Consider the following 113,862-nt stretch of genomic DNA (forward strand, 5'->3'; position numbering starts at 1 on the left):
TCGGCCAGATCGTGCTCACGGTGGACCCCGCGACCGGGGACGTCGTGTCGCACACGGAGCGCAACGTCGCCCGCACCGCGGTGCCCGACGCCGAGCTGATCGCCACCTACCCCCGGGTGGCCGAGGTCGCCGGCATCGTCGACGCGGCGGTCGCCGCGGCCGAGGTCGTGGGCAACCGGCCGGTCGGCTCCGTCACGGCGGACATCACGACGGCGTTCGCGGGCGGGACCTGGACGGGCCCCGGCGGCACGTACGTCGGCGGCTCACGCGACGACCGCGCGTCGGAGTCGACGCTCGGCAACCTGGTGGCCGACTCGCTCCGCGAGACGCTGGCCGACGCGGACCGCGGCGGCGCGCAGATCGGCGTCGTGAACCCCGGCGGGCTGCGGGCCGAGCTGCTCGCCGCCGGCGACGGCGTCATCACGTTCGCCGAGGCGAATGCGGTCCTGCCGTTCGTCAACAACCTCTGGACGACGACGCTGACCGGGGCGCAGTTCAGGACGCTGCTCGAGCAGCAGTGGCAGCGCGACGCCGCGGGCAACGTCCCGTCACGGGCCTACCTGCAGCTCGGCCTGTCGGACAACGTGTCCTACACGTTCGACCCGGCGCGGGCCGAGGGTGACCGGATCACCAGCATCACGGTGGACGGCCGGCCGATCGACCCGGACGCGGAGTACCGCATCGGGACCTTCAGCTTCCTCGCCCAGGGCGGCGACAACTTCCGCGCGTTCACGCAGGGAACCCGGACGCGCGACTCCGGCCTCATCGACCGGGACGCGTGGATCGCCTACCTGACCGCGAACAGCCCGCTGACGCCGAGCTTCGACCGGCGCTCCGTGCTGGTCACCGGCTACCCGACGCAGGCCCGGACGGGCGACAGGCTGACCCTGGGCGTCGAGCGCCTCGACCTGACGTCGCTGGGTGCCCCGGCGAACACCACACTGACGGCCTCGTGGGGCGACGGGCCGGTCGTGGCGACCGTCCCGGTCACCGCCGGCGCGGCGCGGCTCACGCTCACCGTGCCCGACGACGTCGTCGGCGAGGCGACGCTCGTGCTGCGGGCCCAGCCGTCCGGCACCACGGTCCGGCTGCCGCTGACGGTGGAGCGGTCCGTCGTGCCGACGTCCACGGCGCTGACCCTGTCGGCGGCGTCGGTCCGGTACGGCACCGCGGCCACCGCCACGGCGACCGTCACCGGTGCGACGAGCGGGGACGTGCGGTTCACCTGGGACGGCACCAGCGTCACCGTGCCGCTCGCGGACGGCGTCGCGACGACCACGCTGCCGGCCGGCCTGGCCCGCGGCGCCCACCCGGTCGTGGCGGAGTTCCTCGGCACCGCCGAGGCGGCGCCGAGCACGTCCGCACCGGTCACGCTCACCGTGGTGGGCCGGTCCTCGTCCGTGGACCTCACCCTCGCGCCGCGCAGCGTGTTCCAGGGCCTGCCCTCCGTGGCGGTCGCGCGCGTCCGCAGCGAGGGTCGCCCGGCGCAGGGCCGGGTCGAGGTGCTGGTCGACGGCGCGGTGGTGGCCACCCGGCAGGTCCAGGACGGCGTCGTCGCCGTCGTCCTGCGCTCGTCCACGCTGGCGGTCGGCCGGCACGACGTCACGGTCCGCTACCTGGGCAGCGACTCCACGGAGCCGTCCGAGGACACCGCGACCCTGACGGTGAGCAGGCTGTCGCTGCGGCGGTGACCACGGGGTAGCACCCCAGGGCGCGTGACGCGTCAGCCCTGACGCACGGAGACCGGCGGCCGCCATCGACTGGTGGCCGCCGGTCTCGTACGTCCGGCGCCGGGTCCCCGGTGCGCCGGTCGACCGGCGCACCGGGGACCCGGCGCCTCGGTGGGCGGTGTCGGAGGCGTGGGGTTGGATGGGGTGGTGCTGACAGTCGCCACCGCCAACGTCAACGGGATCCGAGCCGCCCACAAGCGCGGCATGGGGGAGTGGGTCGACACCCGCAAGCCCGACGTGCTGCTGCTGCAGGAGGTCCGGGCGCCGGACGGGCTGCTCGCCGAGTTCTTCCCCGCGGACGGGTGGGACCTCGCGCACGCCGAGAGCGAGTCCAAGGGCCGGTCGGGCGTCGCGATCGCGTCGCGGCTGCCGATGAGCGCCGTGCGGATCAACCTCGACCAGGGCGTGGAGACCAACACCGGGCGCTGGGTCGAGGCCGACCTGGAGCTGGCGGCCACCGACGAGGCGCCCGCCCGCACCCTGACGGTCGCCTCCGGCTACCTGCACTCGGGCACGGAGAACACCCCGTCGATGGACGAGAAGTACGCGTTCCTCGACCTGGTGACGGCGCGCATGGCGACCCTCGCGGCGGACGGCGGCCTCGCGATCGTCGCCGGCGACCTCAACATCGCCCACCGCGAGGTGGACATCAAGAACTGGAAGGGCAACCTGAAGAAGGCCGGCTTCCTGCCCGAGGAGCGGGCGTACGTCGACCGCTGGCTGGGCCAGGGCTGGCACGACCTGGGTCGCGAGCTCGGCGGCGAGGGACCGGGGCCGTACACGTGGTGGTCGTGGCGCGGCAAGGCGTTCGACAACGACTCCGGCTGGCGCATCGACTACCAGCTCGCCACCCCGGCGCTGGCGGACCTGGCGCGCACCGCGGTCGTCGAGCGTGCCGAGTCCTACGACCGCCGGTGGAGCGACCACGCGCCGCTGGTCGTCGAGTACGCGCTCTAGCGACGCCCGCCCCGCGCCGCCGTGCCACCCCCGGACATCCCCGCCTGCGTCGTGTCGGTCAGCCGCGACGACGCGCACCGCTTCAGCAAGCCGGTGGTCGACGCCATCACGCTCGTGGAGGGCTGGGGCGTGGAGGGCGACGTGCACGCCGGTCGCACGGTCCGGCACCGGTCCCGCCGCGCACGCGAGCCCGAGCTGCCCAACCTGCGCCAGGTCCACCTGCTCCACGAGGAGGTCCTGGACGACGTCGCCGGACGGGGCTTCCGGGTCGCGCCGGGCGAGATGGGCGAGAACGTGACGACCCGCGGCGTGCTGCTGCTCGCGCTGCCGGTCGGCACCGTCCTCGGGCTGGGGCCGGACGCGTCGGTCGAGCTCACCGGCCTGCGCAACCCGTGCCGGCAGATCGACGGGCTCGCCCCCGGCCTCATGCGCGAGATGGTCGGCCGGGACGCCCGGGGGGACGTCGTCCGCCGCGCGGGCGTGATGGCGGTCGTCCGGACCGGCGGCGTCGTCCGGCCGGGAGACCCGGTCACGGTGTCGCTCCCGGACGGTCCGCACCGCCCGCTCGGGCCGGTGTAGGCGACCGCTCGGCACCGTCCGGCGGTCGCGTCCGTGCCGCTCCCGCCGTCCGTGCCGCCCCCGCGCCGCCTCCCCGCGCCCGCCTGCGGCCGCGGTGGACGACGGCGCCTACGGGGCGTCGTGCGCCGCCGTCGCGCTGCTCAGCGCCTGACCGGCGCGCCGCTGCGCCTCGTGCGCCTGCGACTCCAGCAGCTTGCGGCGCGCGCGCCACTGCGCGGCCGTGCGCGAGGTGATGTTCGGGTCGTCCCGGCGGATCCCGACCGCCCCGTCGAGCTGCTCGCGCAGGATGTCCAGGTGCCCGGCGTGCCGGGCCGTCTCGACGCACATGTGCACGAGGATCTGGCCGAGCGTGACGTCCCGCGTCTCGGGGCGCCACCACGGCACCACGCCGCGGGCGTCCAGGGGCAGCGCGTCGATGGTCGCGTCGCTGTGCTGCGCGGAGAACCGGTGCAGCTCCAGCACGCTCTCCCGTGACTCGTCGGCCGGCACCCACAGGTCGGAGTCGGGCTCGGCGTCGTCGGCGAACCAGGGCAGGTCGCGCCCGCTGGGCCGGCCGAACACCTCGGCGAAGTAGCCCAGCTCGACGCTCGCGACGTGCTTGACGATGCCGAGCACGTTCGTGCCGGTGGGCGTCAACGGTCGCCGGGCGTCGTACTCGTCGAGTCCCTCGAGCTTGAGCAGCAGCGCGGCCCGGCCCTGCCGCAGGTAACGGTGGAGGGTCTGCTTCTGGTCCATGGACCCACTGTGCCCAACCTGCCTCGGCGGAGGCCATGGCTTTGGGGCCATCGGTCCAGGGCCGTCGGTCCCCGGGCCATCGGGTCCAGGGGCCGCGCCCGTGGCCGGCGGCGGCGGCGTGCCACCCGGCGGCGAGGTCGTCGGGTCCGACGCGGGCCTGCGCCCGGCCGTCAGTACCGGATCGCGTCGATGACCTTCACGCGCACCGCCACGATCGCCGGGATCAGCCCGGCCAGCGCCCCAACCCCGGTCGCGCACACCATGCCGAGCAGGGCGGCCGACCGCGGGAACGGCGGGGTGTCGTCCAGGGCGACCCCGAAGATCGACTCGACCGGGATGTTCTTGATGACCACGACCGCGGCGATGACCCCGACGACACCGGCGACGGACGTCGCCACCACGGACTCCATGAGCACGCCGAAGAACACCCGGCCGGACGTCGCCCCGAAGCTGCGCCGGATGCCGATCTCGCGGATCCGGTAGCGCACGGTCACCAGGGAGATGTTGACCAGCCCCAGCCCGCCGAGCAGCAGCGCGACCGCGCCGATGCCGGTGATGACCCACTGGACGCCGCCGTCCAGGACGTCGAAGCCCTCGCCCTGCTGGAAGACGTCCGCCTGGCTGTTCGGCAGCGCCGCCTGCAGGTCCCGGCGGACCACCTCGGTGAGCTCGTCCGCCATCTCCGGCGGCACCCACAGCTGCAGGCTCGGGATCATCGGCCCGAAGCTGGGGTCCGGCGTGGCCCAGCGCGAGAAGTGGTCGTAGAGGAGGAACGCCGTCGGGCCCTCCTCCGGGAACCGGTCCTCGACCACCCCGATGACGGTCGCCCGGACGGGGCTCTTCCCCCCCAGCACGACGGTCGGGTGGCTGCTCAGGTCCACCGCGCCCAGCTGGGCCAGGAAGGACTCGTTGACGACGAGCGGCGGGGCGAGCCGGTCGACGTCGGACTCGCTGAACCACGTCCCCTGCGCCGGCTGCACGCGGCGCATGACGCCGTACTCGGGGTCGACCACCTGCACCTGGACGTCCTGCGCACCGGTCGGGAACCGGAACCGGAGCTGGGTGAACATCTCCCGGCTCGCGTACTCGATGCCGTAGCGCTCCACGACGCGGGCGAACTCGGCGTCGTACTGCGCGGCGGTCCCCGGTCCGCTCTCCCCGAGCGGGAACGCGTTGACCACCAGGGTGGTCGGGCGGCCGATGTCCCGCTCGACCTGCTCGCGCAGCACCTGGTTCATCATCTGGGCGGCGGCGGTGATGCCGGTGATCGCGCACACCGCGACGGCGACGCCGACCAGTGCCAGGAGCACCCGCAGCTTGTGGATGCGCAGCTCGTCCCAGGCCTCGACGACGGCGCCGACGAGGCCGGTCATGCGGGGCCCCGCACGTGCTGCGGGGCGGGCGGGGCGGCGACGGCCGGCGTCCCGGACGGGAGCGTGACGGCGCCGTGCGGGCGGGAGACGGGCAGGTCGCCCACCCACTCCGTGACGTGCCCGGGGGAGTCGAGGGTGAGCGGCACCAGCACGCCGTCGGCCAGCCGGTAGTGCCGCTGCGCGCGGGCGGCGACCGCGAGGTCGTGCGTGATGGCGATGAGCGCGGCACCGGTGTCGGACGCGATCTCGTCGAGCAGCGACATCACCTCCCCGCCGGTGTCGACGTCCAGGGCGCCGGTCGGCTCGTCGGCGAGGATCACCCGCGGGCGGCGCACCAGCGCGCGGGCGATGGCGACGCGCTGCTGCTCGCCCCCGGACAGCTTCTCGGGCATGGCGTCCAGCCGGGCACCCAGTCCCACGCGGTCGAGCATCTCGGCGGCGAGCCGGGACCGGGACCAGAACGCCCGCCCCCGGGCGTACAGCAGCGGGGCGGCGACGTTCTCCAGCGCCGTCCGGCCGGGCAGCAGGTTGAACTGCTGGAAGACGAAGCCGAAGTCGTCCCCGCGGCGCCGGGCGCGCGCCCGTCCGGACAGCCGGCCGATCGGGGTGCCGTCCAGCGCGTACTCGCCCGAGGTGGGGGCGTCCAGCAGGCCGAGGATGTTCAGCAGCGTCGACTTGCCGGTGCCCGAGCGCCCGACGACCGAGACGTGCTCACCGGCGTCGACGGACAGCGTCACCCCGGTGAGGATGTGCAGCATCGAGTCGTCCGGCAGCCGGACCGAGCGGGTGACGTCGGTCAGCTCGAGCAGGGCCATCAGCCACCGAACCCGAACACGGCGCCGCCGTCGGTCCCCGGCTGCGGCGCGACGACGTCGCCGACCGGGATGAACTGCAGGATCTGGTCGCCCTCGGCGAGCCCCTCGGTGATCTGCACCTGCTCGCCGTCGTTCAGGCCCAGGCCGACGGTCCGCTCCTCCTGGGTGCCGTCCGGCAGGACCACCCACACCTTGCCGGTCTGCACCGACCCCTGCACGGCGGTCACCGGCACCACGAGCGCGCCCTCGGCCGAGCCGTTGGTGATCGCCAGGTCGGCGCCGAGGCCCGGGAACGCGGTGATCCCCGGGGGGACGGCGCACGACACGGTGCCCGACGTGGTCACGGGCTGGCCCGTCACGGGGTCGACCGTCTCGGGGGCGTCGGCACCGCCGGTCGCGGTCGGCGGCGGACCGACCCGCAGCCCGGTGCAGGTGAACGGGGCCGGGCCGCCGCGCAGCGTGACGTCCGCCTGCGCGGGCGCGGACACCAGGCGGTACTGCTGGTCCGGGGTCAGCGTGCCGGTCACCGACAGCGTCCCGGGCGCCACGGTGCCGATCGTGTCGCCGACGGCCAGCACCTGGTCCCTCAGCGTGGTCATCGCCAGCGTGCCGGCGATCGGCGCGGTGACGGTCTCCCGCTTGATCTTCGGCTTGTTCTCCCGGACGGTCTGCTCGCCGGTCTCCGGGTCCGTCGTCACGGTCGGCTCGACCGGTGTCTCCTGGGTGATCTCGAGCAGCGGTGCGCCGGCGGCGACGGCCTGGCCGTTGGTCGCGATCACCTTGGTGACCGTGCCGGCCAGCGTGGCCCGGGCCGGGACCGCGGGGTCGGCGACGACCGAGCCCTGCACGGTGACGGTGTTGGTGATCGTGCCGGTCGACACCGGGACCGTCGGCTCGACGATCTGCGCGGACGGCTGCAGCGGGTCCTCCGGCGCGGTGACGTCCGTGCCGGCGAACGCCATCTTCACCAGGGCGACGGCGATCACCGCCAGCAGGATCAGACGGATGACGGGGAAGACGATCCTGCGCGTGACGCCCACGCCGAGCTCCTTGCCTCGATCGGCAGCGGGCGGGGTGGACCCCACCCCGGGGCCGGCCGACCGTGCCGGTCGGCGTGCCGCAACCCCTGCGTGCCTCCCGCAACCTAGCCCAGCGCCGCGCGGTCCCGGCAGGATTCGACCGCGTGCCGCGTGCCTCGCGGTGGTCGGGCCGGTGCGCCGCGGTGGTCGACGGTGCGGTGGTCGGACGGCGCGTGGTCAGGCGGTGCGGCCCGCCGGCGCGGACGCCTCGGCCACGAGGAAGGCCGGCGGCGTGAACCCCGCCTCGTCGAAGGCCCGCGCCACCGCGGCGGCCACCGCGTCGATCGACCCGACCTCGACGAGCGCGATCGCCGACCCGCCGAACCCGCCACCGGTCATCCGCGCGCCGAGCGCGCCCGCGGAGCGCGCGGACTCGACGACGCGGTCCAGCTCGGGGGCACTGACCTCGTAGTCGTCGCGGAGCGACGCGTGCGAGGCGTCCATGAGCGGACCGACGTCGCGGACCCGCCCCGCGTCGAGCAGCGCGACGAACTCCTGCACCCGGGCGATCTCGGTCACGACGTGGCGGACGCGGCGCCGGGTGACCTCGGCGGGCTGGTCGCCGTCGGTGAGCCGGGCCAGCGCGTCCGGCAGAGCGTCGGGTGTGATCTCCCGCAGCGTGCCGACGCCCAGCTGGGCGGCGGCCGCCTCGCACGCGGTGCGACGGGCGGCGTACTGGCCGTCGACGAGCGCGTGCTCGGCGCGGGTGTCGACCACCAGCAGCGCCAGGCCGGCGGCGGCCAGGTCGAACGGCACGTGCCGGACGGACTGGTCCAGGCAGTCCAGCAGCAGGGCGTGACCGGACCGGGCACGCAGGGAGGAGGACTGGTCCATGCCGCCGGTCGGCGCGCCGGCGATGTCGTTCTCCGCCCGGATGCATGCCGCGGCCAGCCGGGCGCGGCCGGCGTCGTCGGCGGCCAGGCCCAGCCCGAACACGTCGTCGAGCGCGACGGCGACGGCGCACTCCAGCGCCGCGGACGACGACAGGCCGGCGCCGTAGGGGACGCACGAGTCGACGACCGCGTCGAACCCGCCGACGACGTGGCCGTCCCCGGCGAGCGCCCACGCCACACCGGCTGCGTAGGACGGCCAGCCCTGCACCCGCCCGGGCAGCACGTCGGCGAGCGGCGACGTCCACACCCCGGCGCCCTGCTCCTGCGCGGAGGCCAGCCGGACGAGGGTCGCGTCCGACCCCTCGCCCTGCGCCCGTCGCAGCGCGACGTACGTGCGGTGCGGCAGGTCGATGGGCAGGCACAGACCGCCGTTGTAGTCCGTGTGCTCGCCGATGAGGTTGACCCGGCCGGGAGCGGACCACACGCCGTCCGGCTCGGCACCGAAGCGCTCGCGGAACGCGGCCACGGCACGCTCGGCGCCCGCGGCCGGCTCCCAGGCGTCGACCCAGGTGATCGTCCGGGCGGCGTGACGGCTCATCGGGCCACCTCCGCCCCGGGTGCGGCGGTGGTGCCGCGGAGGCAGCAGGCAGCCGTGCGATGTGTCGCGAGCATCTGGGCAGTATCCCCCACCGGCCGCCGGGGCTCCCTCCGGCCGTCCGCCGGCACCGCTGGCGGACGGCACCGGTGTGTAGACAGCCTGACTAGGTAGCCGTACTGTTTAACGGGTGACGACGACGCCGACGGCACCGGGATGGCCGGGGGACTGGCTGCGCGGCGTCCTGGAGGTCTGCGTGCTCCGGGTCCTCGCCGACGGGCCGACCTACGGGTACGCCATCGCCACCCGGCTCGCCGACGCCGGCCTCGGGGCGCTCAAGGGCGGGACGCTCTACCCGCTGCTGGCCCGCTTCGAGTCCGCCGGGCTCGTCGCCGTCGAGTGGCGCGCGGGGGACGGCGGACCGGGGCGCAAGTACTACGCCCTCACTACGGACGGCGTGCGGGCCTGGCGCGACGGGGCGCAGCGCTGGGCCGACTTCGCGCGGCTCACCTCCGAGCTCGTCACCTCAGGTCCCGACGGCACCAGCGCACCCGCCGACCCCGCCCCTCCCGCCGTCCCGGCACCACCTGCCGTCCCGGCACCACCTGCCGTCCCGGCACCACCCGCCGACCCGGCCGCACCCGCCGGTGCACCGGCACGTCCACCGGCCCGGCCGACCGGCCGGCCCACCGGCTCGTCGACCAGCCCCTCGAACGGACCCCAGCCGGTCCGGAACGGAGCACGACCATGACCGCCTCGCCGTCCGGCCCCCCCAGCCCGTCCGCCCGCCGCTCCCGCCTCACCCTGCGGGGCACGGTCCCGTCCGACGTCGCGCCCGGGCTCGACCCCGCCTGGGCCGAGGCGTTCGTGCTCGAGCTGCGGCTCGCCGACGTCCCGGGCAGCGCGATCGGTGCGGCGCTCGCCGAGGTGGCGTCGCACTGCGCCGAGAGCGGTGAGACGCCCGAGGACGCGTTCGGGGAGCCGGTCGCCTACGCCCGCAGCCTGACGCTGCCCACGACGCCGCCGCCCGCGCCGCCGTCGCCCGTCACCGCGGTGCCGTGGGTCGTGCAGACGCTCGGGCTGCTCGGCCTGGCGACCGCGGCGCCGTCGCTGGTGGCGGGGGACCCGGTCGACGTGACGACCGGGCACGTCGCGGCCGTCGTCCTGCTCACCGCCGGACTCGTGGCGCTCCAGCGGTGGGGCGCGCAGGTGCTGCGGCTCGTCGTCCGGCACCCGGTGCTGGCCTGGCTGGCCCTCATGGCGCAGCTCGGGGTGATGGTCGCGGTGTTCCTGCTGCTCGACGGCGTCGTCGCGCAGGTCCCGGCCGCCGGGGCGATGGCGGTGAGCGCGGTCGTGCTCGTGGCCGGGACGGTCGCCGTGCTGGCCGCCCTGCGCCGAGTCGACCTGGCGGACGACCCGGTGACCACCCCGCTCGCGCCGGCGCGACCGCGCGCCGGCGTCACGGCCGCCGCCCTGCGGTACGGGCCGGCACTGCTGTCGCCCGTCGCGGCCCTCGTGCTGGTGGGGACCGGTCTGCTGCTCGGCGGCTGAGCGGCCCGAGTCAGGCGTCGGTGGCGTTCCCGCGGTTGGGGCCCGCCTCGGGGGGCCGGGGACCGTCCTCGGCGTGGAAGCGCACGGCGAGCATGGCGATGTCGTCCGACCGCCTCGTACCGCCGACCTCGCGCACGAGGACGTCGAGCAGCCCGTCCAGCGGCTCGTCGCGGTGGCGGACGAGCGCCTCGCGCAGCGCCTCCATCCCCACGCCGATGTCGCTCCCACGTCGCTCGACGAGCCCGTCGGTGTAGAGCACGAGCGTCGACCCGGGCGGCACGACGCGCCCGTGGTCGTGCCGGGCGGTGTCCGGGAACAGCCCGAGCAGGGGGTCGTTCCCGACCTCGAGCAGCTCGGCGGTCCCGTCGGGGTGGAGCAGGGCCGGGAACAGGTGCCCCGCGCTCGACCAGCGCAGCCGCCGCAGGCCCCGGCGTGCGTCCTCGGGGGTCTGCTCCACGGTCATCAGCAGGCAGGTGGCCAGGGCGTGGACGCCGAGCCCGTCGAGCGTCCGGTCGAGGCGGGCGAGCACGTCGGCCGGGGAGCCGGCGTGCTCCCACGCCAGCGTGCGCAGCACGGTCCGGAACTGGCCCATGGCGGCCGCGGCGCCGATGTCGTGACCGGTCAGGTCGCCGATCACCAGGGCGGTGACGCCCGTGGGCAGCAGGAGCGCGTCGTACCAGTCGCCGCCGACCTTCTCGTCCCGCGCGGCGGGCAGGTAGCGGGCTCGGATCTCGAGGTGGTCCGGCTCCGGCAGGGGCGTCAGCAACGCCTCCTGGAGCACCAGGGCCGCGTGCCGGCGCTCGGCGTACAGGCGGGCGTTGTCGAGCGCGACCCCCGCCCGCGCGGCGACCTCCTCCACGACGTCGAGCTCCTCGCCGGTCCACGGGGCGGTCCCGGCGTCCCGGTACAGGCTCAGCAGGCCCGCCACCCGCCCGCGGGCGCGCAGCGGGACGGTCACCATCGAGCCGGTCCGGAGCCGACGCAGCAGGTCGGACGCCGTGACGTCGTCGACGATCGTGTCGGCGATGAGGTCGACCGACGGCTCGTCCCCGGTGCCGAGCTGGACGAGCTGGCCCGTGGCCAGCGAGCGCCGTGCCGGCGCCTGCGGGGTCAGCACCGAGATCCGGGCGCGGGCGTACGCCTCGGCCCACTCCTGCCGGGCCGTGTCGTGGTGCACCACGGCCATGTCGTTGAGCCGCCCGTCCTCGACCAGGCTGACGATGCCCCAGTGACCGAGCAGGGGCACCACGAGGCGTGCCAGCCGGCGCACGCCCTCCTCGGCGTCCAGGGTCGCGGTGAGCGCCTCGGTGACCTCGGTGAGCAGGCCGACGCCCCAGACCGAGACCCCGTCGGGGGCCCCCGCGGCGCCGCCGGGGGACGGGGACGGCCGGCGCGTGGCCGTGACGTCCTCCAGGACCACGTCCACCCCGTCGGGGCCGGGGTGGACGTGCACCTCGTACCAGCCGTCGAGCGACGGGTCGTACTGGACCAGCCGCGACGGCTTCCCAGTCGTCAGCGACTGCCGGCACGCCGCGACGACGTCCGCCGCCACGGTCCCCTCCCGCCCCTGCCACGGGTCGTCGCCCTGCAGGTCGGCGTCGGTCAGGCCGAGCGCGGCCCGTGCCACCGGGTTCGCGTGCACCACGCGCAGCTCGCGGTCGACGCAGACGGCGGCGAGCGGGACCCGGTCCAGCAGGCGCACCAGGCGCTGCGTGCGCGCGTCGTCGCGGGGGAGGTCCGACGGCCCGCCGTCGGCCGGTGCGGCGCCGCCGGGGATCACCGCGCAACCGGGGCGAGCCCCAGCGGCCTCCCGGCCAGACCACGGCCGCGCGAGGCGAGACGGCGGGCGACGTCGCGCAGCACGACGGCGGCCGGCGACTCCGGCGCGGCCAGCACGACCGGCAGGCCGGAGTCCCCCGCCTCGCGCAGGCTCACGTCGAGGGGGACCTGCCCCAGCAGCGGGACCTGCGTGCCGGTCGTCCGGCTGAGGTTCGCGGCCACGGTCGCCCCGCCGCCGGCGCCGAAGACCTCCAGCCGGGAGCCGTCCGGCTGCTCCAGCCAGGACATGTTCTCCACCACCCCGACGACGCGCTGGCGGGTCTGCTGGGCCACCGCACCGGCACGCTCGGCGACCTCGGCCGCCGCCACCTGCGGGGTGGTCACCACGACGATCTCGGAGCTCGGCAGCAGCTGGGCCACCGAGATCGCGATGTCCCCGGTGCCCGGCGGCAGGTCGAGCAGCAGCACGTCCAGGTCGCCCCAGAACACGTCGGCGAGGAACTGCTGCAGGGCCCGGTGCAGCATCGGCCCGCGCCACACGACGGGCTGGCCTGCCGGGACGAACATGCCGATGGAGACGACCTTGACGCCGTGCGCGATCGGCGGCAGCAGCATGTCGTCCACCCGGGTCGGCGGCCGCGAGACGCCCAGCATGCGGGGGATCGAGAACCCGTAGACGTCGGCGTCGAGCACGCCGACGCGCAGCCCGTCGGCGGCCATCGCGGCGGCGAGGTTCGCCGTGACCGACGACTTGCCGACGCCCCCCTTGCCGGACGCGATCGCCAGGACCGTGGTGAGCGACGTCGGCTGCGCGAACGGGATGACGGGCTCGGGGGAGCCGCCCCGCAGCATGGACCGCAGCTCCGTGCGCTGCTCGGCGCTCATGACGCCCATCGCGACCCGCACGGCGGTGATGCCGGGCACGCCGGAGGCGGCGGCGGTGATGTCGCGCGTCAGGGTGTCCTTGAGCGGGCAGCCGGGCGTGGTGAGGTCCAGGCCGACCGTGGCGAGGGTCCCGCCCGAGCCGTCCGGCCCGACGTCGACGGACCGCACCATGCCCAGCTCGGTGATCGGTCGGTGGATCTCGGGGTCCTGGACCGCGGCCAGGGCGGCGCGGACCGCGGCGACCAGGGCGGTGGGATCGGCGACCGGAGGCATGGCCCCATGGTAGGTCGGGCGCGCAGCCGCCCCGCCGCAGCCGGGCACGCACCGCTCCGCTCCGAGCCCAGCTGGGCCGAGCCCAGCCGGGACGGGCGGCCGAGCAGAGCGGGGCCGCGCCCAGCCGGGCCCAGCCGGGCCGAGCCGGGCCGGTGGCATGCTGGCGGGATGCTCTCGGTGGGCGTCGTGGTGGTCGTGACGGTGGCCGCCGCCGCGGCCGTGGCGATCGCGCTGCGGGGCCGTCCCCTGCGCCGGACGGCCACGGCGCTGCGCGTCGCCGCCGCCGTGGCGACCGTCGTCGTCGCCGCGGCGATCTGGGCACCCGCCTGGCGCGACAGCGGCGGGTTCGCGGCCGTCCTCGTCGGCGTCCCGCCTGGCGCGACAGCGGCGGCCGCGGCGGGGCGGGCGGGGCGCCGTGCCCCCGCTGTCCGGTGGGCGGCCGCCGTGGTCATGCTCGGCTGGAGCCTGGTGACGGCGCTCGGCCTGGGTGGGTCCTTCCTCGCGCCGTCCGCGCTGATGCTCGCGGCTGCGGCCGTGTCCGCCCGTGCGGGCGCGCACCGGGTGGCCGGACCCGGTGGCGACGCGCCCCTGAGGGTCAGTCCCGGCGGGGGCTGACCGGCTCGCGGCGCTCGCGGCCCTCGCGGCTGCCGTGGGCCGAGTGACCGGTGTGCCGCCCCTCGTGCGGCTCGCGGTCGCTCCCGTCGCGGTCGGTGGTGAGCTCCTCGAGCAGGTTGCGGAGCTCGGAGCGGACGAAGTCGCGGGTGGCCACCTCGTTGAGGCCGATCCGCAGGGCCGCCATCTCCCGGGCCAGGAACTCGGTGTCCGCGAGGTTCCGCTCCGCGCGCTGCCGGTCCTGCTCGAGCGCCACCCGGTCCCGGTCGTCCTGCCGGTTCTGCGCCAGCAGGATCAGCGGCGCGGCGTAGGAGGCCTGGGTCGAGAAGAACAGGTTGAGCAGGATGAAGGGGTACGGGTCCCACTGCAGGCCCCACAGGCCCACCACGTTGATCGTCACCCACACGATCACGAACGCGGTCATGTACAGGAGGAACCGGCCGGTGCCCATGAAGCGGGCGAACGCCTCCGCGAGGCGCCCGACCCGGTCGGGGTCGCGCCGGATCCGCGGGACCCAGGAGCGGCGGACGGCCTTGGGGGTGTCGAGGCGCTCAGCCACGACCGGCCCCGGACTGCCCCGTGCCCAAACGCACGATGCCCTCGGACGTCCCGTCGTCGGACTCGCGCCAGTCCTCGGGCAGCAGGTGGTCGAGGACGTCGTCCACGCTCACGACCCCGAGGAGCCGGCGCTCGTCGTCCAGGACCGGCACGGCCAGCAGGTCGTAGGTGGCCAGCAGCCGGGTGATCTGCATGAGCGGCGCATCGGCCGTCACGGCGTCGATCCCGGAGTCGACCAGGGTGCCGATCGACTCGTGCGGCGGCTCGCGCAGCATCCGCTGCAGGTGGACCACCCCGAGGAACCGGCCCGTGGGCGTCTCGGCGGGCGGCCGGGCGACGAACACCATGGACGCCAGGGCCGGCGTCAGGTCCTGACGGCGCACGTGGGCGAGGGCGGCGGCGATGGGGGTCTCGGGCGGCAGGACGACCGGCTCGGTCGTCATCAGGCCGCCGGCGGTGTTCTCCTCGTAGGCGAGCAGGCGGCGCACGTCCTTGGCCTCGCCCGGCTCCATCAGCCCGAGCAGCTCGGCCGCCTGCTCCTGCGGCAGCTCGCCGAGCAGGTCGGCGGCGTCGTCGGGCTCCATGGCCTCCAGGACGTCGGCCGCCCGGCCCTGCGCGAGCCCGGACAGGATGGTGACCTGGTCGTCCTCGGGCAGCTCCTCCAGGACGTCCGCGAGCCGGTCGTTGCTCAGCGCGGCGGCGACCTCCAGCCGGCGCTGGGTGCCCAGCCCGTGCAGGACGTCGGCCAGGTCCGCGGGCTTGAGGTCCTCGTACGCCGCGAGCAGGAGCTCCGCCCCCTGGGCGGCGGACGCCCGGGCGAGCCCGGTGACCCCGGTGACGGGCACCAGGAGCGTCTCGCCCCGGCGGCGCAGCAGCCCGCCCCGGGCGCGGGCGTGGCGTCGGACGAACAGCTGGGTGACGAGCCAGTCGCCGTTGCGCTGGCGCTCGATCGCCAGGTCCTCGACGGTGGCGGCGCCCGAGCCGTCGGTGAGCTCGACGGACCGGTCGAGCAGCTCCCCGACGGCGAGCGTCTCCATCGACCGCTGCTCGAAGCGCCGCATGTTCACGAGCCCGGTCGAGATCACCTGGCCGCTGTCCATGCTGGTCACCCGGGTCAGCGGCAGGAACACGCGCCGGCGTCCGGGGACCTCGACGACCAGGCCGACGGCACGCGGCAGGCCCTTGGGCCGGACCAGCACGACGACGTCGCGCACCCGTCCCACCTGGTCCCCGAGGGGGTCGAAGACGCTGGTGCCCGCGAGGCGCGCGACGAAGACGCGGATCCCGGCGCTGCTCACGGCGGCCAGCCTAGTGCCGCGCGGTCGAGGCGGCGGTCGAGGCGGCGGTCGAGGCGGCGGTCCGCCGCCGGGGCCCGGGGGGCACCCTGCCCCGCAGCCGACTCCTTGGCCCCTCCCAGGTTCGTGCGGGAGGATCGCCCCATGGCGTTCTCGAACCAGGCCCGCGTCCCCCGCACCCCCACCCTGCCCAAGGGCGAGCAGGTCGCCGTGTACGGCACGTACCTGGAGGCCCAGCGCGGCGTCGACCACCTCGCCGACAAGAACTTCCCCGTGCAGATCGTGACGATCGTCGGGCTGGACCTGCGGATGGTCGAGCGGGTCACGGGGCGGCTGTCCTACCCCCGGGTCGCGCTCGCCGGTGCGCTGTCCGGCGCGTGGTTCGGGACGTTCGTCGCGCTGCTGCTGTGGATGTTCAGCCCGTCGGGAGCCCAGGCGTTCCCGTTCGTGGCCGCGATCCTCATCGGTGCGGCGTTCGGGATGCTGTTCTCGGTCATCACCTACTCGCTGACCGGCGGCAAGCGGGACTTCACGTCCCAGAGCCAGATCGTCGCGTCGAGCTACGCCCTGCTCTGCGAGGCCGAGCAGGCGCACAAGGCCCGCGCCCTCCTGCAGGAGATCGGCGGGACGACGTCGGGGTGGCCCACGCCGCCCGTGCCCGCGGCACCCGCCGGCCGCCCGTCGGACCCGTCCGCGACCTACCCGGCCGGACCGCAGGGACCGCCGTCCGGCTCGCCGACCACCCCGCCCGCCCAGCCCACCCACCCGCCGGCGCCGCCGCGCCTGTGAGCCGCCTGTGAGCCGCCGGTGGGATGCCGGCGACGGGACGACGCGAGGAGGGGCGGTGCCGGACCGGCACCGCCCCTCCTCGCGTCGATCGGCCGTCCGCCCGTCCGAGGCGCTGGGCGGTCAGTCCTCGAGGATCGTGGCCATCCAGGCCTCGACGTCCTCCGGGCGCCGAGGGAGCGCGGCCGACAGGTTCTCGTTGCCCTCCGCGGTGACCAGGACGTCGTCCTCGATCCGCACGCCGATGCCGCGGTACTCCTCGGGCACCGCCAGGTCGTCGGACTTGAAGTACAGGCCGGGCTCGATGGTGAACACCATGCCGGGCTCCAGGACGGCGTCCAGGTACATCTCCCGGCGGGCCTGCGCGCAGTCGTGCACGTCGAGCCCCAGGTGGTGGCTCGTGCCGTGCACCATCCAGCGCCGGTGGTGCTGGCCCTCGGGGTCCAGCGACTCCTGCGCCGTCCCCGGGAGCAGCCCCCACTCGGCGAGCCGCTCCGCGATGACGACCATCGCCGCGGCGTGCACGTCGCGGAAGCGTGCGCCCGGGACGGCGACCGCGAAGGCGGCGTCGGCGGCGTCCAGGACGGCGGTGTAGACCCGGCGCTGGACGTCGGTGAACGTCCCGTCGACCGGCAGGGTGCGCGTCACGTCCGCGGTGTAGAGCGAGTCGGCCTCCACGCCGGCGTCGACGAGCACCAGGTCGCCGGGGCGCACCGGCCCGTCGTTCTGCGTCCAGTGCAGCGTGGTGGCGTGCTCGCCGGCGGCCGCGATCGTCTCGTACCCGACGGCGTTGCCCTCCAGCCGCGCGTGGGCGGCGAAGGTCCCCTCGATGACCCGCTCGCCGCGGGGGTGCTCCGCGGCGACCGGCAGGTCCCGGACGACCTTCGCGAAGCCGGCGACCGTGGAGTCGACGGCGCCGCGCAGCTCGGCGATCTCGTGCTCGTCCTTGACCAGCCGCAGCTCGGAGAGCGCCTCGGCCAGGCGGGCGTCGTCCAGCCCGGCGTCCTCGGCGGCGCGGATCTCCTCCACGACCGCCTCCACCGCCTCGTCCGCGCCGGGCACCACGAGCAGCCGGACGCCGTCCGGGCCGACGTCCTTGGCCAGCGCGTCGCGCAGCGAGTCCAGGTCGGCGGTCCGGATGCCGGTGAGGGTGGCGACGTCGTCCAGCGTGGGGCGGGCGCCGACCCAGAACTCCCCGATGCGCGAGTCGGCGTAGAACTCCTCGCTGTCCCGGCCGGCGAGCGGGCGCAGGTAGAGCACGGCCTCGTGCGCCGGGCCGTCGGCGCCGTCCGCGCTGCCGTCCGTGCCGACGGGGTGCAGGACGAGGACGGCGTCGGGCTCCTGCTCGGTGCCCAGCCCGGTCAGGTGCGCGAACGCGGAGTGCGGCCGGAACCGGTAGTCCGTGTCGTTGCTGCGCACCTTGAAGCCGCCGGCCGGGACGACCAGGCGCGCACCGGGGAACTGCGCCGACAGCCGCTCCCGACGTCGCGCGGTGTACGGCGCCGCGGGACCCGGCCGGACCGCGAGGTCGGGCCGCTCGCCCCACCCGGAGGTGATGAACGCCTTGAACGCCGCGGAGGACGGGCGCTGGGAGCGGTTGTCGCCGCGGGACTCCAGCGGCTGCTCCTCCGTGCCCGCCTCGGGCAGCGTCTCGGGGGCGGCCTCGAGAGCGGCCTCGGGGGAGCGGTCGGGCGCGGCGGTGGGCGTGGTCGGCTCGGTCATGCGCCCCATCGTCCCACCGTGCCGGCGGGCGCCGTCCGTCCGGCGCGACGGCGACGCGACGGGACGGCGGGCGCACGGGACGCCACCGGCCAGCGCCTACCCTGAGCACCGTGCTGATCGACCTCCATGCCCACTCCACCGCGTCGGACGGGACCGACGCACCGGCCGGGGTGGTCCTCGCGGCGGCCGCGGCCGGCCTCGACGTCGTCGCGCTCACCGACCACGACACGACCGCCGGCTGGGCGGACGCCGCCGCGCAGGCCTCGGTCACGGGCGTCACCGTCGTGCTCGGCAGCGAGATCTCGGCGCGCTGGGACGGCATCAGCGTCCACCTGCTCAGCTACCTGCACGACCCGACCCACCCGGCCCTGCTGGCGGAGTCGTCGCGCACGCGCGCCGCCCGCCTGGACCGCGCGCGCACGATGGTCGACCACCTCGCCGAGGACTTCGGGCTGACGTGGGAGGACGTCATGGCGCACACCGGCGCCGACGCGACGGTGGGCCGTCCGCACATCGCCGACGCGCTCGTCGCCCGCGGCGTCGTCGCGGACCGCAGCGCGGCCTTCGCCACGATGCTCGTGCCGTCCTCGCGCTACTACGTCCCGCACTACGCCCCCGACGCGGTCGACGCCGTCGCCGCGATCCGTGCGTCCGGCGGGGTGCCGGTGTTCGCGCACCCGGGCGCGGACGCCCGCGGGCGGGTCGTGCCGGACGTCGCCGTCGAGCAGCTCGCCGACGCCGGCCTGGCCGGGCTCGAGGTGCACCACCGCGACCACGACCCGCGGCAGCGGGCGCGGCTCGCAGCGCTCGCGGACCGGCTCGGGCTGCTGGTCACGGGGTCCAGCGACTACCACGGGACCGGCAAGCCGAACCTGCTGGGGGAGAACACCACCGCACCGGACGTGCTCGACCGCATCGCGGAGCAGGGCACGACGGCGGTGGTCCGCCCGTGATGGAGCTGTTCGACCCGCGACTGTTCTCCGAGGTCTTCATCACGCTCTTCGTCATCATGGACCCGCCGGGGACCGTCCCGATCTTCCTCGGTCTGACCGGGGCGATGACCGGCCGCCAGCGCACCCGCGCCGCCCGCCAGGCGATCCTCGTCGCGTTCGGCGTCATCGCCGCGTTCGCCCTGTTCGGGCAGAACCTCCTCGACTACATGCACATCTCCCTGCCGGCGCTGCAGGCGTCCGGGGGTCTGCTGCTGCTGCTCGTGGCGATGGAGCTCCTGACCGGCAAGATGGAGGAGCCGGCACCGTCCGGCAACACCGGCGTCAACGTCGCCCTCGTGCCGCTGGGCACGCCGCTGCTGGCCGGCCCCGGCGCGATCGTGGCCACGATGGTCTTCGTCAGCGGGTCGGACGAGTCCCTGTCCGACTGGGTGTCCATCGGCACGGCGCTGCTGGCCGTGCACGTGTGCCTGTACCTGTCGATGCGGTTCGCGAACCTCATCCACCGGGTCCTCAAGGACAGCGGCGTGATCCTGGTCAGCCGCATCGCCGGCCTGCTCCTGGCCGCCATCGCCGTGCAGCTCGTGGCGGACGCGGTCCGGGCGTTCATCGAGGCCGGCTGACCCCTCCCGCCCCGGCGCCGGCGTCCGGACCCGCGAGCGCCGCAGCGAGCCGTCGGACGCCGAACGCGAAGGCCTCGTCGACGTCCCCGCCGAGCGCGAACGCACCGGCGAGCTCCATGGTGATGAACCCGTGCGCCCAGGCGGTCACGGTCCGCGCCGCCGGCAGGGCGTCGGCCGGTCCGGCGAGGGCCGCCGCGACGCGCAGCACGGGAGCGCTGGCGCGGGCGAGCGCCTCGCGGTCGGGTCGCGCAGCGGCCGGGCCGGGCACGAAGATCAGCCCGTAGCCGGCCGGGGCGCTGCGGGCGAACGCGCGCAGCGCCCCGGCCAGCGCCGCGAGGTCCCGGACCGCGTCGCCCGAGTCCGGCACCGCGGCGAGCCGCTCACCCAGGGCCTCGACGGTCGCCGCGGCCACCAGCCGGACCAGGTGGTCACGGTCCGCCACCCGCTTGTACAGGGACGGGGCCCGGACCCCGACGCGCGCGGCCACGGCCTGCATGGTCAGCCCGGCGACGCCGTCCGCCTCGAGCACGGCCCGTCCGGCGGTGACGACGGCCTCCAGCGAGGTGCGCTCCGGTGCCGGCATGACGCTCCCTCCGGGCTTCGACGACGTGCCGGCCGCCGGGTCGGGTCACCGCGGCGGGACGGAAGGCTATTGACCGTAGCCTTCACCGGAGCCTATCGTCTCCGACGAAGGCTAACGACCGTAGCCTTGTCGACGACGTGAGGACGCACCATGAGGCTGGCACCCGGTCTGCACCGCATCGGCAACGACCTCGTCGCCGCCTACCTCGTGGTGACGCCGGACGGCGTCACCGTCGTCGACGCCGCGCTGGCCGGCCACTGGCGCGAGCTGGTCGCGGAGCTCGCGACCGTCGGCCGGACGCCGGCGGACGTGCGCGGCGTCGTCCTCACGCACGGCGACACCGACCACCTCGGCTTCGCCGAGCGGCTGCGCCGGGACCACGGGGTGCCGGTGCACGTGCACCGCGCCGACGCCGACCGTGCCCGGGGCCGGGTCAAGGCGGCGGCGACGTGGGGTCGCGTCAACCCGGTCGCGACCGCGCGGTTCCTGGCGTACGCGGCCCGCAGGGGCGGCCTGCGGACCACCTACCTCACCGAGGTGGTCGAGGTCGACGACGGCCAGGTGCTCGACCTGCCCGGCGCGCCGCGCGTCATCGGGCTGCCGGGCCACTCGCCGGGGAGCGTCGCCGTGCACGTCTCGTCGGTCGGGGCGCTGTTCGTCGGCGACGCGCTGACGACCCGGCACGTGCTGACCGGGCACCGCGGCGCGCAGCCGGCCCCGTTCACCGACGACCCCGACGGTGCGCTGGCCTCGCTGGAACAGCTCGCCGGGCTCGAGGCGGCGTGGGTCCTGCCCGGGCACGGCACCCCGTGGACCGCCGGTGTCGACGCCGCGGTCCGCGCGGTCCGGGCGGCCGCGCCGGTGGGTCGCCCCCGCTGAGGCGTCCGGGTTGCCCGTGCCCGTGCCCGTGCCCGTGCCCGTGACGTGCCGAGGGCCGCGGACGGTGTCGTCCGCGGCCCTCGGGCCGAGCGTCGGTCGGGGGGAGCCGACCGGTGGTCGCGTGCGACCGGGTCAGCCGTCGGTGCCGGACGACGCCTCGGTGGCCGGGCCGGACCCACCACCGCTGCGCGTGCGGCGGCGGCTGCGGCTGCGGCGCGGCTGGTCGCCACCGGACGCGGCCGGGCCGACGCCGGCCTCGACCGGCTCGGCCGCCGTCGCGCGGCTCCGGTCGGCCTGGCCGGTCCCGTCGGAGGTGCGCGGGGTCGCCGGGCGCCCGTCGGCGCCGTCGCGCGAGCCGGACCCGCTGCGGCCGGAGCCACTGCGTGCGCCGTCGCTGCGTGCGCCGTCACCGCGCCCGCCCTCGCGGCGGCCGCCGGAACGAAGGCCGCCCTCGCGCCCGCCGGAGCGGGACCCGCCGTCACGTCCGCCGTCGTGCCCGCGCCCACCGCCGGCGCCACCGGCCGGCGAGTGCCGCTTGCCGGTCTCCCCGAGGTCCTCGAGCCTCTCGCCCTCCAGACCCTCGCGGGTCCGGGCTGCCTGCGGCAGCGTGCCCTTGGTCCCGGCCGGGATGCCGAGGTCGGAGTACAGGTGCGGGGAGCTGGAGTACGTCTCGACCGGCTCGGGGATGCCCAGGTCGAGCACCTTGTTGATGAGCCCCCAGCGCGGCAGGTCGTCCCAGTCGACGAACGTCACCGCGGTGCCCTTGTTGCCTGCGCGACCCGTGCGGCCGGTGCGGTGCAGGTAGGTCTTCTCGTCCTCGGGGCACTGGTAGTTGACGACGTGCGTGACGTCGTCCACGTCGATGCCGCGGGCCGCGACGTCGGTCGCGACCAGGACGTCGACCTTGCCGTTGCGGAACGCCCGGAGCGCCTGCTCGCGCGCGCCCTGGCCCAGGTCGCCGTGGATGGCGCCCGCGGCGAACCCGCGGGCCACGAGCTCGTCGGCGACCTTGGCGGCGGTCCGCTTCGTCCGGGCGAAGACGATCGTCAGGCCGCGGCCCTCCGCCTGCAGCAGCCGGGCGAGCACCTCGACCTTGTCGAGGGCGTGCGCCCGGTAGACGACCTGCTTGATGTTCTTGACCGTCTGGCCGCCGTCGTCCGGGTCGTTGGCGCGGATGTGCGTCGGCTGGGTCATGTAGCGCCGGGCCATGGCCACGACCGCGCCCGGCATGGTCGCCGAGAACAGCATGGTGTGGCGCGAGGCGGGCGTGCGGGACAGCAGCTTCTCGACGTCCGGCAGGAAGCCCAGGTCGAGCATCTCGTCGGCCTCGTCCAGGACGACGCAGCCCACCGCGGTCAGGTCCAGGTAGCCCTGGTTGAGCAGGTCGATCATCCGGCCCGGGGTCCCGACCACCACGTCGACGCCGGACTGCAGCGCGCTGACCTGCGGCTCGTAGGCGCGGCCCCCGTACAGCTGGACGATGCGGACCGAGCGGCGCGCGGACGCCGTCTGCAGGTCACCGGCGACCTGGACCGCGAGCTCACGGGTGGGGACGACGACGAGCGCCTGCGGCTTGCCCGGGGCGCGCAGGGTCTCGTGGCCCTCCTCGCCCGGTGCCACCACGCGGTGCAGCAGCGGGATGCCGAAGCCGAGGGTCTTGCCGGTCCCCGTCTTCGCCTGGCCGATGATGTCGTGCCCGGACAGCGCGACCGGCAGGGTCATCGCCTGGATGGGGAACGGGCTGAGGATGCCGGCGTCGGCGAGCGCCTGGACGATCTCGGGGCGGACGTCGAAGTCCGCGAAGGTCGGGTTGTGCGCCTGCACGCTGCTGTGCTCGGCGGGGCCCGCGGAGGGCTCGAAGGTGTGGTCGGTCGTGGTCACGTCAGGTGCCTCACGTGCTGGTCAGCGAGAGGGCCGGGCGCTGGCCCGGGAGACGGCGGGCGCTGACGCGGGTGCCGGGTCGGGAGCGGGCCTCATCGCTGAGGAGTGGCCGGCAGCCGATCGTGGAAGTGTCACCGAGCCAGGCGCGGGGCGTCTGCGGGGCGATGCGGTCGGGACGACCGGGCAACCGATGTACGCGTCCATGCTATCTGACGCCGGTCCGGGCGCATCGGTAGGGTCTGGAGGATGACCTCAGCCACGACGGCGCCACCCGAGAGCGCCGACCGGACCGACGTCCTGGCGCTGCTCGGCCTGGTCGCCCACCTCGAGCTCGTGGCCTTCACGCGTCTCGCCGCCGACTCCGCGCTCGCGCCCACCACCGACCAGCGGCTGCGTCTGATGCGGTTCTCGGCGGGCGCGGTCGCGCGCCTGGAGCGGATCTTCGAGCACATCGAGGAGCTGGGCGGTCGACCGGACGCCGAGCTCGAGCGGTACGCCCGCGTCCTGGAGGACTTCGACGCCCGCACGACCCCCGGGTCCTGGTGGGAGCGGATGCTCAACGCCTACGTCGGGTACGGCGTCGCCGACGACTTCTGCAAGGCCGCCGCCGCCGGCCTGGACCCCCGGACCCGCGAGCTGGTCATGGACGTGCTCGACGGCGCCAGCCACGCCGACCTGACGGTCGCCACCCTCTCCGAGGCCGCGGCGCGCGACGACGTCCTGGCGTCGCGGCTCGCGCTGTGGGGCCGGCGGCTGGTCGGCGAGGCGCTCGGTGTCGTGCAGACGCTGCTGGTCAGCCAGCCGGCGCTGGCCCGTCTAGCGCTGGACGGCGGGGACGCCGGTGCGGACCGCACGGCCCCGACCGGGACGGCCCCGACCGGGTCGACCCCGGCGGACACCGCGGAGCTCACCGCCCGGCTGTTCGGCCGACTGACCGCCGAGCACACCCGCCGGATGGGACGGCTCGGGCTCACCGCCTGACGCACGCGACGACGGGCGCCGTCCGCAGCTGCGGACGGCGCCCGTTCGGTGCCCTGCGGTCGTGCGGCGGGTGTCCCGCCGCTGCGCTCAGAGCGAGCCGAAGCCCACCCGGCGCGTCTCCTCCGAGCCGATCTCGACGTACCCGATCGAGCGCGTCGGGACGATGAGCCGACGGCCCCGGCTGTCGCGCAGTTCGAGGAACGGCTTGCCGTCCAGCGCCGCCTGCACGGCGCCGGCGACCTCCTCCGACGTCTGGTCGGACTCGACCACCAGCTCGCGGGCCAGGTGCTGCACGCCGATCGTGATGTCCACGGTGCCTCTTCTCCGTCGTGTCCCCGCGGCCTGTCATCCGGTCGCGTCGTGCCGGCACCGCCTGAGCCGGTGCGCGAGCCGCCGTCAATCCTAGGCGGTCGTGCCGTACTCGTAGTCCTCGCGGATCAGGCCCGCCACCCCGTGCCACGCCAGGCGCGCGACGAGGTCGACGGCGTCGTCCACCTCGAGGCCGCCCCCGCCGCGGAAGCGGCTGGTGGCGCCGGTCTGCGCCATGCCGACGAGCGTCGCCGCGAGCAGTGCGGTGTGGTCGGTGGGGAGCCCGGTGACGTCCCCGAGCACCCGGGCGATCCCGCGGGCGGCCTCCGATCCGGCGCCTTCCACTCGTGCCCGGACGGCGGCGTCGTGCGTGACGTCGGACTCGAAGAGCAGCGACGAGGACTCCCCGGCGACCTCCACGAAGTCGAAGTACGCCCGTACCAGCGCCTGGACGACGCCGCGGCCGTCGCCGCGGTGGACCGGACCCTGCTCGATCGGCTCCAGCGCCTGGTCGACCGCGCGCAGCAGCTCGACCCCCTGCTCCTCGACGACGGCGAGGTACAGGTCCAGCTTGGAGGGGAAGTGCCGGTACAGGACGGGCTTGGACACCTGGGCGCGCTCGGCGATGTCGTCCATGGAGACGTGGTGGAAGCCGTCGCCGGAGAACAGGTCGCGCGCGACCAGGAGGACCTGGGCCCGACGGGCGTCGCGCGGCATGCGGGGGCTGCGCGGTCGCTCGGCTGGGGTCACCCGGCGAATGGTAGCCAGCACCCCTGACCGGGGGGACGATATGCCGGTGCGCCCCAGCCGGAGGTCCCCCGCCGTGCTGCCGGGGACCTCCGCCCGGCACGCGCGGGGCCCGCGGACGCGGCGCGGAGTGCTCGGCGGGGTCCGGGCGGGCGTCCGGGCGGGCCTGGGTGCGCGCGGCGCTGCCGCCCCCGGAGCGGTCCGGACGGTCGTCCCGGTGGCCGGTGGTGCGCGCCCCGCGGGGGCGCCCGTGGCCGGCGGCGCACGCCCCGGTGCGCTCGCGGTGGCGGTCGCCGCCCTGGGGCTGGCCGCGGGCCTGGGCACCGGCGCGGCGGTGCAGGGGCTGCCCGGTGGCGCGGACCCGGGCGTGGCCGGGTCCCGGGTCGCGGGCGAGGTCGGCGCCGCCTCCGGCGCCACCGACGTGGCGACGGCGCGGGCGGCGTTGACGCGGCCCTCGACCGAGCGAGCCCCCGGGCCCGTCCCCGCGGCGTCCGGCGAGCCGGCGGCCGCGAGCGTGGCGGAGGTGGGGGCGGCGGCGGAGCTGGCGGCGCTCGCGGAGCGGCTCGAGGCCGCGGCCGGGGGGCTGCCCGGTGACGTGCGGCCGCTGCCGCTGCCCACGGTCGTCCCCCGGGACACGGTGGGGCCGGTGTGGCTGTCGCCGACGGACCGGGCCGACGGGCTGCTGTCCGTCGAGGTGCTCGAGTCGGGGTCCGGCGTCCTGGACGTCGTCCCCGGGTCGTCCCCGGCGCCCGGGACCGCGCCGGTGACGTCCGTGCGCGTCGAGGTCGAGCAGGGGCTGGCGGTCGACGGTGCGGCGTTCGCGGGCGTCGTGATGGCTACCCTCAACGACCCGCGCGGCTGGGGCGCGCAGGGGGCGGTGACCTTCGCCCGGACCGACGGGCCGGCCGACGTGCGCGTGGTGCTCGCGTCCCCCGCGACGGTGGACGCGATGTGCGCGCCGCTGCCCACCGCCGGCCAGGTCTCCTGCGGCCGCGACGGCCACGCCGTGCTGAACCTGCGCCGATGGGTGGAGGCCACCGGCGAGTTCGCCGACCGGCACCTGTACCGCCAGTACCTGGTGAACCACGAGGTCGGGCACCTGCTCGGGCACACGCACGAGGAGTGCCCCGGCGCCGGGCAGCCGGCGCCGATCATGCAGCAGCAGTCCTACCGCGTGGCGCCCTGCACCCCCAACGGGTGGCCCTTCCCGTAGGTCAACGCGGGGCCGGGTGGGCCGGTGCGGGCGGGGTGTCCCACGTCCCGCGCGTCGCGGGCACGGGCATGTCGGTGGCGCGTGATGTGATCCGTGCCGTGACCGCCTCCCTGCTCCTCGAGCCGACCGGGGTGCGACTCGTCCGTCCGTCCGTCGTGGGCGGCGGCGCCGTCGCCCTGGACGCCGACCAGCGCCGCGTCGTCGACCGGGTCTGCGCGCCGGACCTGCGCGCCCTGCTGGCCCTCGGCGCCCCGGGCACCGGCAAGACGACCACGGCGATCGAGGCGGTCGTCGCCGCCACCGACGCGCTGGGCCTGACGCCCGACGACGTCCTGGTGCTCGTGCCGACCCGCCGCGCCGCGGCGGACCTGCGCGACCGCCTCTCCGCGCGCCTGAGCCGCACCGCCGGGCAGCCGATGGTCCGGACCGCCGCGTCGGCCGCGTTCTCCGTCCTGCGGGCGCGGGCCGCACACCTCGGCGAGCCGCCGCCCACGCTCATCTCCGGCCCCGAGCAGGACCTGCTGCTCGGTGAGCTGCTCGCCGGGCACGCCGCGGGCGACGGGGTGCCGCTGAGCTGGCCCGCGGCGGTCCCCGCCGACGTGATCGGCGTGCGGTCCTTCCGCGACGAGCTGCGCGACCTGCTCATGCGCGCCGCCGAGCGCGGTCTGGCACCGGACGACCTGGCCCTGCTGGGCCGGCGCCACGGCCGCGCGGAGTGGGTCGCCGCGGCGCAGCTGTACGGGGAGTACCTGGACGTCACACGGCTGCGGCAGTCCACCCCGGACGCGGGCGACCGGTTCGACCCGGCCGTCGTCGTCGACGAGGCCGCCGAGGCGCTGCTGGCCTGGGACGACGAGGTGCCCGGTGCGGCCCGCCCTCGCTGGCGGCTCGTCGTCGTCGACGACCACCAGGAGAGCACGGCCGCCACGGCGCGGCTGCTGCGCGTGCTGGCCGACGACGGCGCGCGGCTGCTGCTGCTCGCCGACCCCGACGAGGCCGTTCAGACCTTCCGCGGGGCGTTCCCCGCGCTGGTCGGTCGGGCGACGGCGGCCGGCCGCGGGCTCGGCGAGCTGGGCGCCGAGAGCCTCCTGCTCGGCACGGCCTGGCGGCAGCCGGCGGCCCTGCGGGCGGTCACCACGGCCGTCACGCAGGGGATCGGGTCGGTCGCCGGGGTCCGGCACCGCCGCGCGGTCGGCCGTCCGGACGGCGCCACCACGGGCGCGACGGCACGGGTCGCGATCCTGCCCAGCCCCGCCCAGGAGGCCGCGTACGTCGTGCACGCGCTGCGCAGCGCGCACCTGGAGCGCGGTGTCCCGTGGGGGCGGATGGCGGTCGTCGCCCGGTCCGGCGGCCAGGTCACCGCGCTGCGCCGCGCCCTGGCCGGCGGGTCGGTCCCGGTCTCGGTGCTGGGCAGCGACGTGCCGCTGCGCGAGGAGCCCGCCGTCCGCCCGCTGCTGCTGGCGCTGCGGTGCGCCCTGGACCCGGTGACGCTCGACGCGGAGGCCGCGACGACCCTGCTGACCTCCCCGTACGGCGGGGCGGACGCGGTCGGGCTGCGCCGGGTCCGTCGCGCGCTGCGGGCCGAGGAGCTCGCCGGTGGCGGCGGCCGGGCCAGCGACGCGCTGCTCGTGGAGATGCTGCAGGACCCGGCGCGGACCGCGACGCTGCCGTCGACCGTCCGGCGCGGGCCCCGCCGGCTGGCCGAGCTGCTCGCCGCGGGCCGCCTGGCCGGCCTCGAGCCGGGCGCCACCGCCCAGACGGTGCTGTGGGCGGTGTGGTCCGCCGCCGGGCTGGCCGAGCCGTGGCGACGGGCGGCGCTCGCGGGCGGCGCAGCCGGGGCGCGCGCCGACCGGGACCTGGACGCCGTCCTGGCGCTGTTCCGCGCCGCCGAGACGTTCGTCGACCGGCTGCCGCAGGCGGCGCCGCTGGCGTTCGTCGAGTACCTGGAGTCCCAGGACCTGCCGTCGGACAGCCTCGCCGCCCGCTCGGCCGACGCCGACACCGTGGCGGTGCTCACCCCCGCGGGGGCGGCCGGGCGCGAGTGGGACGTCGTCGTGGTGGCCGGCGTGCAGGACGGCACCTGGCCGGACCTGCGCCTGCGCGACTCGCTGCTGGGCGCGCAGGCGCTCGTGGAGCTGCTGGCGGGCCGGTCCGCCGACGGGGAGGTGGCCGGCGGCGAGGCCCGGGCCGCCGTCCTGGCCGACGAGCTGCGGTCCTTCGCGGTGGCCACCTCGCGCGCGCGGCGTGCGCTGCTCGTCACCGCGGTCGCCGACGCCGACCAGCAGCCGTCGCCGTTCGTCGACCTGGTCCAGCCGCCCGACGGGTCCGGTGAGGCGGGGGACGGCAGCGACGAGCGTGACGAGCGGCTGGCCACCGCTCCGGCCCCGCTGGACCTGCGTGGGCTGGTCGGGGTCCTGCGCGCACGCCTGGAGGAGAGCGTGGCCCGGCCCGGCGGGCGGCCCGACCCGCAGGCCGTGCAGCTGCTGGCCCACCTGGCGCGCCGGGGCGTCGAGGGCGCGGACCCGGCCCAGTGGCACGGCCTCGCGCCGTTGACCACCACCGAGCCGTTGTGGCCCGAGAACGAGAAGGTGCCGGTCTCGCCCTCGAAGGCCGAGACGGTGACCACGTGCGCGCTGCGCTGGGCGCTGGAGACGGCCGGCGGGACCGTCGCGGACGGCACGAGCCAGACGCTCGGGACGCTGATCCACGCGATCGCGCAGACCCTGCCGCGGGGCACCGAGAGCGAGCTGCTCGCCGAGCTGGACCGGCGCTGGCTCGAGCTGGGGCTGCGTCCGGGGTGGCCGTCCCTCGCCGAGCGCCGGCGGGCCGAGGCGATGGTCCGCCGCCTCGCCGCGTACGTCGCGTCGGCCGGTGAGCCGGTGCTGCTGGAGGCGCCGTTCAGCGTCGAGCTGGACCGCGCGGTCCTGCGCGGGGTCGTCGACCGCGTCGAGGACGTGGGCGACGGGCTCGTCCAGGTCGTCGACCTCAAGACGGGCAAGCGGGCGCCGACCGCCGGCCGGGCCGAGGACAACCCGCAGCTCGCGAGCTACCAGCTCGCGGTCACCGAGGGCGCCTTCGACGGGCTCCCGGCGGGGTCCCGCAGCGCCGGGGCGCAGCTCGTCTTCGTCGCCCTGGGCAGCAGGCCGACCGTGCGCCGGCAGGCGGGGCTCGAGGTGACCGAGGACGGGTCGACGTGGGCGCACGCCATGGTCGACGGCGTCGCGACCACGATGGCGGCGTCGGCGTTCACCGCGTGCGTCAACGACCTGTGCACCATGTGCCCCGTGCGCACGAGCTGCCCGGTGCGGCCCGAGGGTCGGCAGGTGGTCGAGTGAGCGGGCTGTCCGCCGTCGCGATCGCCCGGCTGCTCGGTCGCGACGAGCCGACCCCGGAGCAGGTGCGCATCATCGAGGCGCCCCTGGAGCCCATGCTGGTGGTCGCCGGCGCGGGGTCCGGCAAGACCGAGACGATGGCCGCGCGGGTCGTGTGGCTCATCGCCAACGGGCTCGTGGCCCCGCACGAGGTGCTCGGGCTGACGTTCACGCGCAAGGCCGCCGGTGAGCTCGGCGACCGGGTGCGGCTGCGGCTGCGCCGGCTGCTGCGGGCGATGCCCGAGGCCGGCATCCCGCTGCCGCCCACCTTCGCGGCCGGGGGCGCCGGGCCCGGGAGCACGCCCACGCCCGCGGGCGCAGGCGCCGGCGCCGGTGGCGGTCTGGACCTGGCCCGTCCCACCGTGTCGACGTACAACTCCTACGCGGCGTCCCTGGTCACCGACCACGCGCTGCGGCTGGGGATCGAGCCCTCCTCTAGCCTCCTGGGGGAAGCGGGCCAGTGGCAGCTCGCCCACGAGGTGGTCGACTCCTGGGCCGGGGACCTGGACACCGACGCGGCGACGTCCACGCTGGTCAACGCCGTGCTGTCGCTGTCCGGCGCGCTCAGCGAGCACCTGCTCGACCCGGCGGACGCCCGGCGGGAGATGGAGCACCTCGTCGAGCGCATCCTCGAGGTCCCCGACGCCGCGCCCCGCAAGGGCCCGTACGCGGACGTGGAGAAGCTGGTGCGCTCGCTCGGTGAGCGCGCGCGCGTGCTGGAGGTGGTCGAGGCCTACCGGCGCCGCAAGCGCGCCGCGGACGCGATCGACTTCGGTGATCAGGTGGCGATCGCCGCCCGGCTCGCGCGCGAGGTCCCCGCGGTGGGGGAGATCGAGCGCGCCCGGTTCCGGGTCGTGCTGCTGGACGAGTACCAGGACACGTCGCACGCCCAGCTCGAGCTGCTGTCCTGCCTGTTCGGCGGCGGCCACCCCGTCACCGCGGTCGGCGACCCGCACCAGTCCATCTACGGCTGGCGCGGGGCGAGCGCCGGGGGGCTGGAGCGCTTCCCGGAGCGCTTCCCGACCACCGTGGGCGACCGCACGGCGCCCGCGCCGGTCCGGTACCTGTCCACGTCGTGGCGCAACGACCACGCCGTCCTGGATGCCGCCAACCACGTCGCCGGACCGCTGCGCGCAGCCGGTCGGACCGGCGCACGGGGGGACGACCCGACGGGCAGCCCCACCGGCAGCCCCACCGGCACCGTCGCCGTCCCGCGCCTGGAGGCCGCACCCCGGGCCGGGCGCGGCACCGTCGTGGCGACCTACCCGGCGACGGTGGAGGAGGAGGCCGCGGCGGTCGCGGGCTTCGTGCTGCAGCACTGGCGCCCCGCCGGTCGTGGCCCGGGCGGGTCGCGGGTGACCGCCGCCGTCCTGTGCCGCAAGCGCTCGCAGTTCGACGCGCTGGAGGTCGCGCTGCGCGCCGCGGGCCTGCCGGTGGAGGTCGTGGGCCTCGGCGGGCTGCTGCACACCCCCGAGGTCGTCGACCTGGTGTCGGTCCTGCGCGCGGCGCACGACCCGTCGCGGGGGGACGCGCTGGTCCGGCTGCTCACCGGCGCGCGGGTTCGCCTGGGCATCGCGGACATGCACGCCCTGGCGCAGTGGGCTGCCGAGCTCGCGGGCGCCCACGACGCGCGGGCGCGACGGGGTGTGCGGGCCGGCGCCGCGGAGGACGACGCCCCGGTCGTCGAGGGCGACGTCGTCGACGACCGCAGCATCGTCGACGCGCTGGACGACCTGCCTCCGCGCGGGTGGCGCAGCCGGACCGGCCGGACCCTGACACCGGACGCCCACGACCGGCTCGAGCGCCTCGCGTCGCTGCTGCGCGTGCTGCGCTCGCACACCTACCTGTCCCTGCCCGAGCTCGTCGCCGAGGCGGAGCGGCTCCTGGGCCTGGACATCGAGGTCGCCGCGCGGCCGGGCACCAGCCACGGCCGCGCCCGGGCGCACCTGGACGCGTTCCGGGACGTCGCCGTCCAGTTCAGCGACGGGGCCGACACCCCGACGCTCGGGGCGTTCCTCGCCTGGCTCGGCGCCGCGGAGGCCCAGGAGGACGGCCTCGACCGGCCCGTCACCGAGCCGGACCCCGACGCCGTGCAGGTCATCACCATCCACGGGGCCAAGGGCCTGGAGTGGGACGTCGTCGCGGTCGCCGGCCTGGCCGACGGCGTGCTGCCCGCCACCGCGACCTCCGGCAAGGACGGTCCCGTCGACAGCGGGTGGCTGACCGGCCTGGGTGTGCTGCCGTACCCGCTGCGCGGGGACGCGGCGGAGCTCCCGGACTTCCCGGTCGAGCAGGCCGGCCACAAGGAGCTCGAGGCGCTGCGCCGGGAGTTCCGCCGCGACGTCGGCGCGCACCTGGTCGCCGAGGAGCGGCGGCTGGCGTACGTGGCGCTGACCCGCGCCCGGTCCGCGCTGCTGCTCAGCGGGTCGTGGTGGCGGGACCGCAAGGACCCGCAGCCGCCGTCGCTGTTCCTCGGCGAGCTGGTCCGCGCCGGGCTCGTGACCACCGACGACTGGGCCCCGGAGCCGGCCGACGGCCAGGCCAACCCGCGGACCGCCGAGCCGGTCAGCCACCCTTGGCCGTCCGACCCCTTCGGGACGGGGCCGCGTCGCGCGCACGTCGGTGCGGCGGCCGCTGCGGTGCGGACCGCGATGGGCGCACTCGAGGAGCCGGACGGCGCCACCGGGGGGCGCACCGCACCGGCCACCGGGCTCGCGCTCGGTCTGGAGGTGCCGCTCGCCCGGACCGCGGAGCTGCTGCTCGCCGAGCGCGACCGCCTGCGCGACCCGTCGGTCGACGTGCCGCTGCCGGCGCACCTGTCGGCGTCGGCGCTCGTGCGGCTCGCGGCCGACCGTGACGCGTTCGCCGAGGCGCTGCGCCGTCCGGTCCCGCTCGAGCCGTCCGTGCAGGCGCGCCGCGGCACGGAGTTCCACGCGTGGGTCGAGCGGTACTACGGCGCGGCCTCGCTCGTGGACGTCGACGCCCTGCCTGGCGCCGACGACGACTCGGTCGCCGTGGACGCCGACCAGGCGGCCCTGCGCCAGGCGTTCCTGGCGACCCCCTGGGCGGCGCTGCGGCCCCGGGCGGTGGAGGTCGACATCGAGACGCCCGTCGCCGGGTACGTCCTGCGCTGCCGGGTCGACGCGGTGTTCGACCTGCCCGACGGTCGGGTCGTGGTGGTCGACTGGAAAACCGGTCGCCCGCCCGCCGACGACGCGGCCGCCCGCGCGCGCGAGGTCCAGCTGGCGGTGTACCGGCTGGCGTGGGCCCGCTGGTCCGGCACCCCGGTCGACCGGGTCGACGCCGCGTTCTGCTACGTGGGGGCGGGGGTCACGGTCACGCCCCGGCGACTGCTGGACGAGTCCGAGATCGAGGCGCTGCTGGACGAGGCGGCGGCCGGGTGAGCCGTCCCCCGCTCAGGCAGGCACGCGCTCCGGCGGGCACGCGCTCCGGCAGGCACGCGCTCCGGCGGGCACGCTCAGAAGGGCACGCGCCCGGGCAGGCGTGCGCTCAGGCGAGTGACGGCTCGCTGACCGGCTCGCGGGTGTGCTCGTCGAGCTCCTGGAGCATCTCCACCGCGTCCGCCACGACCGACTCGTCGCGCGAGCGCACCCCGTAGAGCAGCCATCGGGCGAGCGCCAGCTCGCCGGCGAGCAGGGCGCGGTCGAGCAGGTGCGGGTCCACCATCTCGGTCCGGCGCAGCTGGTAGGCCTCGAGGATCGACTCCACGGCGTCCTCCGGGGCCGCCACGACCAGCCACGCCAGGTCGTCGGCGGGGTCCGCGACCTGGGTGTCGCCCCAGGCGAGGATGCCGGTCACCGTGTCGCCGTCGGTCAGCACGTGCTCCGCGCTGAGGTCGCCGTGCACGACCGTGGGGCGGAAGCGCCACAGCGTGACGTCCTCCAGCCGCTCCTCCCAGCGCCGCAGCAGTGCGGGCGGGACCTTGCCGGTGCGGGCCGCCTCGTCGACCTCGGCGAGCCGGCGGGCGCGGTACGCGGCCGCGTCGTAGGTGGGCAGCCCGGCGTTCTCCACCAGCTCGACCGGCAGCTCGTGCAGGGCGGCCAGCGCCCGGCCGAGGGACGCCGCCAGCCCCGGGCCCGCCCGCAGCGCCTCGATGTGCAGCGGCTGACCGGGCACCTCGCGGTGCACGACGGCCCGGCCGCCCTCCGGCAGGTGCGCGAACCCGGCCGGACGTGGCGCGGTGAAGGGGACGCGGCCGCCGGCGACGTGCTCGGCGAGCAGCTCGAGCAGCGCGGTCTCGGCCTCGAGGGCCGCTCCGGCGCCGGGGCTCACCGGGGCACGGACGACCCAGCGACGGCCCTGGGCGTCGATGACGACGGCCGTGTCGACGTCGCCGCCGGCATTCGCGGGCCGGCGCACGTCGAACGCGTCCAGCCCGGGGATGGCCACGGTGGCCAGGGCCGCGAGCGAGAGAGGTGAGCGAGGCACACCGCCAGGGTAGGGCGAGCCCCGTGCGATCCCGGGCCGCCGGGTGGGCGTGTCCGCATCCCGTTAGCGTGACGGCGTGGACTGGACCGATCTCCCTCTGGCTCGTGCGACCGTCGACCGTGCGGCCGAGCGGCGTGCCGACCCCGAGCTCGTGGCGGGCCTGCGTGCGCTGGACTCGACCGGCGTCGTGCTCGTCCACCGCGGGCTGGTCGCGACGGTGGCGGACGCAGACGGCTCCGCGCTGGACCTGCTGGCCCCGGCGGACGTCGCCGACGCGGCGCCGTCGGCCGACGGCTGGCTGTTCCTCGGCGCCGACGACGCCCGCGGCTACCTCGCCCTGGTGCTCGCCGATGCCGACGCGGACGCCGGCACCGAGGCGGACCCGTCCGTGCCGCCCGCCGACCTCGAGGGGTTCGCCGGCGGCGACGGGGCCGGGCGGGCTGCGGCCGAGCGGGCCGCCGCGCTGCAGGGGGAGCTCGTCGCGGGCCGCCAGTGGTCGCACCTGCGTCAGGTCGGGGCGGCGATGCCCGGGCGGGACGCGGGCCTGGGCGTGACGGCGGTGGCGCTGGCCGCCTGGCACCGCACGCACCGGTGCTGCCCGCGCTGCGGGACGCCGACGGTCGTCGCGCACGCCGGGTGGGTCCGGCACTGCCCGACGGACGGCACGGACCAGTACCCGCGCACGGACCCGGCGGTCATCATGGCGATCGTCGACGCCGACGACCGGCTCCTGCTGGGCCACGCCGCGCACTGGCCCGAGCGCCGGTTCTCCACGCTCGCCGGCTACGTGGAGCCGGGCGAGAGCCTCGAGCAGGCGGTCCGCCGGGAGGTGGACGAGGAGGTCGGCGTCACGGTCGGCGAGGTGGCCTACCGCGGCAGCCAGCCCTGGCCGTTCCCGGCCTCGCTCATGCTCGCCTTCCGCGGCACCGCCACGTCGACGGACCTGCGGCCCGACGGCGTCGAGGTCACCGAGGCGCGGTGGTTCACGCGCGCCGAGCTCGCCGACGCCGCCGCCGCGGGCGACGTGCTGCTGCCCATGCGGGCGTCCATCGCCCGCGCCCTCATCGAGGAGTGGGCCGGGACCGAGCTCCCCGGGGCCTGACGGAGCCGACGACGGGTCGTCGTCGGCTCCGGACCGCCACGCCCGGCGTGGCCGCTGGGTCAGCTCGCGAGGCGAGCGGTGACCTCCGCCAGGGACGGGTTCGTGGCCGCCGAGCCGTCGGGGAACACGATCGTCGGGACCGTCTGGTTGCCGCCGTTGACCTGCTCGACGAACGCCGCGGCGTCCGGGTGCTCCTCGATGTTGACCTCGGTGTACTCGATTCCCGCGGACCCGAGCTGCGTCTTGAGCCGGCGGCAGTAGCCGCACCAGGTGGTCGAGTACATCGTGATGGTGCCCGCGGCGGGCGTGGTCAGCGACATGGGAAGCCTCTCGTCGGCAGGTCGGGTGCGACATCGGTGCGCGGCCGCGGATCGCTCCACGGTCGCGCTCCCACAACGACGACGAGGGGAAGTTCCTTCCCGGGCCGCTCCTGTCCCCACCGGCGGTGCACCGGCGGGACGTGTGGGTGCGGGCTGGGAGGATCGAGGTGATGTCAGCCGACCAGATCCTCGAGGCCCTCGACCCGGAGCAGCGCGCCGTCGCCCTGGCGCTGCGCGGTCCCGTCTGCGTGCTCGCCGGCGCGGGCACCGGCAAGACCCGTGCCATCACGCACCGCATCGCCTACGGCGTGCGGACCGGGGTCTACACGCCCACCACCGTGCTCGCGGTCACCTTCACCGCCCGCGCCGCGGGGGAGATGCGCACCCGGCTGCGCGAGCTCGGCGTCGCCGGCGTGCAGGCCCGGACCTTCCACGCCGCGGCGCTGCGCCAGCTCGGCTACTTCTGGCCCAAGGTCGTCGGCGGGGCGCCGCCGCGGATCCTGGAGCACAAGGCGCCCGCCGTCGCCGATGCCGCCGGGCGGCTGTCGCTGTCGGTCGACCGGATCGCGATCCGTGACCTCGCCGGCGAGGTGGAGTGGGCCAAGGTCTCCCTGGTCACGCCGGACGACTACCCGCGCGCGACCGCGGCCATCGATCGGCCGGCACCGTCGGGCTTCGACCGGCACACCGTCGCCCGGCTCCTGACGACGTACGAGGACGTCAAGACCGACCGCGGGGTCATCGACTTCGAGGACGTCCTGCTCATGCTGGCCGACATGCTCGGCACCCGCGGCGACGTCGCGGAGACGGTCCGCGGCCAGTACCGGCACTTCGTCGTCGACGAGTACCAGGACGTGTCCCCGCTGCAGCAGTTCCTCCTCGACCAGTGGCTCGGTGGCCGGGACGAGCTGTGCGTGGTCGGCGACCCGAGCCAGACCATCTACTCCTTCACCGGTGCCACGCCCCACCACCTGCTGACCTTCCCGACCGCGCACCCCGGCGCCCAGGTCGTCCGCCTGGTCCGCGACTACCGCTCGACGCCGCAGGTGGTGGGCCTGGCGAACCGGCTCATCGCCCAGCGCGGCCGGCGCTCGACGACGGCCCTGGAGCTGGTCGCGCAGCGTCCGGCCGGCCCGCCGGTCGCGTTCACCGCCTACGACGACGACGAGTCCGAGGCCACCGGCATCGCGGCGCGGATCGCCCGGCTGGTCAGGTCCGGCACGCGCGCCAGCGAGATCGCGGTGCTCTACCGGACCAACGCGCAGTCCGAGGCGTTCGAGCAGGCCCTCGCCGCAGCGGGGATCGGCTACCTCGTGCGGGGCGGTGAGCGGTTCTTCGCGCGGCGCGAGGTGCGCGACGCGATCGTCCTGCTGCGCGGCGCGGGGCGCTCGGCCGACGCCGACGCGCCCATGCCGGAGGTCGTGCGTGACGTCCTGCTCTCGGCCGGGTGGGCGCCCGACCCGCCCGCGGCCCGGGGTGCGGCCCGCGAGCGGTGGGAGTCCATGCAGGCCCTGGTGGGCCTCGCCGACGACCTCGCGTCCCGCGGCGGGGCGTCCTTCGCGGACCTGCTCGCCGAGCTGGACGAGCGCGCGGCCGCCCAGCACGCACCGACGGTGGAGGGCGTCACGCTCGCCTCGCTGCACGCCGCCAAGGGCCTGGAGTGGGACGCGGTGTTCCTCGCCGGGATGAGCGAGGGCCTCATGCCCATCTCGCTCGCGGAGACCGACGAGGCGGTGGCCGAGGAGCGCCGGCTGCTCTACGTCGGGGTGACCCGGGCCCGGGAGCACCTCGAGCTGTCGTTCGCGCGCTCGCGCACCCCCGGCGGACGGGCGTCCCGTCGACGGTCGCGCTTCCTGGACGGGCTGTGGCCCGAGGACGGCCGCCGGCGCTCGGTGGGGACCGCGACGGCGCGCCCCGTGCTCATCGGCGAGTACGACGAGGGCCTCTACCAGCGGCTCAAGGACTGGCGCGCCCGGGTCGCGACTCAGACCGACAAGCCCGCGTACACCGTGCTGCGCGACTCCGAGCTCGCCGCGATCGCGGAGATGCGGCCGGCGTCCATGGCGGACCTGGCGCGGGTCAACGGCATCGGCCCGATGAAGCTCGACGCGTACGGACCCGCCCTGCTCGCGCTGGTCTCCGAGAGCGTTCCGGGCCGGCCCTGACCGGCCTCCGCACTCCGGTGGCGGCCCCGGTGCGACCGCCTCCGACATGCCGCTGACCTGCGGCGACGCGATCGCTGCGACCCGCGGGTAAATACCCTTGTGTGCGTCCTGGGAGCACCCCTACGGTGGACCCCGTCCCTGAGAGAGATCCGCGTCACACGCGCGGAGCCGGTCACCGTGAGGAGGTGCCGTCATGAACACCATGAACACCCACGTCGACGTCACCCGTCCGGCGACCCAGTCGCGCCGTCGGTACACGATCGCGCCCACCCCGGACGGTCTCCGGGGCGGAGCTGTGTCCATCGACGGCTTCCCGTTCGCCCGTGACCCCGCGTGTCCCTGGAACACGATGATCTGACAGCCGATCATCACGCCCAGGCCGCGGAGTCCCCACCAGGACCGCGGCCTTTCTCTTTGTCCCGAGCTCTCGGGATGGGGCCGCGGATCCCACGCCGGACCGCATCACCCATCGCGTAGGACAGCTCGGACACCAGGAGGACATCGTGCGGCGCAGCATGCTGCTCGAGAGCGTGAACCAGGGCGGGTCGGGACCCTGGCCGTCGGCGACCACCGTCGAGCTCGCGGACGACCGTCGGGACTTCGACCAGGTGGTGGCCGGACTCGTCCCGTGCCGGAACAACGACCCCGAGCTGTGGTTCGCCGAGCAGACCGCGCGGGTGGAGCGAGCCAAGGCGCTGTGCCGGGACTGCCCGCTGATCGCCTCCTGCCTCGCGGGGGCTCTCGAGCGCGAGGAGCCGTGGGGCGTCTGGGGCGGCGAGGTGTTCGTCGGCGGCACGGTCGTGGCGACCAAGCGGGGGCGGGGTCGTCCGCGCAAGGACGCCGCGGCGACCGCCTGACGGCCGGACGCCGTCCCGGTCGGCCCCGACGGCGCACGGCCCGCGGACGGTCGCGCCCCGGACGGCCCGTGGACGGTCAGGACCCCGTCGGTCCGGCCGCCGGCCGGCCCACCCCCGCAGCCGGCAGGCCGGTGCACCCGCAGTCCGGGTGCACCGGCCACCGGCGCAGGCGCGGGACGACGTCGGGCAGGGCGATCTCCAGGCTCGCCGCGACGACCGCGGGAGGCCGGCCGTCGAGCTGGGCGAGCACGGCGGCGGCCGCCAGCCCTCCGCCGACGACGGCGAGCACGGACTCCTCGGCCACCGCGCGCTGCCGCGGCGACGCGGCGAGCTGAGCAGCGACGACCGGCCAGGCCGGGTCGGCCGCGGTCCGGTGCAGGTCCAGGCAGCGCAGGCACGGGGAGCTGCCGGGCCGGACCAGCGGGCCGACCAGGACGTCGCCCTCCCGGACGACCACCGACAGGTGGACGACCTCGGCGGCCATCATCGCCCGCGCGCGGGCCGCGTCGGCGACGGCGTGCTCCACGCTGACCACGACGTCGGGCCGGGTCCGCTCCGCCGCGGACGTGCGGACCTCCGGCACCAGGTCCCGCAGCAGACGCGCGGCCGCCTCGGCCCGCGGTGAGCCGACGTCCCGGGCGCTGAGCCCCCCGGCGCCCAGGTCGCGGGTGGTGACCGGGGACGGGTCGTCGAGCAGCACGGTGCCCACGCCCGCGGAGGCGAGCGTCGTCGCCGCGGTCAGCGCGAGCCGTCCGGCGCCGAGGAACCCCACCACCCGGTCTGCGCGGGCACGCACCAGCGCGCCGCCCCCGCCGTCGTGGTCGTCGAGGACCAGCGACCAGGCCGCGGCGTCGGCGAGCGCACCGGAGGGCAGCGGCGGGACGGAGGCGGCCGAGCGCTGCGGTGCGGCGTCGAGCACCAGGCCGGCCTGGCGGAGCAGGTCCACCACGGCGTCGCAGGGACGGCCGTCCTCGTCGACCCGTGCGGTCAGGCGCTCCATGCGGGGCAGGACGCCACCGCCGTCGAGCGCCGTCAGGGCCCGCACCTCCGGCACCGTCAGACCGGTCAGCCGCACCGCCCAGCGCGGGTCGGTGCCGATCTGCACCTCGTCGGTGGCGCGCCGCAGCACGCGCAGCCCGGGACGCAGCCGCACCGCCACCACCTCCAGCACCGCCGGCCGACACAGCGGTCACCCGCACGTGCGCACGTGACCTCCGCCAGCCTGGCACCCGCGCGGCACCGCGCTCCGTCGTCCACAGGAACGGGAGGACGCCGGCCTGTCGGGTCCGTGGCCGGACATGCCGAGGGGCGGCCCGCTGCGCCGTGTGGCGCGCGGGCCGCCCCTCGAGCGGCGTGCGGTGGGGCGTCAGGCCTTGCCGAGGATCCGGTTCAGCTTGGTGCCGCACACCGGGCAGATGCCCTTGGCCATCTTGCGGCCGGACTCGGAGACGACGACGTTGCCCTCGGTCTCGCGCTTCTCCTTGCACTTCACGCAGTAGAACTCGCCCTTGTAGGTCTCGTCAGCCATGGATGACTCTCCGTTCGATGTCTGTGCTCGCCGTCGCGCACGTCCGGCGGTCGGCGGCAAGGTCGCAGCGGCCGGTCGGCCGCACTGCCGTGCACGGACACAGTAGTGGCCGGTCCTGCTCGGCACGCACGCCGGCGCCGCGTGGCGGCGGGCGGCCATGCACGCACGGGTGACTTCGTCTGCAGCCACCCGGGGGACACCGGGGGTGATCTGCCACGCCCTGTCCGGCGGGGCGGTTAGCGTCAGGGCGTGCAGCAGAACCCGCCCGGACCCATCGAGGTGCGCCGGAGCCGCAAGCGGGTCCGGACCGTGACCGCCTTCCGCGACGGCGACACCACCGTGGTGTCGATCCCGGCGCGATTCACGCGCGCCCAGGAGCGCGAGTGGGTGCACCGGATGGTGACGCGGCTGGCCGCGCAGGAGCGCCGCCGTCGGCCGTCCGACGAGCAGCTGGCCACCCGCGCGGCGGAGCTGTCCGCCCGCTACCTGGGGGGGACCGCCTCGCCCACGAGCGTGACCTGGTCCAGCAAGCAGGGCCGCCGGTGGGGGTCGTGCACCCCGGTCGACGGCACCATCCGGATCTCCACGCGCGTGCGCGGCATGCCGAGCTTCGTCCTGGACTACGTGCTGCTGCACGAGCTCGCGCACCTGCTCCAGCCGGGGCACGGTGCCGAGTTCTGGGCGCTCCTGAGCGCGTACCCGCGCACGGAGCGCGCCCGCGGGTTCCTGGAGGGGGTGTCGTTCGGCGAGGAGCGCGGCGGTGCCCGCCCGGACGACGCCGCCCGGGACGACGGCCACCCGGACGACGACGACACGGACGGCGACGACCTGGACGGGGACGACGTCGTCGCCCGGGACGACCTCGCGGACGAGGACCTCTAGCGCACCGTCCCCGGCGCGGCGCCGCCGGTGTCGTCCGTGCCGTCCCCGGTCCCTGTCCCATCCCCGGTCCCGCCGTCGCCCTCCGGCCCCGACCCCGGCGCCCGGCCGAAGATCTCGTCCAGGGCCCGGTCGACGTCGGCGTGCGCGTCCTCGCTCTCCGCGCGCCGGGCCGCGTAGCCGGACGGGTCGTCGAGGTCCTGGGCGGTGGGCAGCAGGTCCGGGTGGTCCCAGACGGCGTCCCGGGCGCCGGGTCCGCCGGCCCGCGCGATCTGCGCCCACAGCGCCGCGGCGTCACGGGAGCGGCGCGGGCGCAGCTCGAGCCCGACGAGCGTGGCGAACGTCTGCTCGGCCGGACCCCCGGCCGCGCGGCGGCGCTGGATCATCTCGCGCAGCGCGACGGCGTGCGGCAGGTGGGGGAGCGCGGCGGTCGTGGTGACCTCGTCGACCCAGCCCTCGACGAGCGCGAGCGCGGTCTCCAGCCGGGAGAGCGCCGCCTCCTGAGCCGGGGTGCTGTGCGGGGCGAACACCCCGCCGGACAGCGCCGCCTGCAGGGCGGCCGGGTCCGTGGGGTCGATCGACCGCACCGCGTCCTCGAGGCTGTCGACGTCGATCGTGATGCCGCGCGCGTACGCGTCGACGATGCCGAGCAGGTGCCCGCGCAGCCACGTGACGTGCGTGAACAGCCGTGCGTGCGCCGCCTCGCGCAGCGCGAGGAACAGCCGGACCTCCTCGACCGGGGCGTCCAGGCCGTCGGCGAACTCGGCGACGTTCGTCGGCAGCAGCACGGTCGCGGGCTCCCGGAGCAGCGGCAGACCGAGGTCTGTCGCGCCGAACACCTCGCGGGACAGCGCCCCCGCCGCCTGGCCGACCTGCATGCCGAACACCGCCGACCCGAGCTGGCGCAGCAGCTGCAGCGGGTCCAGGCCGGCGCCCGGCATGCCGGGGAGGCCCGCCATGCCGGGGATCCCGGCGAACCCGACGCCGTCGCCGGGCCCCGTCAGGCCCTCCGGCAGCTGGCTGCCGAGCGCGCTGGCCAGCGCGTCCGCCAGGGAGCCCGCCACCGGCTCCGCGAGCAGCCGCCAGGTCGGGAGCGTGTGCTCGACCCACTCCGAGCGGCTCCACGCCCGGGACCCGCCGCCCGACGGGGGAAGGTCGGTCGCTGCGTCCAGCCACAGCTCGGCCACCGACAGCGCCTCGGTCGCGGCGCGGACCTGGGAACGGGTCAGCGACGGGTCACCCTCGGCGACGGCGGCCTGGCGGGCCACGTCGTGCGCGACGTCCCAGTTCACGGGCCCGTCCCCGGACGCGGCGAGCATCCGCTGCACCTGCGCGAGCACGTGCCCCAGGGTCTGCGGGTCGCTCGGCAGACCTGCGGCGGCCGCCATCGAGGCGGGGTCCATGCCGCGGGCGCGCAGCTCGCGCAGCGCCTCGTCCGCGTCCTCGCCGAACATCGACCGCAGGAGCTCTTCCCACTGCGGGGGCTGGCCACCGCCCGGTGCGGCGGGGGGTTCGCTGGTCATCGGGGCCTCCGGAGGTGATGGCGGCGGACGCTCCACGGTAACCACATGCGTGCGCCGCGCGGCCAGGCGCCGCCCCCGCCACCCCGGCCGGTTCGCTCACGGCGCACCGGCCCGGCCGTGAGGGATGATCGGGACGTGCCCGAGCCCACCAACGCCCCGCCGGACGTCGCGGAGCCCGCTCTCGTCCCGGACGGTCACGGCCCAGAGGCCGCGGCCCGGCCCCTCGGGGAGGCCGCCCCGCTCGGACCGCGCTCGGTCACGACGAGCGCGTCCCTGCTGGTGACCCTGCTGCTGCTGACCGCGATGGTCTTCCTCCGGGTGCCCTACGCGGTGAGCTCGCCCGGCCCGACGCGCGACACCCTCGGGGAGCACGACGGCGTGCCGCTGATCGAGGTGGACGGCACGCAGACCTATCCCTCCACCGGCGAGCTCCGGCTCACCACCGTGTCCGTCGCCGGGGGACCGGGCTTCCCCATCACGGTCCCGCAGGCCGTCGCCGCCTGGATCTCGGGGGAGCGCACCGCGCGGCCGGTGGAGGTGGTCTTCCCGCCGGACGTCACGCAGGACCAGCTGGACGAGCGCAACCAGGCCGAGATGACGTCGTCGCAGGAGAGCGCGACGGTCGCCGCGCTCGAGGAGCTCGGCTACGACGTCCCGGCCGATCTGCTCGTCGCCGGCACGGTGGAGGGCACGGGCGCGGAGGGCGTGCTGGAGGAGGACGACGTCGTGCTCACCTTCGAGGGGGCCTCGGTGACGTCGTACACCCAGCTCGTCGAGGCGCTGGACGCGACGGAGCCGGGGGCGACCGTGCGCCTGGGGCTCCGGCGCGACGGGGACCCGCTGGACGTGGAGGTCGTGACCGGCGAGCGCGAGGGCGGCGGCACGCAGCTCGGCGTGTTCATCGACCCGCAGTTCGACCTGCCCGTCGACGTCACGATCCGGATCGAGGACATCGGCGGCCCGAGCGCCGGGCTCATGTTCGCCCTCGGGATCGTCGACCGGCTCACGCCGCAGGACGAGGTCGACGGCGAGGTGGTCGCCGGCACCGGGACGATGGACGTGGACGGGTCGGTCGGCCCGATCGGCGGGATCCAGCAGAAGCTGCTGGGGGCACGGCGTGACGGGGCGGACTGGTTCCTGGCCCCCGCCGGCAACTGCGACGCGGTCGTCGGCCACGTGCCGGACGGCCTGCGGGTGGTCCGGGTGGCGACCCTCGCCGAGGGACGCGCCGCCATCGAGGCGATCGGAGCCGGGGACGGCGACGCCCTGCCGACCTGCACCGCCGGCTGAGGCGGCCGACCTGCACCGCCGGCTGAGGCGGCGGGACCTCAGCCGAACGTCGCGCGCAGCGCCTCGACCAGACCAGGGACGAGGTCCGGCCCCTTGGCGACGTCGTCGTGGGTGTCGTTGGCGCGGGTGCGCAGGGCCGACCACGACTCGCCGGTGCGCAGGGCGCCGACGGCGATGCGCACGTCCTGCCGGTCCGGGTGGGACATGAGGTAGGCGAGGGCGGCGTCGTCGTCCGCGGGCATCCCCTCCTCCGCGGCCGGCGGCAGGATGATGCGCTCGACCACGACGGCGGCGCCGTCCACCGTGGGCGGCCAGGTGATCCCGCCCAGCAGCTCCTCGAGGTCACCGGCCGGGGGCAGGTCCTCCTGCTCGACCGACGTCAGGTGCGTGCCGTCCGCGCGGGCCGCCGCGACCACGTCGGCCGGGAGCTGACCGGCGAGCTCGGGGGAGGCGTCCAGGGCGGCCGCCGTCCGCACCAGTGCGAACACCCGGACCGGGCCGTCCCACCCGGCGGACGCGACGTGCCGCTCGATCTCGTGCACCGCCTCCGCGAGGGAGTGCTGCGCGGGGGCCAGGAACGTCGTCACGGGCGGCTGGTCGGCGGGCGCGTCGGCGGGCCGGTCTGCGGGTTCGGCGGAGGGGACGGTCCGTTCGGTCATGTGCCTCATCGTCGCACCCGTGTGGGAACCTGGGCCCGGGTGCAGCCGTTCACCCGCTGACGGGTGCGAAGACCGGCCCCGCGACCGACGACGATCAGGACCCCCACGCCGTGAGCTTCACCGCACCACCCCGCCGGCCCACCGGGCCACCCAGCGCCCGCCGCCGCCGCGGCCCCCTCGTGCCGACCCTCGTCGTGCTGGCCGTGCTCGCCGTCCTGCTGCTGTTCCTCGCGCAGATCTGGACCGAGGTCCTCTGGTACGACCAGCTCGGGTTCCTCGGGGTGCTGCGCACCGAGTGGGTGACCCGGGCGCTGCTCTTCGTCGCCGGGTTCCTCGTGATGGGCGGCGCGGTGGCGCTCGCCCTGCGGCTGGCCTACAGCTCGCGCCCGGTCTACGCCCCGACCACCCCGGAGCAGGCGAGCCTCGACCAGTACCGCGAGGCCGTCGAGCCGCTGCGCAAGGTCGTCATGGTGGCCGGCCCGGCGCTGCTCGGCTTCTTCGCCGGCGCTGCGGCGTCCCAGCAGTGGTCGACCGTCCAGCTCTGGCTCAACGGCGTGCCGTTCGGGCGCCGCGACCCGCAGTACGGCATCGACCTGTCGTTCTTCGTGTTCACGCTGCCCGGCCTGCGCTTCGTCGTCTCGTTCCTCATGGCGGTCGTCGTGCTGAGCGCCATCGGCGCCATCGCGACCCAGTACCTGTACGGCGGGCTGCGGGTGGGCGGCACGGGGCCGCACACCACGCGGGCCGCCCGGATCCAGGTCTCGGTGCTCGCGGCGCTGCTGCTGCTGCTCATCGCGGCCAACTACTGGCTGGACCGGTACTCCCTGCTCACCCGGACCGGCGACCGGTTCCAGGGCGCGTCCTACTCCGACGTCAACGCCGTCATCCCGTCCAAGGCGATCCTCGCGGCGATCGCCGTCGTGGTCGCGCTGGTGTTCCTGGCGACCGCGGTGCGCGGCAACTGGCGCTTCCCGGCGATCGGCGTTGGTCTGATGATCGTCGCGGCGGTCGCGATCGGCGGCATCTACCCCGCCGTCGTCCAGCAGTTCCGGGTCGAGCCGAACGCCCAGACCCTCGAGGCCGAGTACATCCAGCGCAACATCGACGCCACCAAGACGGCGTTCGGGCTGGACGACGTCGAGGTCACCCCGTACTCCGCGACGACCGACGCCTCGCCCGGCGCCCTGCGCGAGGACGCCGAGACGGCCGCCAGCATCCGGCTGCTCGACCCGACGATCGTCAGCCCGTCGTTCCGCCAGCTGCAGCAGAACAAGCAGTACTACTCCTTCCAGAACACCCTCTCGGTCGACCGCTACGACGTCGGGGGCGAGAGCCGCGACACCGTGATCGCCGTCCGCGAGCTCGACCTCGGCGGCCTGGGTGCCGGGCAGCGGAACTGGGTCAACGACCACACCGTGTACACGCACGGCTTCGGCGTGGTCGCCGCGTACGGCAACACCACGAGCGAGGAGGGTCAGCCCGCGTTCTACGAGGGGGGCATCCCGCCGGTCGGGGAGCTGGGCGAGTACCAGCCGCGCATCTACTTCGGTCAGGAGTCGCCGACCTACTCCATCGTCGGCGCCCCCGACGACGCCGAGCCCTGGGAGCTGGACTACCCCGACGACGAAGCCGGTGGCCAGGTCAACACGACCTACCCGACCGACGAGTTCGACGCCGGCCCGAGCGTGGGCAACCTGCTCAACAAGATGCTCTACGCGCTGAAGTTCGGCGACCAGCAGCTGCTGTTCTCCGAGCGGGTCACCGACGAGTCGCAGATCCTCTACGACCGCGACCCCCGCCAGCGGGTGGAGAAGGTCGCCCCGTACCTGACGATCGACGGCCGCGTGTACCCCGCGGTGGTCGACGGCCGTGTGGTGTGGATCGTGGACGGCTACACCACCACGGACGCGTACCCGTACTCGGCGTCCGAGCAGCTGGAGGACGCGACGGCGGACTCGCTGACCGCCCGCGGGGGTGCCGTCGTCGAGCTGCAGCCGCAGCGCGCGAACTACATCCGCAACTCGGTCAAGGCGACGGTCGACGCGTACACGGGTGACGTGACGCTCTACGCGTGGGACACCGAGGACCCGCTGCTCCAGGCCTGGACGGGGATCTTCCCCAACACGGTGCAGCCGCTGGCCGAGATCAGCGGTGAGCTCATGAGCCACATCCGCTACCCCGAGGACCTGTTCAAGGTGCAGCGGACGCTCCTCGCCGAGTACCACGTCGAGGACGCCGGCGAGTTCTTCTCCGGCCAGGACTTCTGGACGTCCCCGAACGACCCGACGTCCAACGCCCCGGTCGCGCAGCCGCCCTACTACCTGACCCTGCAGATGCCGGGGCAGGAGGAGTCGTCGTTCTCGCTGACCTCGACGTTCATCCCGTTCGGTGGGACCCGTGAGGTCCTCACGGGATTTCTCGCGGCCGACGCCGAGGCCGGCGACCAGGCCGGGCAGAAGGCCGAGGGCTACGGCAAGCTCCGGCTCCTGGAGCTGCCCCGCAACTCCACGGTCGCCGGACCCGGGCAGGTGCAGAACCAGTTCCGGTCCGACCCGGACGTCTCGCGTGAGCTGAACCTGCTCGCGCAGGGTGACTCGAGCGTCCTCAACGGCAACCTGCTCACGCTCCCGGTGGGCGGCGGCCTGATGTACGTGCAGCCGGTCTACGTGCAGTCCTCCAGCGGGACGCAGTACCCGCTGCTGCGCAAGGTGCTCGTGGCGTTCGGTGACACGATCGGCTTCGCCGACACCCTGGGCGAGGCGCTGGACCAGGTGTTCGGCGGTGACTCGGGCGCCGACGTCGACGGCACCACCACGGACGTGGGTCCGGTGGCGCCGGACGCCGGGACGGACGGCGCGCCCGCGACGCCCGAGCCCACGCCCACCACGGCGCCCACCACCACGCCCACGCCCACGCCGACGGAGAGCGCGGGCGGCACGCCGCCGGTCGTGGCGCCGGACGCAGGCACGGCCCGGCAGCAGCTGGACCAGGCACTCGCCGACGCGAACGCCGCGTACACCGAGGGCGAGGCGGCCCTGGCCGCCGGCGACTTCGCGGCGTACGGCGCCGCGCAGCAGCGGCTGCAGGACGCGATCGCCGCAGCGATCGCCGCCGAGCAGGCGCTCGGGCAGTAGCTCACGACGCCATCGTGAGGCGGCTCACGCACCGGGTGGGGTCATCCGATTTGGACGGCCCCACCCGGTGACGTAGAGTGGTGATCACCGACGCGGGGTGGAGCAGCTCGGTAGCTCGCTGGGCTCATAACCCAGAGGTCGCAGGTTCAAATCCTGCCCCCGCTACACAGTAGGTAGACGTCAGAGGCCCTTTCGCTCAGCACAGCGAGAGGGCCTCTGGCGTTGTGGTCGACGGACGGTCACCAGGTCGCGCCTCGGGGAGTGGCTCCCATACGGGGGGCCGCGGTGTTCGAGGCCAGAGCACGATGCTCAGGCTCGGCCGGGGACCCGGGGAACTCCGGTGGATCCGCGGACGACGAGCTGGGCCGTGTGCGGGGAGGGTGAATCGGGTGCGACACCCGTCGTGAGGTACTCGAGAAGGACCTCGAACGACTGCGTCCCGAGGCGGACGAGCGGCATGGAGATCGTGGTCAGGGGCGGCGAGACTGAGTCGGCGAACAAGACGTCGTCGAACCCGGTCACGCTCGGGTCTGCCAGCACGGACAGCCCCCGGTCGCGCGAGCGGGCCACGAGCCCCAAGGCCATGAGGTCGTTGAACGCGATGGCCGCCGTCGCTCCGGTGGAAAGGACAGGGTCGGCTGCGGAGAAGCCGCCGGCGGCGAACGGCTGGAAGTTGCCGACGTGCTCGATGGTGCTCGAGCGGCCGGTGAGGTCGGCGACGGCAGCCGCGCGGGACCTCTCGGAGTTCGACCACTCGGCCTCGTCACCTCCGCCGGTGTCCAAGGTGCGCACCGCAGCGATCGACATCGCCGAGCACGACTGGCAGCGACTCCTGGACGTGAACCTGTCGAGCGTGTATCGGCTGATCCGCGCGTTCCACGACCACCTGGCCGCGGGCACCGCCGGGACGCCGGGGTCGGTCGTCGCGATCTCGTCGATGTCCGCGAACCGTGCCGTGCCCGGCATCGCGCCCTACGGCGCCGTCAAGGCCGGGCTGTCGCACCTCCTGCGTGGGCTCGCTGTCGAGCTCGGCGCCGAAGGGATCCGTCTCAACGGCATAGCGCCCGGCTACATCGAGACCGAGATGACGGCCCCGGTCCTCGCCGACGAGTCCAACCGGCGACGGATCCTGGATCGCACCCCTCTGGCCGCGATCGGTGTCCCGGACGACGTGGCGCGCGCTGCCCTGTTCCTGCTCTCGGAGGACGCGGGGTTCATCACGGGCCAGATCCTCGCCGTCGACGGCGGGTACGCGCTCACGTAGTCAGCGCCGGGGGTGTGGCACAGGGCGGTACACGTACCCGGTATCCCGGGCCCGGCACGTCTCGAGGGCATGGAAGAGGACATGCGCCTTGCGGAGCGGGAACGAGGTCCAGGCCCGCCGAGACGGCGGCGGACCGGCCCAGCCGACTGCGGTCGGAGGGCGGCCACGCGCAGGCCGCGTCGAGGTGCTGCGCGATGTCGAACCACCGACGACGGGATCGGAGTGGTTGGGCCGGATCGCCCACGCCCTGTCGCCGGACGAGCTCGCGGAGCGACTCCACCGGGACCTTCCGCAGCCGACCGATCCGGATGGTCCGGGTCTGACCGGAGCGGATGAGCTCGAGGAACATCATCCGGCCGATGTCCAGGCGCTGAGCCGCCCTCTCGACGGTGATCACGAGCCCGTCCGTCGTCTGAGCGGCGAGTGGTCCGCGTGCTCCTCCCGGCTCTGCGGCGGTCGTGTCGGGCTCGATCGACTCGTGCAACGTCGACGGGCCTGCCCGCTGCCTGGCCTGGTCTGCCGTCACTGTAGGCTGCGTCTGCTTCGTCGCCACCGTCGGTGTGGCGGCCGATCGGGGACGGATCGGTTGGGGCGTGCGAGTACCGGTGGGCCTTGCTGCCGGGCTACTCGGTGACATCGTCGCCCCGCTGTCCTCCTCGGTCCCCGTGATCTGCCTCGTCCTCGGGCTCACCCGAGCACTGTCGCCTGCTTCCCGCCACCGAGGTGCGCCAGACGCCTGGGCGTCGTCCATCTGTTCGCTCCAGGCCCGCGGTTGGGCGTGCCACCTCTGACGGACCCGGACACCTCTGGCACGCACGTGCCAGGAGCCCTCGTCGGGACCTCGCTCGGCCCGGTGTCGGGCGAAGCCGGCCGCCAAGTTGACGACTTCACCCGGAGGCGGCTGCGCGCAGCCGCCTCCGGGATCGGCTAGCGCCTCGGCGACGACCTGGCTCGGGGCGACGGCCAGAGGACTGACCGTTGACAGGCGCCCACGGGTTCTGCCACGCTGCAACCGATCTCAGCAACCGATCGCAGCAACCGATCTCACTGGAGAGATACATGATCACGAAGCGATGGAGCTACGCGACCGCCGTGGCTGCGGCAACGGCGGTAGTGCTGGCCGGATGCTCGGCCTCGTCGTCGTCCGAGCCCTCGGCCTCGGACGGCCCGGTGACCCTGACCTACTGGGACTTCCTCGACCCGAGCCAGGACAACCCGAGGTCGAACGCGCTGGAGGAGAACATCGCCAACTTCGAGGCGGCGAACCCGGACATCACGATCGACCTGTCGGTGGTCTCCCTCGGCGACATGCTCAACCGGCTGCCGCAGTCGGCGGCCGCGGGCCAGGCGCCCGACGTCTTCAAGATGTTCACCCCCACCGTCCCCCAGATGGCGGCTGCCGGCGCCTACTCGCCGTTGCCGGAAGCCGCCTCGGAGATCACCGACTGGCTCCGGCCGCCGAGCAACCTCGTCGGGCCGGACGGCCAGCAGGTCGCGGTCCCGTACGAGTACCGGACCTGCGCCTTCTACTACAACCAGAAGATCCTCGACCAGATCGGCGCGGAGGTCCCCACCACCTACGAGGACGTGGTCGACGTCGCCGGCAAGGCCGGCGCTGCCGGGTTCACGGGGTTCGGCACCGGCTTCTCCGACACGGACAACTCCGCCATCATCAGCACCTTCTTCGACTGCTTCATGAGTCAGGTCGGAGAGCCGATCTGGAACGACGACGGCGAGGCGGAGTTCGCCGGAACGGCAGCCGACGAGTTCGGCCAGATCCTCGCGGACCTCCGCGACTCCGGCGGGCTGGGGACCAGCGTGGTCTCGGACAGCTACTCGACGGTCACCGACGGACTGACCAACGGCACCGTCGCGATGGCGGTACTGGGCAGCGAGCGCGTGATCACGCTGACCGGTGCGAACCCGGACATCAAGTGGGGACCACTGCCCGAGCCCACCTCCGGGGGCACCACGGGCGCGACCCTCGGCTGGACGCTCGGCATCGGCGCCGGCACCGACCACACGGACGCGGCGTGGAAGTTCATCGAGTACATGACCGGCGCTGAAGCCGGAGCGGTGATGGCGACCGGCGGCGAGATCCCCACCAGGGCCTCGACGTACGACGCGGAGTACTTCTCCACACCGGAGGCGGAGACCGTCAAGACGGTCGCCGACTACGTCGAGAGCAACAGCGAGCCGCACACCTACTCCGACGACTGGATCGGCGTCGCGTCCGGTCTCTCGGCGGCCGGCCAGAGCCTGTACCTGAACAAGACGTCCGGCAGCGAGTTCATCACCGCGGCGCAGGACGCCATCAACGAGTAGCTCGACCCAACTTCCGGGGAGCCCGCCAGCGGGCTCCCCGGGGAAGCGGATCACGATGTCCACCACCAGTGCCGCCCGTGCGCTCGATTCGCGCACCCCGTCGTCCTCACCCGCCGTCGCGTCCAGGCGCCGTCGCCCGGACCGGGGGGTCTGGATCTACGTCCTCCCCGTGTCCGCGGTCTTCCTCTTCGTGTTCGTCGGGCCACTCATCTACACGGCGTGGACCGCGCTGCACGAGACCAACTTCTACGCCATCGGGGAGTTCTCCGGGCTCACCTCGTTCACGGAGCTGTTCGCCGACCCGAACCTGCCCAAGCAGATCGGCACGACCCTGGCCTTCTCGTTGGGTGCGCTGGTGATCGCTCTGCCGGCGGGGCTGCTGTCCGCCACGGTGCTGAACAGCCTGCATCGCTTCAAGCGGACCGTCCGCGGCCTCTTCCTCCTGCCGTGGCTGATGTCGCAGGCCACCGCCGGCGTGATCTGGCTCTGGTTCCTCAACCCGAACTTCGGTCCGGTGACGGCGATCACGACCTCGCTCGGGATGGGGCCGACGGACGTGTTCTCGTCGCCGACCAGTGCACTGGTCGGCGTGACGCTGATCACCGCCTGGTGGTCGTACCCGCAGGCGATGCTGCTCTTCCTCGGCGCCCTGCAGACGATCCCCGGGGAGCTGCGCGAATCGCTGAAGATGGACGGCGGTGGCGTCTGGCGCGGCTTCATCAGCATCACCCTGCCGTACCTGCGCAACACGATCGTCTCCGTCGTCATCGTGCTTCTGATGCTGTACGTGCAGATGGTGACGATCATCCTGGTGACCACCCGCGGCGGCCCGTTGGGTGCGACCGAGACCCTGTCGATGCGGGTCTTCAACCAGACGTTCAACGACTTCGACCTGTCAGGTGCGTCCGCGACCGCGATCCTCCTCTTCGCTGTCAACGTGGTCCTCACGCTGGTCGCGATCCGCTTCCGCCGGAAGGAAAGCCTGTGACAACCGTGGTCGCCACCCGCCGCAAGAAAGGCGCTGGGCTGCGCGCGATCCCCGCGTGGATCTACGTGCTCGTCTCAGCCCTTCTCGTGCTCCCCCCCGTGGCGTGGGTCCTGTCCACCTCGCTCAAGGTGGAGGCCGACACCATCGACTTCCCGCCGGCGTGGATCCCGGACCCCTTCTCCTCCGGAGGCTACGCCGGGCTGCTGACGTCGACGAACATCAGGTTCTTCGTCAACTCGCTCATCTACGCCGGAGGATCCATCGTCCTGGCGCTGCTGATCTGCATCCCGGCCGCCTACGTCGCCACCCGGTTCCGCAGCCGTCGCATGGAGACGCTGATGACCGGGATCCTCGTCCTGTCGATGGTCCCAGCCATCGTCGTGTTCATCGCGCTCTACTCCATGTTCGTGCAGACCGCTCTGATCAACACGTACCCGATGCTCATCGTCGTGTACACCGCCATCATCTGCGGCCAGACGATCCTCTTCCTGCGCAACTTCATCGAGAACATCCCGGTCGAGATCGAGGAGGCGGCCGCCATCGACGGATGCTCCCGCCCGCAGATCCTCATGCGCATCGTGCTCCCCCTGATCCGCCCGGGCATCGCCGCTGTGGCGATCTTCATCTTCGTGTTCGTCTGGAACGACTTCCTCGTCGGCACCGTGCTCGCCACCACAGAAGACATGAAGACCGTGCAGAACGGCATCGTGCGCTACATCTCGACGGGCTTCGGCAACTTCTGGGCCTTGTTCTCCGCGTTCGTCGTCGTCGCATTCCTGCCGGTGCTGGGGATCTTCGCCGCGTTCCAACGGTGGTTCATCGCAGGTCTGACCTCCGGCGGGGTGAAGGGATGACCGCCACGCAGCCGCCGCGGGTCGCCGTCGTCGGTGCCGCCGGGTGGGCGGGGAGTCGCCACGCCGAGGCGTTCCACGAGCTGGGGGCGGACGTCGTCTGCCTGATCGATCCTTCGCCCCGCGTGCACGAGCTCGCTCGCGCGGTCGGAGCCGTGGTTCTCGGGTCCCACGCGGACCTCAGCCCGGACGCGGTCGACCTCGTGGTCGTGTCGCTGCCGAGCAGCGCGCAGCCCGAGGTGACGGCGGAGCTGCTGCGTCGCGGCTTCCGGGTCCTGGTCGAGAAGCCGATCGGCTCGTCCTCGGACAACGCCGCGATCCTTGCCGAGGTCGACGGCATCGACGAGTCGCTCATGGTGGGCTACACGCTGCACCAGCATCCCGCGGCGAAGGAGCTGGCCGAGTGGGTCTCGTCCTCGACGGTCATCAGCGTCAGCATCCGCTCGGCGGCGCGCAAGCTGAGCCTGGACTCCTGGCGGGTGGCGCCCGAGGAAGGCGGAGTAGCCGTCGTCAACGGCATCCACGCGATCGAGTTCGTCTCGTCGCTCTTCGCCGGCGAGGCCGAGGTCGTCAGCAGCTACGCGAGCGACGGGCTGCACGGCGCCTCGGTACCCGACTACGCGGCGGCGACTCTCGCGTTCGCCGGCGGTCCCCTGTTCCGGCTGGAGACCTACTGGAACCCGTGGAACCACAGCTCCGGACTGAACCGGAACGACTGGTCGCTCGAGGTCGAGGTGATCGCGCACGAGGGCCGGCGGGTCTGGTCGAACTGGGAGATCCACGCCTGGGACAGGTTCGGATCGGAGACCACCAGGCACCTGCCGGAGGTCGATCTCTTCCTGGCCCAGGCGGAGGATGCGCTGCGCTTCGCCCGGGGCCAGAGTCCGACGGTCGGCTACCGCCAGGCGCTGCGGGCCACCCGGCTGGCGGACGAGGTCGTCGGACTGGCGGGTGCTCGCGTATGAACCGCGCCCGCACCCTCGTCATCAGCCCCACTCACTGGCACGTGCCGCTCTACGCGGACCGGATCGCCGCGCGCCACGACGTCGTCGGCGTGAGCGACCCGGACACGGCCGGCGCCACCGCGTTCGCCGTGCGGTGGGACGCTCCGCTCGTCCCGAGCTGGCAGCACCTGCTCGACGAGCACGCGGATGCCGAGCTCGCGTACGTCTTCGCCGCGCACGACACCATGCGGGAGATCTGTCTCGCCCTGATCGCGCGGGGCATCCCCCTCGTGGTCGAGAAGCCCGCGGGCGTCTCGCTGCAGCAGCTGGTGGAGATCAGGGAGGCGGCGGACGCTGCCGGAGTGCCCGTCGCCGTGCCGCTCGTGCAACGCGGCGGACCGACCGAGCGCTGGCTCGCACGCTCGGGCGCTGCCCTCTACGAGAGCGTCCAGTTCATCGCCGGGCCGCCCGAGCGCTACCTGGGCAACGGCAGCCCGTGGATGGTGGAGGCACGGCGCGCCGGCGGCGGGTGCCTGGTGAACCTCGCACCGCACTTCGTCGACCTCTTCCTCCGGTCGAGCGGATCCGGTTCCGTCACGGTGACCGCTGCCCTGTCCTCGGCCCTCCACGGCCGCGAGATCGAGGACTTCGCGTCACTGACCCTGACCACCCCGGAGGGTCACGTCGCCGTGATCGAGGTCGGCTACGCGTTCCCGGGCTCCCCGCTGAAGCGGCACTGCGCCTTCATGCGCATCGGCCGTGGGGGTACCGCGACGGTCTGGTCCGACGGGACGGCCTCCTTCACCTCGACGGAGGGCGCCACCGACACGGCGAACATCGACGTCGACAGCGACCCTTTGTACGGGCCCTTCGTCGACGCCGTCGCGGACGGTCTGACCACCGGCTGGCAGGACCTGCCGGGCCTCGATGACCTCGAGGCGGCGATGAGGGTCGTCTGGGACGGGTACGCGCAGGCACGAGGAAAGAGGACATGATGCCCGTTCCTGGGATCGACGAGGTCGCTGCGGCGGCGGGGGTGCACAAGTCCACGGTGTCGCGGGCCTTCTCCCGGCCCGAGGCGGTCAATCGGCAGACCCGCGAGCACATCCTGCAGGTCGCGGCCGCGATGGGTTACACGATGAGCCCGCTCGCACAGGCGCTGCGGACCAAGACGAGCCCCCTGGTGCCGCTGATCGTCCCCGACATCACGAACCCGTTCTTCGCCGAGCTGGCGAAGATGATGACCTCAGCGGCCGGTGAGCGCGGCTACCAGCTGGTGCTGTGCGTGACCGAGAACGACGCCGCGGCCACCGGGCGGTACCTGCAGGCGATGGGGGGCATGTACGCCCCGTTCGCCGTGATCGCCCCCTCCGTACGCGTCGACCCGGCCGAGCTCGAGTCCTTCGGGTTCGGCGGGCGGCTCGTCGTCATCGACCGTGTGGAGACCGATCACGCGATCTCGACGGTGACCATCGACCACGCGAGGGGCATCGAGCTGGCGTTCGACCACCTCCTCGCGCTCGGGCACACGGCCATCGCCTACGTGTCGGGCCTCGCGGGGACCCACACCGCCGGCGACCGGCGGCGGGCCTACCACTCCCTCGCCCGGGCGCACGGCCTCCAGGCGACGGAGTTCGACGAGCACATCGGCGCCGAGGCGGGCCGGCACGCCGGCGAACGGATCGCGGCCATGGCAGGGCCTCCCACCGCTGTGATCGCCGCGAACGACATGGTCGCCTTCGGTCTCATCAGCGCGCTCGGTGCACGAGGGATAGCCGTCCCGCACGACGTGTCCGTCGTGGGCTTCGACGGCCTGCCTCTCGGTGCCAGCAGCAACCCGCCGCTCACTTCGGTGCGCCAGCCCATCGACGAGATGGGCCGCCTCGCGATCACCCTTGCCGAGCGGGCAGCCCAGAAGGGGCACGTCGACCACGTCGTGCTCGAACCGGATCTGCTCCTGCGGTCGTCGACCGGACCGGTCCGATGACCGGGCGCCGGCTGCCCGGCATCCGGCACGTGGACCACGCGGCCTACGCGGTGCCCGACCTGGACGAGGCGGTGGCCTTCTTCACCGAGGTGCTGGGAGCAGAAGAGCTCTACCGCTCCCGACGCGGCCCCGACGCCGCATTCATGACGACCCACTTCGAGGTGCCGGGCGACGCCGTCCTGGAGCTGTCGATGCTGCGTCTGCCGCCCAACCTGAACATCGAGCTGTTCGAGTGGCACACCGCCGACCAGCGGACCGAGCACCCCCGGCTCAGCGACCGCGGCGGGCACCACCTGTGCCTCGTCGTCGACGACGTCGACGACGCGGTGACGCACCTGCGCGGCATCTCCGGTGTCCGCGTCCTCGGTGGACGCAAGGAGGTGGGCGGCGACAGCCCCGCCGTCGCGGGGAATCGCTGGACCTATCTCGTCACCCCGTGGGGGCTGCACCTCGAGCTCGTCGACCGCTCCCGCGTGCGGGACGCGCCGGCGTTGGTGGGTCCGTCGGACTGGAACAACTCAGCAGAAAGGACCCCTCTCGCATGAAGATCGCCGGACACACCTTGGGAACGCCCGGAGTCACTCTCCTGGAGGCGCTTCGGCTCTTCCGCAACGCCGGGCTCGACGGCGCGGAGGTCATCTACCAGGAGGACTACCCGGCCGCGATCAGCCCCTCCGATCGGCGAGCGGTCGAGGAGGCGGCGGCCTTCTCATCCGACGAGGGCATGCCGATCGTCGCGCTCACCCCCTACACGACCGCGATCAACAGCACCGACACGCGGAGCTGGCAGGCGGGCATCGACGAGTTCCGCGGCTGCATCGACGCCGCGCAGGAGCTCGGCGCCACCCGGGTGCGGGTCTACGCGGGTGCCTGGCAGCCGGGGGACGCCGACCACCCGGCGCACTGGGCTCAGCTGGTGTCCGCGCTCGGTGCACTCGCCGGCCACGCGGACCAGGCGGGCGTCGTGCTCTGCGTCGAGAACCACTTCGGGACGATGACGCAGACCGCGGCTGACACCGCCCGCCTCGTCCGGGAGGTCGACTCACCGTCCGTGCGTGTCCTGTACGACCAGGCGAACCTGACCTTCACCCACGACGAGGGGTGGCAGGACGCCTTCGCTGTCCAGGGCGACCTCATCGGCCACGTGCACGTGAAGGACCTCGTCTTCAAGGACCCGGGGGCTCGCTTCCGGGCGAGTGGCACGGCGCGCGTGGAGCAGGAGGAACGCGCCGTCGCCTCGCGTGTCGTCGGTGACGGCGTCGTCCCCTGGCCGGACATCCTCCGTGAGCTCACCCGGCGGGGCTACGACGACGTCCTCACCCTCGAGTACGAGTACCGCTGGCACCCGCAGGACCTCCCGGCTCCGGCGCAGGGGTTCGCGCAGGGGGCACGCGTGGTCCGCGACATCCTCGCGGGGACCGGGGTGTCGCCATGAGCGACCGGACTCTCCGGGTCGGCGTGGTCGGGGCCGGGAACATCGCGCACGTCGCACAGCTGCCCACCCTCGTCGGACGGGACGACGTCGAGCTGAGCGCCCTGGTCACACGCCGGGCAGACCCCAGCGCGCTGGTCCGACGGTGGGGCTTCCGAACCGTCCACCCGACCGTGGAGGCGATGCTGGAAGCCGGGGACCTCGACGCCCTGTTCGTCCTCACGCCGCGGTCGGAGCACGTCGACGCGACGCGACGCGCGCTCCGCGCGGGCGTCGACGTCTTCTGCGAGAAGCCGCTCGCCACGAGCACGCAGGACGCGCAGGACCTCGCCCGCCTGGCCGAGGAGCAGGGCAGGGTGCTGATGGTCGGGTTCAACCGACGGTTCGCGCCTGTGTACGAGGCCGGCCGACAAGCGTTCTCGGACAGTGGTGCGAGCTTCTGCGTCGCGCAGAAGAACCGGGCCGGCTCCGAGTACCGGGCCACCTTCGAGAACGCGATCCACATGGTGGACCTCCTGCGCTGGTACTGCGGCGGGGAGCCGGTCGACGTCGCCGGTCACGCGGCCGGGCAGGACCCTTGGCAGGAGGACGGCGTCTCCGCGCTCGTCCGCTTCGACAACGGTCATACCGGCGTGCTCATGGCCGCCCGGAACGCCGGCGGATGGGGCGAGAAGCTGGACGCCTACGGGGACGGTGTCACCGCGGCGATCACGGCCCCCGATCGCGTGTCGATCACGCAGGCCGGGGCGACCACGGTCCGCGAGATGTCACCCGAGGCGTTCGGCTGGGCCACGGCCACCCAGACCTTCGGCTTCGCCGGAGCGGTGCACCACTTCCTGGACCGCGTCCGCGACCGGCAGCAACCGCTGACCTCAGGCGCCGAGGCCGCCAAGACCCAGCTCCTGCTCGACCAGATCCTGGCCGCCGCCGGACTGCCCACCGAGGAGCTCGAAGGAAGGGAGTGGGCCAGCCATGCCACACGATGACGACGGCTCTGCTCCCAGGACCGCAGCGGACCAGGTCGTCCTGGTCACGGGGTCCAACGGCGGGATCGGCGCCGCGATGGTGCAGGCGTACGTGCATCTCGGCGCGACGGTGGTCGGGGCCGACCGAGGCGAGCAGAACTCATCGGACGCTGCGCGGTACTACGCGCTGGACGTGACGGACGAGGTCACCACCGCAGCGACCGTCAACGACGTGGTCGCCACCTTCGGCCGGATCGACGTGCTCGTGCACGCGGCCGGAGTCCTCGGTGAGACCCCCGACCCGCTGCGGACCAGCACCGCCGAGTTCGAGCGGATCATGACGATCAACGCGACCGGGACCTTCACCATCGTCCGCGAGACCGCTCACGCCATGCTCGATCAGGGTACGAGGGGCTCCATGCTCCTCTTCTCGTCGGTCGCCGCCAAGGAGGCACGCTCGACGTACCTCCCGTACAACGCCAGCAAGATCGCGGTCCTGCACATCATGTGGTCGATGGCGCAGATCCTCGGACCCTCCGGGATCTCGGTCAACGCCATCACGCCGGGGCCCGTGGAGACCAACATGTGGGCCCAGCTGGCAGAGGCCTCCGGCAACGCCGCCGACTCGGCCGCCCGGGCTCGCGCCGAACGAGCGGCACAGCTGCCGATGAGACGCTTCGCGCGGCCCGACGAGGTCGCGAGCGCGGCCGTGTTCCTCACCGACCCTGCCAACCGGTACATCACGGGCGTCAGCCTCGACGTCGCCGGCGGCGCACATCTCGGGATGGGCACCTAGGACGGATCGGGCACAGCCCGGCAGCGGGCCGGCGGGCGCCGACGACGCGGCGGCCACGGATGCCCAGAAGTGAACCCCTCGACTGCCGGTGGTGCAGTCCCCAACAGAGAGTTGCCTCCCCATGCACCGCAAGCTCCGCACCCTCCAGCGCATCACCGACGACGGGACGGTGGTGATCGTCCGCCTCGACGACGCCGACGAGGCGTTCCGAGCGTCCGAGGCAGCCCTTGCCGGCGGGGTTCGCGCCATCGAGGTCACGCTGTCGACGCCCGGAGCACTGCGGGTCATCGAGCGCCTGGTCGAGGCCCACGGATCCTCCGTGTCGATCGGCGCCGGCACGGTCCTGGACGCGCCGAGCGCCTACGCCTCCATCTCGGCGGGCGCGTCCTTCCTCGTCACCCCGCACCTGAGCCGCGAGGTGATCCGCACGGCGAACCGCTACCAGGTCCCCACCGTCAGCGGCGCCTACTCGCCGACCGAGATCCTGGAGTCCGTCGAGGAGGGCGCGGACATCGTGAAGCTGTTCCCGGCCGAGATCGGACCGGCGTACGTAGCGGCGGTTCTCGCCCCGTTCTCGCACGTCCCGCTCATGCCCGCCGGTGGTGTCAGCGCAGCCAACGCCAGGGCGTGGTTCGAGGCCGGCGTCTGCGCTGTCGGCGTGGGCAGCACCATCACGAAGGCCGCACGGCCCGACGGGGACTACACCCGGGTCACCACGGCGGCAGAGACCTTCCTCGCCGCCGTCCGCGCCGCCCGGGACTGAGATGACCTTCGCTCTCGTGGTGGTCGGATCCGCAGGCTCCGGCAAGTCGACGGTCGCCCGCGAGATCGCCCGGCGGTGCACGGCGGTCTATCTCGACAAGGACCGGCTGGCAGGGCCGCTGGTGGAGGTGGCTCTGTCCGCCGGCGGGCACGCACCCCAGGAGCGGGAAGACAGCGCGTTCTACAGAGAGGCCGTGATGCCGGCCGAGTACGCCTCGCTGCTGTCCGTCGCGGCCGACAACGTGCGACTCGGGCTGTCGGTGGTCATCGACGCGCCCTTCGCGGGGTACCTGAACCAACCACACTTCCTCGAGACCGCCACCGAAGCGGCCGCCTGGCCGGACGTCGACACCGTCGTGCTGCGCGTCGTCACCTCCGAGGAAGAGACACGTCGACGACTCCGAGCTCGAGGCCTCGTCCGCGATCGCGCCAAGCTGGCCATGTGGGACACGTTCTGGTCGACGTGGGGCCGGTCCACCATCGACTGGGTCGGCGTCTCCGTCATGGAGCTGGACAACAGCGACACGCCTGACCTCCGAGAGGTGCTCTCGCGTCTTGGCGGATGAGCCGTGCCAGCGATGGTGGGCCTACGGCCCAGGGCACGGTGCTGCGGAGCTGCGGAGCTGCGGAGCTGCGGACGATGCTCAGCGCGGTTCGGCCGGCTCCTCGATGCTCCGCCGCTGGACCAGGACTCACCTCACGGTCGCGTCGGCTGAGCGGCCGCGGTGACCGACGCCCGCCACCGGCCGGGTGGTGGGCGTCGATCACATGCGGCCGGGCGGCGCACCGCAGGTCCACGGCTCCATCGCGTCGCCCCCTCGCTCGCTCGCCACACCACTCGTCCGGATGCCCGATGAGATTCTCCGGCGACGCGGGTCAGCCGGATGCGCCCGTGCACTGAGCCGGCCGCACCCTGGGAGGCACCGATGTCACTGACCCGGATCCACAACCTGTCCATCTCGCTCGACGGCTTCGCGACCGGAGAGCCGCAGTCCGCCGAGGCGCCCTTCGGCCACGCGGGCGAGCGCCTGCACGAGTGGATGTTCGCCACGCATTTCTGGGCGCTGCAGGGTGCCTCGGGTAGCGGAGCGGACGCGGGCGGGTCGTCGGGCGTCGACCACGCGTTCGCCGAGCGCCACAGCGTCGGCATCGGAGCCGAGATCATGGGCGCCCACAAGTTCGGCCCGCCGGGCTGGCAGGACGACCCGGACTGGACGGGTTGGTGGGGGCCGAACCCGCCGTTCCACTCGCCGACCTTCGTGCTCACCCACCGCCCGCGGCCTGCGATGCCCATGGAGGGCGGCACCACCTTCCACTTCCTCGACGCCGGCCCGGCCGACGCGCTCGAGGCGGCCCGCGCAGCTGCCGATGGCCGGGACGTGCGGATCGGCGGCGGCCCCACCGTGGTCCGCGACTTCCTCGCCGCCGGGCTCGTCGACCACATGCACCTGGTCCAGGTGCCCATCGTGCTCGGCCGCGGTGTCCGGCTCTGGGACGGCCTGGAGGCGCTCGAGGAGGCCTACGACATCGAGGCCGTCTCGTCGCCCAGCGGCGTCACGCACCTCACGTTCAGCCGGAAGACCGTGCCATGAACGCGGGCCCGGCCGCGAGGGCTGCCCGCCGCTGGGGGACGGCCGCGAGCGAAGAGGTCTCACGCCGGTGGCCCTCGACGAGGTGCCTCACGACTACCTCGGTCGGAGCGCCTGCTCCACCGCGTCGCAGGGGTCGCTGACCGGGTCGATCTGCCGGATGGCGCAGGCGGCGGCGGCCAGGAGGTGGCGCAGGGTGGCGCGGTCCGGGCCGGCCAGGCTGGAGAGCGCGCGGTCCTCGGCGGCGCGGACGTCTCGCTCGAGCTGCGCGAGCCGGTCGCGCCCTGTGGTGGTGGCGACAAGACGGCGCTGGCGCCGATCGTCGGGATCGACCTGGCGCTCGACCAGCCCGGCGGTGACGAGGTCGTCGACGACGTAGGTCATCACGGTCCGGTCGATGCCCAGGTGCCCGGCCAGCGCGAGCTGGCTGCGCTGGTCGCCGTGCACGACCGAGGCCAGCACCTGGAAGCCCCGGTGGCCCTGCGGCACGTCAGCCAGGACCTGGCCGACCTCGTCCTGGTAGTGGCGCAGCAGCACGCCCAGGGTCCACCCCAGCTCCTCGTGCCCGAGCCGGCCACCACTCGTCGTCGCCTTCACCACGCCGCCATGGTAGCCGAAACCATGCTTGCGCAGATCGTCTGTCAGACATACGGTCTGCATTGCCGCAGAGTTCTGCGGTGCGGCCATCGGCAAGGATCTCCATGAGCGACTACGGGCACGACCTCCTCTTCGGCTCCTTCATCACCCCGACGAACGCGGACCCGCAGGGGCCGGTCCGGCTGGCGGTGAGCAGCGAGGCGGCGGGCCTGGACGTGGTCACGTTCCAGGACCACCCGTACCAGCCCCGGTTCCACGACACGTGGTCGCTGATGGCGTACGCCGCCGCGCGCACCGAGCGGATCAGCCTGTCCGGCAACGTGCTCAACCTGCCGCTGCGTCCGCCTGCGGTCCTGGCGCGCGCGGTCGCGAGCCTGGACCTGCTCAGCGGTGGTCGGGTGGAGCTGGGGCTGGGCGCCGGCGCGTACTGGGACGCCATCGAGGCGATGGGCGGGCGCCGGCTCACCGCCGGGCAGGCGGTCACCGCGCTGAGCGAGGCGATCGACGTCATCCGCGGCGTCTGGGACACCTCCACCCGCCAGCCCCTGAAGGTCGAGGGCACGTACTACGGCGTGCGCGGCGCGAAGCGTGGACCGGCCCCTGCGCATCCGGTCGGGATCTGGCTGGGCGCGTACAAGCCGCGGATGCTCGCCCTGACCGGTCAGAAGGCGGACGGGTGGCTGCCGTCCATGGGCTACCTGAAGTCCCAGCAGGAGCTCGCCGACGCGAACGCACGCATCGACGACGCCGCCGCCGCCGCGGGACGCGAGCCGTCCGCGGTCCGCCGCCTGCTCAACGTCGGAGGGTCCTTCACCACCGGGACCAACCGCGGGTTCCTGCAGGGACCGGTGTCCCAGTGGGTCGAGCAGCTGGGCGCACTCACCCTCGAGCACGGATTCAGCGGGTACATCGTGATGGGCGACGACGAGCGGTCCCTGCGCATCCTCGGCGGCGAGGTCGCCCCCGCGGTCCGAGCCCTGGTCGCCGAGCACCGCGTCGCTGCGGCGGTCACCCGGTGAGCCGCGACCACGGCCACCCGGTCCGGCTCGGCGTCGCCCTCGACCTCGCACAGCTCCCGCCGCACGCGCTGACCGGCCTGGCCCAGGTCGCGGACGAGGCGGGCCTGGACCTGCTGGCCGTCACCGACAGCACCCACTCCATCGAGCAGGTGTCCGAGCCGAGCGGGCCGGACCCTTGGACGACACTGGCGTGGGTGGCCGGTGCGACCAGCCGGATCACGCTGACGACCCACGCCCTCGCACCGACCGGTCCGGCCACCGTGCTGGCCCGCGCAGCCGCGAACCTCGATCTGGTGACCGACGGGCGCCTCGAGCTCGGCCTGACCGTCGTCCCGGCAGCTGCCGACGGCACGGCGTCGCCCGCCGTGGGTGTCCACCCTGACGCGGGCGCACTGGCCGAGACCATCTCGATCCTGCGCAGCATGTGGACCGCCGACGGCGAACCGGTGCGCGGCGCCGGACCCGCTCACCGGGTGCCGGGCGCCGACCCCGGTCCCGCACCGGCCCACGACGTCCCGATCTGGCTCAGCGGCACCGACGACACGCTGCTCGACGTCGCCGGACGCAGCGCCGACGGGTGGTGGATGGACGCCACCGCATCGGGCGTCGACCCGAGCTCGGTGTCGTCGGCGCAGTTCCGGCTGGACGTCGCCGCCCGGCGGGCACGCCGCGACCCCGCAGAGATCCGCCGCCTGCTCACCGTGGCGACCATCCCCGCGGTGCCGGATCTCGTCAGGTGGGTCGTCGAGGACGGCGTCGACACGGTCGTGGTGGCCACCACCGAACCCGCCGACATCCGGCGCCTGGCCAGCGAGGTAGCCCCTGCCGTCCGCGATCTCGTCGCCGCCGCTCGCACGGCCCGCGGCACCCGATCCGGCCCCAGCCGACCTGCTCGGGTCCGCGCCGCCCGACGCGACGGCATCGACTACGACGACGTCCCCGCCGGCCTGGAGACCGTGGAACCGGGCGACGCCCGCTATGCCGGCATGCGTTCGACCTACCTGCGCGGCGGCCGACCCGGCCTCGTCCTGCTCCCACGCGACACCGCCCAGGTCGCCCAGGCCCTGATCTGGGCGCGGACCCAGCCCGTGCCGCTGGCGATCCGCAGCGGGGGGCACGGGATCAGCGGCCGCTCCACCAACGACGGCGGCATCGTGGTGGACCTGCGTCACCTCGACGACATCGAGGTCCTGGACTCCGCCACCCGCCGGGTCCGCATCGGGGCCGGCGCCCGCTGGGGTGGGGTCGCGGAAGCGCTCGAGCCGTACGGGTGGGCCCTGACGTCCGGTGACTACGGCGGCGTGGGAGTCGGCGGCCTGGCCACCGCAGGCGGCCTGGGGTTCCTCGCCCGCCAGCACGGGCTGACGATCGACCACCTGCGGGCCGCCGACGTCGTCCTCGCCGACGGCACCATCGTCCGGGCCGACGAGCAGCACCACCCCGACCTGTTCTGGGGAATCCGCGGCGCCGGCGGCAACCTCGGCGTCGTCACCGCGTTCGAGTTCGAGGTCGACCAGGTCGGCGACGTCGGCTTCGCCCAGCTCGCCTTCGCGGTCGACGACCTCGCCGGCTACCTCCAGGACTTCGGCGCCCTCGTCGAAGCCGCACCACGCGACCTGACCCCGTTCCTGATCGTCGGCCGCCCCCGCGGCGGTCGCGTCATGGCCCAGGTGATGGCGGTGGTCAACTCCGACGACCCGGAGACGATCCTCGACCGCCTGCAGCCCTTCGCCCGGCTCGCCCCCTTGGTCCAGCAGTCCGTCCAGGTCATGCCCTACACCGGCGTGGTCCACCGCACCGACGACGTGCACGACGCCCAAGGCGAGCCCGTGACCCGATCCGCGGTCCTCGAGCACCTCACCCCGCAGTTCGCCGAGGACGCCGAGCAGCTGGTGCGCAGCGGCGAGGTTTACTTCTTCCAGATCCGCTCCGCCGGCGCAGCGGTCAACGACGTCCCCGTCGACGCGACCGCCTACGCCCATCGCACGGCCAACTTCCAGGTCGTCGCGCTCGGCGCCTCGCGCGAGAGGCTCGACCGCAGTTGGGACGCCATGAGCCACCACTACTCCGGGTTCTACTCCAGCTTCGAGACCGACCTGCGCCCCGAGCGGCTCGCCGACGTCTTCCCCGACCGCACCCTGACCCGCCTCCGCGCGGTCAAGACCACGTACGACCCCGACAACGTGTTCCGCTACAACCACTCCGTCGCCGACGCCTCCGCCCAAGCGTCGCCCGGCGGCGTGCCGGCGGCGCCGTGAGCACCGCGGGCAGGCGCCGCGGGTTGCGCAGCGTGATGCCCGGAGCTGTCGCACATCGGCAGGAGCTGCCGTAGGCAGAGTCACCGGATCGCGGCATGAGCGGACGCGTGTTGCGCGGTGGGAAGCACGGCGGCTCCGACACCAGGCGAGCCGGTGCCGGTGCCGGAGCCGCCGCGGATCAGCCCTTGCCCAGGGTCGATCCCGCCTTGCTCTTGGCGCCCTTGCTGGAGGAGTCGGACGCGAGGGTGCTGCCTGCCTTCGACAGTGCAGCCTTCGACGGCTTGCCCATGTGATCACCCCCCCCCCGGGACTCGCGTCGAGAGTCCCAGGAGGGTCTGACATGGGAGTCCTGGCGCGGGAAGGGCGTCATCGCTGACACAGAACTCCGCCATGCCTCAACGCGGCATGACCGTGCCGTCGCGGTGTCAAAGGCTGTCGGACGTGAGCACTCGGTGGTTCAGGCGCCGGCCGGTGTCCGGCGGGCGACGGTCACAACTTCGTGGAGTCCCCGCAAGACGTGCTGAAGGCATTAGGCCGTCCAGGGGAAGAGCCTGTCAACACGCCGGAGCGGTACCTACCCTCTATCTGGGAGGGGGGTCGTCAATGCCGTTGGCGGCTGAGCTGGATGGCAGGCGCCTAGTTTCGATCGACCTCGACGATGAAGCCTGGGACGCGCTGCGGCTCAAGTCGCGCGTCGGCGCTCTGCGATTCCGCGACTGCGCTTCGGCCGCATACCTGCGCACCTCCCGCGGAGGCTTGCGACACTTCGCGCATGCGCCCGGCGCCGGCGGCTGTACTGCGCACGGCAACGAGTCTGCCGCACACATGCAGGCCAAGTCGCTCGTCATCGCCGCAGCGCGCGCCGCCGGCTGGCACGCGGAGCCCGAGGTGCCTGGCCCCGGCTACCAAGCGGACGTCTTGGCCACCTCTCCCACGGGGGTGCGACTGAACTTCGAGATTCAGCTCTCTCGCGAAGAGGACACCGACTACCGAACGCGGAGCATGCGACGGAACGCCGACGGATGCCGCGTTCTGTGGTTCACCCGCTACCCATTTCCGCCACGCAAAGACTGGGAGCCCGACCCGCTCGCCGTGCCGGACCCGCGCGCGCCGCAGGCCCGGCTCGTGGAGACCGGAGGGCAGCAGTTCACCGTGCTCCTCGATCGGGTGTCCTCGCTCGAGGAGGCGGTGGCGGACCTCCTCGCGGGCAGGGTTGCCCTGAGGGCCCAGATCAGTGGAGAACGGATGCTGAGCGTCGTCCTGGCCCGACGAGCGTGCTGGAGCTGCGGTGTCCGTATGACGCTGTGGCGAGCGGTCGAGGAAGGCACTGTCGGCGCGTGCGGGCGATGGGCCGACGCCAACGCTGAGCGGCTGGTCGACCATGTGCATGCCGAAACCAAGCAAGAGCATGCGCGGCTTTTACTCGCCCAGTAAACCGAATCGTTCAGGAAATGCGCTCACAGGGACGGCTGCCCCGGAGTTCGTCGAGGCAATGGCCGACGCCAACGAGCGAATGCAGGCTGCTGCTCGCCGCGATGACGTGCGGGGCGACAAGGACCTCACCGAGTTCACGGCCGTGATGGATGAGCTGGACCGGGAATGGATGCGGGTAGCCCGCTGGCCTCGGTCGGTCGTGACCACGAAGAATCGCCTGGCCCGGCTCACCTGGGCCCGCACCGCCCGCGACCGCGGTGACCGCCTGTACTGCTGGCACGGACCCGCTGTGCCGCAGTACATCGTCGTATCGGGAACCGGCGGCTACCCGGGATGACAGAGGACCCCGCAGCCCCCGTCAGGGGGCGCGCACTCAGCGCGGTATGACCGCGGGTTACGGCTCCTCCGTGCGTTGGCCGGCAGCTGACCGTCGTCGCTCCCACAGCCAAGCGCCCTGGCTACCGGCTACGCAGACCATCGCGGCAACGGTCCACCAGAGCTCCTGCGTTGCCGCGACCACCCCCAGCCAGCGGCAAGAACCGTCAGAACGAATCTTCAGTGCGGCGTGCCTCGATCAAGGAGCAGCCCCCACCCGCACTCCAGTCCGGTTACCGCAACGAGTGCATGTGGCGAACGTTTCGCGGCATGTCCGTGCGTCCGCGGAGCGCCGCGTAGTGGGTCAAGCGCGTGTGCTGACGCGGGCTGCTGCGTCCTCGGCGTCGGAACGTCGGCGGCAGGAGGGGAGCGCTATGCGTCTCGTTGGTCCGCCAGTCGGCCCAGTTCGCTCACTTCGAGTCCCGGTGCGTCGACTACCTCCACGAAGGGCAATCGAGGGGGAACTGTGAAAGCAGGCAGGGGCGCCGAAGATCAAGCGAATCGACATGCACGTCGGCGCAACGAACTTCGGGCTGAGTACGCACGCACGACGTCCGCGGAGGCCCTTCAAGCGGTGCACCGCGCCGAGGAGCAGGTTCGCCGATGGTCTGCCGGAGCGGAAGGCGAGCGTCGAGTAGCGAGCGCCCTCCCGGAGCTCAGTGGGCACGGATGGACTGCGCTGCACGACGTTCGCTGGCCCGGGCGCCCAAAGGCCAATCTGGATCACGTTGCACTCGGGCCCGGCGGTGTTGTCGTCATCGACGCCAAGAATTGGACCGGTTCCGTCACGGTCGCCAACGCGCAGTTGAGGCAGAACGGTTACGGACGCACGCGGGAGGTCGAAGGCGTGGCGGACGCCGCCTCAGCCCTTACCGCGCTCCTTGACCCTAGGCACCGCATGGCCGTGCGAGGGGTGTTGTGTCTTGCCGGACAGGACGTCGTGCCCTTCCAGACACCGCAGGGCGTCACCGTGTTGGGACTTGGCCAGCTGGTGCCTTACTTGGATTCCCTGCCGCCGCGCCTCACTCCTTACGATGTCGCTGACATCGGGCGCCATTTGACGGCCGCACTGGACAGTCCGAGACCATCGCTGCCCCAAGCGCGACGGGGTGTTAGAGCTTCGAGCAACTCGACGACGGACTCAACACAGCAGCACCGGCGCCTACGCCAGCGCATCCGAACTGCCTGGCGGGTGGTCTCCAACGTGATCACCACGTTGTGGTTGACGGGCATGGTGCTAGCTGGGCTCTCAGCCTTCTGACCCACGAGCCAACATGGCCCCGCTGTCGTCCGTGCCCTGGCGCGCACCGCTCCGCGGCATGAGCGCGCACCCCTCAGACGCCCCTCGCGGGTGCGACGTACCGGTCGGGCGTGAGGTCCTGCGCGCGTCGGGTCGCTCGGCCACCGATGCTGTTGGACACCGGCGGCCGACGCGCCACACTTCCTTCATGGCCGTGTTCGAAGACGTCTGGCTGCGCATCGAGGCACACGCGGGCGAACAGTTCCGGACGATCACCGGTCTCCCGTTCACCTATGCGGTCCCAGGTGCCTACCTTCGGGTCGAGCGCGAGGGACACGTCATCGATCGATCGCTCTCGAAGACCAACTTCGAGCGCGCAACAGCGAAGATGCCTGCGTCCGGTCCCGGCGAAATCAAGGACCGACAGGGCTCCGCATACACATGGGCGATCCTGATGGACCCACGCGTTAGGGCCTCCGACTGGTGAGCAATCGACCCGAGCACGCCGAACCTGATGCTGAGCACCCCAGCGCGCCGGCACTCGGCAGCTTCGACCGGGTGGTCCGCGGAAGGCCTACGGGGTACTCCTCCGGTGAGAACGAGCGGCGCTGGAAGGCAGCTGTTCGGTCTGCGTTCGAGGGGTGCACGCTGCCCGCCAACTGTGCCGGGCGGCATCCGCAGTGCGGCGACGCCGTCGGCCCCGGCGTGCGAGGTGTATACGACCACGGCGATGCTGACCCGTTCCCCGGGTTGGAACCCGGATTCGGCGACGCCGAGGAAAGACCCACCCGTAGAAGGGTGCACCGGCGTCGGGGCGGGCGCGTGCGGGCGCTCAGCGAGGCGCAGCTCGTCGGCATCGGCAGGGGTGATGATCTCGGCGAGGTGGGTGCCGTCGGGCCAGGCGACGTCGACGCGCACGACCTGCCCGACATGGACGCTGATGGCCTCCATGATCTGCCCGATCGCCGCGCTGCCGATGGTCGCCCACTCGGCGGGTACGGGAAACGGCTGGGCGTCGATGTGCACGGTCAGTCGGTCGTCCTCGCCGATGACAATGCTCGCCCTCGGCAGGACTGTCGGGCTGGGTTCGGGTCGCTTCACAGCGGCACTCCGTGCACGGGCTCGGGTTCGGGGGCCGGGACGGGCATCGTCCGGGCGGCCCGGTCCAGGCCGGGTGGTTCTCCGCCGCCGACCTGCACGGTGTCCAGCCGGTCGAGGATGGTCAGCGCCGTCTGGCGCACCCGGTCGAAGGTGGAGGTGACCACCTGCACCGGGCTCACCAACGACACCGAGGCGGCCCAGGTGGACACGTACGGGACCGTGTACTGGCTGGTGTCCAGGCCGTGGGCCGCGTTGACCATTAGCGCCACCGACTCGGCCTCCACCTCCGAAACGCCGCGGTGGCCGGCGGCTTCCTCGTTCGCGAGCCCGTGGAGCATGACGTGGGCCAGCTCGTGCGCGAGCGTCTTGACCTGGGCCGCGTCGTCCATGTCGGTGCGCACGGTCACGGTCGCATCGAGGTAGCTGGTCAGCCCGTTCACCCCACCGATCGCGGCAGCGTCCGGCGCCTGGCGCAGCGCGTAACCACGCTCGACGACCTGCGCGGCGAGCCCTTCCCACAGGCCGTGCGGTGCTGCGCCCCGCAGCAGCTGGGGCGCGGGTGGCTCGGGCAGCGGGTCGCCCTCGGTCTGGGTGACGTCCCACACGTACGCCGGCCGCGTGGCGATTAGGCGAGAGCGCATCGTCTCGCCGCGCGCGGGTCCTTCGCCGGTGTGGAGTGGGCGCCACGGCCCGGTGGCCGGGTCGGTGGCGACCATTCGCTGGGTCACCGGGGCGAAGATCATGTACCCGGACTGAACCTTGAGGACCTGGCGTCCCAGCGACTGCCACTAGCGGTACCCGGCCACGTAGGTCGGTACCGGCTCGGTGACGCGGCCGGCGTCGAACGCGGCCGCGTGCTGGACGTAGATCAGCAGCGAGTTGGCGAAGCTGCGCCAGCGAAACTGCGCCGCGAACTCGATCGCCCGGCGCCAGTCCGCCTCCGTGGTAAGCGCGCCAACGGCGTCGGCCAGCGTGGCGTGCAGCGCGTCGAGCTTGGCCTCTCGATCGGTCACCTGCGTGGAGTTGCGGTACATCACGACACTCCCCGCCCGCCGTGTGGTGCCGCCGGTGCGCTGCCTGCACCCGCCGGCGGATCATGATCCCTGCCATGACCCGGGCGTGGTCAATCCGGGACCCTTCGCGTAGCCCTATGGCGAGCACACGGCCGAGCGCCTGGATCTTCTCGTCCAACGTCGTTCGTCCAGCCGACTCAAGAACGCGCGCGAGCAGCTCCAGCCGTGCCGGGTCAGAGCTCGCGGCTGCGGCCAGTGCCTCTGTGGTGATCTCGAGCTGATCGGCGGCGATCTCTAGCACGCGGCTGCCGCGGGTCAGGCGCCGCATCAGCGCCTGGCTGCCCAGGTCCCACGCCATCCGCATCGCGGGCGTGACTGCCGCGCCTGCCGCCGCGCCGGGTGCGCCGCCGAGCGCGTAGCCGACCAGCCCGCGGCCAGCCCCGCCCGGCGACCCCACCGCAGCAACGCCGCCTGAGCCGCCCGTGGTGACCATCGTGCGCCGACCGGCACCGGCCTCAAGGCCCTACGGCCGCTGCGCGGTCGCGCTACGCGCGAGCCTTGACTCCGACACCTCCCTCGACCTGCCAACCACCCAGCGGGGCACGGACGAACAACGCCCCCGACCACGGGTTCGAGGTGTCAGGCACCTACTGGGGCCGAAGTGTCAGACGGTACCGAGACTTGACAACGGTGCCAGTAGGTGAAATCGGCCGCGACTGGATGCGCGTGACTGCGTGTCCCCGGGGCGCCGAAAGCTCCGGATGGACGGACCCAGCGCGCAGGTAGCTCCCTGTCCGCTGCCGCTTGGCCAACTGCGGTCGCCAGCCGGCCCCTTCTTCACACGACGCATCGAAGACAACACGGCCCCCAAGATCCAGGACGTGTTGCGACGTCCACTGGAAGCTGCCCCGTCGCCGACAGCGTCAGGCGGAGATCCAGCGTGGAGGAAACCCTTACGCCGCTCCGCGTCCCAGGCGATCATGCTGCTTCGTGCTCCACCAACCGCGATGCTCCACCAACTGCGAGGAGGGGTTATGACAGAGCCATGGGGCCAGCGGCCGGGCGGGCCTCAGGTGCCGATGCCGCAGCAGGTGCCAGGCCGTGAGCCCGGGTGCCTCATCGTCTGTGTCGCCTTCGTAGGCTTGCTCGGGACTCTTGCACTAGCCTCTGGCTTCGGCCAAGTAGACATCGGACTAGTTATTTTCGGTCTACTCCTGCTCGCTGGACCGGTTTGGTACTTCTGGTTCGTGGTCGGGCGCCCGGGCCGCGAGCGCCGGGCCGCGGAGGTCCGCCGTGCCGAGCAGCAGCGTCGATTGGCAGAATGGCGTGCGACCCGGCCGGCCGAGCAGGTTAACCGACACGCCGACCCCCTCGGTGCAGCGCGCTGGCTGACCCGCGAGTCAGCTGGCTGTGCGTTCTTGGGGCTTGATGCAAACGATAAGAATTGGGTTGTTGCTCACCGCCAGCAGGCTGTGCTCGTGCTCGGGCCACCGCGTTCCGGAAAGACGAGTAGTTTGATCATCCCGTCTGTTCTTACCGCATCGGGACCAGTTGTATCGACATCAACAAAAGCCGAAATAATGCGAGCGACGGCGCGCGCGCGAGCAAAAGTGGGGCGCATCTGGCTGTATGACCCATCGGGAACCGAGGAGGTGCCAGCCGGGGTGCTCGAACTGAATTGGTCGCCGATCTGGAGCGCGAGGACCTGGGATGGGGCCCGCGCAATGGCCGACGCCATGGTGGGTGCTTCGTCGGCGGGCGAGGGCGTGGAAAACGGAACATATTGGTCCGAGTCCTCAAAAACGCTGCTGGCGCCTCTTCTTCATGCGGCCGCTCTCAGTGGAAAAACGATATCGGATGTTCGGCGCTGGGTGTCGCGCGCAGATGTGGTCGAAGCGGGGCGCACGTTGGAGGCGGCGGGTGCTGAACTCGCCGCTGACGATCTTGATGCTGTCGCGGCTCAGACGGAAGAGCGGGAGAGGTCGAGCATCTTCGCTTCGACCCGAATCGTCCTAACGGCGTACGGCTCTGAACAAGCAGCTAAACGTAGTATGAGACAGAATTTCGACGCCGACAAATTCGTCCGTTCGGCCGATACGGTGTACATCACCGCCCCCTCGCACCTGCAGAACAATCTCGCACCGCTTGTCGCCGGGCTGCTCGAGGAAATCCGTGATGCTACGTACCGCTATGCCCGTAGCCCGCAATATTCCGACCGGGATAGTAACCCAGTGCTCTGGGCGCTCGACGAGGTCGCGAATATAGCGCCCTTGAAGAAGTTGCCGGGAATAGTCTCTGAGGCGGGAGGCCAGGGACTGCAAGTGATGGCCTGCCTCCAAGACCTTTCGCAGGCGCGAACACGGTGGGGCACCGCAGCGGAGGGATTCCTCAGTCTATTCGGCACCAAGGTAGTGTTTCCAGGCATCGGCGACCGCGCAACGCTCGAGGCGCTTTCTATGATGGTTGGTGATTGGGATCGTCCATACCTTGTGTTCAACACCGGCACGGGCACCACTACCACGTACGGGATTCCAACTGGAAGGACTCAGGCTCAGAGCAACAACGACAGTTGGACACACTCGACACAACGCGAGGCGCGCGTGTCGGCGGCGGAAATCTCCAACATTCCGCCCGGGCACGCCCTTCTCGTTCGCTCGGGCCACTGGAGCCTCGTGGAGACTACGCCGTATTACAGCGCCGCACCATGGCGCGCCGCGTTGGAACGTGCCCCCCGCCATATCGAGCCTCATGGCGGACCGGACCATTTGCCCTACTTCGGCCCGGGTTCTCAAGCCTTCGCGGATCGGCCGACGGAGTAACAAGCCCGCTAGCGCTATGCAGTCTGACGTTTCGATGGCCTCGCCAGCACACCTTGGAAGGGTCCGGTGGCTGGGACTATGCTCACCGTCTGAAACGGTCTCGGGTGCCGAGATGTTGTGGTTCATGAGGTTGGTGACGCCGGCGGTGTGAGGGAGAGGTAGCCCGTGGGGGCAGGATTGAAGTGCGACCAACAGTACTGACCGAGAGAGACCTACGCCTCGATGACCAATCGCTAGTGCCCCGTTTGTGCTGCCGGCAGGCTGCGCCTGGTCGAGCGGTGCAAGCGCCGCCCGACTACCCCCGGCGCCGCCGAGGCCGGTGTGTCGCGCCAGTGCCTGACGAAGTGGAAGTCGCGGTACGACGAGTTGGGCGAGGCACGGTGGAGGGGTACAACCGGGTCTTGGCCGAGGAGCTTCTTTACGACCGCTTGTGGACGAGCGAGGACGAGCGGGCTGCCACGATCGAGAAGCAGTGCACGCGGCAGCGCTACGTCGGGCTCCAGCGGCTACAGCAGCGGCACAGTGTGTCGCACGGTCATAAGGTTGAACATGGTTACGATCGGCTCAACAGACAGGCCTAGTCGAGTTGTGCCCCGGAAGAGTCAGGGTGCATTATTGATGCGGCGAATCCCAGTCTGGGCCCGTGCTGATGGGCGACTCTGGAAGGGTGGTGGCCGAGGTGCTGCTCCGCGAAGGAACGTGGTTTTGGGTGCCCCTACCCGGCGGCAAAGAGGCCATGGGACTGATCAGCCGCGTATCAACCGACGGCTTGGTTGCGATGGGTTTCTTTTTCGGTCCTTTCGATCAACGTGGGCGCGTCGACCAAAGGCCCTCTGCAGAGGCAGCCAGCCTCCGGGCGCGTTTTGCAACAACCAAGGTCCGAGCGGGCGACTGGGAGCTTTTTGAAGTTGAGCAGGACTGGCACCGTGATGAGTGGCCAGTGCCTTCCTTCTGCAGCCGCGAAGCAACGGGCACGTATATCGTGCGCTACGACGATGACGACTTAGTGACTCGCACGCAGGCGGAAGTGGTCGATGATGGCTGCGGCGATGTTCCAACCGACGGGCTGTTAGGTCCAGTCGCCGTGGAACGCGTTCTCGCGAGCTATCCCACTGGTAAGCGGTAAGGAGCCCCGTGGCTCGACAGGCGAATAGTGGCGTCGACGTCGGGGGGATCTATGTGCTCCGCGACGCAATTACGCACGAAGTTCGGTATGTCGGCCGTACGGAGGACTTCGCCCAGCGGGCGAAGCAGCATGCTGCGCGGGCTAAAACCGATGAAGCATTTGCTGACTTAGTATTTACTCCTTTGCACGGGACCGACGATCTTAACTTGCAGCGCGGGCTCGAGCAACACTACTTGGAGGCTTTTAGGGCACAGCATGCCGATCTGCTTAATAGGAACGAAGCGACAGGCCGATCACATCGCGAACGCTACCTCCGGCTGAGTGAAGCATATGTAGGTAGAACCGGGCCTGCGCAGTTTGTCGTGGATGGACATGGGCCTGACGGCCGCGAGCAGTCGCCCGGCACCCGGACACAGGCGCCCAACAGTGCCCTTGAGTTCGGAGGCATATACGTGTTGAGGGACCCGGAAACTCACGCAGTTCGATATATCGGTAGGACGGAAGACTTCGGACGGCGAGCGCGGGAGCACGCGCTGGACGACCGCTTTCAAGGGCTAGTTTTCACGCCCTATCACGGCACGAACGACTTGAACGCGCAACGCGGTCTCGAGCAGTACTATTATGAACGGTTCAGTGCGGTGCAGGACGTCCGCCTGCTCAACGAATCCAAGCCGATCAATCCGTCACACCCGCTACGCGATCGGTACCGTGAAGACGCGGCACCGCACGTAGAAGGACGGATCTGGAGCGACGGCACGCGTACGGTCGACGGCCATCAGATAACACTGGAATCTGACCAGGCAGAGGCCCTGCGGAACGGGGAGCCGACCGCCACCGGGCCGGAGACCGGCCAGCCCGGACGGACCTTCGTGGAGCCGACCGCGACCGGGCCGGAGACCGGCGAGCCCGGACGGACCTTCGGGGAGCCGACCGCGACCGGGCCGGAGACCGGCGAGCCCGGACGGACCTTCGGGGAGCCGACCGCGACCGGGCCGGAGACCGGCCAGCCTGGACGGACCTTCGGGGAGAAAAATCCGCCGAACGAAGCGCCCAACCGGTCTGGCCGCGACAACACGAGGTCTGACAGACGGCCGGAAACGCCTCCCCCTCCGCCGCCGACCCCACCGCGTCCACCAAGCAAATAGTCGGCAGAATTGATCGTGCACGGGCGACGCGCTCGAAGCTGAGGGGCTGCCGAGCGGCCGGGACCCGTCACTGGTCTCTTCCGTGTCAGTGATCGGAAGTGGGTCCGTGCCTGCATGCCTGTGGTCGTTTGTGCAGTTCAGGCGCTGGCGTGGACGCGGGCGGTTACTGGCGAACGCGGCCGGACGGAGCCTGGTTGGCGTACGTAGTTGGCGTACGCCACAAGCAACCCGGTGCACCAAAAATGTCTGGGAAACCAGACCCACGCCGCTAACGCAACTCGATCTGGCGTCGCTTCCCAGAGGGACCCACGTTCGCGTGTTCCCTCGCGGACCGGCGGGCGTGGGCATGCGTCGGCGGCGGTGACGGCGAGGTCGCCGCTGCCGAGCGCCTCGGCCGTCTCGTTTAGGTCCCCTAGCGGAACCGTCAGGCGCCGCAGGAGGGTCCGGGCCAGCAGTACGGCGGCTCCGACGGCGGCCACACCGGCGGCTGCCATCAACGAACACGCCTGCGTGACACGACGGTGCACGGCTGCGCGGGGGTGGCCGCCAGGGCGTAGGCGATGGCCTCCTCTTGTCTCGGCCGCACGTGCTGCGGCGCCCGCCGTCTTGGGCCTGCGCGACCATGAGCTCGCCGCTGCCTGACTCGGTCAGGTGATCCACCCGGCGCGGGGGAGTGAACCTCGCGCCGGGTGGTCTGGTGCCCAGGCCCCGCCTGGTTACGGTTCCCATCGCCGTGGCCCTCCGGGGCCGCACCACACGACCGGAGACCTGATGACCCGCACCACCCGCACCGCCCTCGCCGGCACCGCCGGTGTCCTCCTGGCCCTGCTGACCGCCTGCGGCGGGGCGGAGCCGACCGCTGCCGAGGAGCCCGCCGCGGCCGCCGTCGCCGTGGAGGAGAAGGCCACCGAGAAGGAGCCCGAGCCCACCACCGAGCCGACCCCGGAGCCTGCCGAGACCGAGGGGCCGGACGCGCAGGCCGTCGCCGCCGAGCTGCCGACGCGCGCGACGATGACCGCCGAGCAGGGCATGGTCGCCGCCGGGGTGTTCCTCGAAGGCGTGGCCGAGATCCCGGTCCTGGCGTCGGTCGACCAGGACAGCCGGATCGCCGCCGGGTACGCCGCCTGCGACGCGATGGACACCGGCAAGGACATCAAGGGCTTGATGTACGACGTCATCCTCGAGGCGCCAACGGCCGGCGACCTGATGGACATCGCGTCCCTGGTAGGCATCGCGTCCGGGTCGCTGTGCCCCGAGCACGCGGGGTCCATGGGCTCCTGACCCGCTCGACCCCATCGTGACGGTGGCTTTAGGGCGAGACGCTACGGTTCAGAGCCGGGCGAGTGAAGCCGCAGACGAATTCTCATCTCCCGCCGACTCACCCTTACCCACCAAGAACTGCGTTGAATGACCATGAACAGAAGCGCAATCTCGCAAACCAACGGCGAAGGCCGCCAACGACTCGACTTCAACTTCGTGGACCTTCGCCCGGCGCACTCGCACGCACCTGCGGATCGGGGAGGACATCCGCGCCGCCATGGTCGACAACTCGGTCCGGCGCTTTCGCCAGGACGGAAGGCCAGGGGGAAGCGCTATAAAAAGGTGTAGTCCTTACGAGGCTATAGTGTCCGGATCTTACGACCAGCGCGTGATCCGAAGGAATGTTTGCTAGTTCGGCGGCGGAAATCTTTGCCTCCCTTTGCGTCGTGTGACTCCGAGCTTCGCCGGTAGTTCTCCCTTCGGACCTTCCCGTCGGATAGCCATAAGTAGTAGTGGTGCCGGTATTCGCGCTATAGCCTAAATAGGGCCGGTCCCAGTCTCCGACCATGGTAGAGAGAGCCTCGAGTGTCGCTCGGTCACCGATGCCGGGAAACACGACCTTCGTACCGAAAAGACTTAGAAACCCCTCAGCGGCGGTTCCCCACCTTGTCCTGGCCTGCGAAAGGTCCTGAAGACATGCCATCACTTGTAATCCTTGTCCTCCGGCCTCGGAGACAATACCAGGCAATCTTTTCAACGGCGCAATGTTCGCGACCTCGTCGAGCGCCCAGAGGACTGCGGGGCTATGCTGGGCCGCGTATTGCGAACTGCGTGCGAAGCGGTACGTCGCATCGCGGATCTCCTCGAGCAGTCCCGCTACGAGGGGAGCAAGAATGTTCTGCAGATGAGACGGTGCGGTGATGTACACCGTGTCAACTGACCTAACAAACTCGTCCGCATCGAAATTTTGCTTCTTGCTGCGCTTGGCGGCTTGATCAGAGCCGTACGCATTCAGCACAATGCGACTCGACGCGAAGATGCTGGACCTTTCCCGCTCCTCCGTACGAGCCGCAATGGCATCGAGATCGTCGGCCGCCGCATCGGCACCTGCCGCCTCCAGAGCTCGTCCTGCCTCCACGACGTCTACACGCGCGACCCAGCGCCTAACATCCGAGATGGACTTGCCGCATAGGGCGGCAGCATGCAGAAGAGGAGCGAGCAGAGTTTTTGCAGACTCTGACCAATATGTGCCGTTCTCCACCCCCTCACCCGCCGACGAAGCACCCACCATCGCGTCAGCCATAGCTCTGGCTCCGTCCCAAGTCCGAGAGCTCCAGATTGGTGACCAATGGAGCTCGAGGACACCGTCAGGTACTTCCTCGGTACCTGACGGGTCGAACAGCCACACGCGTCCCATTCGCGAGCGAGCGTGCATAGTCGCCCGTAGAACCTCCGCTTTGGTGGACGTCGACACTACCGGACCGGACGCAGTCAGCACCGATGGGACGATGAGGGCGCTCGTCTTACCAGATCGCGGTGGTCCTAGGACCAGTACAGCCTGTTGACGGTCTGCCACTATCCAGCACCCACTGGAGTCGATACCTAAGAAGGCGCACCCTCCGGCCTCTCGGGTGAGCCGTTGCGCAGTGCTTAGGGGATCATCGTGCTTCGCAACCTGCTCCGCAGGTGACGTCCGCCGCCAATTCGCGAGGCGACGCTCATTGCGAGCTAGTCGATTCTCTGTCGCGCGCCTCGACCGTTTCGCTGCTGTGAACCGCAACGCAAAATACGTCGCTGGGGCCGCGAGCACTATCAGCCCAAATATGGCAAGACTGATGCTTCGTTGCGATACCCCGTCCGAGAATAGAAGAAAGCCGGAAAAAACCAAGAAGGCCTGGCCCGCATAAAAAAAACAACCCAGGGGTTCTCTCTGCGCCTCCGGTCTCGAGGCTTGAGGTCCCCCCGGCCTTGGTCCCCACTGCTCCGTCATCAGGTCTCCCGTACTCGCACACAAGGCTTGAACGGTCATGATCGGGCACCACATCGCTCCCTGGGAAGACTCGGATGTCGATCGTTCTGGGTGCGGTTTGCACCAGACCTGTACTTCGGCGCTACCGAGGAGAGCCGTTCCGCGTGACCGTCCTCGAGGACCCGGTGCGCAGCGTCGTCGATATCGCCCAATGATGGCCGGGCGCGACGCATGGCGGACCATCCGCCCGACGTGCCACGGCGGACGGTGGTTGACCACAGCTCGGGCCCTCGTAGCGGTCGTCGCAGTGGCGCCGGCGGCGGCAGTGTCCACGTGTGATCTGAGCGTCTGGGTGGACATCGGTTGGGAAGCCAGACTTACATCTGCGTCTGCCCCACATCGCGGTCATCGGCATGACCGCGCGTCTGTCGTGAGCCTGTAGGCAGCGCGAACTGCTACCACTGGACGCCTTGCACGTGAACCCGGAGCGGTCGATGAGGATTCGACGGAGGTCCAGAGCGACTGGTGGAGGGTTGCCGTGACCACAAGAACGCATCATGCACGTCACCTCGCCCTGGTGGTCTTGCTCTGGGCTGCTTCCGGCACCCTCGTGCTGATCTCCTACTGGACCGGTGCGAGCGGCAACCTGTCCGTCTTCCTCCTTACAGGGCTGGCCGCAGTAGCCCCTGCGATACTCGCGTATAGCGGGCGCTCACCCGTGGAGACACCCGACCTCGGCGATGCGCCCGAACGGGATGACGCCCCGAACAGCCGCTAGTCACGAGCGGCACGAGCGCTCGGGCCGACTCGGACTTCGGAGATGCGCACGATCCGCGGCATGACCGGCTACTCGCTCCGATGAACGGAGGACGCGTGAACAATGCTGACGAAACCGACCGAGTGCCGCGAACGCTCGTCGACGAAGCCGGTCGCCACTGGACGACCCGTTGGGCATCGTGGGCCTCGGAGAAGCAGGTGCGTCAGTTCCTCGGACGTGGCCACCTCGTCTGCGTTCGCGCTCCGGGCGAGGAGCTGCAGTGGCTGAAGCCTGATGAGGCGCTGAGACTGTGGGACCACGCCGCGCCGCATCTCGAGGTGCCAGGGATCGCCGCGGCGACGCCCGACGAGCATGGGCGGACGTGGGGCGCCCACGTCTTCCGACACAAGAACGACCGGCTATTGGTGTTGGAGACGTTCTGCTGACGTCGGTCGGAGTAGCCGGGCCGATGTGCCAGGGCTACCCGCACAGCGGCATGACAGTGCACCGGAGGCTGACCGTGCGCGCGGGCCCAAGCAGCCGCGCGGCACGACGCTTCGAGTGTTGGACGGTGGAGAGTCCCGCCACGTTCGCGAACAGCTCGGGTGCCGTCATGAACGTACGTCCCCAGAACCCACCGGCGTTGACGCGATGATTCCTGTCGGCAGTGATGGTCTAGGGACCGAGGAACGGCGGGGGACCTGAGCCGAGGACGGGACATGGGCGGCACGGAGTGGACGGCTGATCGGGTACTCGCCGAGCTGACGCCCGGGATGCGGATGCGGGATCTCTTCGACACAGCGAAGGCCGCCACCAGGATCGCGCCGGACGAGCTTGACCGTCTCTTCGCCGAGCCCTCCTACGAGGCCCGCTTGGCGGCGGTCTGCATCCTCGACTTCCAGGCGCGTCATCGGTTGGGTGACCTCGCGCTGCGGGAGACCTATCTCCGCCACCATGACCGGATCGACAACTGGGGCATGGTCGACCGTGCTGCGCCCCGCGTCATCGGCGCCACCGTGATCGGCGGTCCCTACGACGTGCTGCACGAGCTCGCCAAATCCCCGGACCCCTATCGGCGCCGGACGGCGATGACCGCGCCTCTGTGGTTCGTCAAGTACGGCGACGACACCGACGTGAGGGCCGGCATCATGATCGCCGAAGTGCTCCATGCCGATCCCGACCCGCTGGTCCACAAGCCCGTCGGGATCTACCTCGCTCACGCGGGTGACCGGCTGCCGGAGCCACTCACCGGCTTCCTCGACAAGCACGGCACGACGATGCCTCGCGCGTCCTACCGCATTGCGGTGCGCAAGCGGAGGCCGACCGACAGCGACTGAGCACATGTGCCCGGCGCGCTCATTGATCGGTACGACCGCGAGCTGCATCGCACCCTGAGGCGACGCCCGCCCGCTACCGACCGCGCCGCGGCATGACCGTGCGTCGAACCGTCTGCGGTGGGGGCGCATCGAGGCGCCGCCCGAGCGGCTCTCACACATGACCGCCGCTCACGACGACACTGTTGCTGCCGGCGTGCGTGGTCGGCGTGCCCCGGCTCGGCTCAGGTGGCGAGGGCGCTTCAGTCGACCGGGACCATCAGTGCGGTGCGCACGTCGAGTCGGGCTCTCGCGTAGCGGGTGCGGGCAATGAAGGTGTCGAGGTCGAGGACCTGGGCGGCCTCGGTGACGCTGAATCCGTCCCAGTGGATGAGTCGGGCCAGATCGGCGAGCTCGGGTGAGAGTCGTTGCCTCCGAGGAGTGCCGCCGCGGCTCGCACCGTCGGCACCGCTCCACACCCTCAAGCGGAGGAGTCTGTGCGCGCTGCCCTGGGCGAATCGGCGCCACTGGCCTGCTGCCGCGAGCTCCTCGGTGCAGGGGCACGGCGAGCCCGTTCACCTCGGTCGGCCATGACTTCGGTGGCCGGCTGGTCCCCGCCGGTGGTCATGAGCTGACGTCGTCGCTGTGGCCGTGTGGACAAGAGCACCCCGGCCACGACGACGGCGCCTGCTGCCAGCTCTACGGCCGTTGTCGGCTCATGGAGCAGCGCCGCCGATGCGGCAATACCCACGACGGGGACGAGCATGGAGAACGGGGCGACGGTGCTGGAGGGGTGCCGGCTCATCAGGGCGGTCCACAGGCCCGACCCGACCAGTGTCGCCGCGATGACGGTGAATCCGAGTCCTGCGAGGGCCAGGCTCCCGCGCACCGTGTTCAGGGTCGTGAGGGACGCGCCGATCCGGGCCGGTCCCTCGAGTGCCAGGTAGAGCGCCAGCATCGGTACGGGGGGAACGACGGTCATCCAGAGCATCAGCGCGAAGGGCCGGTCACTGCGTGCCTGCCGGTTGGCGACGTTGCCGAGGGCCCATCCCACGCCTCCACACAGCGTCAACAGGACGGGTAGCACCGTGGCCCCGCCGTCCAGGCCCGCCCGGTACGCGGCGATCGTTGCCAGGCCGAGCACGGCAAGGCCCACGCCCGCCGACTGGCGTGCCGTCAGCCGCTCGCGCAGGACAAGCCCCGCGAGCAGCACGGTGAACGGAGCGGACGACTGCAGCACCAGCGAAGCCAGGCCGGTGGGCATGCCGTTGTCCATCGCGAGATAGAGGAAGACGAACTGCAGCACACCGAACCCGAATCCATACGCCAGCAGCCACGGCCACGGCACCGCGGGGCGTCGGACCAGCACGACCGTCGGGACTGCGATGACGGCGAAACGCAGCGCCACGAGGAAGAACGGTGGGAACTGCTGGAGCGAGAGATGGATGGCGACGAAGTTCAGGCCCCAGACGAGAGCCACGACCAGGGCGAGCACGCGGTCTGTGATCGGCACGGTCTCGAGCGTGGTGCCCACTTCACGTGAGCACAATCGAACGTTTCTTACATCACGCTGTAGTGTTGCTGCATGGACATCCGCGCACTTGAGGCGCTGCGGGCAGTGCGCACTCACCGGGGCGTGACGGCTGCCGCTGCTGTGCTGCACGTGACGCCGTCGGCGGTCTCCCAACAGCTGTCGACGCTTCAGCGGGACGTCGGAGTCCAGCTGACCGAGCGGGTGGGGCGTGGGCTACGGCTCACCGCCGCCGGCGATGCGCTGGCTGATGCTGCCGTTGACGTCGCAGTCGCTCTGGAGAAGGCCCGTGCGGCCTGCGAGACCTTCCTCGAGCACCCCGGCGGCCGGGTGAGCGTCTCGGCATTCCAGAGCGGGGCTGAGCTCCTGCTGCCGGAGCTGCTCACTCGCGTCCGGGCACTCGGCACCATCGATCTCGAACTCCTGGACGAGGACGTCGCCCAGGACGACTTCGTCCCCCTCACCGACCGTGTCGACGTCGTCATCGCACATCGCCCGGACGGCGAGAGCGCCTCTGCGGGCTGGGCCCAGAGTGAGCCGGGCCGCGGCCTGGTCGTCGTGCCACTGTTCCGCGAGCCGCTCGACGTCGCGGTGCCGCTGGATCACCCCCTTGCTGGGCGCGACGCCGTGCGGCCCGAGGACGTCGTCGGTGAGGACTGGATCGCGGTCCGCGAAGGGTTCCCGGTGGCTGGCGTGCTCGCTGGTGTCTCGTCCGGGACGGACCGTGCACCTCGTGTGTCGCAGCGCATCAACGACTTCCACGTCGTGGCCGCGCTCGTCGCCGCCGGTCACGGAGTCGCGCTCCTACCGCGTCACACCTTCGGTAGACACCCCGCGATCCGACTGCTCCCGCTCCGCGGGATTCGCGCCGCTCGGCGAGTGGACGTCCTCATGCGCCGAGACCGCGCCGAACGAATCGTCGTGCGTCGGGTCGTCGACGAACTCATCGCGATGACAGCGGCCCTCGACCGCGGTTGATCGATGCCGCAGTCTCGTCGACCCGGTGCCACGGGACGGCTGCCCGGGGAACGTCCAGCGCTCGGCGCGGCAGCGCTGACCCCGCGTCGTCGCGCACAGGCGGCCGATCCGCGCGTCGGGTCGTGCCGCGAGTCGGGCCTCACGTCGGCGGTGGGACGGCCGATGGGGAGGGTGTGACAACCCTGTGCAGCCCCCGACGTGCCGTGGCGGACCCTGTGCGTCTGGCTGCGGTCGCGAGCTATCGACTGAGCGGGCACGCCCAGGACGCCGATCTCGACGCCGTCGTGGACCACATGGCTCGCGTCATCAAGGCGCCGATCGCGGTGGTGAACCTGGTGAGCACGGACCGGCAGTGCTACCCCGCCGAGCGTGGTGTCGGAGCGCCTGACACCCACGTCGTCGACGAGCTCTCCTTCTGTGCCTACGTGGTGGCGCAGGGGGCCCCGCTGGAGGTCACCGACGCGCGTGACGACACCGTCTTCCGGGACAACCCCCTGGTCGTCGCGGGCGCGGTGCGGTCCTACCTGGGCGTCCCGCTCGTGGACGAGGACGGCGTCGTCCTCGGGGCGCTCAGCGTGTTCGACGACGTGCCGCGGATCTTCACCCAGGACGACGTCGAGGCCCTGCAGTCGCAGGTACGACTGGTCCGCACCCTGCTCTCGCTGCGGCGGCGGGTGGCCGTCCACGAATGGGACGGGCGCCTGCTCGAGCTGCAGACCAGCGTGCTGGAGGCGGTGGCGACCGGCCGCCCGCTACCCGAGACGCTCGCGGAGCTGCACGCGGGGCTGACGGAGCTCCGCGAGACCAGCGACGGTGCTCGGTCCGCCCAGCTGAGCCGTACCAGGAGCCGGCTGACCCAGATCGCGGTCGCGTCCGCCGACCGACGGTTCGCTGACGAGCGCCGCGCCCGGCAGGACCCCTTGACCGGTCTGGCCAACCGCGCCCACCTCGTGGACGCCGGCCCCGACCTGACCCGTTCCGGTGCTGCCGTGCTGTTCCTCGACCTGGACCACTTCAAGGAGGTCAACGACCGGGGCGGGCATGCGCTGGGAGACCGCGTCCTCGCCGTGCTGGCCGGGAAGCTGGCGTCGTCCGTGCATGCGGCTGCGCCCGGAGCGGTGGTCGCGCGACTGGGGGGCGACGAGTTCGCGGTCGTCCTGCCGGAGATGGAGGAGGAGGCTGCGTGTCACCTGCGGGCCGAGCTCGACACCGCGCTGGTCGACCAGGTCGCGGTCCCGTCCGGCCAGGTCCGCGTCTCGGCGAGCATCGGGCTGGCGATGGCGTCCCCCGGCGCGCCGCTCGACCACGTCCTGCACCTCGCCGACACGGCGATGTACAGGCTGAAGCTCGGGGCGCGGACCGGAGCGCGCCCGGTCGCGGCGTGAGCGACAGCCGCCGGAGCCGCCCCGGAGCTCGGCGCACGTGCCGCGTCACCGGTGCGAGCGCGGGGCGGTGGCCGCCGTCATGGGTCAGGCGGCGCGGACGTGGCAGGACGTGGAGGCGCGGATGATGTCGTAGCAGCTGCAGGCGTGGGAGTGCAGTCGGTCACGGTCGAGGATGGTGATGAAGCCCCGGACGTAGGTGATGCACCCGTCCTCGGCGAGGGCCCTGGCGACCTGGTTCACGGTGGCCCGCCGGACGGCGAGCATCTGCGCGAGGAAGCCCTGGGTGAGCTCGAAGCTCGGGCTCAGCATCCGGTCGCTGGTCATGAGCAGCCACCGCGCCGCGCGCTGCTGGACGGGGTGGACGCGGTTGCAGGCGCTGTTGCGTGCCAGCTGGGTGAACATCGACTGGCTGAACCGCCGCAACGCCGCATGCAACGGGCCGTCGATGGCCTGCGAGCAGCGATGGAAGCCCTCGGCGCTGACGCTCAGCGCTTCCCCCGCGACCTGGACCACGGCGCGCTCGGTGGTGGACTCGGCCCCGAAGAAGAGCGACAGGCCCACCATCCCCTCGTGCCCCACCGTGCCGACCTCCACGACGTCGTCCTCGTCGACCTCTGCGACGAGGGACACCACGCCGACGAGGGGGAAGTACACGGCGTCCACGGGACGTCCCGGCTCGTGCAGGACCCGCCCCAGCTCCAGCGACTCGTGGCGGAGCTCTGCGACGAGCACCTCGAGGTCAGGGGGAGCGATCCCCCCGAGCACGGCGTTGCGGGACGTCAGGGCGAGGATGTCCGACACGGGATCCGCCTTCAGGGTGCTGTGCGGTGGACCGGCGCCTGATGCGCCACCTCGCCGTGCCTGGTGCGCACATACCCAGACGACGCCGCGGAGCGCGCCGACCTCAGCGTACCCCGCCCCTCTCACGGGGCCCCGCCCCCCGTACGGGGGCCTCGGGAGCATCTTCCGGGGACGACCGTGTGTCCGGCACCTGACATTGACGCTAGGGTGGGTGTCGTACGGAGTGAGCAGCCACTGTGTGCCGCCCGATCCTTCGGATCGGTGACATCTGCTTCGGTCGGGGACCTGATCCTGACCGGGAGGCGGTCACGGCAGCAGGATGCCCGTCGCCTCTGAGATCGGAGGCTTGGACGTGACTGCCGATTCGCCTGTGAACCTCCCGCTGGCCGATGAGCTGGCCGGGGTGTTCGCCCGGATGTCGCGGGTGCTGCTGTCGCAGGAGACGGTGAACACGTCGCTGACCCTCATCTGCGAGCTCGCCCAGTCGACCCTGCCGGACTCCTCCGGTGCGGGGGTGACCCTCGTGGACGAGCGTGGGGACCGCACCACCGCCACGTCGTCGGACGAGCTCGTCGAGCGTGCCGACACGCTGCAGTACGACCTGGACGAGGGTCCCTGCCTGACGGCGTGGGCGCAGCGGTCGGTGGTGCGGATCGACGACATGGCGCACGAGCAGCGTTGGCCGCTGTGGGCACGCGCGGTCCAGCCGATGGGCATCCAGTCCACGCTCAGCGCCCCGCTGGTCGCTGGTGACGTCGCGCTGGGGGCGATGAAGGTCTACGGGCGCGAGCCGGGGGTCTACGACGCCCGCTCCGAGCGCGTGCTGTCGCTGTTCGCCGCCCAGGCGGCGATCCTGGTGGCGAACGCCCAGTCCCTCGAGAGGGCGCGCCGACTCAGCGACCAGCTGAAGGAGGCGTTGCGCAGCCGCGACATGATCAGCACGGCCAAGGGTGTGATCGTGGCGCGTGAAGGCGTGGACGAGGAGACGGCCTTCGCCCGCCTGGTCAGCCTGTCCCAGCGGGACGGCAAGAAGCTGCGTGAGGTCGCGGAGTCCGTCGTCCGCGCCGCTGTGCGCCGTCGGCGCTGAGGGCGGCTGCCATGCCGCACGCCGCAACCGCTGAGACCCAACGGCGCGCCCTCGAGATCGCGTACCGGCGGGCCGACCTGAGCCTGGACGACCTGTGGATGGGCTACTTCACGCTCGGCGGCGACGCGGGCCTGGTCGAGGTGGAGGCGTATCTGGCCGGGCTGATGGCGCTGCCCGGGGCCCAGCGGGACATCCTCGCCCACGCGGTCAACGAACGCCTCGACGACCTGACCACCCGCCTGCGGGTGCCGTACGGCCGCGTGCTGAGGTCACCGCCGCCCTCGAGCGGCCTCCTGACCGCACTCATCGGGTTGCTCGAGGGCATGGAGGGAGGGCCGCCCGAGCGGTTGATCGGCGTCCTGGACAGCGCGGCGGCCCTGCTGGGTGTGGACGTGACCGTCTACCTGGTCGACTACGGCCAGCGCTCCCTGATCCCCTTGCGCACCGCCGCCGCCCGGCCTCGCACGTTCATCCCAGGGCGCCCGCTCCCGATCGAGTCGACCCTGGCCGGGCGCGCCTTCCAGCACGTCCAGATCATGGCCGCGCGTGACACCGACGGGCGCGCCCAGCTGTGGGTGCCCCTGCTCGACGGCGCGGAGCGTCTCGGTGTGCTGGAGGTCGGTCTGGCCGGGGTCGACGACCCGGACGACCCGAACCTCCGGTGGGAGTGCCGGTGGCTCTCGGGGCTGGTCGGCCACCTGATCACTGCGAGCACCAGCTACGGTGACGCGCTGGACGCGGTGCGACGCCTGCACCCCCGGAGCGACTCGGCGGAGCTGATCTGGAACCTGCTCCCCGCGATGACCGCCACGACCGACCGCTTCATCGTCGCGGGCCAGTTCGAGCCGACCGACCGGGTCGGCGGGGACGCGTTCGACTACGCACTGTCCGAGGACCACGCCAGCGTCGCGATCTTCGACTCCACCGGCCACTCGATGACCTCCGGGCTGGTGACGGCCGCGGCGCTGTCCGCCTCCCGCAGCGTGCGGCGCGACGGCGGCGGGCTCTCCCAGCAGGCCGCCGCCATCGACCAGGTCGTCCGCACGCGATTCCGCGACCGGGGCCTGTACGTCACCGCCGTCCTGACCGATCTCGACCTGACCAGCGGCAGGCTGCGGTACGTCGCCGCGGGCCACCCCGCGCCCCTGCTCGTCCGGGACGGCAGGGTCGTCAAGGCGCTCACCGGGGGCCGCCGGCCGATGCTCGGCGTCGGCGCGGAGGACGTCGGCGTCGCCGAGGAGTGGCTGCAACCCGGTGACAGCCTCCTGCTGTACACCGACGGGGTCCCCGAGGCCCGTGACGACCACGGGCAGTTCTTCGGGGTGGACCGGCTCTCGGACTTCCTGCGACGTGCCATGGCAGCCGGGTTCCCGGCGCCGGAGACCGTGCGGCGGCTCACCGCTGCCGTCCTGGACCACCAGCACGGCCAGCTCCAGGACGACGCCACCGTCGTCCTGTCCACCTGGTTGTCAGCCGAACCAGGCCACGGGCCGTCCCACCCCGAGACGCAACCGTGGATCTGAGCACCGACCGAGGTCTGTCGGGCCGCCACGACGGTCCGGGCACTGCTGGGGGAGAGGGCGCCGACGTGCGCGCTCCGGGGGCCGCCCTCGAGGTCGCTCTGCAGGCCCATCCCGACGACGGCTTCCTCCTCCTGCGGACTGCACGAGGAGCCGGGGGCCGGCCGCAGGACGTGGAGATCACCTGGGCGAACCCGACCGCGCTGCGGCTCCTGGGCGCCCGTGTCGCCCCACCGTGCCGCGCGTCCGACGCGATGCCGCCCGACGTGGTGTCGCAGTGGGTCGCCCGGTACGAGAAGGCCGTGACCGGCCCGGGCCGGTCGTGGACCAACGGGGTCCACGGGTCGTCCGGCCACGACGCGACCGGCTCGCTCTACTCGGCGGCCTTCTTCCCCGCCGACGACGGCGTCGTCGTGCACCTGCGGGCCGCGTCGCACGTGATGTCCGCGCTGGCCCGCGACGCCCTGCACGACCCCCTGACGGATCTGCCCAACCGGCGCCTCCTGGACGAGTACCTCGGTATGGCGCTGACGCGGATCGCGCGGCACCGGCACCCCGTCGGCGTGCTGTTCTGCGACGTGGACAACCTCAAGTGGGTCAACGACCGGCTCGGCCACGCCGCGGGCGACCGGCTGCTGCGGCACGTCGCCCGCAGGATCCGCGCCGCGGTGCGCGACGAGGACTTCGTCGCCAGGTTCGGCGGTGACGAGTTCGTCGTCGTCGTCCAGGACCTGCCCGACCTCGAGGCGGTGTCGGCGCTGGCCGAGCGGGTGCTCGCCGCCGTCCGCGGTGACCTGACCCTCGATGCGGTCAGCCTCCACGCCGGTGTGTCCATCGGGGTCGCGGTCGCGACGGAGGCGATGACGGCGGCGCAGGTGCTGAGCCGAGCCGACTCGGCGCTGTACCGCGCCAAGCGGCAGGGACGCGGGCGGACGCGGGCCTTCGACACGGCGCTGAGCCGGGAGGTCGACCGGCGGCTGACCCTCGAGGCGGACCTGCGCCAGGCGATCGAGAGGCAGGAGCTCGAGCTCGCGTACCAGCCGCTGTTCGACCTGAGCAGCGACACCCTCGCCGGCGTGGAGGCGCTGATCCGGTGGCGGCACCCGTCCGGCACCGTCCGCCTCCCCGGCAGCTTCCTCGACGTCGCCGAGGAGACCGGGCTCATCGTCCCCATCTGCGAGTGGGTCCTCGCCACGGCGTGCACCGCGGCCCGCGGGTGGGTGCCTGCCGCCGGACCCCGGTTCAAGCTGCACCTCAACCACGCGGCGTGCCACCTAGGGGACGGGCAGATGACCGCGCACGTGCAGGCAGCGTTGGACAGCAGCGGCCTGGACCCCGGGCGTGTGGTCGTCGAGGTCACCGAGTCGCAGGTGCTCACCGACTTCGACGAGGCGCACACCGCGCTGTCCGCGCTGCGGGCACTCGGCGTCGGCGTGGCGCTGGACGACTTCGGGACCGGCTACTCGTCCCTGACCCGGCTGCAGCGCCTGCCGGTGGACGTCGTCAAGCTCGACGGGTCGTTCATCGAGCACCTGGAGCACCGGGACCGGGACCGGGACGTCGTCCGCTCGGTGATCGACCTCAGCCACTCCCTCCACGCCGCCGTCGTCGGCGAAGGCATCGAGACGGACGACCAGCAGCGCGTCCTCCGTGACCTGGGATGCGACCTGGGCCAGGGCTTCCACCTCGCGAGGCCCGTCGGTGCGGCGCAGGTGAGCGCCATGCTCTGACCCGCGCACACGTCGGTCCCCGGTGGACGACGGTGCGGGAGCCGGCGACGCCACGGGACGGCGTCGGCTCGCCGGACGGTGTCACCGCCCGGGTCGGCCCGTCGGGCCCGTCTCTCCCGGCGAGGGCCAGTCCACGACGTCGTCGAACTCGTGGTGGCGGCGCAGGTAGGCAGCGATGTAGGGGCACTCGGGCACGATCCTCAGCCCGGCGTCCCGCACGTCGGTCAGCGCGACGTCGGCCAGGCGGGCGCCGAGGCCTTGTCCGGCGTAGGCGTCGCTGACCGTCGTGTGCGTGAACACGACCTGATCGGACCGCCGCCTGTAGTGGGCAGCACCGACGACGGTGGTCCCCTCGTGCAGCTCGTAGCGCCGCTTCGCCGGGACGTGCACGACCTCGATCGCGGGATCGCTCATCGCCGAACTCCTTCGTCTCGACCTCTGCCCTCCGACGACATCCTGGCGTGCTCGTCGGGGCGACGACGAGCCGGGCGGTCTGCGGTGCGGGGGACTCGGGTGCGCCGTGGCACCGCAGATCGGGGACAATCGATCGGCGGGCGCCACGAGGGCGCTCAGCGAGGAGGAGAGGCGACAGGTGGAGGCGACGCCCTCGCGACCGTCCGGCGTGGACTACGCGGCCCTCTTCGCCGGGATCCCCACGTCGTACCTGGTGATGTCACCGGTGGCGCCGGACTACCTGATCCTCGACGCCAACGACGCCTACCTGGCCAACGTCGGGCGCTCCCGCGAGCAGATCGTCGGGGTACCGGTCTTCGAGGCGTTCCCGCCCGGCCCGGACACCTTCGACGAGCACGGCGTGCCGTGGATCCGGCGGTCGTTCGACCGCGCGGTCGCCACCGGCCAGCCGGACACGATGCCGCTGCAGAAGTACGACGTCGCCGATCCCTCCGGCACCGGCATGGTCGAGCGCTACTGGTCCTTGATCAGCGTGCCCATCCTGGACGCCGAGGGTCGGGTCATGCTGCTGGTGCAGCGCGCGGAGAACATCACCGACTTCATGCAGCAGCAAGGACCGGGTCACGCGGAGGCCGAGCGCACCGAGCTGTGGCGGCGCCGCGCGCAGGAGGTCGAGACGGACCTGTATGCCCGCGCCCAGGAGCTGGCCGTGGCGGTGCGGGCCCAGCAGGTCGCGAGCCGGCGGCTCAGCAGCCTGGCGGACGTCACGATGCAGCTGGCCTCGGCCGACTCGGTGAGCCAGCTCGCCGACATCATCATCCGCGCCGGCCTGCCGGTGCTGGGTGCCACCGGCGCGTCCATCGCGGTGCGCGTACCGGACAGCGACACCCTGCGGGTCACGGTGACGCCGTCCCTGGGCGGGGCGATGCAGCGCACCTATGCCGAGATCCCGCTGCACGGACCGCTCCCCACGTCGATCGCCGCGCGGCGGGGGCAGGTCGTGCTCGTCCCCGACGCGCAGGCCGCCGCCCGCTTCCAGGGCCTGCCGGAAGCCATGGCCATGAGCGCCACCCAGGCGTGGGCGGTCCTCCCGCTGCAGGTCGGCACCCGGCTCCTGGGGTCCATCGCGGTCGGCTTCGCCGACCCCCAGGAGTTCCACGACGAGGAGGTCGAGCTGCTGCGGGCGCTCGCCTCGCAGAGCGCCCAGGTGCTCGACCGGCTGCAGGTCCGCGACCGCGAACGGCAGGCCGCCCAGGAGGTCGCCCGGATCGCCGAGACGTTGCAGCGCAGCCTGCTGAGCGACCCGCCCGCCAGCGCCGACCTGGAGTTCGCGGTCACGTACCAGCCCGCTCAGCAGGTCGCCCAGGTCGGTGGCGACTGGTACGACGCGTTCACGACCGGCTCTGGGGCGACGGTCGTGGTCATCGGCGACGTCGCCGGGCACGACCAGGACGCCGCGGCCACCATGGCGCAGGTCCGCAACATCCTCCGCGGCATCGCCCAGGTCCTCGAGCGCCCGCCCTCGGTCGTGCTGAGCGCGCTCGACCGCGCCCTGGACCTGCTGGACGTCCCGGTGATGGCCAGCATCGTGGTCGCCGAGATCAGCGCACCGGTCCCCGGTGAGAGCACCCGTGCCCTGCGCTGGTGCAACGCGGGCCACCCGCCTCCGGTCGTGCGCCGGGCCGGCGGTGCCGCGGAGGTGCTCAGCCGCGTGCCGGACCTGCTCGCCGGTCTGGGGACCACGCGCCCGCGGACCGACCACGAGATCACCCTCGACCGCGGCGACGTCGTCCTGCTGTACACCGACGGGCTCGTCGAGACGCGCGGCGGAGACATCGACCAGGACATCGACCGGCTTCGCGAGCGCGTCGCGGCCGGCGCCGTCGACGCGGGACCGAAGGCGCTGCTGCAGATGCTGATCACCGACGAGCCCGCCTTCGACGACGACGTGGCACTGCTCGCCGTGCAGGTCCGGTAGCTCCTGCGGACACCCCCGGTGCCGACCGGGACGCGCGGCGGTCCCGCCCCTGGTCCGCGGCCCGGCCGGGACAACGCCTCATCGCGCGTGCACCGGCGCCGATACGTCCGTCGGCCGTGGTCCTCACGCGCCACGCGGGGTGGCGACGACGACGCCCCGTCGACCCACCGATGGAGGTCCCCATGGTCCGCCCCGCACGCCGCCAGCGCCGATGGGCCGCCCTCGCGGCCGTCGCCCTGCTGTCCCCGCTCGTCGCTCTCGGCGCCGTCGCCGCACCCGCCCAGGCCAAGGGGGGCGACACCTGCGACGGCGGTGGCTTCTCCCTCGTGAACACCGCCACCTCGGCCGTCGTCGCCCGCGGCGACGTCCAGCAGACGGTGCAGCCGGCGGCCCTGGGAGCCACCTCGTTCGGCGTGCGCGGGCGGTACGTCACGTTCGACGTGCGGCTCAGCGACTTCGCCGTGCTCGACTACGCCCTCACCGGTGCGGCGAGCCCCCAGGACCTGACCGGCGGTCGCCGGACGCCGGTCTTCGCGAGCAAGACCCCCGACCACCGCGGCCTCGCGCTCTCCGGCGCCGTCACCGTCTCGATCGGCGAGGACGGGCTCGCGCTGACCCGGCGCGGCGCCGGGCTGTCGATGAAGATCCAGGCCAAGGACTGCGCCCAGGGCGGCATCTTCCAGATGGAACCCCAGCGCGCGGATGCAGGCGTCACCCGCATCACCCACACGCTGGCCGACCCCGCGGACCCCGCCCTCACGCCGTTCTACTTCGACAACCCCGCGTTCCGGTCCCGGGTCGGCCAGTTCCTCGGCGCCGGCTGCACGAGCATCACCACCGGGCCGGCCGGCCAGTACTGCGTCCAGGTGACCGCCCGGACCAACATCGGCAACGGGCTGTCGCCCGCGTTCGTGGCCCGGGACAGCGCCCAGCTCGCCACCCGGGTGCCGCAGGCCGACTGCACCACCGCGACACCGCTGCCGTCGAGCCTGCAGCACTGCGGCGGGGTGTCCGTCTGGGACGTCGCGAGCGGCGGACGGATGGGCTTCGTGTCCGGCGGCGACGCCGTCGAGGTGGCCAACCCGCCGACGCTGTGCACCCACCAGTGCCGCGGCCACAACCAGGTCCAGGGACAGCTGGCGTCGCTCGGTGCGCCGTTCCCGGTCCCGACGGAGAACCGGCTCGAGCCGCGCACGTCCCAGGTCGTCCTCCAGCCCGCCACCTGAGTGCGGCGGGGGAGGGTCCGCCGGTCGCGGCGCGGCCCGGGCGGCGGTCCTCAGTGGTGGTGGCCCCCCCGGCCCAGCGTGTCCACGGGGGTCGCGCCGGGGCGGGTCCACTGCGGCACGGGCCGGCTGGTCGGGCCCCAGGTGGGCACGCCGTCGACGTCCGTGCGCCAGTACCAGCAGGGGTCGGCCCCCTCGGGCCAGCCCTCCGGGACGTCCTGCCACGCCTCGCGGCGGCCGTAGGGCGTCATGTCCAGCAGGGCGAAGAACCCGGCGGCCGCCTCGTTGCCCCGGCCGGTCGTGGTGTAGGTGAGGAACACGCGGTCACCGTCCCGCAGGAAGCAGGTCAGCGAGCCCATGCTGCCCCCGACGGGCGGCGGGACGTCGCGCACCGAGTACCAGGGCTGGGTGTAGCCCATGAACTGCACGTACGGGGCGACCTCCTCCCACCGGCCGGTGGTCAGGACGGCGCACGTGACCCCACGGGCCTCGAGGTAGACGGCGTCGTCGTGCAGGCTCCAGGCCGTGGTCGTGCAGCCCTCGCACTGGCCCTGGTGGGGGGCGCCGTCGTGCCACATGTGCTGGTAGGCGACGAGCTCCTCACGCCCCCGGAACAGGTCGAGGAAGGGGACGGGACCGTCGGCGCCGACGACCTCGACCGTCCCGTCGACCTCGACCATCGGCAGCCGGCGGCGGGCCGCCGCGATGGCGTCGCCCTCGCGGGTGTGCGCCTTCTCGCGGACCAGCAGCCTGTCCCGGGCCGCCTGCCAGGTGGACAGGTCGACGACCGGCGGACGGCCGGGCAGCTGGGTGGTCGGGTCGCTCCGCACGGTGGTCATGGCGTCCTCCGGGTGTCAGGTGCCGCGAGGCGTCGTACGGCGTCGTACGACACGGGGACCGACCCGTGGCGCGCCGGGAACTCATCGCCGCGTTGCCGCCCGCACCGCGCGGGGGCCACAGTGACGGCATGCCGCCGCCGCCCGTGTCCCCGACGGCCCCCGACCTGACCGGCCGGCAGATCATGAGCCAGGAGTGGCGGGACCTGACGTTCCTGCACTGGCGCGTCGACCCGGACGCCGTCGCCCCGCTGATGCCGCCCGGGACCCGCCCCGACGTCCACGACGGCTCGACCTGGGTGGGGCTGATCCCGTTCCGGATGGTGGGCGCCGGTGTGGGACGCGGGCCCGCCGTCCCGTGGCTGGGGTCCTTCGCGGAGACCAACGTCCGGCTGTACTCGGTGGACGAGCGCGGCCGCCGCGGCGTGGTGTTCCGCACGCTGGAGGCGTCCCGCCTGGCCGTCGTGCTCGGCGCCCGGGCGGCGTTCGCCCTGCCGTACACCTGGGCCCGGATGAGGGTCACCGAGCGGGACGGCGTGCTGACGTACGAGTCGCGACGGCGCTGGCCGGGCCCCCGTACGGCCGCCACGCGCGTCGTCGTGCGGCCGGACGCCGCGCTCGCGGCGGGTGACCCGCTGCACGACTTCCTCACCGCCCGGTGGGGCCTGCACACCCGGGCGTACGGCCGGACGCTGTACGTCCCCAACCACCACGAGCCCTGGCCGCTGCAGCGGGCGGAGCTGCTGGAGGTCGACGAGACGCTCGTGGCTGCCGCCGGGCTCCCCGGGGTGAGCTCGCGGCCACCGGACTCGGTGCTCTTCTCGCGCGGCGTCCGGACCGTCTTCGCGGTCCCCTACGACGCGGGCCGGCCGCTGCCCGCCTGACGACCCGGCCGCGGGCCACCCGTCCGAGGTGGACCGTCGGCCGGCACGCGGGCACGCGGGCACGGTCACGCGCCCGCGGTCGTTGTGCGGGTGGAGGGTGGCAGGGTCCGAAGGACGTCGAGACCGAGGGGGTGTCCACGTGAGCGAACTCCGAGCACCAGGCACCGGACCAGGCACCGGACCAGGCGCCGGACGACGGGTCGCGGTCGTGACCGGCGGCGCGCGCGGCATCGGCGCCGCGGTCGCCCGGCGCCTGGCCGCCGACGGCCGCGACGTCGCCGTCCTGGACCTGACCGAGGAGTCCACCGGCGACACCGTGGGGGCCGTCCGGGCGGCCGGCGGGCGGGCCGTCGGCGTCGGGGCCGACGTGACCCGGGCCGACCAGGTGCAGGCGGCGGTGGAGCGAGTGGTGTCCGAGCTCGGCCCGCCGACGATCCTGGTGAACAACGCCGGGATCCTGCGGGACAGCCTGCTGTTCCGGATGACCGAGGACGACTGGGACTCGGTCGTCGCGGTCCACCTCAGGGGCGCGTTCCTCATGACCCGGGCGGTGCAGGCGCACCAGGTCGAGGCCCGCTGGGGGCGGATCGTGAACCTGTCGTCGATCAGCGCGCTGGGCAACCGCGGGCAGACGAACTACGCCGCCGCGAAAGCCGGGCTGCAGGGCTTCACCAAGTCCCTGGCCATCGAGCTGGGCCCGTTCGGGATCACCGCGAACGCGATCGCGCCGGGGTTCGTGGCCACCGAGATGACGCGTGCCACGGCGCAGCGCCTCGGGATGACGTTCGAGGACTTCCTGGCCCGCGTCTCGCAGGACATCCCGGTCGGGCGGGCCGGCACACCGCAGGACATCGCGGCGGCCGCGTCGTTCTTCGCCTCGGACGAGGCGTCGTTCACCTCCGGCCAGGTCCTGTACGTGGCCGGGGGGCCGAAGGCATGACCGCGCGGGCAGGGCGGCAGGGGCACGAGGACGAGGGGCAGCGGACATGACCGCAAGGGACGTCACCGACCGGGGCGCCGACCCCGGCACACCGGCCCGCGCACGCGTCGGCGTCGGGGTGCGCGAGCCGGACTACCAGCTCACCGAGCCCCTGGACACCGACATGGCCGGGGTCTTCCGGGATCTGCCCCCCGAGGCGCTCGCCTACCGCGACCGGGCGCGGGCGTTCGTCCGCGACGAGGTGCTGCCGGTCATCGACGGGTACTGGGACCGTGCGGACCACCCCGTGCACCTGGTGCGCCGGATGGGCGAGCTCGACCTGCTGCGCGACGGCGTCGACGTCCCCGGCTTCCCACCGATGAGCCTGCTCGCGGCGTGCCTGGTCCAGGCCGAGCTGCACCGCGGGGACGGGTCCGTCGGGACGATGGCCGCGATGCAGGGCGGCCTGACGCTCCGGTCGGTCGCGCTGCTGGGCTCGCCCGAGCAGCGCGAGCGGTGGCAGGTCCCGCTCGCGCGCGGGACCGAGCTCGGCGCCTTCGCGCTGACCGAGCCCTCGCACGGCTCGGACTCGGTGAGCCTGGAGACCACCGCGACCGCCGTCGACGGCGGCTGGGTGCTCGACGGGGAGAAGAAGTGGATCGGCAACGGGTCGGCCGGCGGCCTGACCGTCGTCTGGGCCCGCGCGGACGACGACGGCGCGGTGCACGGCTTCCTCGTCCCGCAGTCCACCGCCGGCTACACCGGCGAGACGATCGAGGGGAAGATCTCGCTCCGCGCGATCTGGCAGGCCCGGGTCCGCCTGGACGGCGTCGTCGTGCCCGCCGACGCCCGGCTGCCCGGGGCGCGGACCTTCAAGGACGCCGCCCGGGTCCTGCAGGCCACCCGGCTGTCGGTGGCGTGGGGCGCCCTGGGGCACGCGACCGCCTGCTACGAGACCGCCGTGCACTACACCGGTCAGCGGGTCCAGTTCGGCCGGCCGCTCGGTGCGTCCCAGGTCGTGCAGGAGCGCCTGGCCCGGATGCTCAGCGAGCTCACCCGGGTGCAGACGCTGCTGATGGCGCTGACCCACCTGGCTCAGACGTCCGGCCTGCGCGCCGACCAGGCGTCGCTGGCCAAGTACACCGCGACCCGGGCGGCGCGGGTCATCGCCGCCGAGGCCCGCGACCTGCTCGGCGGGAACGGGATCCTGCTCCGCGACCAGGTCGCCCGGCACTTCGCCGACGTGGAGGCGCTGCACACCTACGAGGGCACCGAGACGGTGCAGGCGCTCATCATCGGGCGCGGCATCACCGGCCACTCCGCCTTCGTCTGACCCGCCACCCCGCGTCCGCCCGGTCCGGGCGCGCGGCCACCACAATGAGCCCGCACCCCGTCACCGCCGCACCCCCGTCACCGCCGACGTCGCCGCAGGAGCAGCCACCCGTGAGAACGCACCGCGTCACCGTCCACCCCAGCGCCCGCCCGCTGCCGCGCGAGGAGCAGCTGGCGTGGCGGATCGCCGAGGTCGCGGCTGACCCGGTGCCGGTCGACGACGACGTGACGGAGATGGTCGTCAACCGGGTCATCGACAACGCCGCCGTCGCGACGGCGTCGCTGCTCCGGGCGCCGGTGGTCGCGGCACGCGCGCAGGCGCTGGCCCACCGGGCGTCACCCGGCGCCGCCGTCCTGGGGGCGTCCGGCGCCGACCGGGTCAGCCCGGAGTGGGCGGCGTGGGCGAACGGCACCGCGGTCCGCGAGCTCGACTACCACGACACCTTCCTCGCTGCGGAGTACTCCCACCCGGCCGACAACATCCCGCCCGTGCTGGCCGTCGCCCAGCACGCCGCGGTCCGCCGCGCCGCGCGCCCGCTGACCGGTGCGGACGTCGTGCGCGGCATCGCCACCGGGTACGAGATCCAGGTGGACCTGGCGCGTGCGATCAGCCTGCACCGCCACAAGATCGACCACGTCGCCCACCTCGGGCCGTCCGCCGCCGCCGGCATCGGCACGCTCCTCGGGCTCGACCCCGAGGTGATCTTCCACGCCGTCGGCCAGGCGCTGCACACCACCACGGCCACCCGGCAGTCCCGCAAGGGCGCCATCTCGACGTGGAAGGCGTACGCCCCGGCGTTCGCCGGCAAGGTCGCCGTCGAGGCCGTGGACCGGGCGATGCGCGGCCAGACGTCGCCCACCCCGATCTACGAGGGGGAGGACGGCGTCATCGCCCGGCTGCTGGACGGTCCCGACGCCGCCTACGACGTGCCGCTGCCGGGGCCGGGGGAAGGGAAGCGAGCCATCCTGTCCACGTACACCAAGGAGCACTCCGCCGAGTACCAGTCGCAGGCCCTGATCGACCTGGCGCGCCGGCTGCACCGGACCCGCCCCGAGGTGGCCGACCCCGCGCGCGTCGCCTCGATCGTCCTCCACACCAGCCACCACACGCACCACGTCATCGGGTCCGGGGCGGGTGACCCGCAGAAGTACGACCCGACGGCCTCCCGGGAGACCCTGGACCACTCGATCCCGTACATCATGGCGGTCGCCCTGCAGGACGGCGCCTGGCACCACGTCGCGTCCTACGAGCCGGCCCGGGCGGCCCGGCCGGACACCGTGGCGCTGTGGCGCACCATCACCACCGCGGAGGACCCCGAGTGGACCCGGCGCTACCACTCGACCGACCAGGCCGAGCAGGCGTTCGGCGGGCGCGTCGAGATCACCCTCGTCGACGGCACCCGGGTCGTGGAGGAGATCGCGGTCGCCGACGCGCACCCGCTCGGGGCCCGCCCGTTCGGTCGCGCGCAGTACGTCGAGAAGTTCCGGACGCTGGCCGACGGCGTGCTGGCGCCGGAGGAGGTCGAGCGCTTCCTCGACGTCGCCCAGCGGCTGCCCGACCTGCGCCCGGACGAGCTCGGCGACCTCACGGTGGTCGCACCCCCCGCCCTGCTCACCGGCGTCACCACACCCGAGGGGATCTTCTGATGCTGTACGCCACCTCCACCGCCGCCCAGAAGCGGGCCACGCTGCGGTCCGGGCTCGCCGGCGGCGGGCTGCTGCGCTTCCCGGGGGCCTTCAACCCGCTGTCCGCCCGGCTCATCGAGGAGAAGGGCTTCGAGGGCGTGTACATCTCCGGGGCGGTGATCTCCGCCGACCTCGGGCTGCCCGACGTCGGGCTCACCACGGCGACCGAGGTCGCCACCCGCAGCCGGCAGATCGCCCGCATGACGGACCTGCCGGCGCTGGTGGACGCGGACACGGGCTTCGGCGAGCCGATGAACGTGGCCCGCACCGTCCAGGAGCTCGAGGACGCCGGGGTGGCCGGCCTGCACATCGAGGACCAGGTCAACCCCAAGCGGTGCGGCCACCTCGACGGCAAGCAGGTCGTCGACACCGCCACGGCGGTCCAGCGCATCCGTGCCGCCGTGGACGCCCGCCGGGACCCGGACCTGCTCGTCATGGCCCGCACCGACGTCCGTGGGATCCACGGGCTCGACGCCGCGGTGGACCGCATCAAGGCCCTGGTCGACGCCGGCGCGGACGCCGTCTTCCCCGAGGCGATGTCCTTGCTGGCCGAGTTCGAGGCGGTCGCCTCCGCGGTCGACGTGCCGGTGCTCGCCAACATGACCGAGTTCGGCAGGTCCGACCTGTTCACCACCGACGAGCTCGCTGCCGCCGGCGTCCGCGTCGTCATCTACCCCGTCTCGCTCCTGCGGGTCGCGATGGGGGCCGCCGAGCGTGCGCTGGACACGCTCGTGGCCGAGGGGTCGCTGCAGTCGCAGGTCCCCGGCATGCAGACCCGCGGACGGCTCTACGAGCTCCTCGACTACCCCGCCTACACCCGCTTCGACAGCACCGTGTTCGACTTCACCCTCTCGGCCCAGCAGGGCCGGCGCGAAGGAGCGTCATGAGCCAGGCCCAGGAGCGGACGACGTCGTCCGCCGCAGCGGCGGCGCCCGAGATCCACAAGGGCCTCGCCGGCGTGGTCGCCGACACCACGGCGATCTCCAAGGTGAACCCCGACACCAACTCCCTGCTCTACCGCGGCTACCCGGTCCAGGAGCTGGCCGCCGGCTGCACGTTCGAGCAGGTCGCGTACCTGCTCTGGCACGGCGAGCTGCCCACCGACGCGCAGCTGACCGAGCTCGAGGAGACCGGCCGCGCGCAGCGGGCGCTCGCACCCCAGGTGCGGGCGGCGATCGACCTCGTGCCGACCACCGCCCACCCGATGGACGTGCTGCGCACCGCGGTGAGCGTCATCGGGGCGTCCGACCCGACCGCCGCCGACGCCCGCCCCGAGGCCGACCTCGCGAAGTCGGTCCGGCTGCTCGCCCAGGTCCCCGCGGTGATCGCCTACGACCAGCGGCGCCGGCGCGGGCAGGACCCGGTCGAGCCGCGGTCGGACCTGGGCTACGTGGAGAACTTCCTGCACATGACCTTCGGCGAGGTGCCCGACGACGTCGTGGTCGACGCCTTCCGGGTCTCGCTGATCCTCTACGCCGAGCACTCGTTCAACGCCTCGACGTTCACCGCCCGGGTCATCACCTCGACCAGGGCGGACCTGTACTCAGCCGTCGTCGGTGCCGTCGGAGCGCTCAAGGGACCGCTGCACGGCGGTGCCAACGAGGCCGTCATGCAGATGTTCGCCGAGATCGGCGACGCCGACCACGCGGAGGCCTGGCTGCGGGACGCGCTCGCGGCCCGGCGCACGATCATGGGCTTCGGGCACCGCGTCTACAAGCACGGGGACTCCCGCGTGCCCACCATGAAGGCGTCGCTCGACCGGCTCGTCGACCACTACGGGCGGCCGGACCTCGCCGCGCTCTACGACCGGCTGGAGGCGGCGATGCGCGCCGCGAAGGGCATCGAGCCGAATCTCGACTACCCGTCCGGCCCCGCGTACCACCTCATGGGCTTCGACACCCCGACCTTCACCCCTCTGTTCGTCGCGGCGCGCATCACCGGGTGGACGGCCCACGTCATGGAGCAGGCCGCCGCGAACTCGCTGATCCGGCCGCTGTCGGCCTACAGCGGTCCACCGGAGCGGCACCTGCAGGGGTGACGGACGGCGGCCGGCACGCGCGAGCCGGGCGGCCACCTCGCAGCGCACCCCTGCGACCTGCGGGAACGTTGCCACCGGCGGCGTCGCGGTGGTAGTCCTGACGCATGGCAGCCGTCGAGGGTCGCTCAGGTTCGTCCACGGGCGTCTCCGCCGCCGACGCCTTCCCCACCCGGGTCCTGCCCCGACCCGAGGTACGGGACCTGCCGGAGGCTCCGGCGAGGTACCGCAAGCTCATCGGCCCCGGGATCGTCGCCGCCGGCGTCGGGCTGGCGTCCGGCGAGTTCATCCTGTTCCCCTACATCGCCTCCCAGGTCGGGCTGGTCTTCGTCTGGGCGGCGCTGGTCGGCCTGGTCACGCAGTACTTCATCAACCTCGAGATCGAGCGCTACACGCTCGCGACGGGGGAGACGGCGCTGACCGGGTTCAGCCGCTACTGGCGGCACTGGGGCCTGGTGTTCGCGATCCTCACTTACTGCGCCAACCTGTGGCCGGGGTGGGCGACCAGCAGCGCGACGCTGGCGTCCTACATCTTCGGCGGGACGCCGCGCTACATCGCGATCGGGATGCTGCTCGCCATCGGGCTGATCCTCACGCTGGCCCCGGTGGTGTACGTGGCCCTGGAGAGGGCGCAGATGCTGAAGGTGGCCGCCGTGCTGCTGCTGTTCGGCGTCGGTGCCGTCGTCGCCGTGGGCGCCGACGCCTGGGCCGACGCGCCGCAGATCGTCACCCGCCCCGGGATCCCGGTCGAGGCGCTCGGGTTCGCGACGCTGCTCGGTGCTCTCGCGTTCGCCGGTGCCGGCGGCGGGCAGAACCTCGTCCAGGCGAACTGGATCCGGGACAAGGGCTTCGGCATGGGCGCCTACGTCCCACGCCTGGTCAGCCCCATCACCGGCCAGCCCGAGGCGGCGCCGTCCACCGGCTACGTGTTCGAGCCGACCGAGCCGAACATGTCGGCGTGGCGCGGGTGGTGGAGGTTCGCCAACATCGAGCAGGCCGTCACGTTCGTCCTCATCACGTTCGTGACGATCCTGTTCACCTCGCTGCTGGCCTACTCGACGGTGTTCGGGCGCGAGGGGCTGGCCAGCGACATCAGCTTCATCCAGACCGAGGGCGAGGTGCTGGCCGAGCGGGTCGCGCCGTGGTTCAAGTACTTCTTCTGGGTCATCGGCTCGTTCTCGCTGTTCGCGGCGGCGCTGGGCATCGTGGACTACACCAGCCGGCTGGCGGCCGACGTCATCAAGACGAGCTACCGGCGCAGCGGGAACGAGTCGGCGATGTACGCGGTCCTGGTCTGGGGCCTGATCGCGGTCGGCATCGTCGTGCTGCTGCTGGGCTTCGACCAGCCGATCGTCCTGCTGGTGATCGCCGCCGTGGTCGGCGGGTTCATGATGTTCATCTACTCCGGGCTCCTCATCGTCATCAACCGCAGGACCCTGCCGGCGCCGATCCGCATCCGTGGCCTGCGGCTGGCCATGCTGGTGTGGGCGATCCTGCTGTTCGGCACGCTGTCGGTGCTGACGATCCAGGCGCAGATCACGCGGCTGCTCGAGGGCTGAGCCGGTGAGCGAGCGCATGGCACCGGATCTCACGCGCTTCGTCGCGGCCCAGGACGACGGCGGCACCCTCGCGGCTGCGCTGGCGGAGCTGCGCGCGGGACGCAAGCGCAGCCACTGGATGTGGTTCGTCTTCCCTCAGCTCCGCGGGCTCGGCCGCAGCCAGACGGCGCAGCTCTACGGCATCGACGGCCGGGAGCAGGCGCGGGACTACCTGCACGACGCCGTGCTGGGACCGCGGCTGCGCGAGTGCGCCCGCGCGCTGCTCGACCTGCCCGGTGACGACCCGGTCGCGGTGCTCGGCGGGGTCGACGCCCAGAAGCTGCGCTCGTCGATGACGCTGTTCGCGCACGCCGCCGACACGGACGCCGACACCACCGACACCGCCGACGCGGACGCCGACGACCGGGCGCTGTTCGTCGCCGTGCTGGACCGGTACTTCCACGGCGTCGAGGACGAGGCGACGGTGCGTCTGCTGGCGGCCGGCGGCTCCGCGAGCTGATCGACCTCTCGGGCTCCGGGCCCGCGAGCGGGCCGCCCGTCAGGCCGCCGTCAGGGCGCCAGGTGCCGGCGCGCGGCGGCGGTCACGGCGGCGGCCACGCGGTCCAGCGACGGCGACCTGAGCTTCCACTGCTGCCAGTGCAGGGTGACGTCGATCGCGCCGGACGGGTCGAGGACGACCAGGTCGCCGTCGGCCTCGAGCCGGCCGCTCTGCAGGTCGGGCAGCATCCCCCACCCCAGCCCGAGGCGGACGGCGGTGAGGAAGTCCGCCGACGCCGGGACGTAGTGCGTCGGAGGCCGTCGTCCTCCGGGCAGGCGCCCGCGCAGGTACCGGTGCTGCAGGTCGTCCTTGCGGTCGAACACCACCACGGGCGCGTCGGCCAGCGCGTCGGCGGTGGGGCCGTGCGGGAACCAGCGTGCGGCGCTCGTGGCGGCGGCCATCGGCCGGTACCGCATGGTCCCGAGCCGGGTGACCGAGCAGCCGGCCACCGGGTCCGGGTCGGTGGTGATCGCGGCCACGACGGTCCCCGACCGCAGCAGCGCGGCGGTGTGCTCTTCGTCGTCGCGGTGGAGGTCGAAGGCGACCGTCCCCGCCAGCGGCACCAGCGCGGGCAGCACCCAGGTGGCCAGGGAGTCGGCGTTGACGGCGACGGGGAGCGTCCGGGCGCCCGTCGACGCCGGACCGGCGTCGAGCTCGGCGAGCGTGTCCCCGGCCAGCAGGTCGATCTGCCGGGCGAGGCGGAGCAGCGCCTCGCCGGACTCGGTGGGCCGCACGGGCTTGCTGCGCACGAGCAGCACCCGCCCGGTCGCCACCTCCAGGGCGCGCAGACGCTGGCTGACGGCCGACGGCGTCACGTGCAGCGCTCGCGCGGCGGCCTCGAGGGTGCCCTCGGTGACCGCGGCGCTCAGCGCCCGGAGCTGGGCCAGGTCGAGGTCCATGGACAGCCACGCTAACGCCCGTGCAGAAAGATGAGCTTCTCTTCGGGCTGCGAGCTGCCTACGGTCGCCGGGTGCCCCATCTCCTCGCCGCCCTGTCCGGCCTCGGCCTCGGCCTCTCCCTCATCGTGGCCATCGGGTCGCAGAACGCGTTCGTGCTCCGGCAGGGCCTGCGGCGCCAGCGGGTCGGCGCCGTCGTGCTGGTCTGCGTGGTCTCCGACGTCGTGCTCATCGCCGCCGGGGTGGCTGGTGCCGGCGCGGTGGTGCAGAGCAGGCCAGGTCTGCTGGACGCCGTCCGGCTCGCCGGGGCGGTCTTCCTCGCCGGGTACGGCGTGCTGGCCGCCCGCCGCGCGATGCGCCCGCAGACGCTCGACGCGCGGGACGGCCTCGCGGCACCGGCGTCCGTCGCGGCGACGGTGGGCACCGCGCTGGCGCTGACCTGGCTGAACCCGCACGTCTACCTCGACACCGTCGTGCTGCTCGGCTCGATCGCGCAGAGCCACCCGGGTCGGCAGTGGTGGTTCGCGGCCGGGGCTGCCGTCGGCAGCGTCGTGTGGTTCACCGCGCTGGGCTACGGCGCCGCCCTGCTCCGCCCGCTGTTCGCGACGCCGCGCGCGTGGCGCGTGCTGGACTCGGCGATCGCCGTGGTCATGCTCGCCCTGGCGGTCTCGCTCGTGCTGTCCACCGTGTGATCGGACGCAGGGCCCCGTCCGCGCCGGGTCCCGCCGGGGGCCATGGCGTCCGGTACGTCGGGCGGCGTAGCGTCGCACACGCGGTGACCACGCGGACGACACGGGACTGGGTGAGCAGCGATGAGCATGATGGCGGACATGATGAGGTCCATGCCGATGCCGGAGACCACGGGCATGGACATGTCGATGATGCAGCCGTGCGTGGAGGCGTGCTCGGCGGCGTCGATGGCGGCGACCATGTGTGCGGACGCCGACAGCGGCGAGGGGATGGGCCGATGTGCGTCCCTGTGCATGAGCACCGCCGACATGGCGATGACCATGATGCGGATGATGCTGCGGCCGGCCGGCTACGACATGACGGCCATGACCGCGATGATGACGGCCTGCATGGCGATGGGTGAGGCCTGCGCGGCGGAGTGCGGCCGGCACGCCGAGATGTCCGAGCACTGCCGGATCTGCGCGTCCGCGTGCACCGCCATGGTGGACGCCTGCCGGACCGCGATGTCCATGATGCCCAGCGCCTAGCCCTCCGGGGCCACGCCCGACGACCCGCCCGCGTCGTCGGGGACCGGGCGCGCGGAGTACCACGCGCCCGCGGCCGCGACCAGCTCGGCGACGGGGTGCACCGCGACGGGCTCGCCCACGGCGGGCGCTGCCCGCGTCGCGAACGTCTGCAGGCCGCCGTCGAGCAGGGCGACGGTCGTCGTCCCCCGGTCGGAGGCGGCGACCAGGCCGTCGCGCCACGCGCTCGGGGAGGCGGTGGCGACGGCTGCCTGGATGGGGAGGACGTCGAACAGGGGGCGCTGGGACACGTCGGTTCCTCGGCGTTCGGTGGTGCGGTGTCGGGTGGGCCGGCGCCGGCAGCCCTGCTGCGGTGCCGGGTACGTCGCGGTGCGACGGACGGGTCCCGCACCCCCGGACCAGGCGTCACGCCTGCGGGGAGCTGCTCTCGGGCTGCGGGGACCGGGACGAGCGGGTCGTCAGCGACACATTCGACACAGGCACCGGCGCGCCGACATCGCGTCAGAGCCCACCACGAGCGTGGTGGGGGTCGCGGGCCGGGCCGAGGACATGCGCCGAGTCTGCGCGCGCGTCCACATGCTGTCAACGCATCTCGCATGGCGGATGGGCTGATCGTGCGAGGTGCGGCGGGGGCGTCCGGGAGGTGTACCCACGCCGGTGGACGCGCGGCAGCGCCCCGCGTCAGGGGCGCAGCGCCACGAGCTCGTCGGAGCCGACCAGGACCACCGTGCCGTCCGGCAGCTGGGTGAGCCCGTCGGTGCCCTCCGGGGCGGGGCGCGTCCAGGCCACGGTGCCCGACGCCACCTCGCGCGCCACGAGCACCGGACCGTCCGGCCCGGCGTCGACGGTCAGCAGGCGGCGGCCGTCGGTGACCATGCCCTCGGCGAACGTCGCACCACCGCCGCCCGTGGACCTCCAGCGCGGGCGACCGGTGCGCGCGTCCAGCGCGAGCGCTCCGGCGTCGTCCCGCACGACGAGCAGACCCGCCACGACCAGGACCTGGGTGGGCGGCACGTCGGCGGTCCAGCGGGTGGTGCCGTCGGCGGGGTCGACGCCGACGAGCGCCGGCGGGTCGCCGCGGCCGCTGCGGGTGACCACCACGAGGTCCGGCGCGGAGCCGTCGTCGACCGAGGGGCTCAGCACCAGGCCCGCGAAGGTCGCGCGCACGCGGCCGCCGGCGGCCGCCACCGTGGTCCGGGTGCCGCCCTCGCGGTCCAGGCGGCTGGTCGCCTGGAGACCGTCGGGGAGCGCCACCGGGCCGAGGGTCACGCCGGTGCCGAGGGGGCTCGGCGGGACCCGCTCGACGCGGCGCCCGGTCCGCGCGTCCAGCGTCAGGGACCACGGGCCGATGTCGAGGCGCACCACCTCGTCGTCGACGTACGAGCCCCAGCTGTCGCTCGGCGGCAGCACGTCCGGCGTGCGGTGGCTCCACCGGGGCCGACCGGTCGTGAGCGACCACCGCGTCACCTCGCCGTGGTTGTCGGGCGCCACGTCGACCCGGACGAGGTCGGCGCCCACCGTGGCCAGCGACCCCCCGCCGTCGACGTCGATGCTGCGCAGCAGGTCCCCGGTCGCGGGGTCGAGCACGCGGGCGGTCCGCGTGGGGCGCCCGTCGTCGGATCCCGCCGCGTCGCGGGGCCCGGCGGGGTCCACGCAGAGCAGGACGTCGTCGGGCCGGTCCTCCAGGCGGACCGCCTGGACCAGCGCAGGCGGTGGCCGGGTGCCGACCGGGACCACGTCGCAGGGCCCGTCGCGCTCCCAGCGCACCGTCCCCGTCACGGCGTCCACCCCGAGCGTCCTGTCCGGGGCGCTGTCCCGCACCACCAGCGTGCCGCCGATCGCGCCGAGGACGGCGGTGCCCGGCAGCTGCCACGCCACCGGGAGGGAACGGTCCAGCGGCACGCTGAGACCCGCGACGCCGTCCAGACGGGCGTCAACCGCGGCGTCCGCGAGCCGGTCCGTGACCGTGGTGGCCGCGACGGCGAGCACCACCGCCGAGGCGACCACCCACCGGACCCGGCGGGGGACCCGGGTCAGCAGCGGGGGCGGCGGTGGGACGGGCGCGACCTCGGGGGCCTCGACGTCCTCGACCAGCTCGACGTCGACGCGGCGCGTGCCCTGATCGGTCCGGCTCTCCACCGGACCCGGACCGGTCATCCCGTGCCGGTCATCTCGGACCGGTCATCTCGTGCCCGCGCACCGCCGCACCGGCAGGTCCGCGCCCGTCACCACGCGTGCGCGTCGAGGTCCAGGAGGAGCTCGGGCGCGAAGCCCGAGTCGTCCGGCTCCTCGACGGGCTCGAACCACACGGTCTTGCCCGCACGCCCGTCGGGCGGCACGGGCACGACGCCCCAGCTCGAGGAGACGGACGCCACCAGCCGCAGGCCGCGGCCGGTCGAGGCGAACGTGCTCAGGCGACGCACCTGCGGAGGCAGCGGCGACCCGTCCGAGACCTCGATGCGGACGCCGTCCGCGGTGCGCAGGACCGAGACGGTGAACGGCGTGCGCCCGTGCAGCACGGCGTTCGTGGCCAGCTCGGACACCCCGAGCTCGGCGGACGCCTCGACGTGCGTGGCGTCGCAGTGCTCCAGCTGCTCGCGGACGTAGCGCCGGGCCACGGAGACGCCCTGCGCCCTGGGGTCGATGGTCAGCGGCTCGCCGACCAGCTCGAGCATCAGCGGACCCGTCCGAGGGTGCGGTCGTCGGCAGCCGGTGCCTGCGACCACGGGATGGGCTCGCCGCCGGCGATCTGACGGTCGAACTCCCCGAAGATCCACCGGCGGTAGGCGGCTACGTCGGGGGGTGCGGTCAGGGTCAGCAGGTACCGCCCGTCCCGGGCGAACTCCTCGACCTCCTCGAGCGCCGCGGTGACCCGGTGCAGGAACGGGCGCAGCACGGTGGGGACGGTGAGCGAGACGTCCATGGACTCCTGGCCGGTCTCCTGCGCCTCGTCCATCGCGGCACTCGGGCCGGCGACCAGCGCGCCGTAGGTCGTCCGCAGCTCGTCGGCGAGGTCCAGCAGGCGCTCGGGTGCCGCGGTCGTCCCGCTCGTCTCGGCGGACACGCGCACCAGGGCCAGCTCGCGGAGCAGGTCCTGGTCGTGCTCGAGGGCGCGCGCACGGACGCCAAGGGGCACGCCGAGCAACCGCACCGTCACAGTCTGAGGCTCCTGGTCCGCCACGGGACGATGGTCGCACGGGTCGGCCGGTCCGAGCAGGTGGACGGCGCGTCGCGGGCCGGGTGAAGTGCCCCGGGCGAAGTGCCCCGGGGGTCACGACGCCGCGACGAGCCAGGTCTCGAGGTACCGGCGCAGCGGCCGCAGGTCGCCGTCGCCGCGGTGCGCGACGTGACCGTCCGGGCGCACCAGCAGGTACGCCGGCCGGGTGCGCGGCAGCCCCAGCCGCCGCGCGAGGTGGCCGGTGAGGTCCTGCACCGGGTTGCCGGACCGGCGCGGGCCGAGGCGGTGGACGGTCACGACACCGGGGTAGCGCGTCTCGACGGCGCGCACGGTCTGCGGCGGGCACGTGGCGTCGGGATCCCAGAGCAGCAGGTGGAAGCCGGGGTGGTGGAGCCGTCGGTGCAGCGTCGACGTCCCGCCCGCGACCAGCACGAGGGCGTCGGGCAGCCGGTCGCCGGGCCGTGGTGCTCGCCGGGAGCGGCCGCCGGACGTGGACAGCGGGCTGCGCGCGTACCGGATCCGCAGCTCGGCGACCGTCCGGAACGCCCTCGCCCGGGTGCCGTGGGCGTGCGTGAGCGCCTCCAGGACCACCGGCGCGACGTGGGTGCGCGCCAGCCGGACGAGCGGGTGGGAGGAGGTGGCCGCCGCGAACGCCCGGTCGGTGAGGCGGAGGACCGCGCGCCCGACCGGTGCACGCTCGGCCTCGTAGGTGTCCAGCAGCGCAGCGACGCCGCGGCCCTGCGTCACCAGCGCGAGCTTCCAGCCCAGGTCGACGGCGTCCTGGATCCCGGTGTTCATGCCCTGCGCGCCGGCGGGGCTGTGGACGTGGGCGGCGTCGCCGGCGAGGAGGACCCGCCCGGCGCGGTACCGCTCGGCGCCGCGGTGCTGGAGGCGGAAGTCCGTCATCCACTCCGGGTCGCGCAGCCCGACGGTCCCACCGGTGCGGGCGTCGACGACGCGCTGCAGGTCCGCCAGGGTCACGCCGTCCGGCGGGAGGGGGGCGCCGCGGGGGCGCATGGCGATGAGCCGCCACATCGTCGGGCGGCCGAGCGGGAAGAAGAGCAACGGGCCGTCACCGGAGAGGAACACGTGCGCGGCACCGGGGTCGAGCACGTCGGCCTCGAGGTCCGCGAGCACGAAGTGCTGGGGGTACGCCGCGCCCCGGAACGCGATCCCGGTCAGCCGACGGACCGTCGAGCGCGCCCCGTCGCAGCCCACGACGTACCGCGCACGCACGGTCCGGTCGGTGCCGGACCCGTCGCGGACCCGGCAGGTCACGCCGTCGTCGTCCTGGGTGAGCCCGACGAGCTCGACCCCCCGCTCGAGCGTGACCCCGCCGGACCGCAGGTGCTCCCCGAGGACGGACTCGGTCTCGGCCTGGGAGAGGAACAGCAGGTACGGGTAGGAGGTGTCGTCCAGCCCGATGTCGAAGAGCGGCACCTCGACGGTGCGGCGCGCGGTGTGCACCCGCAGCCGGACGGCGCGGTTGCCGCGGGCGACGAGCCGGTCGCTGATCCCCCGACCTGCGAGCACCTCGAGCGTCCGGGGCTGCAGCGCCAGCGCGCGGGACTCGTGCACCCGGTCCTGGTGCCGGTCGACGACCCGTGGGCGCACCCCGTGGGCGTGCAGCTCCGCGGCCAGTGCGAGCCCGGTCGGCCCGGCACCCACCACCAGGACGTCGACGACCTCGTCGACCTCGTCCGCCACCTCGTCGAGCGCCGGGTCCGGCATCCCCGCACCGTAGACCCGGGCGCGACGGCGCCGCGACGCCCCGGCCCGCGCGAGCAGCCCGCGCCGCCAGGCGGCAGCAGCCCCGGCCCGGCACTGGCGGGTCAGCCCCCGGTCCCGTCACCACCCCGGCCCGCCAGCGCCCGGACCGTGTCGATCGTGTCCGCCTCGGCGGCGTCCTTGTCCTCCCGGTAGCGCAGCACCCGGGCGAACCGCAGGGCGACGCCGCCCGGGTAGCGGGTCGAGCGCTGCAGTCCGTCGAACGCGACCTCGACGACCTGCTCGGGTCGCAGGGAGACGGTCCAGCCGTCGTCCTCGACGGCGAGCTGCCCGAAGCGCTCCGTCTGCCAGGCCAGCATCTCGTCCGTCATGCCCTTGAAAGTTTTTCCCAGCATCACGAAGCCGCCCGCGGGATCGCGCGCGCCGAGGTGGATGTTCGAGAGCAGTCCCTGGCGCCGGCCGGACCCGCGCTCGACCGCGAGCACGACGAGGTCGAGGGTGTGCCGCGGTTTGACCTTGACCCAGGCGCCGCCGCGGCGGCCCGCCTCGTACGGTGCCGAGGCGTCCTTGACGATGACGCCCTCCTGCCCGGCGGCCACCCAGCCCGTGAAGGCGTCCTGGGCCGTGGCGGGGTCGTCGGTCACGACCCGGTCGACGACGTGCCCTGCCGCGACCGCGTCGAGGACGGCCAGCCGCTCGGACAGCGGCAGCCCCATGAGGTCGCGCCCGTCGACGTGCAGCACGTCGAAGAAGAAGGGCCGCAGCTCGAGCGCCGCGGCGAGCTCCGCGTCGCGCGTCGCGCTGCGCGAGGCGGTCTCCTGGAACGGCCGGGGGCGCCCCGAGGCGTCCAGGGCGAGCGCCTCGCCGTCGAGCACGACCGTGCGCACCGGCAGCGCGCGGACGACCGCGACGAGCTCGGGCACGCGGGCGGTGATGTCGTCCAGGCTGCGGGTGAACACCCGCACGTCGTCCCCGTCGCGGTGCACCTGGACGCGGATCCCGTCCAGCTTCGCGTCGACCACGACCGGACGGCCCGCCAGGCCCGCCACGGCGGTCGCCACGTCCGGCGCGGAGGCGGCGAGCATGGGGCGGACCGGCCGGCCTACGGTGAGGGTGAAGCCGGCCAACGCGGCCAGGGCCGCCTCGGGCGACCCGGCCCCGAGCGCCGCGGAGGCGACCGGCTCCGTCGCGCCGGCCATCATCGCCGCGCGGCGGACCGCGTCCAGCGGGACGCCGGCGGCCTCGGCGACCGCGTCCAGGAGCAGCGCGTCGAGCGCGCCCTGGCGCAGGTCCCCGGAGACCAGGCCGCCCAGCAGGCGCTGCTCGGTCGCGGTGGCGGCGGCGAACAGGTCGGTGGCCAGCGCGGTGCGGGCCGCCGACGAGCCCGGGCCGGACAGCCCCGCCATCCGCTCGAAGGCGGCGTCCACGGCGAGCACCTCGAGCGACGGCTCCGCGGCCGGCCCAGGCATGCTGCCCAGCGACCGCCACCCCAGCCCCGTCCGCCGCTGGCGCAGCTCGCCGCCGAGGTACCGGGCGACCACGGGGACCTCGTCCGGGCCGGTACGGCGCAGCAGGTCGACGAGGAGCGCCCGCTTGGCCAGGCGCGAGCGGGTGGCGGCAACGGCCTCGGAGGTGGCGGCGACGTCGGCGAGCAGCACGCGGCCATCCTGCCGCCGGGCACCCGCACGCGCCGCCCGTCCGGTCGCGACCTGCGGCCATCGCGCTCGCACCGGGTCCGGTGGCGGTCCGGCCCACGTCCTCCGGGGCGGCCGGAGCCGACGTGCGGACGCCGGACCCGGGTGCGCACACTGGTCGCCCGACCTGCGAGGAGGCAGCCATGACCGACGCCCGTGAGGCGCGCACCGTCGTCCTGAGCGGGGCGGCCGGTCGCATCGGCACGTACCTGCGCCGTGAGGACGGGGGGCTGTCGGCCCGCGGGTGGCGGCTGCACCTGGTGGACACCGCCGAGCCGGACGGCGTGGAGCCGGACGAGACGTTCACCGCCGCGGACATCAGCGACGAGGAGGCGACCGAGACCCTCGCCCGTGCCATGGCGGGGGCGGACGGCGTCGTGCACATGGCCGGCATCCCGAGCGAGGACTCCTGGACGCGGATCCGGCGGGCGAACATCGACGGCACCTATCGCGTGCTGGAGGCCGCCCGGCGGGCGGGGGTGCGCCGCGTCGTGCTGGCGAGCTCTAACCACGCCGTCGGCTTCTACCCGACCGGTGAGGTCGCCCGGACCGACGAGAGGCCGCGTCCCGACTCCTACTACGGGGTGTCGAAGGTCGCCATGGAGGCGCTGGGCAGCCTGTACGCGGACAAGTACGGCCTGGAGGTGGTCTCGCTGCGGATCGGGCTGTGCGCGGACCGTCCCAAGACCACGTTCGACCTGGGGATCTGGCTGAGCCCGGCGGACAGCGTCCGCCTCGTGGACGCCGCGCTGCGCGGCCCGGTCAGCGAGCCCACCGTCGCGTACGGGATCTCGGCGAACACGCGGGCGTGGTGGGACCTGTCCTCGGCCCGCGCGCTGGGGTACGTCCCCCGGGACGACGCGGAGGTCTTCGCCGACGACGTCAGCCCGTACGACGGGCCGGACGTGCTCGGCCACGGCATGGCGAGCTCGGACCCGCGCGCCTGACCCGAGTACGCACCGGTGCGCGCGGGCGCTGCGGGGTTCAGCGTGCGGACCGCCGGGCGGTCTTGACGCGGTACATCCCGCGGTCGGCGCTGCGGACCAGCGCGTCGGCGTCCGAGCCGGGGGCCCCGACGGCGGTGCCGACGCTCACGCCGACCCGGACGACGCCGGTCGGCAGCGCGACGGGACGGGAGAGCTCGCGCTCCACGCGCTCGGCCAGGACGGCCAGGCTCGCGGGGTCCGCCCCGGGTGACAGCACGACGAACTCGTCACCCCCGAGCCGGGCCACCGCGTCCCCCGGTCCGGCGATCCGCCGGAGCCGGGTCGCGACCTCGACGAGCAGGTCGTCACCGACGTGGTGGCCGTGCGCGTCGTTGACCTGCTTGAAGCCGTCGAGATCGCAGAAGAGCAGTCCGCAGCCGCCGGCGGCCGGGTCGGCGAGCACGGCACCGAGCGCCTCGAACAGCCGCGCGCGGTTGTCCAGGCCGGTCAGCGGGTCGGTGTCCGCCCGCCGGCGCAGCGCCGCCTCCGCGCGACGCTGCTCGGTGACGTCCCGGGCGACGAACGCCACCGCGAACGGCCGGCCCGTCGCGTCCCGGACCACCGTGCTGATCATGGACACCCGGCGGCGGCCGCCCTCACGGTCCAGCCAGTCACCCTCCTGGGGGAAGGCATAGCCCAGGCCGATGGCACGGTCGTGCGCGTCCCGGGCGTTCTCCCGGTCCTCCGGGGCGACGAAGACCTCCCAGTGCGGCCGGGCCAGCAGGTCCGCCTCCGTCCAGCCCGTCGTGCGGGTCATCGAGGGGCTGACGAGCAGCGCACGCCCGTCGGTGCCGACCACGA

102 protein-coding genes, 1 tRNA gene and 1 pseudogene (2 of these 104 only partly in view) are annotated in these 113,862 nt (G+C 73.4%); 66 read left to right on the top strand and 38 right to left on the bottom strand.

Annotated features, from left to right (window positions below):
• From CAE01nite_RS03710 to CAE01nite_RS03720, 3 genes are all read left to right on the top strand, one after another.
• Positions 1-1,691, top strand: the 3' portion of a protein-coding gene (locus CAE01nite_RS03710; protein ID WP_146900150.1) for a 5'-nucleotidase C-terminal domain-containing protein. It extends 913 nt beyond the left edge of the window; only the last 1,691 of its 2,604 coding nucleotides appear in the window; its start codon lies beyond the left edge, outside the window; its stop codon occupies positions 1,689-1,691.
• A gap of 186 nt (positions 1,692-1,877) precedes the next feature.
• Entirely contained in the window at positions 1,878-2,687 is an 810-nt protein-coding gene (locus CAE01nite_RS03715; protein WP_146900153.1) for an exodeoxyribonuclease III, read from the top strand.
• Positions 2,688-2,738: 51 nt separating this feature from the next.
• Positions 2,739-3,266, top strand: coding sequence for an MOSC domain-containing protein (locus CAE01nite_RS03720; protein WP_246130986.1), 528 nt, complete (start codon positions 2,739-2,741; stop codon positions 3,264-3,266).
• A 108-nt stretch (positions 3,267-3,374) separates the two neighbouring features.
• On the opposite strand, the gene CAE01nite_RS03725 is transcribed toward CAE01nite_RS03720, so the two are convergent.
• The 5 genes from CAE01nite_RS03725 to galK all read right to left on the bottom strand — a co-directional run bounded on the left by CAE01nite_RS03725 (position 3,375) and on the right by galK (position 8,699).
• On the bottom strand, positions 3,375-4,001 hold the full coding sequence (locus CAE01nite_RS03725) for a DinB family protein (protein WP_146900156.1): 627 nt from the start codon (positions 3,999-4,001) through the stop codon (positions 3,375-3,377).
• A gap of 170 nt (positions 4,002-4,171) precedes the next feature.
• Positions 4,172-5,374, bottom strand: a complete 1,203-nt coding sequence (locus CAE01nite_RS03730; protein WP_146900159.1) for an ABC transporter permease — start codon at positions 5,372-5,374, stop codon at positions 4,172-4,174.
• On the bottom strand, positions 5,371-6,189 hold the full coding sequence (locus tag CAE01nite_RS03735; protein ID WP_146900162.1) for an ABC transporter ATP-binding protein: 819 nt from the start codon (positions 6,187-6,189) through the stop codon (positions 5,371-5,373). Before CAE01nite_RS03735 ends, CAE01nite_RS03730 begins: the two co-directional genes overlap by 4 nt.
• Positions 6,189-7,229 (bottom strand): efflux RND transporter periplasmic adaptor subunit, encoded by a 1,041-nt coding sequence (locus tag CAE01nite_RS03740; protein WP_186816401.1) that lies wholly within the window; start codon positions 7,227-7,229, stop codon positions 6,189-6,191. Before CAE01nite_RS03740 ends, CAE01nite_RS03735 begins: the two co-directional genes overlap by 1 nt.
• 216 nt (positions 7,230-7,445) lie before the next feature.
• Positions 7,446-8,699 carry a galactokinase gene (galK, locus tag CAE01nite_RS03745; RefSeq protein ID WP_146900165.1) on the bottom strand — a complete coding sequence of 418 codons (1,254 nt, stop codon included), beginning with the start codon at positions 8,697-8,699 and terminating at the stop codon, positions 7,446-7,448.
• Positions 8,700-8,886: 187 nt separating this feature from the next.
• Here galK and CAE01nite_RS18900 point away from each other — a divergent pair, with 187 nt between their 5' ends.
• Both CAE01nite_RS18900 and CAE01nite_RS03755 read left to right on the top strand, forming a co-directional pair.
• Positions 8,887-9,447 (top strand): PadR family transcriptional regulator, encoded by a 561-nt coding sequence (locus CAE01nite_RS18900; RefSeq protein ID WP_371862884.1) that lies wholly within the window; start codon positions 8,887-8,889, stop codon positions 9,445-9,447.
• Positions 9,444-10,247 carry a hypothetical protein gene (locus tag CAE01nite_RS03755; RefSeq protein ID WP_146900168.1) on the top strand — a complete coding sequence of 268 codons (804 nt, stop codon included), beginning with the start codon at positions 9,444-9,446 and terminating at the stop codon, positions 10,245-10,247. The genes CAE01nite_RS18900 and CAE01nite_RS03755 overlap by 4 nt, the downstream gene beginning before the upstream one ends.
• A 10-nt stretch (positions 10,248-10,257) precedes the next feature.
• On the opposite strand, the gene CAE01nite_RS03760 is transcribed toward CAE01nite_RS03755, so the two are convergent.
• On the bottom strand, positions 10,258-12,027 hold the full coding sequence (locus tag CAE01nite_RS03760) for a SpoIIE family protein phosphatase (RefSeq protein ID WP_146900171.1): 1,770 nt from the start codon (positions 12,025-12,027) through the stop codon (positions 10,258-10,260).
• A complete protein-coding gene (locus tag CAE01nite_RS03765) occupies positions 12,024-13,184 on the bottom strand; it encodes a P-loop NTPase (protein ID WP_146900174.1) in 1,161 nt (386 codons plus the stop codon). Before CAE01nite_RS03765 ends, CAE01nite_RS03760 begins: the two co-directional genes overlap by 4 nt.
• Positions 13,185-13,352: 168 nt before the next feature.
• On the opposite strand from CAE01nite_RS03765, the gene CAE01nite_RS03770 reads away from it, so the two are divergent.
• Positions 13,353-13,799, top strand: a complete 447-nt coding sequence (locus CAE01nite_RS03770; protein ID WP_146900177.1) for a hypothetical protein — start codon at positions 13,353-13,355, stop codon at positions 13,797-13,799.
• Here the strand turns inward: CAE01nite_RS03770 and CAE01nite_RS03775 are convergent.
• Both CAE01nite_RS03775 and CAE01nite_RS03780 read right to left on the bottom strand, forming a co-directional pair.
• Positions 13,780-14,355, bottom strand: a complete 576-nt coding sequence (locus CAE01nite_RS03775; RefSeq protein ID WP_146900180.1) for a DUF1003 domain-containing protein — start codon at positions 14,353-14,355, stop codon at positions 13,780-13,782. The two genes, CAE01nite_RS03770 and CAE01nite_RS03775, sit on opposite strands and share 20 nt — an antisense overlap.
• Positions 14,348-15,652, bottom strand: coding sequence for a magnesium transporter MgtE N-terminal domain-containing protein (locus CAE01nite_RS03780; protein WP_146900183.1), 1,305 nt, complete (start codon positions 15,650-15,652; stop codon positions 14,348-14,350). Before CAE01nite_RS03780 ends, CAE01nite_RS03775 begins: the two co-directional genes overlap by 8 nt.
• A gap of 141 nt (positions 15,653-15,793) precedes the next feature.
• Here CAE01nite_RS03780 and CAE01nite_RS03785 point away from each other — a divergent pair, with 141 nt between their 5' ends.
• Positions 15,794-16,438 (top strand): YflT domain-containing protein, encoded by a 645-nt coding sequence (locus CAE01nite_RS03785; RefSeq protein ID WP_146900186.1) that lies wholly within the window; start codon positions 15,794-15,796, stop codon positions 16,436-16,438.
• A gap of 120 nt (positions 16,439-16,558) precedes the next feature.
• On the opposite strand, the gene CAE01nite_RS03790 is transcribed toward CAE01nite_RS03785, so the two are convergent.
• Positions 16,559-18,157, bottom strand: a complete 1,599-nt coding sequence (locus CAE01nite_RS03790) for an aminopeptidase P family protein (RefSeq protein ID WP_146900189.1) — start codon at positions 18,155-18,157, stop codon at positions 16,559-16,561.
• A 110-nt stretch (positions 18,158-18,267) separates the two neighbouring features.
• On the opposite strand from CAE01nite_RS03790, the gene CAE01nite_RS03795 reads away from it, so the two are divergent.
• Positions 18,268-19,110, top strand: coding sequence for a PHP domain-containing protein (locus tag CAE01nite_RS03795; RefSeq protein ID WP_146900192.1), 843 nt, complete (start codon positions 18,268-18,270; stop codon positions 19,108-19,110).
• Positions 19,110-19,730 (top strand): MarC family protein, encoded by a 621-nt coding sequence (locus tag CAE01nite_RS03800; RefSeq protein WP_146900545.1) that lies wholly within the window; start codon positions 19,110-19,112, stop codon positions 19,728-19,730. Before CAE01nite_RS03795 ends, CAE01nite_RS03800 begins: the two co-directional genes overlap by 1 nt.
• Here the strand turns inward: CAE01nite_RS03800 and CAE01nite_RS03805 are convergent.
• A complete protein-coding gene (locus CAE01nite_RS03805; protein WP_146900194.1) occupies positions 19,714-20,313 on the bottom strand; it encodes a TetR/AcrR family transcriptional regulator in 600 nt (199 codons plus the stop codon). The two genes, CAE01nite_RS03800 and CAE01nite_RS03805, sit on opposite strands and share 17 nt — an antisense overlap.
• A gap of 150 nt (positions 20,314-20,463) precedes the next feature.
• Between CAE01nite_RS03805 and CAE01nite_RS03810 the strand changes: the two genes are divergently transcribed.
• Positions 20,464-21,192, top strand: a complete 729-nt coding sequence (locus CAE01nite_RS03810) for an MBL fold metallo-hydrolase (RefSeq protein ID WP_146900197.1) — start codon at positions 20,464-20,466, stop codon at positions 21,190-21,192.
• A 132-nt stretch (positions 21,193-21,324) separates the two neighbouring features.
• On the opposite strand, the gene CAE01nite_RS03815 is transcribed toward CAE01nite_RS03810, so the two are convergent.
• Complete coding sequence (locus tag CAE01nite_RS03815; protein WP_146900200.1) at positions 21,325-23,073, bottom strand: DEAD/DEAH box helicase; 1,749 nt, start codon at positions 23,071-23,073, stop codon at positions 21,325-21,327.
• Between the two features lie 246 nt (positions 23,074-23,319).
• Here CAE01nite_RS03815 and CAE01nite_RS03820 point away from each other — a divergent pair, with 246 nt between their 5' ends.
• Positions 23,320-24,054, top strand: a complete 735-nt coding sequence (locus CAE01nite_RS03820) for a ferritin-like fold-containing protein (protein ID WP_146900203.1) — start codon at positions 23,320-23,322, stop codon at positions 24,052-24,054.
• 87 nt (positions 24,055-24,141) lie between these two features.
• Here CAE01nite_RS03820 and CAE01nite_RS03825 read toward each other — a convergent pair whose 3' ends face one another.
• Complete coding sequence (locus tag CAE01nite_RS03825; protein WP_146900206.1) at positions 24,142-24,366, bottom strand: DUF3107 domain-containing protein; 225 nt, start codon at positions 24,364-24,366, stop codon at positions 24,142-24,144.
• Positions 24,367-24,456: 90 nt separating this feature from the next.
• Positions 24,457-25,113 (bottom strand): TetR/AcrR family transcriptional regulator, encoded by a 657-nt coding sequence (locus tag CAE01nite_RS03830; RefSeq protein WP_246130987.1) that lies wholly within the window; start codon positions 25,111-25,113, stop codon positions 24,457-24,459.
• 46 nt (positions 25,114-25,159) lie between these two features.
• Between CAE01nite_RS03830 and CAE01nite_RS03835 the strand changes: the two genes are divergently transcribed.
• The 3 genes from CAE01nite_RS03835 to CAE01nite_RS03845 all read left to right on the top strand — a co-directional run bounded on the left by CAE01nite_RS03835 (position 25,160) and on the right by CAE01nite_RS03845 (position 33,098).
• The gene (locus tag CAE01nite_RS03835) at positions 25,160-26,323 is read left to right on the top strand and encodes a DUF3152 domain-containing protein (RefSeq protein ID WP_246130988.1); all 1,164 of its coding nucleotides are present in this window, start codon (positions 25,160-25,162) and stop codon (positions 26,321-26,323) included.
• Between the two features lie 98 nt (positions 26,324-26,421).
• Complete coding sequence (locus tag CAE01nite_RS03840; RefSeq protein ID WP_246130989.1) at positions 26,422-29,658, top strand: ATP-dependent helicase; 3,237 nt, start codon at positions 26,422-26,424, stop codon at positions 29,656-29,658.
• Positions 29,655-33,098 (top strand): ATP-dependent helicase, encoded by a 3,444-nt coding sequence (locus CAE01nite_RS03845; protein WP_146900212.1) that lies wholly within the window; start codon positions 29,655-29,657, stop codon positions 33,096-33,098. Before CAE01nite_RS03840 ends, CAE01nite_RS03845 begins: the two co-directional genes overlap by 4 nt.
• 106 nt (positions 33,099-33,204) lie before the next feature.
• Here CAE01nite_RS03845 and CAE01nite_RS03850 read toward each other — a convergent pair whose 3' ends face one another.
• On the bottom strand, positions 33,205-34,143 hold the full coding sequence (locus tag CAE01nite_RS03850) for a phosphotransferase (protein ID WP_146900215.1): 939 nt from the start codon (positions 34,141-34,143) through the stop codon (positions 33,205-33,207).
• 76 nt (positions 34,144-34,219) lie between these two features.
• On the opposite strand from CAE01nite_RS03850, the gene nudC reads away from it, so the two are divergent.
• Entirely contained in the window at positions 34,220-35,245 is a 1,026-nt protein-coding gene (gene nudC / locus CAE01nite_RS03855; RefSeq protein ID WP_146900219.1) for an NAD(+) diphosphatase, read from the top strand.
• Positions 35,246-35,304: 59 nt separating this feature from the next.
• On the opposite strand, the gene CAE01nite_RS03860 is transcribed toward nudC, so the two are convergent.
• Positions 35,305-35,565 carry a mycoredoxin gene (locus CAE01nite_RS03860; RefSeq protein WP_146900222.1) on the bottom strand — a complete coding sequence of 87 codons (261 nt, stop codon included), beginning with the start codon at positions 35,563-35,565 and terminating at the stop codon, positions 35,305-35,307.
• A gap of 170 nt (positions 35,566-35,735) precedes the next feature.
• On the opposite strand from CAE01nite_RS03860, the gene CAE01nite_RS03865 reads away from it, so the two are divergent.
• The 3 genes from CAE01nite_RS03865 to CAE01nite_RS03870 all read left to right on the top strand — a co-directional run bounded on the left by CAE01nite_RS03865 (position 35,736) and on the right by CAE01nite_RS03870 (position 38,587).
• Entirely contained in the window at positions 35,736-37,730 is a 1,995-nt protein-coding gene (locus tag CAE01nite_RS03865) for an ATP-dependent helicase (RefSeq protein WP_146900225.1), read from the top strand.
• Positions 37,731-37,923: 193 nt separating this feature from the next.
• Positions 37,924-38,088: a hypothetical protein gene (locus CAE01nite_RS17995; RefSeq protein ID WP_186816402.1), complete on the top strand. Its 165-nt coding sequence runs from the start codon at positions 37,924-37,926 to the stop codon at positions 38,086-38,088.
• Between the two features lie 145 nt (positions 38,089-38,233).
• On the top strand, positions 38,234-38,587 hold the full coding sequence (locus CAE01nite_RS03870; RefSeq protein ID WP_246130990.1) for a WhiB family transcriptional regulator: 354 nt from the start codon (positions 38,234-38,236) through the stop codon (positions 38,585-38,587).
• 76 nt (positions 38,588-38,663) lie between these two features.
• On the opposite strand, the gene CAE01nite_RS03875 is transcribed toward CAE01nite_RS03870, so the two are convergent.
• Together CAE01nite_RS03875 and CAE01nite_RS03880 are read right to left on the bottom strand one after the other, a co-directional pair.
• Positions 38,664-39,740 (bottom strand): ThiF family adenylyltransferase, encoded by a 1,077-nt coding sequence (locus CAE01nite_RS03875; protein WP_146900228.1) that lies wholly within the window; start codon positions 39,738-39,740, stop codon positions 38,664-38,666.
• 213 nt (positions 39,741-39,953) lie between these two features.
• On the bottom strand, positions 39,954-40,115 hold the full coding sequence (locus CAE01nite_RS03880) for a DUF5679 domain-containing protein (RefSeq protein ID WP_146900230.1): 162 nt from the start codon (positions 40,113-40,115) through the stop codon (positions 39,954-39,956).
• A 249-nt stretch (positions 40,116-40,364) separates the two neighbouring features.
• On the opposite strand from CAE01nite_RS03880, the gene CAE01nite_RS03885 reads away from it, so the two are divergent.
• Positions 40,365-40,997: a M48 metallopeptidase family protein gene (locus tag CAE01nite_RS03885; protein ID WP_307724968.1), complete on the top strand. Its 633-nt coding sequence runs from the start codon at positions 40,365-40,367 to the stop codon at positions 40,995-40,997.
• Here CAE01nite_RS03885 and CAE01nite_RS03890 read toward each other — a convergent pair.
• Positions 40,994-42,517 carry a zinc-dependent metalloprotease gene (locus tag CAE01nite_RS03890; protein ID WP_146900233.1) on the bottom strand — a complete coding sequence of 508 codons (1,524 nt, stop codon included), beginning with the start codon at positions 42,515-42,517 and terminating at the stop codon, positions 40,994-40,996. The genes CAE01nite_RS03885 and CAE01nite_RS03890 overlap by 4 nt on opposite strands.
• Before the next feature lie 135 nt (positions 42,518-42,652).
• On the opposite strand from CAE01nite_RS03890, the gene CAE01nite_RS03895 reads away from it, so the two are divergent.
• Positions 42,653-43,807, top strand: a complete 1,155-nt coding sequence (locus CAE01nite_RS03895) for a YlbL family protein (protein WP_246130991.1) — start codon at positions 42,653-42,655, stop codon at positions 43,805-43,807.
• 38 nt (positions 43,808-43,845) lie between these two features.
• Here CAE01nite_RS03895 and CAE01nite_RS03900 read toward each other — a convergent pair whose 3' ends face one another.
• Complete coding sequence (locus CAE01nite_RS03900) at positions 43,846-44,466, bottom strand: PPA1309 family protein (RefSeq protein WP_146900239.1); 621 nt, start codon at positions 44,464-44,466, stop codon at positions 43,846-43,848.
• A 110-nt stretch (positions 44,467-44,576) separates the two neighbouring features.
• Here CAE01nite_RS03900 and CAE01nite_RS03905 point away from each other — a divergent pair, with 110 nt between their 5' ends.
• Both CAE01nite_RS03905 and CAE01nite_RS03910 read left to right on the top strand, forming a co-directional pair.
• Complete coding sequence (locus CAE01nite_RS03905; protein WP_146900241.1) at positions 44,577-47,600, top strand: UPF0182 family membrane protein; 3,024 nt, start codon at positions 44,577-44,579, stop codon at positions 47,598-47,600.
• A gap of 91 nt (positions 47,601-47,691) precedes the next feature.
• Positions 47,692-47,765: transfer RNA gene (locus CAE01nite_RS03910), tRNA-Met, on the top strand.
• A gap of 144 nt (positions 47,766-47,909) precedes the next feature.
• Here CAE01nite_RS03910 and CAE01nite_RS03915 read toward each other — a convergent pair.
• Positions 47,910-48,383 carry a substrate-binding domain-containing protein gene (locus tag CAE01nite_RS03915; RefSeq protein WP_186816403.1) on the bottom strand — a complete coding sequence of 158 codons (474 nt, stop codon included), beginning with the start codon at positions 48,381-48,383 and terminating at the stop codon, positions 47,910-47,912.
• Between the two features lies 1 nt (position 48,384).
• Here CAE01nite_RS03915 and CAE01nite_RS03920 point away from each other — a divergent pair, with 1 nt between their 5' ends.
• The 14 genes from CAE01nite_RS03920 to CAE01nite_RS03990 all read left to right on the top strand — a co-directional run bounded on the left by CAE01nite_RS03920 (position 48,385) and on the right by CAE01nite_RS03990 (position 61,506).
• Positions 48,385-48,864 carry an SDR family NAD(P)-dependent oxidoreductase gene (locus CAE01nite_RS03920; RefSeq protein WP_186816404.1) on the top strand — a complete coding sequence of 160 codons (480 nt, stop codon included), beginning with the start codon at positions 48,385-48,387 and terminating at the stop codon, positions 48,862-48,864.
• Positions 48,865-49,923: 1,059 nt separating this feature from the next.
• Positions 49,924-51,189 (top strand): ABC transporter substrate-binding protein, encoded by a 1,266-nt coding sequence (locus CAE01nite_RS03930; RefSeq protein ID WP_146900253.1) that lies wholly within the window; start codon positions 49,924-49,926, stop codon positions 51,187-51,189.
• A gap of 55 nt (positions 51,190-51,244) precedes the next feature.
• Positions 51,245-52,177 carry a carbohydrate ABC transporter permease gene (locus tag CAE01nite_RS03935; protein WP_146900256.1) on the top strand — a complete coding sequence of 311 codons (933 nt, stop codon included), beginning with the start codon at positions 51,245-51,247 and terminating at the stop codon, positions 52,175-52,177.
• Positions 52,174-53,031 (top strand): carbohydrate ABC transporter permease, encoded by an 858-nt coding sequence (locus CAE01nite_RS03940; RefSeq protein WP_146900259.1) that lies wholly within the window; start codon positions 52,174-52,176, stop codon positions 53,029-53,031. Before CAE01nite_RS03935 ends, CAE01nite_RS03940 begins: the two co-directional genes overlap by 4 nt.
• Positions 53,028-53,993, top strand: coding sequence for a Gfo/Idh/MocA family protein (locus tag CAE01nite_RS03945; protein ID WP_146900262.1), 966 nt, complete (start codon positions 53,028-53,030; stop codon positions 53,991-53,993). Before CAE01nite_RS03940 ends, CAE01nite_RS03945 begins: the two co-directional genes overlap by 4 nt.
• Complete coding sequence (locus CAE01nite_RS03950) at positions 53,990-54,967, top strand: Gfo/Idh/MocA family protein (RefSeq protein ID WP_146900265.1); 978 nt, start codon at positions 53,990-53,992, stop codon at positions 54,965-54,967. Before CAE01nite_RS03945 ends, CAE01nite_RS03950 begins: the two co-directional genes overlap by 4 nt.
• Complete coding sequence (locus CAE01nite_RS03955; protein WP_146900268.1) at positions 54,967-55,959, top strand: LacI family DNA-binding transcriptional regulator; 993 nt, start codon at positions 54,967-54,969, stop codon at positions 55,957-55,959. Before CAE01nite_RS03950 ends, CAE01nite_RS03955 begins: the two co-directional genes overlap by 1 nt.
• On the top strand, positions 55,956-56,504 hold the full coding sequence (locus tag CAE01nite_RS03960; RefSeq protein ID WP_146900270.1) for a VOC family protein: 549 nt from the start codon (positions 55,956-55,958) through the stop codon (positions 56,502-56,504). The genes CAE01nite_RS03955 and CAE01nite_RS03960 overlap by 4 nt, the downstream gene beginning before the upstream one ends.
• On the top strand, positions 56,501-57,394 hold the full coding sequence (locus tag CAE01nite_RS03965; RefSeq protein ID WP_146900273.1) for a sugar phosphate isomerase/epimerase family protein: 894 nt from the start codon (positions 56,501-56,503) through the stop codon (positions 57,392-57,394). The genes CAE01nite_RS03960 and CAE01nite_RS03965 overlap by 4 nt, the downstream gene beginning before the upstream one ends.
• Positions 57,391-58,377: a Gfo/Idh/MocA family protein gene (locus CAE01nite_RS03970; protein ID WP_146900276.1), complete on the top strand. Its 987-nt coding sequence runs from the start codon at positions 57,391-57,393 to the stop codon at positions 58,375-58,377. Before CAE01nite_RS03965 ends, CAE01nite_RS03970 begins: the two co-directional genes overlap by 4 nt.
• Positions 58,364-59,152: an SDR family NAD(P)-dependent oxidoreductase gene (locus CAE01nite_RS03975; protein ID WP_146900279.1), complete on the top strand. Its 789-nt coding sequence runs from the start codon at positions 58,364-58,366 to the stop codon at positions 59,150-59,152. The genes CAE01nite_RS03970 and CAE01nite_RS03975 overlap by 14 nt, the downstream gene beginning before the upstream one ends.
• Positions 59,153-59,273: 121 nt before the next feature.
• The gene (locus tag CAE01nite_RS03980; RefSeq protein WP_146900282.1) at positions 59,274-59,915 is read left to right on the top strand and encodes a bifunctional 4-hydroxy-2-oxoglutarate aldolase/2-dehydro-3-deoxy-phosphogluconate aldolase; all 642 of its coding nucleotides are present in this window, start codon (positions 59,274-59,276) and stop codon (positions 59,913-59,915) included.
• A gap of 1 nt (position 59,916) precedes the next feature.
• Positions 59,917-60,480 carry a P-loop nucleotide/nucleoside kinase family protein gene (locus tag CAE01nite_RS03985; protein WP_146900284.1) on the top strand — a complete coding sequence of 188 codons (564 nt, stop codon included), beginning with the start codon at positions 59,917-59,919 and terminating at the stop codon, positions 60,478-60,480.
• A 360-nt stretch (positions 60,481-60,840) separates the two neighbouring features.
• Positions 60,841-61,506 carry a dihydrofolate reductase family protein gene (locus tag CAE01nite_RS03990; protein WP_146900287.1) on the top strand — a complete coding sequence of 222 codons (666 nt, stop codon included), beginning with the start codon at positions 60,841-60,843 and terminating at the stop codon, positions 61,504-61,506.
• A gap of 93 nt (positions 61,507-61,599) precedes the next feature.
• Here the strand turns inward: CAE01nite_RS03990 and CAE01nite_RS03995 are convergent, their stop codons facing one another.
• On the bottom strand, positions 61,600-62,190 hold the full coding sequence (locus CAE01nite_RS03995) for a MarR family winged helix-turn-helix transcriptional regulator (protein ID WP_246130992.1): 591 nt from the start codon (positions 62,188-62,190) through the stop codon (positions 61,600-61,602).
• A 14-nt stretch (positions 62,191-62,204) separates the two neighbouring features.
• Between CAE01nite_RS03995 and CAE01nite_RS04000 the strand changes: the two genes are divergently transcribed.
• From CAE01nite_RS04000 to CAE01nite_RS04025, 6 genes are all read left to right on the top strand, one after another.
• Positions 62,205-63,119, top strand: coding sequence for an LLM class flavin-dependent oxidoreductase (locus CAE01nite_RS04000; RefSeq protein ID WP_146900291.1), 915 nt, complete (start codon positions 62,205-62,207; stop codon positions 63,117-63,119).
• Positions 63,116-65,377, top strand: a complete 2,262-nt coding sequence (locus tag CAE01nite_RS04005) for an LLM class flavin-dependent oxidoreductase (RefSeq protein ID WP_146900293.1) — start codon at positions 63,116-63,118, stop codon at positions 65,375-65,377. The genes CAE01nite_RS04000 and CAE01nite_RS04005 overlap by 4 nt, the downstream gene beginning before the upstream one ends.
• Before the next feature lie 603 nt (positions 65,378-65,980).
• Complete coding sequence (locus CAE01nite_RS04010) at positions 65,981-66,811, top strand: competence protein CoiA family protein (RefSeq protein ID WP_146900295.1); 831 nt, start codon at positions 65,981-65,983, stop codon at positions 66,809-66,811.
• A 58-nt stretch (positions 66,812-66,869) separates the two neighbouring features.
• Entirely contained in the window at positions 66,870-67,148 is a 279-nt protein-coding gene (locus CAE01nite_RS04015; RefSeq protein WP_146900298.1) for a hypothetical protein, read from the top strand.
• Positions 67,149-67,760: 612 nt separating this feature from the next.
• Entirely contained in the window at positions 67,761-68,447 is a 687-nt protein-coding gene (locus CAE01nite_RS18905) for a nuclease-related domain-containing protein (RefSeq protein ID WP_146900301.1), read from the top strand.
• Positions 68,448-68,634: 187 nt separating this feature from the next.
• Positions 68,635-68,913: a hypothetical protein gene (locus tag CAE01nite_RS04025; protein ID WP_146900304.1), complete on the top strand. Its 279-nt coding sequence runs from the start codon at positions 68,635-68,637 to the stop codon at positions 68,911-68,913.
• Positions 68,914-69,523: 610 nt separating this feature from the next.
• Here the strand turns inward: CAE01nite_RS04025 and CAE01nite_RS18435 are convergent.
• Positions 69,524-70,168 (bottom strand): ImmA/IrrE family metallo-endopeptidase, encoded by a 645-nt coding sequence (locus CAE01nite_RS18435; protein ID WP_186816405.1) that lies wholly within the window; start codon positions 70,166-70,168, stop codon positions 69,524-69,526.
• Between the two features lie 147 nt (positions 70,169-70,315).
• Complete coding sequence (locus CAE01nite_RS18440) at positions 70,316-70,561, bottom strand: hypothetical protein (RefSeq protein WP_186816406.1); 246 nt, start codon at positions 70,559-70,561, stop codon at positions 70,316-70,318.
• Between the two features lie 1,226 nt (positions 70,562-71,787).
• On the opposite strand from CAE01nite_RS18440, the gene CAE01nite_RS04035 reads away from it, so the two are divergent.
• The 4 genes and pseudogenes from CAE01nite_RS04035 (at position 71,788) to CAE01nite_RS04055 (ending at position 76,911) form a co-directional block, all read left to right on the top strand.
• Positions 71,788-73,359, top strand: a complete 1,572-nt coding sequence (locus CAE01nite_RS04035; protein ID WP_222595808.1) for a type IV secretory system conjugative DNA transfer family protein — start codon at positions 71,788-71,790, stop codon at positions 73,357-73,359.
• Between the two features lie 261 nt (positions 73,360-73,620).
• A pseudogene (locus tag CAE01nite_RS18980) lies at positions 73,621-73,734 on the top strand (IS481 family transposase); the annotation flags it as partial.
• A gap of 274 nt (positions 73,735-74,008) precedes the next feature.
• Complete coding sequence (locus tag CAE01nite_RS04045; protein ID WP_486303457.1) at positions 74,009-74,485, top strand: Imm26 family immunity protein; 477 nt, start codon at positions 74,009-74,011, stop codon at positions 74,483-74,485.
• Positions 74,486-76,401: 1,916 nt separating this feature from the next.
• Entirely contained in the window at positions 76,402-76,911 is a 510-nt protein-coding gene (locus tag CAE01nite_RS04055; RefSeq protein WP_146900316.1) for a DUF732 domain-containing protein, read from the top strand.
• A gap of 187 nt (positions 76,912-77,098) precedes the next feature.
• Here the strand turns inward: CAE01nite_RS04055 and CAE01nite_RS18010 are convergent, their stop codons facing one another.
• Positions 77,099-79,219: a type IV secretory system conjugative DNA transfer family protein gene (locus CAE01nite_RS18010; RefSeq protein ID WP_146900319.1), complete on the bottom strand. Its 2,121-nt coding sequence runs from the start codon at positions 79,217-79,219 to the stop codon at positions 77,099-77,101.
• Between the two features lie 513 nt (positions 79,220-79,732).
• Between CAE01nite_RS18010 and CAE01nite_RS04065 the strand changes: the two genes are divergently transcribed.
• Together CAE01nite_RS04065 and CAE01nite_RS04070 are read left to right on the top strand one after the other, a co-directional pair.
• Positions 79,733-80,062 carry a hypothetical protein gene (locus CAE01nite_RS04065; RefSeq protein WP_146900322.1) on the top strand — a complete coding sequence of 110 codons (330 nt, stop codon included), beginning with the start codon at positions 79,733-79,735 and terminating at the stop codon, positions 80,060-80,062.
• Between the two features lie 273 nt (positions 80,063-80,335).
• On the top strand, positions 80,336-80,953 hold the full coding sequence (locus CAE01nite_RS04070; protein WP_146900325.1) for a DNA alkylation repair protein: 618 nt from the start codon (positions 80,336-80,338) through the stop codon (positions 80,951-80,953).
• Positions 80,954-81,192: 239 nt separating this feature from the next.
• Here CAE01nite_RS04070 and CAE01nite_RS04075 read toward each other — a convergent pair whose 3' ends face one another.
• Entirely contained in the window at positions 81,193-81,414 is a 222-nt protein-coding gene (locus CAE01nite_RS04075; protein WP_146900328.1) for an RNA polymerase sigma factor, read from the bottom strand.
• Positions 81,411-82,442, bottom strand: a complete 1,032-nt coding sequence (locus CAE01nite_RS04080) for an EamA family transporter (RefSeq protein ID WP_146900559.1) — start codon at positions 82,440-82,442, stop codon at positions 81,411-81,413. The genes CAE01nite_RS04075 and CAE01nite_RS04080 overlap by 4 nt, the downstream gene beginning before the upstream one ends.
• Positions 82,443-82,514: 72 nt before the next feature.
• Here CAE01nite_RS04080 and CAE01nite_RS04085 point away from each other — a divergent pair, with 72 nt between their 5' ends.
• On the top strand, positions 82,515-83,438 hold the full coding sequence (locus CAE01nite_RS04085) for a LysR family transcriptional regulator (RefSeq protein ID WP_146900330.1): 924 nt from the start codon (positions 82,515-82,517) through the stop codon (positions 83,436-83,438).
• A gap of 203 nt (positions 83,439-83,641) precedes the next feature.
• Entirely contained in the window at positions 83,642-84,823 is a 1,182-nt protein-coding gene (locus CAE01nite_RS04090) for a GGDEF domain-containing protein (protein WP_146900333.1), read from the top strand.
• Positions 84,824-84,907: 84 nt separating this feature from the next.
• On the opposite strand, the gene CAE01nite_RS04095 is transcribed toward CAE01nite_RS04090, so the two are convergent.
• Positions 84,908-85,624 carry a Crp/Fnr family transcriptional regulator gene (locus CAE01nite_RS04095; RefSeq protein ID WP_146900336.1) on the bottom strand — a complete coding sequence of 239 codons (717 nt, stop codon included), beginning with the start codon at positions 85,622-85,624 and terminating at the stop codon, positions 84,908-84,910.
• A 370-nt stretch (positions 85,625-85,994) separates the two neighbouring features.
• On the opposite strand from CAE01nite_RS04095, the gene CAE01nite_RS04100 reads away from it, so the two are divergent.
• The 3 genes from CAE01nite_RS04100 (at position 85,995) to CAE01nite_RS04110 (ending at position 89,961) form a co-directional block, all read left to right on the top strand.
• Entirely contained in the window at positions 85,995-86,711 is a 717-nt protein-coding gene (locus CAE01nite_RS04100; RefSeq protein ID WP_222595810.1) for a GAF and ANTAR domain-containing protein, read from the top strand.
• 11 nt (positions 86,712-86,722) lie between these two features.
• Complete coding sequence (locus CAE01nite_RS04105) at positions 86,723-88,234, top strand: PP2C family protein-serine/threonine phosphatase (protein ID WP_146900341.1); 1,512 nt, start codon at positions 86,723-86,725, stop codon at positions 88,232-88,234.
• A gap of 65 nt (positions 88,235-88,299) precedes the next feature.
• Complete coding sequence (locus CAE01nite_RS04110; RefSeq protein ID WP_146900344.1) at positions 88,300-89,961, top strand: putative bifunctional diguanylate cyclase/phosphodiesterase; 1,662 nt, start codon at positions 88,300-88,302, stop codon at positions 89,959-89,961.
• Positions 89,962-90,042: 81 nt separating this feature from the next.
• Here CAE01nite_RS04110 and CAE01nite_RS04115 read toward each other — a convergent pair whose 3' ends face one another.
• The gene (locus CAE01nite_RS04115; RefSeq protein ID WP_146900347.1) at positions 90,043-90,375 is read right to left on the bottom strand and encodes a GNAT family N-acetyltransferase; all 333 of its coding nucleotides are present in this window, start codon (positions 90,373-90,375) and stop codon (positions 90,043-90,045) included.
• 178 nt (positions 90,376-90,553) lie between these two features.
• Here CAE01nite_RS04115 and CAE01nite_RS04120 point away from each other — a divergent pair, with 178 nt between their 5' ends.
• Together CAE01nite_RS04120 and CAE01nite_RS04125 are read left to right on the top strand one after the other, a co-directional pair.
• A complete protein-coding gene (locus tag CAE01nite_RS04120; RefSeq protein WP_186816409.1) occupies positions 90,554-92,353 on the top strand; it encodes a SpoIIE family protein phosphatase in 1,800 nt (599 codons plus the stop codon).
• 182 nt (positions 92,354-92,535) lie between these two features.
• The gene (locus tag CAE01nite_RS04125; RefSeq protein ID WP_146900353.1) at positions 92,536-93,579 is read left to right on the top strand and encodes a hypothetical protein; all 1,044 of its coding nucleotides are present in this window, start codon (positions 92,536-92,538) and stop codon (positions 93,577-93,579) included.
• Between the two features lie 50 nt (positions 93,580-93,629).
• Here the strand turns inward: CAE01nite_RS04125 and CAE01nite_RS04130 are convergent, their stop codons facing one another.
• Positions 93,630-94,415: a DUF899 family protein gene (locus CAE01nite_RS04130; RefSeq protein ID WP_146900356.1), complete on the bottom strand. Its 786-nt coding sequence runs from the start codon at positions 94,413-94,415 to the stop codon at positions 93,630-93,632.
• A gap of 128 nt (positions 94,416-94,543) precedes the next feature.
• Here CAE01nite_RS04130 and CAE01nite_RS04135 point away from each other — a divergent pair, with 128 nt between their 5' ends.
• From CAE01nite_RS04135 to CAE01nite_RS04170, 8 genes are all read left to right on the top strand, one after another.
• Positions 94,544-95,296 (top strand): YqjF family protein, encoded by a 753-nt coding sequence (locus CAE01nite_RS04135; RefSeq protein ID WP_146900359.1) that lies wholly within the window; start codon positions 94,544-94,546, stop codon positions 95,294-95,296.
• 139 nt (positions 95,297-95,435) lie between these two features.
• A complete protein-coding gene (gene fabG / locus CAE01nite_RS04140; RefSeq protein ID WP_146900362.1) occupies positions 95,436-96,236 on the top strand; it encodes a 3-oxoacyl-ACP reductase FabG in 801 nt (266 codons plus the stop codon).
• Between the two features lie 46 nt (positions 96,237-96,282).
• Positions 96,283-97,548 (top strand): acyl-CoA dehydrogenase family protein, encoded by a 1,266-nt coding sequence (locus tag CAE01nite_RS04145; protein WP_146900365.1) that lies wholly within the window; start codon positions 96,283-96,285, stop codon positions 97,546-97,548.
• 110 nt (positions 97,549-97,658) lie between these two features.
• The gene (locus CAE01nite_RS04150; RefSeq protein ID WP_246130994.1) at positions 97,659-99,194 is read left to right on the top strand and encodes an MmgE/PrpD family protein; all 1,536 of its coding nucleotides are present in this window, start codon (positions 97,659-97,661) and stop codon (positions 99,192-99,194) included.
• Positions 99,194-100,120, top strand: coding sequence for a methylisocitrate lyase (gene prpB / locus CAE01nite_RS04155; protein ID WP_146900370.1), 927 nt, complete (start codon positions 99,194-99,196; stop codon positions 100,118-100,120). Before CAE01nite_RS04150 ends, prpB begins: the two co-directional genes overlap by 1 nt.
• Positions 100,117-101,271 (top strand): bifunctional 2-methylcitrate synthase/citrate synthase, encoded by a 1,155-nt coding sequence (locus CAE01nite_RS04160; RefSeq protein ID WP_146900373.1) that lies wholly within the window; start codon positions 100,117-100,119, stop codon positions 101,269-101,271. Before prpB ends, CAE01nite_RS04160 begins: the two co-directional genes overlap by 4 nt.
• Positions 101,272-101,375: 104 nt before the next feature.
• Positions 101,376-102,827, top strand: coding sequence for an Nramp family divalent metal transporter (locus CAE01nite_RS04165; protein ID WP_146900376.1), 1,452 nt, complete (start codon positions 101,376-101,378; stop codon positions 102,825-102,827).
• Positions 102,828-102,831: 4 nt separating this feature from the next.
• Positions 102,832-103,326 (top strand): DUF1810 domain-containing protein, encoded by a 495-nt coding sequence (locus tag CAE01nite_RS04170; RefSeq protein ID WP_307724970.1) that lies wholly within the window; start codon positions 102,832-102,834, stop codon positions 103,324-103,326.
• A gap of 50 nt (positions 103,327-103,376) precedes the next feature.
• Here CAE01nite_RS04170 and CAE01nite_RS04175 read toward each other — a convergent pair whose 3' ends face one another.
• Entirely contained in the window at positions 103,377-104,264 is an 888-nt protein-coding gene (locus CAE01nite_RS04175) for a LysR family transcriptional regulator ArgP (RefSeq protein ID WP_146900381.1), read from the bottom strand.
• A 71-nt stretch (positions 104,265-104,335) separates the two neighbouring features.
• Here CAE01nite_RS04175 and CAE01nite_RS04180 point away from each other — a divergent pair, with 71 nt between their 5' ends.
• Together CAE01nite_RS04180 and CAE01nite_RS04185 are read left to right on the top strand one after the other, a co-directional pair.
• On the top strand, positions 104,336-104,953 hold the full coding sequence (locus tag CAE01nite_RS04180) for a LysE/ArgO family amino acid transporter (RefSeq protein WP_146900384.1): 618 nt from the start codon (positions 104,336-104,338) through the stop codon (positions 104,951-104,953).
• A gap of 120 nt (positions 104,954-105,073) precedes the next feature.
• A complete protein-coding gene (locus tag CAE01nite_RS04185; RefSeq protein WP_146900387.1) occupies positions 105,074-105,478 on the top strand; it encodes a four-helix bundle copper-binding protein in 405 nt (134 codons plus the stop codon).
• Here the strand turns inward: CAE01nite_RS04185 and CAE01nite_RS04190 are convergent.
• The 6 genes from CAE01nite_RS04190 to CAE01nite_RS04215 form a co-directional block, all read right to left on the bottom strand.
• Positions 105,475-105,765 (bottom strand): nuclease, encoded by a 291-nt coding sequence (locus CAE01nite_RS04190; RefSeq protein ID WP_186816410.1) that lies wholly within the window; start codon positions 105,763-105,765, stop codon positions 105,475-105,477. The genes CAE01nite_RS04185 and CAE01nite_RS04190 overlap by 4 nt on opposite strands.
• Before the next feature lie 391 nt (positions 105,766-106,156).
• Positions 106,157-107,632, bottom strand: a complete 1,476-nt coding sequence (locus CAE01nite_RS04195) for an outer membrane protein assembly factor BamB family protein (RefSeq protein WP_146900390.1) — start codon at positions 107,630-107,632, stop codon at positions 106,157-106,159.
• A 68-nt stretch (positions 107,633-107,700) separates the two neighbouring features.
• On the bottom strand, positions 107,701-108,150 hold the full coding sequence (locus CAE01nite_RS04200; protein WP_146900393.1) for an ATP-binding protein: 450 nt from the start codon (positions 108,148-108,150) through the stop codon (positions 107,701-107,703).
• A complete protein-coding gene (locus CAE01nite_RS04205) occupies positions 108,150-108,632 on the bottom strand; it encodes a hypothetical protein (RefSeq protein WP_146900396.1) in 483 nt (160 codons plus the stop codon). Before CAE01nite_RS04205 ends, CAE01nite_RS04200 begins: the two co-directional genes overlap by 1 nt.
• A 114-nt stretch (positions 108,633-108,746) precedes the next feature.
• The gene (locus CAE01nite_RS04210; RefSeq protein ID WP_146900399.1) at positions 108,747-110,384 is read right to left on the bottom strand and encodes an FAD-dependent monooxygenase; all 1,638 of its coding nucleotides are present in this window, start codon (positions 110,382-110,384) and stop codon (positions 108,747-108,749) included.
• Positions 110,385-110,485: 101 nt separating this feature from the next.
• Positions 110,486-112,039, bottom strand: a complete 1,554-nt coding sequence (locus tag CAE01nite_RS04215; RefSeq protein WP_146900402.1) for an ATP-dependent DNA ligase — start codon at positions 112,037-112,039, stop codon at positions 110,486-110,488.
• 179 nt (positions 112,040-112,218) lie between these two features.
• Between CAE01nite_RS04215 and CAE01nite_RS04220 the strand changes: the two genes are divergently transcribed.
• Complete coding sequence (locus CAE01nite_RS04220; protein ID WP_146900405.1) at positions 112,219-113,022, top strand: NAD-dependent epimerase/dehydratase family protein; 804 nt, start codon at positions 112,219-112,221, stop codon at positions 113,020-113,022.
• 37 nt (positions 113,023-113,059) lie between these two features.
• Here the strand turns inward: CAE01nite_RS04220 and CAE01nite_RS04225 are convergent, their stop codons facing one another.
• Positions 113,060-113,862 carry the 3' portion of a GGDEF domain-containing protein gene (locus CAE01nite_RS04225; protein WP_222595811.1) on the bottom strand. The gene runs 169 nt beyond the window's last position, so only the last 803 of its 972 coding nucleotides appear in the window; its start codon lies beyond the right edge, outside the window — the gene reads right to left on this strand; the stop codon is at positions 113,060-113,062.

The organism is Cellulomonas aerilata, assembly GCF_007991755.1.
In the GTDB taxonomy this organism is placed as follows: domain Bacteria; phylum Actinomycetota; class Actinomycetes; order Actinomycetales; family Cellulomonadaceae; genus Pengzhenrongella; species Pengzhenrongella aerilata.

Excerpts from the sequence above, each read along its gene's own strand:
- CAE01nite_RS03805 (WP_146900194.1), bottom strand. The coding sequence starts at position 20,313 with ATGCCGGCACCGGAGCGCACCTCGCTGGAGGCCGTCGTCACCGCCGGA.
- CAE01nite_RS03995 (WP_246130992.1), bottom strand. The coding sequence starts at position 62,190 with ATGGCCGCACCGCAGAACTCTGCGGCAATGCAGACCGTATGTCTGACA.
- CAE01nite_RS04125 (WP_146900353.1), top strand. The coding sequence starts at position 92,536 with ATGGTCCGCCCCGCACGCCGCCAGCGCCGATGGGCCGCCCTCGCGGCC.
- CAE01nite_RS04175 (WP_146900381.1), bottom strand. The coding sequence starts at position 104,264 with ATGGACCTCGACCTGGCCCAGCTCCGGGCGCTGAGCGCCGCGGTCACC.
- CAE01nite_RS18440 (WP_186816406.1), bottom strand. The coding sequence starts at position 70,561 with ATGTACCGCAACTCCACGCAGGTGACCGATCGAGAGGCCAAGCTCGAC.
- CAE01nite_RS04115 (WP_146900347.1), bottom strand. The coding sequence starts at position 90,375 with ATGAGCGATCCCGCGATCGAGGTCGTGCACGTCCCGGCGAAGCGGCGC.
- CAE01nite_RS04200 (WP_146900393.1), bottom strand. The coding sequence starts at position 108,150 with ATGCTCGAGCTGGTCGGCGAGCCGCTGACCATCGACCCCAGGGCGCAG.
- CAE01nite_RS04135 (WP_146900359.1), top strand. The coding sequence starts at position 94,544 with ATGCCGCCGCCGCCCGTGTCCCCGACGGCCCCCGACCTGACCGGCCGG.
- CAE01nite_RS03990 (WP_146900287.1), top strand. The coding sequence starts at position 60,841 with ATGTCACTGACCCGGATCCACAACCTGTCCATCTCGCTCGACGGCTTC.
- CAE01nite_RS04195 (WP_146900390.1), bottom strand. The coding sequence starts at position 107,632 with ATGACCGGTCCGGGTCCGGTGGAGAGCCGGACCGATCAGGGCACGCGC.
- CAE01nite_RS18435 (WP_186816405.1), bottom strand. The coding sequence starts at position 70,168 with ATGCGCTCTCGCCTAATCGCCACGCGGCCGGCGTACGTGTGGGACGTC.
- CAE01nite_RS04210 (WP_146900399.1), bottom strand. The coding sequence starts at position 110,384 with ATGCCGGACCCGGCGCTCGACGAGGTGGCGGACGAGGTCGACGAGGTC.
- CAE01nite_RS03800 (WP_146900545.1), top strand. The coding sequence starts at position 19,110 with ATGGAGCTGTTCGACCCGCGACTGTTCTCCGAGGTCTTCATCACGCTC.
- CAE01nite_RS03765 (WP_146900174.1), bottom strand. The coding sequence starts at position 13,184 with ATGCCTCCGGTCGCCGATCCCACCGCCCTGGTCGCCGCGGTCCGCGCC.
- CAE01nite_RS18010 (WP_146900319.1), bottom strand. The coding sequence starts at position 79,219 with ATGTCCACCCAGACGCTCAGATCACACGTGGACACTGCCGCCGCCGGC.
- CAE01nite_RS03785 (WP_146900186.1), top strand. The coding sequence starts at position 15,794 with ATGGCGTTCTCGAACCAGGCCCGCGTCCCCCGCACCCCCACCCTGCCC.
- CAE01nite_RS04145 (WP_146900365.1), top strand. The coding sequence starts at position 96,283 with ATGACCGCAAGGGACGTCACCGACCGGGGCGCCGACCCCGGCACACCG.
- CAE01nite_RS04105 (WP_146900341.1), top strand. The coding sequence starts at position 86,723 with ATGCCGCACGCCGCAACCGCTGAGACCCAACGGCGCGCCCTCGAGATC.
- CAE01nite_RS04000 (WP_146900291.1), top strand. The coding sequence starts at position 62,205 with ATGAGCGACTACGGGCACGACCTCCTCTTCGGCTCCTTCATCACCCCG.
- CAE01nite_RS03965 (WP_146900273.1), top strand. The coding sequence starts at position 56,501 with ATGAAGATCGCCGGACACACCTTGGGAACGCCCGGAGTCACTCTCCTG.
- CAE01nite_RS03820 (WP_146900203.1), top strand. The coding sequence starts at position 23,320 with ATGACCTCAGCCACGACGGCGCCACCCGAGAGCGCCGACCGGACCGAC.
- CAE01nite_RS03935 (WP_146900256.1), top strand. The coding sequence starts at position 51,245 with ATGTCCACCACCAGTGCCGCCCGTGCGCTCGATTCGCGCACCCCGTCG.
- CAE01nite_RS03970 (WP_146900276.1), top strand. The coding sequence starts at position 57,391 with ATGAGCGACCGGACTCTCCGGGTCGGCGTGGTCGGGGCCGGGAACATC.
- CAE01nite_RS04070 (WP_146900325.1), top strand. The coding sequence starts at position 80,336 with ATGGGCGGCACGGAGTGGACGGCTGATCGGGTACTCGCCGAGCTGACG.
- CAE01nite_RS03880 (WP_146900230.1), bottom strand. The coding sequence starts at position 40,115 with ATGGCTGACGAGACCTACAAGGGCGAGTTCTACTGCGTGAAGTGCAAG.
- CAE01nite_RS03810 (WP_146900197.1), top strand. The coding sequence starts at position 20,464 with ATGAGGCTGGCACCCGGTCTGCACCGCATCGGCAACGACCTCGTCGCC.
- CAE01nite_RS04085 (WP_146900330.1), top strand. The coding sequence starts at position 82,515 with ATGGACATCCGCGCACTTGAGGCGCTGCGGGCAGTGCGCACTCACCGG.
- CAE01nite_RS03955 (WP_146900268.1), top strand. The coding sequence starts at position 54,967 with ATGCCCGTTCCTGGGATCGACGAGGTCGCTGCGGCGGCGGGGGTGCAC.
- CAE01nite_RS03730 (WP_146900159.1), bottom strand. The coding sequence starts at position 5,374 with ATGACCGGCCTCGTCGGCGCCGTCGTCGAGGCCTGGGACGAGCTGCGC.
- CAE01nite_RS03930 (WP_146900253.1), top strand. The coding sequence starts at position 49,924 with ATGATCACGAAGCGATGGAGCTACGCGACCGCCGTGGCTGCGGCAACG.
- CAE01nite_RS04220 (WP_146900405.1), top strand. The coding sequence starts at position 112,219 with ATGACCGACGCCCGTGAGGCGCGCACCGTCGTCCTGAGCGGGGCGGCC.
- CAE01nite_RS04010 (WP_146900295.1), top strand. The coding sequence starts at position 65,981 with ATGCCGTTGGCGGCTGAGCTGGATGGCAGGCGCCTAGTTTCGATCGAC.
- CAE01nite_RS03890 (WP_146900233.1), bottom strand. The coding sequence starts at position 42,517 with ATGACCAGCGAACCCCCCGCCGCACCGGGCGGTGGCCAGCCCCCGCAG.
- CAE01nite_RS03950 (WP_146900265.1), top strand. The coding sequence starts at position 53,990 with ATGAACCGCGCCCGCACCCTCGTCATCAGCCCCACTCACTGGCACGTG.
- CAE01nite_RS03945 (WP_146900262.1), top strand. The coding sequence starts at position 53,028 with ATGACCGCCACGCAGCCGCCGCGGGTCGCCGTCGTCGGTGCCGCCGGG.
- CAE01nite_RS03865 (WP_146900225.1), top strand. The coding sequence starts at position 35,736 with ATGTCAGCCGACCAGATCCTCGAGGCCCTCGACCCGGAGCAGCGCGCC.
- CAE01nite_RS03985 (WP_146900284.1), top strand. The coding sequence starts at position 59,917 with ATGACCTTCGCTCTCGTGGTGGTCGGATCCGCAGGCTCCGGCAAGTCG.
- CAE01nite_RS03735 (WP_146900162.1), bottom strand. The coding sequence starts at position 6,189 with ATGGCCCTGCTCGAGCTGACCGACGTCACCCGCTCGGTCCGGCTGCCG.
- CAE01nite_RS04015 (WP_146900298.1), top strand. The coding sequence starts at position 66,870 with ATGGCCGACGCCAACGAGCGAATGCAGGCTGCTGCTCGCCGCGATGAC.
- CAE01nite_RS03960 (WP_146900270.1), top strand. The coding sequence starts at position 55,956 with ATGACCGGGCGCCGGCTGCCCGGCATCCGGCACGTGGACCACGCGGCC.
- CAE01nite_RS03860 (WP_146900222.1), bottom strand. The coding sequence starts at position 35,565 with ATGTCGCTGACCACGCCCGCCGCGGGCACCATCACGATGTACTCGACC.
- CAE01nite_RS04025 (WP_146900304.1), top strand. The coding sequence starts at position 68,635 with ATGGCCGTGTTCGAAGACGTCTGGCTGCGCATCGAGGCACACGCGGGC.
- CAE01nite_RS17995 (WP_186816402.1), top strand. The coding sequence starts at position 37,924 with ATGAACACCATGAACACCCACGTCGACGTCACCCGTCCGGCGACCCAG.
- CAE01nite_RS04160 (WP_146900373.1), top strand. The coding sequence starts at position 100,117 with ATGAGCCAGGCCCAGGAGCGGACGACGTCGTCCGCCGCAGCGGCGGCG.
- CAE01nite_RS04055 (WP_146900316.1), top strand. The coding sequence starts at position 76,402 with ATGACCCGCACCACCCGCACCGCCCTCGCCGGCACCGCCGGTGTCCTC.
- CAE01nite_RS03980 (WP_146900282.1), top strand. The coding sequence starts at position 59,274 with ATGCACCGCAAGCTCCGCACCCTCCAGCGCATCACCGACGACGGGACG.
- CAE01nite_RS04045 (WP_486303457.1), top strand. The coding sequence starts at position 74,009 with ATGGGCGACTCTGGAAGGGTGGTGGCCGAGGTGCTGCTCCGCGAAGGA.
- CAE01nite_RS04130 (WP_146900356.1), bottom strand. The coding sequence starts at position 94,415 with ATGACCACCGTGCGGAGCGACCCGACCACCCAGCTGCCCGGCCGTCCG.
- CAE01nite_RS03755 (WP_146900168.1), top strand. The coding sequence starts at position 9,444 with ATGACCGCCTCGCCGTCCGGCCCCCCCAGCCCGTCCGCCCGCCGCTCC.
- CAE01nite_RS03975 (WP_146900279.1), top strand. The coding sequence starts at position 58,364 with ATGCCACACGATGACGACGGCTCTGCTCCCAGGACCGCAGCGGACCAG.
- CAE01nite_RS03900 (WP_146900239.1), bottom strand. The coding sequence starts at position 44,466 with ATGACCGAACGGACCGTCCCCTCCGCCGAACCCGCAGACCGGCCCGCC.
- CAE01nite_RS03790 (WP_146900189.1), bottom strand. The coding sequence starts at position 18,157 with ATGACCGAGCCGACCACGCCCACCGCCGCGCCCGACCGCTCCCCCGAG.
- CAE01nite_RS04165 (WP_146900376.1), top strand. The coding sequence starts at position 101,376 with ATGGCAGCCGTCGAGGGTCGCTCAGGTTCGTCCACGGGCGTCTCCGCC.
- prpB (WP_146900370.1), top strand. The coding sequence starts at position 99,194 with ATGCTGTACGCCACCTCCACCGCCGCCCAGAAGCGGGCCACGCTGCGG.
- galK (WP_146900165.1), bottom strand. The coding sequence starts at position 8,699 with ATGAGCCGTCACGCCGCCCGGACGATCACCTGGGTCGACGCCTGGGAG.
- CAE01nite_RS04185 (WP_146900387.1), top strand. The coding sequence starts at position 105,074 with ATGAGCATGATGGCGGACATGATGAGGTCCATGCCGATGCCGGAGACC.
- CAE01nite_RS03725 (WP_146900156.1), bottom strand. The coding sequence starts at position 4,001 with ATGGACCAGAAGCAGACCCTCCACCGTTACCTGCGGCAGGGCCGGGCC.
- CAE01nite_RS03770 (WP_146900177.1), top strand. The coding sequence starts at position 13,353 with ATGCTCTCGGTGGGCGTCGTGGTGGTCGTGACGGTGGCCGCCGCCGCG.